The 114,388-nt window shown below is 67.1% G+C and carries 101 protein-coding genes and 5 pseudogenes (1 of these 106 cut by a window edge); 40 read left to right on the top strand and 66 right to left on the bottom strand.

The window, feature by feature from the left end; translation table 11 throughout:
• The 3 genes from fnr to BST28156_RS11500 all read right to left on the bottom strand — a co-directional run.
• Positions 1–414 carry the 5' portion of a fumarate/nitrate reduction transcriptional regulator Fnr gene (gene fnr, locus BST28156_RS11510; RefSeq protein ID WP_012218251.1) on the bottom strand. The gene continues 360 nt to the left of window position 1, outside the view, so the window shows 414 of its 774 coding nt (coding positions 1–414); it begins with the start codon at positions 412–414; the stop codon falls past the left edge of the window.
• A 320-nt stretch (positions 415–734) separates the two neighbouring features.
• Positions 735–1,382: a response regulator gene (locus tag BST28156_RS11505; RefSeq protein WP_006415450.1), complete on the bottom strand. Its 648-nt coding sequence runs from the start codon at positions 1,380–1,382 to the stop codon at positions 735–737.
• Complete coding sequence (locus BST28156_RS11500) at positions 1,379–3,394, bottom strand: PAS domain S-box protein (RefSeq protein ID WP_012218250.1); 2,016 nt, start codon at positions 3,392–3,394, stop codon at positions 1,379–1,381. Before BST28156_RS11500 ends, BST28156_RS11505 begins: the two co-directional genes overlap by 4 nt.
• 247 nt (positions 3,395–3,641) lie before the next feature.
• Here BST28156_RS11500 and BST28156_RS11495 point away from each other — a divergent pair, with 247 nt between their 5' ends.
• Entirely contained in the window at positions 3,642–4,109 is a 468-nt protein-coding gene (locus BST28156_RS11495) for a universal stress protein (protein WP_012218249.1), read from the top strand.
• A 65-nt stretch (positions 4,110–4,174) separates the two neighbouring features.
• Here BST28156_RS11495 and BST28156_RS11490 read toward each other — a convergent pair whose 3' ends face one another.
• The 4 genes from BST28156_RS11490 to BST28156_RS11475 all read right to left on the bottom strand — a co-directional run bounded on the left by BST28156_RS11490 (position 4,175) and on the right by BST28156_RS11475 (position 7,644).
• Positions 4,175–5,011 (bottom strand): universal stress protein, encoded by an 837-nt coding sequence (locus tag BST28156_RS11490; protein WP_012218248.1) that lies wholly within the window; start codon positions 5,009–5,011, stop codon positions 4,175–4,177.
• Positions 5,008–5,511: a universal stress protein gene (locus BST28156_RS11485; RefSeq protein ID WP_012218247.1), complete on the bottom strand. Its 504-nt coding sequence runs from the start codon at positions 5,509–5,511 to the stop codon at positions 5,008–5,010. The genes BST28156_RS11490 and BST28156_RS11485 overlap by 4 nt, the downstream gene beginning before the upstream one ends.
• 69 nt (positions 5,512–5,580) lie before the next feature.
• The gene (locus BST28156_RS11480) at positions 5,581–6,795 is read right to left on the bottom strand and encodes an acetate/propionate family kinase (protein ID WP_012218246.1); all 1,215 of its coding nucleotides are present in this window, start codon (positions 6,793–6,795) and stop codon (positions 5,581–5,583) included.
• A gap of 9 nt (positions 6,796–6,804) precedes the next feature.
• Positions 6,805–7,644, bottom strand: a complete 840-nt coding sequence (locus BST28156_RS11475; RefSeq protein WP_012218245.1) for a universal stress protein — start codon at positions 7,642–7,644, stop codon at positions 6,805–6,807.
• Between the two features lie 190 nt (positions 7,645–7,834).
• Here BST28156_RS11475 and BST28156_RS11470 point away from each other — a divergent pair, with 190 nt between their 5' ends.
• Genes BST28156_RS11470 through BST28156_RS11450 form a run of 5 tightly spaced genes read left to right on the top strand, consistent with a single transcriptional unit; the run spans position 7,835 to position 12,989 of the window.
• A complete protein-coding gene (locus BST28156_RS11470) occupies positions 7,835–8,371 on the top strand; it encodes a hypothetical protein (RefSeq protein ID WP_006415459.1) in 537 nt (178 codons plus the stop codon).
• Positions 8,361–9,107: a beta-ketoacyl-ACP reductase gene (locus tag BST28156_RS11465; RefSeq protein ID WP_006415423.1), complete on the top strand. Its 747-nt coding sequence runs from the start codon at positions 8,361–8,363 to the stop codon at positions 9,105–9,107. The genes BST28156_RS11470 and BST28156_RS11465 overlap by 11 nt, the downstream gene beginning before the upstream one ends.
• Positions 9,104–10,924, top strand: coding sequence for a PHA/PHB synthase family protein (locus BST28156_RS11460; protein ID WP_012218244.1), 1,821 nt, complete (start codon positions 9,104–9,106; stop codon positions 10,922–10,924). The genes BST28156_RS11465 and BST28156_RS11460 overlap by 4 nt, the downstream gene beginning before the upstream one ends.
• The gene (locus tag BST28156_RS11455) at positions 10,921–11,952 is read left to right on the top strand and encodes a bifunctional enoyl-CoA hydratase/phosphate acetyltransferase (RefSeq protein WP_012218243.1); all 1,032 of its coding nucleotides are present in this window, start codon (positions 10,921–10,923) and stop codon (positions 11,950–11,952) included. Before BST28156_RS11460 ends, BST28156_RS11455 begins: the two co-directional genes overlap by 4 nt.
• Positions 11,949–12,989 carry a zinc-dependent alcohol dehydrogenase family protein gene (locus tag BST28156_RS11450; RefSeq protein WP_009693635.1) on the top strand — a complete coding sequence of 347 codons (1,041 nt, stop codon included), beginning with the start codon at positions 11,949–11,951 and terminating at the stop codon, positions 12,987–12,989. The genes BST28156_RS11455 and BST28156_RS11450 overlap by 4 nt, the downstream gene beginning before the upstream one ends.
• Before the next feature lie 96 nt (positions 12,990–13,085).
• On the opposite strand, the gene BST28156_RS11445 is transcribed toward BST28156_RS11450, so the two are convergent.
• Positions 13,086–14,489 carry an MBL fold metallo-hydrolase RNA specificity domain-containing protein gene (locus BST28156_RS11445; protein WP_009693634.1) on the bottom strand — a complete coding sequence of 468 codons (1,404 nt, stop codon included), beginning with the start codon at positions 14,487–14,489 and terminating at the stop codon, positions 13,086–13,088.
• A 230-nt stretch (positions 14,490–14,719) separates the two neighbouring features.
• Between BST28156_RS11445 and BST28156_RS11440 the strand changes: the two genes are divergently transcribed.
• On the top strand, positions 14,720–15,169 hold the full coding sequence (locus tag BST28156_RS11440) for a hypothetical protein (protein ID WP_012218242.1): 450 nt from the start codon (positions 14,720–14,722) through the stop codon (positions 15,167–15,169).
• 20 nt (positions 15,170–15,189) lie between these two features.
• Here the strand turns inward: BST28156_RS11440 and BST28156_RS11435 are convergent, their stop codons facing one another.
• The 10 genes from BST28156_RS11435 to BST28156_RS11390 all read right to left on the bottom strand — a co-directional run bounded on the left by BST28156_RS11435 (position 15,190) and on the right by BST28156_RS11390 (position 26,876).
• Positions 15,190–16,680 carry an efflux transporter outer membrane subunit gene (locus tag BST28156_RS11435; protein WP_012218241.1) on the bottom strand — a complete coding sequence of 497 codons (1,491 nt, stop codon included), beginning with the start codon at positions 16,678–16,680 and terminating at the stop codon, positions 15,190–15,192.
• Complete coding sequence (locus tag BST28156_RS11430; protein WP_006415444.1) at positions 16,658–17,743, bottom strand: HlyD family secretion protein; 1,086 nt, start codon at positions 17,741–17,743, stop codon at positions 16,658–16,660. Before BST28156_RS11430 ends, BST28156_RS11435 begins: the two co-directional genes overlap by 23 nt.
• Positions 17,740–18,444, bottom strand: coding sequence for an ABC transporter ATP-binding protein (locus tag BST28156_RS11425; RefSeq protein ID WP_038442338.1), 705 nt, complete (start codon positions 18,442–18,444; stop codon positions 17,740–17,742). The genes BST28156_RS11430 and BST28156_RS11425 overlap by 4 nt, the downstream gene beginning before the upstream one ends.
• Positions 18,441–19,577 carry an ABC transporter permease gene (locus tag BST28156_RS11420; protein WP_012218239.1) on the bottom strand — a complete coding sequence of 379 codons (1,137 nt, stop codon included), beginning with the start codon at positions 19,575–19,577 and terminating at the stop codon, positions 18,441–18,443. The genes BST28156_RS11425 and BST28156_RS11420 overlap by 4 nt, the downstream gene beginning before the upstream one ends.
• Complete coding sequence (locus BST28156_RS11415; protein WP_006415456.1) at positions 19,574–19,795, bottom strand: DUF2964 family protein; 222 nt, start codon at positions 19,793–19,795, stop codon at positions 19,574–19,576. The genes BST28156_RS11420 and BST28156_RS11415 overlap by 4 nt, the downstream gene beginning before the upstream one ends.
• A 156-nt stretch (positions 19,796–19,951) precedes the next feature.
• Positions 19,952–21,076: an ABC transporter permease gene (locus tag BST28156_RS11410; RefSeq protein ID WP_012218238.1), complete on the bottom strand. Its 1,125-nt coding sequence runs from the start codon at positions 21,074–21,076 to the stop codon at positions 19,952–19,954.
• A gap of 2 nt (positions 21,077–21,078) precedes the next feature.
• On the bottom strand, positions 21,079–23,907 hold the full coding sequence (rbbA, locus tag BST28156_RS11405; RefSeq protein WP_012218237.1) for a ribosome-associated ATPase/putative transporter RbbA: 2,829 nt from the start codon (positions 23,905–23,907) through the stop codon (positions 21,079–21,081).
• Entirely contained in the window at positions 23,904–24,977 is a 1,074-nt protein-coding gene (locus tag BST28156_RS11400; protein ID WP_012218236.1) for an HlyD family secretion protein, read from the bottom strand. The genes rbbA and BST28156_RS11400 overlap by 4 nt, the downstream gene beginning before the upstream one ends.
• Positions 24,974–26,467, bottom strand: coding sequence for an efflux transporter outer membrane subunit (locus BST28156_RS11395; RefSeq protein ID WP_012218235.1), 1,494 nt, complete (start codon positions 26,465–26,467; stop codon positions 24,974–24,976). Before BST28156_RS11395 ends, BST28156_RS11400 begins: the two co-directional genes overlap by 4 nt.
• 220 nt (positions 26,468–26,687) lie before the next feature.
• On the bottom strand, positions 26,688–26,876 hold the full coding sequence (locus tag BST28156_RS11390) for a DUF2964 family protein (RefSeq protein WP_012464867.1): 189 nt from the start codon (positions 26,874–26,876) through the stop codon (positions 26,688–26,690).
• 290 nt (positions 26,877–27,166) lie between these two features.
• Between BST28156_RS11390 and BST28156_RS11385 the strand changes: the two genes are divergently transcribed.
• Genes BST28156_RS11385 through ftsH form a run of 3 tightly spaced genes read left to right on the top strand, consistent with a single transcriptional unit; the run spans position 27,167 to position 30,304 of the window.
• Complete coding sequence (locus BST28156_RS11385; RefSeq protein ID WP_012218233.1) at positions 27,167–27,814, top strand: BON domain-containing protein; 648 nt, start codon at positions 27,167–27,169, stop codon at positions 27,812–27,814.
• A 39-nt stretch (positions 27,815–27,853) separates the two neighbouring features.
• Positions 27,854–28,363 (top strand): BCAM0308 family protein, encoded by a 510-nt coding sequence (locus BST28156_RS11380; protein WP_012218232.1) that lies wholly within the window; start codon positions 27,854–27,856, stop codon positions 28,361–28,363.
• 33 nt (positions 28,364–28,396) lie between these two features.
• Positions 28,397–30,304 (top strand): ATP-dependent zinc metalloprotease FtsH, encoded by a 1,908-nt coding sequence (gene ftsH / locus BST28156_RS11375; RefSeq protein WP_012218231.1) that lies wholly within the window; start codon positions 28,397–28,399, stop codon positions 30,302–30,304.
• A gap of 52 nt (positions 30,305–30,356) precedes the next feature.
• Here the strand turns inward: ftsH and BST28156_RS11370 are convergent, their stop codons facing one another.
• Complete coding sequence (locus BST28156_RS11370) at positions 30,357–32,153, bottom strand: adenosylcobalamin-dependent ribonucleoside-diphosphate reductase (RefSeq protein WP_012218230.1); 1,797 nt, start codon at positions 32,151–32,153, stop codon at positions 30,357–30,359.
• Positions 32,154–32,354: 201 nt separating this feature from the next.
• On the opposite strand from BST28156_RS11370, the gene BST28156_RS11365 reads away from it, so the two are divergent.
• From BST28156_RS11365 to BST28156_RS11355, 3 genes are all read left to right on the top strand, one after another.
• Positions 32,355–33,290: a 1-phosphofructokinase family hexose kinase gene (locus BST28156_RS11365; RefSeq protein WP_012464868.1), complete on the top strand. Its 936-nt coding sequence runs from the start codon at positions 32,355–32,357 to the stop codon at positions 33,288–33,290.
• Between the two features lie 118 nt (positions 33,291–33,408).
• Positions 33,409–34,200, top strand: a complete 792-nt coding sequence (locus BST28156_RS11360; RefSeq protein ID WP_012464869.1) for a polysaccharide deacetylase family protein — start codon at positions 33,409–33,411, stop codon at positions 34,198–34,200.
• Positions 34,197–35,453, top strand: a complete 1,257-nt coding sequence (locus tag BST28156_RS11355) for a putative glycoside hydrolase (protein ID WP_012218227.1) — start codon at positions 34,197–34,199, stop codon at positions 35,451–35,453. Before BST28156_RS11360 ends, BST28156_RS11355 begins: the two co-directional genes overlap by 4 nt.
• Before the next feature lie 310 nt (positions 35,454–35,763).
• Here the strand turns inward: BST28156_RS11355 and BST28156_RS11350 are convergent, their stop codons facing one another.
• Positions 35,764–36,225 (bottom strand): lecithin retinol acyltransferase family protein, encoded by a 462-nt coding sequence (locus BST28156_RS11350; protein ID WP_012218226.1) that lies wholly within the window; start codon positions 36,223–36,225, stop codon positions 35,764–35,766.
• A 194-nt stretch (positions 36,226–36,419) separates the two neighbouring features.
• Complete coding sequence (locus tag BST28156_RS11345; protein ID WP_155295620.1) at positions 36,420–36,587, bottom strand: hypothetical protein; 168 nt, start codon at positions 36,585–36,587, stop codon at positions 36,420–36,422.
• A gap of 59 nt (positions 36,588–36,646) precedes the next feature.
• On the opposite strand from BST28156_RS11345, the gene BST28156_RS11340 reads away from it, so the two are divergent.
• The 10 genes from BST28156_RS11340 to BST28156_RS35180 all read left to right on the top strand — a co-directional run bounded on the left by BST28156_RS11340 (position 36,647) and on the right by BST28156_RS35180 (position 44,993).
• Positions 36,647–37,120, top strand: a complete 474-nt coding sequence (locus tag BST28156_RS11340; protein WP_012218225.1) for a hypothetical protein — start codon at positions 36,647–36,649, stop codon at positions 37,118–37,120.
• 139 nt (positions 37,121–37,259) lie between these two features.
• Positions 37,260–39,617: a serine hydrolase gene (locus tag BST28156_RS11335; protein ID WP_012218224.1), complete on the top strand. Its 2,358-nt coding sequence runs from the start codon at positions 37,260–37,262 to the stop codon at positions 39,615–39,617.
• A 319-nt stretch (positions 39,618–39,936) separates the two neighbouring features.
• On the top strand, positions 39,937–40,299 hold the full coding sequence (locus tag BST28156_RS11330) for a DUF1924 domain-containing protein (RefSeq protein WP_012464870.1): 363 nt from the start codon (positions 39,937–39,939) through the stop codon (positions 40,297–40,299).
• 87 nt (positions 40,300–40,386) lie between these two features.
• A complete protein-coding gene (locus BST28156_RS11325) occupies positions 40,387–40,833 on the top strand; it encodes a diheme cytochrome c (protein ID WP_012218222.1) in 447 nt (148 codons plus the stop codon).
• Positions 40,799–41,536, top strand: coding sequence for a cytochrome b/b6 domain-containing protein (locus BST28156_RS11320; RefSeq protein WP_012218221.1), 738 nt, complete (start codon positions 40,799–40,801; stop codon positions 41,534–41,536). Before BST28156_RS11325 ends, BST28156_RS11320 begins: the two co-directional genes overlap by 35 nt.
• 24 nt (positions 41,537–41,560) lie before the next feature.
• A complete protein-coding gene (locus tag BST28156_RS11315) occupies positions 41,561–42,226 on the top strand; it encodes a response regulator (RefSeq protein WP_012218220.1) in 666 nt (221 codons plus the stop codon).
• The gene (locus tag BST28156_RS11310; RefSeq protein WP_012218219.1) at positions 42,223–43,611 is read left to right on the top strand and encodes an ATP-binding protein; all 1,389 of its coding nucleotides are present in this window, start codon (positions 42,223–42,225) and stop codon (positions 43,609–43,611) included. Before BST28156_RS11315 ends, BST28156_RS11310 begins: the two co-directional genes overlap by 4 nt.
• 210 nt (positions 43,612–43,821) lie before the next feature.
• Positions 43,822–44,058 (top strand): hypothetical protein, encoded by a 237-nt coding sequence (locus BST28156_RS34725; RefSeq protein ID WP_162839288.1) that lies wholly within the window; start codon positions 43,822–43,824, stop codon positions 44,056–44,058.
• Between the two features lie 90 nt (positions 44,059–44,148).
• Positions 44,149–44,727 (top strand): cation diffusion facilitator family transporter, encoded by a 579-nt coding sequence (locus tag BST28156_RS35185; RefSeq protein WP_372507696.1) that lies wholly within the window; start codon positions 44,149–44,151, stop codon positions 44,725–44,727.
• On the top strand, positions 44,700–44,993 hold the full coding sequence (locus tag BST28156_RS35180; RefSeq protein ID WP_372507695.1) for a cation transporter dimerization domain-containing protein: 294 nt from the start codon (positions 44,700–44,702) through the stop codon (positions 44,991–44,993). Before BST28156_RS35185 ends, BST28156_RS35180 begins: the two co-directional genes overlap by 28 nt.
• 50 nt (positions 44,994–45,043) lie before the next feature.
• Here the strand turns inward: BST28156_RS35180 and BST28156_RS11300 are convergent, their stop codons facing one another.
• Positions 45,044–45,661: an SNARE-associated domain-containing protein gene (locus BST28156_RS11300; RefSeq protein WP_012218217.1), complete on the bottom strand. Its 618-nt coding sequence runs from the start codon at positions 45,659–45,661 to the stop codon at positions 45,044–45,046.
• A gap of 224 nt (positions 45,662–45,885) precedes the next feature.
• On the opposite strand from BST28156_RS11300, the gene BST28156_RS11295 reads away from it, so the two are divergent.
• The gene (locus BST28156_RS11295) at positions 45,886–48,177 is read left to right on the top strand and encodes a heavy metal translocating P-type ATPase (protein WP_012218216.1); all 2,292 of its coding nucleotides are present in this window, start codon (positions 45,886–45,888) and stop codon (positions 48,175–48,177) included.
• Positions 48,178–48,188: 11 nt separating this feature from the next.
• On the opposite strand, the gene BST28156_RS11290 is transcribed toward BST28156_RS11295, so the two are convergent.
• The 8 genes and pseudogenes from BST28156_RS11290 to BST28156_RS11260 form a co-directional block, all read right to left on the bottom strand.
• Positions 48,189–49,142, bottom strand: coding sequence for a universal stress protein (locus BST28156_RS11290; protein ID WP_012218215.1), 954 nt, complete (start codon positions 49,140–49,142; stop codon positions 48,189–48,191).
• A gap of 333 nt (positions 49,143–49,475) precedes the next feature.
• Entirely contained in the window at positions 49,476–50,219 is a 744-nt protein-coding gene (locus BST28156_RS11285) for a YoaK family protein (protein ID WP_012218213.1), read from the bottom strand.
• Positions 50,220–50,354: 135 nt separating this feature from the next.
• A complete protein-coding gene (locus BST28156_RS11280; RefSeq protein WP_038442333.1) occupies positions 50,355–50,603 on the bottom strand; it encodes a hypothetical protein in 249 nt (82 codons plus the stop codon).
• Between the two features lie 61 nt (positions 50,604–50,664).
• Entirely contained in the window at positions 50,665–50,904 is a 240-nt protein-coding gene (locus tag BST28156_RS34720) for a hypothetical protein (RefSeq protein WP_230943067.1), read from the bottom strand.
• Between the two features lie 202 nt (positions 50,905–51,106).
• Positions 51,107–51,217, bottom strand: a pseudogene (locus BST28156_RS34715) (MerR family transcriptional regulator); the annotation flags it as partial.
• A gap of 827 nt (positions 51,218–52,044) precedes the next feature.
• On the bottom strand, positions 52,045–52,875 hold the full coding sequence (locus BST28156_RS11270; RefSeq protein WP_012464873.1) for a hypothetical protein: 831 nt from the start codon (positions 52,873–52,875) through the stop codon (positions 52,045–52,047).
• A gap of 1,015 nt (positions 52,876–53,890) precedes the next feature.
• Positions 53,891–54,348: pseudogene (locus BST28156_RS11265) on the bottom strand (class I SAM-dependent methyltransferase); the annotation flags it as partial.
• Positions 54,349–54,426: 78 nt separating this feature from the next.
• A complete protein-coding gene (locus tag BST28156_RS11260; protein ID WP_012218209.1) occupies positions 54,427–55,356 on the bottom strand; it encodes a LysR family transcriptional regulator in 930 nt (309 codons plus the stop codon).
• A 97-nt stretch (positions 55,357–55,453) separates the two neighbouring features.
• Here BST28156_RS11260 and BST28156_RS11255 point away from each other — a divergent pair, with 97 nt between their 5' ends.
• Together BST28156_RS11255 and BST28156_RS11250 are read left to right on the top strand one after the other, a co-directional pair.
• Entirely contained in the window at positions 55,454–57,052 is a 1,599-nt protein-coding gene (locus tag BST28156_RS11255) for an NADH-quinone oxidoreductase subunit L (RefSeq protein ID WP_012464875.1), read from the top strand.
• Between the two features lie 21 nt (positions 57,053–57,073).
• Entirely contained in the window at positions 57,074–59,683 is a 2,610-nt protein-coding gene (locus BST28156_RS11250) for a YbcC family protein (RefSeq protein ID WP_012218207.1), read from the top strand.
• Between the two features lie 129 nt (positions 59,684–59,812).
• Here BST28156_RS11250 and BST28156_RS11245 read toward each other — a convergent pair whose 3' ends face one another.
• Positions 59,813–61,330: a cryptochrome/photolyase family protein gene (locus BST28156_RS11245; RefSeq protein WP_012218206.1), complete on the bottom strand. Its 1,518-nt coding sequence runs from the start codon at positions 61,328–61,330 to the stop codon at positions 59,813–59,815.
• Between the two features lie 91 nt (positions 61,331–61,421).
• The gene (locus BST28156_RS11240) at positions 61,422–62,120 is read right to left on the bottom strand and encodes a DUF2878 domain-containing protein (protein ID WP_230943064.1); all 699 of its coding nucleotides are present in this window, start codon (positions 62,118–62,120) and stop codon (positions 61,422–61,424) included.
• Positions 62,121–62,551: 431 nt separating this feature from the next.
• On the opposite strand from BST28156_RS11240, the gene BST28156_RS11235 reads away from it, so the two are divergent.
• Positions 62,552–63,511: an alpha/beta hydrolase gene (locus BST28156_RS11235; protein WP_012218204.1), complete on the top strand. Its 960-nt coding sequence runs from the start codon at positions 62,552–62,554 to the stop codon at positions 63,509–63,511.
• A gap of 179 nt (positions 63,512–63,690) precedes the next feature.
• Here BST28156_RS11235 and BST28156_RS11230 read toward each other — a convergent pair whose 3' ends face one another.
• Positions 63,691–64,662 carry a MerR family transcriptional regulator gene (locus tag BST28156_RS11230; protein ID WP_012218203.1) on the bottom strand — a complete coding sequence of 324 codons (972 nt, stop codon included), beginning with the start codon at positions 64,660–64,662 and terminating at the stop codon, positions 63,691–63,693.
• 338 nt (positions 64,663–65,000) lie between these two features.
• Between BST28156_RS11230 and BST28156_RS11225 the strand changes: the two genes are divergently transcribed.
• Positions 65,001–66,530, top strand: a complete 1,530-nt coding sequence (locus tag BST28156_RS11225; RefSeq protein ID WP_012218202.1) for a cryptochrome/photolyase family protein — start codon at positions 65,001–65,003, stop codon at positions 66,528–66,530.
• A gap of 291 nt (positions 66,531–66,821) precedes the next feature.
• On the opposite strand, the gene BST28156_RS11220 is transcribed toward BST28156_RS11225, so the two are convergent.
• Positions 66,822–67,928 carry an NAD(P)/FAD-dependent oxidoreductase gene (locus BST28156_RS11220; RefSeq protein WP_244143272.1) on the bottom strand — a complete coding sequence of 369 codons (1,107 nt, stop codon included), beginning with the start codon at positions 67,926–67,928 and terminating at the stop codon, positions 66,822–66,824.
• 104 nt (positions 67,929–68,032) lie between these two features.
• Between BST28156_RS11220 and BST28156_RS11215 the strand changes: the two genes are divergently transcribed.
• From BST28156_RS11215 to BST28156_RS11190, 6 genes are read left to right on the top strand one after another with little or no spacing between them, the layout of a single operon-like run.
• A complete protein-coding gene (locus BST28156_RS11215; protein WP_230943062.1) occupies positions 68,033–68,860 on the top strand; it encodes an SDR family NAD(P)-dependent oxidoreductase in 828 nt (275 codons plus the stop codon).
• Positions 68,857–69,315: a DUF3429 domain-containing protein gene (locus BST28156_RS11210; protein ID WP_012464878.1), complete on the top strand. Its 459-nt coding sequence runs from the start codon at positions 68,857–68,859 to the stop codon at positions 69,313–69,315. Before BST28156_RS11215 ends, BST28156_RS11210 begins: the two co-directional genes overlap by 4 nt.
• Positions 69,316–69,328: 13 nt before the next feature.
• Positions 69,329–69,745: a succinate dehydrogenase, cytochrome b556 subunit gene (sdhC, locus tag BST28156_RS11205; RefSeq protein ID WP_012218197.1), complete on the top strand. Its 417-nt coding sequence runs from the start codon at positions 69,329–69,331 to the stop codon at positions 69,743–69,745.
• 4 nt (positions 69,746–69,749) lie between these two features.
• Positions 69,750–70,118 carry a succinate dehydrogenase, hydrophobic membrane anchor protein gene (gene sdhD, locus BST28156_RS11200; protein WP_006399546.1) on the top strand — a complete coding sequence of 123 codons (369 nt, stop codon included), beginning with the start codon at positions 69,750–69,752 and terminating at the stop codon, positions 70,116–70,118.
• Between the two features lie 3 nt (positions 70,119–70,121).
• Positions 70,122–71,897 (top strand): succinate dehydrogenase flavoprotein subunit, encoded by a 1,776-nt coding sequence (gene sdhA, locus BST28156_RS11195; RefSeq protein WP_006399547.1) that lies wholly within the window; start codon positions 70,122–70,124, stop codon positions 71,895–71,897.
• 21 nt (positions 71,898–71,918) lie between these two features.
• Positions 71,919–72,620, top strand: a complete 702-nt coding sequence (locus BST28156_RS11190) for a succinate dehydrogenase iron-sulfur subunit (RefSeq protein WP_006399548.1) — start codon at positions 71,919–71,921, stop codon at positions 72,618–72,620.
• Positions 72,621–72,882: 262 nt separating this feature from the next.
• On the opposite strand, the gene BST28156_RS11185 is transcribed toward BST28156_RS11190, so the two are convergent.
• The 11 genes from BST28156_RS11185 to BST28156_RS11135 form a co-directional block, all read right to left on the bottom strand.
• Positions 72,883–73,587: a sigma-70 family RNA polymerase sigma factor gene (locus BST28156_RS11185; protein ID WP_012218195.1), complete on the bottom strand. Its 705-nt coding sequence runs from the start codon at positions 73,585–73,587 to the stop codon at positions 72,883–72,885.
• A 116-nt stretch (positions 73,588–73,703) separates the two neighbouring features.
• The gene (gene folE, locus BST28156_RS11180) at positions 73,704–74,435 is read right to left on the bottom strand and encodes a GTP cyclohydrolase I (RefSeq protein ID WP_012218194.1); all 732 of its coding nucleotides are present in this window, start codon (positions 74,433–74,435) and stop codon (positions 73,704–73,706) included.
• A gap of 126 nt (positions 74,436–74,561) precedes the next feature.
• Positions 74,562–75,347, bottom strand: a complete 786-nt coding sequence (locus BST28156_RS11175; RefSeq protein ID WP_012218193.1) for a hypothetical protein — start codon at positions 75,345–75,347, stop codon at positions 74,562–74,564.
• A gap of 581 nt (positions 75,348–75,928) precedes the next feature.
• Positions 75,929–76,099, bottom strand: coding sequence for a DUF2256 domain-containing protein (locus tag BST28156_RS11170; RefSeq protein ID WP_012218192.1), 171 nt, complete (start codon positions 76,097–76,099; stop codon positions 75,929–75,931).
• A 101-nt stretch (positions 76,100–76,200) separates the two neighbouring features.
• A complete protein-coding gene (locus tag BST28156_RS11165) occupies positions 76,201–76,728 on the bottom strand; it encodes a chalcone isomerase family protein (RefSeq protein WP_012218191.1) in 528 nt (175 codons plus the stop codon).
• Position 76,729: 1 nt separating this feature from the next.
• A complete protein-coding gene (locus BST28156_RS11160; protein WP_012218190.1) occupies positions 76,730–77,947 on the bottom strand; it encodes an SAM-dependent methyltransferase in 1,218 nt (405 codons plus the stop codon).
• Positions 77,944–78,798 (bottom strand): DUF1365 domain-containing protein, encoded by an 855-nt coding sequence (locus tag BST28156_RS11155; RefSeq protein ID WP_012218189.1) that lies wholly within the window; start codon positions 78,796–78,798, stop codon positions 77,944–77,946. The genes BST28156_RS11160 and BST28156_RS11155 overlap by 4 nt, the downstream gene beginning before the upstream one ends.
• The gene (locus BST28156_RS11150; protein ID WP_012218188.1) at positions 78,795–80,099 is read right to left on the bottom strand and encodes an NAD(P)/FAD-dependent oxidoreductase; all 1,305 of its coding nucleotides are present in this window, start codon (positions 80,097–80,099) and stop codon (positions 78,795–78,797) included. Before BST28156_RS11150 ends, BST28156_RS11155 begins: the two co-directional genes overlap by 4 nt.
• A gap of 92 nt (positions 80,100–80,191) precedes the next feature.
• Positions 80,192–80,812 (bottom strand): lipocalin family protein, encoded by a 621-nt coding sequence (locus tag BST28156_RS11145; RefSeq protein WP_012218187.1) that lies wholly within the window; start codon positions 80,810–80,812, stop codon positions 80,192–80,194.
• Positions 80,809–81,909 (bottom strand): SAM-dependent methyltransferase, encoded by a 1,101-nt coding sequence (locus BST28156_RS11140; RefSeq protein WP_012218186.1) that lies wholly within the window; start codon positions 81,907–81,909, stop codon positions 80,809–80,811. Before BST28156_RS11140 ends, BST28156_RS11145 begins: the two co-directional genes overlap by 4 nt.
• Positions 81,906–82,739, bottom strand: a complete 834-nt coding sequence (locus tag BST28156_RS11135; protein ID WP_012218185.1) for a DUF1295 domain-containing protein — start codon at positions 82,737–82,739, stop codon at positions 81,906–81,908. The genes BST28156_RS11140 and BST28156_RS11135 overlap by 4 nt, the downstream gene beginning before the upstream one ends.
• A gap of 200 nt (positions 82,740–82,939) precedes the next feature.
• Between BST28156_RS11135 and BST28156_RS11130 the strand changes: the two genes are divergently transcribed.
• The 4 genes from BST28156_RS11130 to BST28156_RS11115 all read left to right on the top strand — a co-directional run bounded on the left by BST28156_RS11130 (position 82,940) and on the right by BST28156_RS11115 (position 87,345).
• Positions 82,940–83,509, top strand: a complete 570-nt coding sequence (locus tag BST28156_RS11130) for a lipocalin family protein (RefSeq protein ID WP_012218184.1) — start codon at positions 82,940–82,942, stop codon at positions 83,507–83,509.
• Positions 83,510–84,212: 703 nt separating this feature from the next.
• Positions 84,213–85,418 (top strand): paraquat-inducible protein A, encoded by a 1,206-nt coding sequence (locus BST28156_RS11125; protein WP_012218183.1) that lies wholly within the window; start codon positions 84,213–84,215, stop codon positions 85,416–85,418.
• Entirely contained in the window at positions 85,415–86,710 is a 1,296-nt protein-coding gene (locus BST28156_RS11120) for an MlaD family protein (protein WP_012218182.1), read from the top strand. Before BST28156_RS11125 ends, BST28156_RS11120 begins: the two co-directional genes overlap by 4 nt.
• Complete coding sequence (locus BST28156_RS11115; protein ID WP_012218181.1) at positions 86,707–87,345, top strand: PqiC family protein; 639 nt, start codon at positions 86,707–86,709, stop codon at positions 87,343–87,345. Before BST28156_RS11120 ends, BST28156_RS11115 begins: the two co-directional genes overlap by 4 nt.
• A gap of 104 nt (positions 87,346–87,449) precedes the next feature.
• Here the strand turns inward: BST28156_RS11115 and BST28156_RS11110 are convergent, their stop codons facing one another.
• The 11 genes and pseudogenes from BST28156_RS11110 to BST28156_RS11060 all read right to left on the bottom strand — a co-directional run.
• Positions 87,450–89,429, bottom strand: a complete 1,980-nt coding sequence (locus BST28156_RS11110; RefSeq protein ID WP_012218180.1) for an FUSC family protein — start codon at positions 89,427–89,429, stop codon at positions 87,450–87,452.
• Between the two features lie 14 nt (positions 89,430–89,443).
• Positions 89,444–90,043: a LutC/YkgG family protein gene (locus BST28156_RS11105; protein ID WP_012464880.1), complete on the bottom strand. Its 600-nt coding sequence runs from the start codon at positions 90,041–90,043 to the stop codon at positions 89,444–89,446.
• Positions 90,040–91,413, bottom strand: coding sequence for a lactate utilization protein B (locus BST28156_RS11100; RefSeq protein ID WP_012218178.1), 1,374 nt, complete (start codon positions 91,411–91,413; stop codon positions 90,040–90,042). Before BST28156_RS11100 ends, BST28156_RS11105 begins: the two co-directional genes overlap by 4 nt.
• Entirely contained in the window at positions 91,410–92,153 is a 744-nt protein-coding gene (locus tag BST28156_RS11095) for a (Fe-S)-binding protein (protein WP_012218177.1), read from the bottom strand. Before BST28156_RS11095 ends, BST28156_RS11100 begins: the two co-directional genes overlap by 4 nt.
• Before the next feature lie 39 nt (positions 92,154–92,192).
• Positions 92,193–93,173 (bottom strand): cytochrome d ubiquinol oxidase subunit II, encoded by a 981-nt coding sequence (gene cydB, locus BST28156_RS11090; protein ID WP_012218176.1) that lies wholly within the window; start codon positions 93,171–93,173, stop codon positions 92,193–92,195.
• On the bottom strand, positions 93,170–94,600 hold the full coding sequence (locus tag BST28156_RS11085; RefSeq protein ID WP_012218175.1) for a cytochrome ubiquinol oxidase subunit I: 1,431 nt from the start codon (positions 94,598–94,600) through the stop codon (positions 93,170–93,172). The genes cydB and BST28156_RS11085 overlap by 4 nt, the downstream gene beginning before the upstream one ends.
• A 151-nt stretch (positions 94,601–94,751) precedes the next feature.
• Positions 94,752–96,503: an ATP-binding protein gene (locus tag BST28156_RS11080; RefSeq protein ID WP_012218174.1), complete on the bottom strand. Its 1,752-nt coding sequence runs from the start codon at positions 96,501–96,503 to the stop codon at positions 94,752–94,754.
• Positions 96,504–96,637: 134 nt separating this feature from the next.
• Positions 96,638–97,399: a response regulator gene (locus BST28156_RS11075; protein ID WP_012218173.1), complete on the bottom strand. Its 762-nt coding sequence runs from the start codon at positions 97,397–97,399 to the stop codon at positions 96,638–96,640.
• Between the two features lie 32 nt (positions 97,400–97,431).
• Positions 97,432–97,998 (bottom strand): helix-turn-helix domain-containing protein, encoded by a 567-nt coding sequence (locus BST28156_RS11070; RefSeq protein WP_012218172.1) that lies wholly within the window; start codon positions 97,996–97,998, stop codon positions 97,432–97,434.
• 82 nt (positions 97,999–98,080) lie between these two features.
• Positions 98,081–98,827, bottom strand: a complete 747-nt coding sequence (locus BST28156_RS11065; RefSeq protein ID WP_012218171.1) for an OmpW/AlkL family protein — start codon at positions 98,825–98,827, stop codon at positions 98,081–98,083.
• Between the two features lie 192 nt (positions 98,828–99,019).
• Positions 99,020–99,757: pseudogene (locus BST28156_RS11060) on the bottom strand (AMP-binding enzyme); the annotation flags it as partial.
• A gap of 200 nt (positions 99,758–99,957) precedes the next feature.
• Between BST28156_RS11060 and BST28156_RS11055 the strand changes: the two are divergent.
• On the top strand, positions 99,958–100,923 hold the full coding sequence (locus BST28156_RS11055; protein WP_012218169.1) for an IS110 family transposase: 966 nt from the start codon (positions 99,958–99,960) through the stop codon (positions 100,921–100,923).
• Here the strand turns inward: BST28156_RS11055 and BST28156_RS11050 are convergent.
• From BST28156_RS11050 to BST28156_RS11035, 4 genes and pseudogenes are all read right to left on the bottom strand, one after another.
• Positions 100,914–102,152 (bottom strand): annotated as a pseudogene (locus BST28156_RS11050) (AMP-binding protein); the annotation flags it as partial. The gene BST28156_RS11055 and the pseudogene BST28156_RS11050 overlap by 10 nt on opposite strands.
• The gene (locus BST28156_RS11045) at positions 102,149–103,105 is read right to left on the bottom strand and encodes a fumarylacetoacetate hydrolase family protein (RefSeq protein WP_012218167.1); all 957 of its coding nucleotides are present in this window, start codon (positions 103,103–103,105) and stop codon (positions 102,149–102,151) included. The pseudogene BST28156_RS11050 and the gene BST28156_RS11045, both read right to left, overlap by 4 nt.
• Before the next feature lie 32 nt (positions 103,106–103,137).
• Positions 103,138–104,208 carry a VOC family protein gene (locus BST28156_RS11040; RefSeq protein ID WP_012218166.1) on the bottom strand — a complete coding sequence of 357 codons (1,071 nt, stop codon included), beginning with the start codon at positions 104,206–104,208 and terminating at the stop codon, positions 103,138–103,140.
• 13 nt (positions 104,209–104,221) lie between these two features.
• On the bottom strand, positions 104,222–105,865 hold the full coding sequence (locus BST28156_RS11035; protein ID WP_012218165.1) for a bifunctional 3-(3-hydroxy-phenyl)propionate/3-hydroxycinnamic acid hydroxylase: 1,644 nt from the start codon (positions 105,863–105,865) through the stop codon (positions 104,222–104,224).
• Positions 105,866–106,044: 179 nt separating this feature from the next.
• Here BST28156_RS11035 and BST28156_RS11030 point away from each other — a divergent pair, with 179 nt between their 5' ends.
• Positions 106,045–106,809, top strand: a complete 765-nt coding sequence (locus tag BST28156_RS11030; protein WP_012218164.1) for a TetR/AcrR family transcriptional regulator — start codon at positions 106,045–106,047, stop codon at positions 106,807–106,809.
• A 63-nt stretch (positions 106,810–106,872) separates the two neighbouring features.
• On the opposite strand, the gene BST28156_RS11025 is transcribed toward BST28156_RS11030, so the two are convergent.
• The 6 genes and pseudogenes from BST28156_RS11025 to BST28156_RS11000 form a co-directional block, all read right to left on the bottom strand.
• Entirely contained in the window at positions 106,873–107,583 is a 711-nt protein-coding gene (locus BST28156_RS11025; RefSeq protein ID WP_012218163.1) for a PqiC family protein, read from the bottom strand.
• Entirely contained in the window at positions 107,580–109,175 is a 1,596-nt protein-coding gene (locus BST28156_RS11020; protein ID WP_012218162.1) for a PqiB family protein, read from the bottom strand. Before BST28156_RS11020 ends, BST28156_RS11025 begins: the two co-directional genes overlap by 4 nt.
• A 40-nt stretch (positions 109,176–109,215) precedes the next feature.
• On the bottom strand, positions 109,216–110,553 hold the full coding sequence (locus tag BST28156_RS11015) for a paraquat-inducible protein A (protein ID WP_012464884.1): 1,338 nt from the start codon (positions 110,551–110,553) through the stop codon (positions 109,216–109,218).
• Between the two features lie 134 nt (positions 110,554–110,687).
• Positions 110,688–112,154 carry an efflux transporter outer membrane subunit gene (locus tag BST28156_RS11010; RefSeq protein WP_012218160.1) on the bottom strand — a complete coding sequence of 489 codons (1,467 nt, stop codon included), beginning with the start codon at positions 112,152–112,154 and terminating at the stop codon, positions 110,688–110,690.
• A pseudogene (locus tag BST28156_RS11005) lies at positions 112,154–112,537 on the bottom strand (efflux RND transporter permease subunit); the annotation flags it as partial. The gene BST28156_RS11010 and the pseudogene BST28156_RS11005, both read right to left, overlap by 1 nt.
• A 207-nt stretch (positions 112,538–112,744) precedes the next feature.
• On the bottom strand, positions 112,745–114,388 hold a 1,644-nt coding region (locus BST28156_RS11000; protein WP_174902223.1), incomplete at its 5' end, for a Tn3 family transposase.

The raw sequence follows: 114,388 nt of genomic DNA, 5'->3' as shown, positions 1-114,388 counted from the left end.
GATGCAAACCGTGCTGTCTTCGAGCGCGATCGCGTCGCCGTTGTGGTGCCCAGTGTGCACGCCATCGAGCCCGAGCGACTCGCCGACGATCTGGAAGCCGGTGATCTGCTCGTCGCCGTCGCGATGCATCACGATCGTCTTGAACGAGCCGGTTCTCACCGCATAGATGCTGTTGAATGCATCGCCCGAACGAAACAGCGTTTCGCCGCGCCGCACGTGGCGCGTCGTGCAGATCATTGCGTCCACGCGGGCGAAATCATCGGGCGAAAGATCGGGCGGCATGCAGACGGTACGCAACGCACACGTCGAACAGCGGGACGCGGCACGCTTGGGCTGGTCCGCCGGTTCGACAGGACGCATCGGAATGAACGGGCGTAACGGCATGGTCGTCGAGATTTCGGCACTGCTCTGCATGATCGGCTCCAGTTCGGGGCAGCGGCGGTTCGCCATCGGGAGGAATCGCGCTGGCCGTTGTACCAGCGGCCTTGGTTCCTGCCGCCTTCGTGTCGGGAATTCCCTGCCGGACGCGCTGCGAGACCGTTACGCCGGTCTCGACCACGACGCTGCGTTTGCTCCGGGAGGCATGCTGCGTTGTTCTTATTGATACCCAGTATGGATGTTGCGCGTCGTCAAGAAAATCAGCCGCAATTGAAGTTGCGGTAGGTGAGATGGAAGTCTTGTAGGAGGCTTCCTACAGGGGGGCGGCGTCTTGTCGCGAGCCGCGGATGCCGCCGTCAAAGTTCGTCGGGGTACTCGAACAGCTTGTGACGCATCGCGTAGCGCACGAGGGCCGTGTCGTTCGGCATTTGCATCTTTTCGAGAATCCGTGTCTTGTACGTGCTGACGGTCTTGACGCTGACGCACAGCGCCTGCGCGATTTCGGAAATCGACTCACCCGTGGTGACGCGCCGGAACACGTCGAACTCGCGATCGGATAGGCGCTGGTGAGGCAGGAGATCGGTCGGTTCGTTCAGGCTCTGCGCGAATTGCTCGGCCATGGTCAGGCTCACGTAGACACCGCCGGCCGCGATCTTGGTCAGCGCGGCGACCAGTTCGGCGCTGGCGCTTTCCTTGGTCATGTAGCCTGAGGCTCCCGCGCGGAATGCGCGGACCGCGTATTGCTGCTCGGCGTGCATCGTCAGCACAAGGATATGCAATCCCGGCTTCTCGTCCTTGATTTGCTTGATGAGTTCGACGCCGTTTCGGCCGGGCATCGACAGGTCGAGCACCAGCACATTCGCGTCCGTGCCGCGCACGAGTGCGATCGTCGACGCGCTGTCCTGCGCTTCGCCGACGACTTCGAAACCGGTCGCGTTCTGCAGGATGTGCCGCAGGCCGTCCCGCACGAGTGCGTGGTCGTCGGCAATGAGTACGCTAATCATGACAGCACGTCTCCTTGCTGGATGGCATGAAGCGGCAGCGTCACGGTCATCGTGAATCCCGCTCCCGGCCGATTGTCGATCGTCACCGTCCCGTCGAGCATGTGCGCGCGCTCGCGGATCCCGATCAGGCCGAACGACGGACGATCGCGTGCGTCACTGCCGGCGCCGCCGTCGCGGCCGCTGTCGGGCGCGCCGTGACCGTTGTCGGCGATGCGCAGCGTGCAGTAGCCGTCTTCGATCTTCAACGCCAGTTTCACGTGGGTCGCGTCGGCGTGCCGCGCGACGTTGGTCAGCGCTTCCTGCACGATGCGGAACAGCGTGGTGGCGCCCGCGCCGGTGAACGCCGTGTCGACCGGGGCGATGTCGCGCTCGACCGTGATCCTGTAGCGGCGCGTGAAATCGTTGACCAGCCACTCGATCGCCGGGACGAGGCCGAGATCGTCGAGCATTACCGGACGCAGATCGGCTGCAATGCGCCGGACCGACGCAACGGTCGAATCGATCAGCCGATGCATGCCGCGCAACTGTTCGCGCACGCCTGTGTTCGGCGCGACGACGCCCGCGAGCCCGAGCTCGACGGCCGACACGTCCATCTTCAGCGCGGTGAGCTGCTGGCCGAGATCGTCGTGCAGCTCGCGGGCGATGCGCGCTTTCTCTTCCTCCCGCACGTTCTGCAGGTTCGCGGACAGCTCGCGCAGTTCCTCGCGCGACTGCTTGAGCGCGTTTTCCGCCCGCACCCGCTCGGTGACGTCGCGCAGCATGACCGTGTACAGCTTGCCGGTTCCGTCGACGATCTGCGAAATCGATGCCTCGATCGGAAACTCGGCGCCGTCGCCGCGCAGCCCGAACAGCACGCGTTGCCGCCCCATCTGCCGCTCCGACACGCCCGTCACACCGAATTGCTCGACGTGCTTCGCATGCGCGGCGCGAAAGCGCTCGGGGATGAAGCGCTCGAGCGGCGCGCCGATCGCATCCATCGCCGACACGCCGAACACGCGCTCGGCCGCGGGATTGAAGATCACGATCGTCTGGTTTTCGTCGACCGTGATGATGGCCTCCATCGATGACCGGATGATGGCCATCATCCGGGCTTCCGTGGGCGGGGCGTCGCCGGCGTGTGTGCCGGGAAGCGAACGCTTCGCGATCGCGTACCGAACGAGCGCGGCCAGCATCAGCGCCAGCGCGGCGCCGGCCGGCAGCATCGCAGTCGCCGCGGCGGCCGTCCCCGCGCGCGGCGCGCTGTAATGCAGCGCGAGCGGCGTGCCGCCGAACGTCAGCGAATCGGTTCGCGCGAACGTATCGCCGGCTTCTGCGTCGGCGTCGCCGCCGCCGAAGCCGCCGGAATACACGGGCGCCGCCGGATCGTCGGCGACGATCTCCACGTGCAGCCGGGCGAGCAAGGACGAATCGACGAGACGATCGGGATTTAGCGACGCATAAACGTAGCCGGTCGCGCGCGTGCGACCTGGCGCGGACAACGGGCTCTCGTCGGCATTCGCATCAATCGGCAGGTACAGCGTCAGCTCCGTGCGGGCGACCGCCGCATCGACGCTGTCCTGAACGGCGTTCGCGGCCAGCGCGACCTTGCCGGTCTGCGCGGCGCGCTGCAGCGCGTGCCGGGTCGACGGATCGTCGATCGCGGCGCTCGGCTCGATTCGTCCGATGTAACGGACCGGCGATTGCAAACCGTCCAGATCGAGACCGGCAAGATACCGGCGCCATGCCGCGCCGGATTGCCGCGCGGGCAGGGTCGACGCGAAGCCGCGTGCGCCGCGCAATACCGCAGCCGCGCCGAGCAGGCTGCGCTTCACGTCGGCCGTGGCGAGCGTCGCCGTCTGCTCGAATTTCGCGCGTGCCGCCTGCCGCGCGTCGTCCTGCAACGCGCGCGACGCGGCAAACGCCGCAGCGAGACCCAGCGCAAGCGTGAGCAGCGCGGCCGCGACCGCAGGCAGGCCGGGCCGGATCCGGTGCGGGGCCGGCCCGGCCTTGAAGGAGGGCGCATTCACTGTCATGGCCGTTCATCCTGACGGATTTCGCCGACGGGCGGCGGGCGGCGGGGCGGGCGCGAGACACGAAAAGCGAGGCGGGCCGGAACCGCGATGTAGCCCGAATTGTGCGCGCTTTGCGGGCATTCGCCAATCGGGACCGGTGCGCACGGACGTCGCCGCGCAGGCTTGATCGGCGTCAACGGAAACGTGCGTCGCAGGGGCAGACTGGCTTGAACGGCCGGTCGAATCCGGCCCCCATCACGGAGGCGCCATGTACGAAAGGATCTTTGCGGCACTCGACGGCAGCCGGAGTGCGCGGCTCGCGCTCGACGAGGCGATTACGCTCGCGCGCGATTCGGGCAGCCTGATCATCGCGCTGTGCGTGGTATCGGACACGCCCCGGATCGCGGACGTCGACAGCGGCTACATCGACCAGCGCGATCCGGCCGGACTCGCGGCGGACGAGGCCGCGATCGCGGCGTCGGATGCGGAAACGGCGTTTCAGCTGGCCGGCGTGCGCGGCATCGCGCAGACAATCGACGCGTGCGGCGAGAACGTATCTGATGTGCTCGCGCGTGCGGCGGCCGAATACGATGCGGACCTGATCGTGATCGGCACGCATGGTCGCCGCGGCGTGCGCCGTCTGCTGCTCGGCAGCGTCGCCGAATCGCTCGTGCGCATCGCGGATCGGCCGGTGCTGGTCGTGCGGGAGGGCGCGCGCGCGTGCGCCGGCATGTGACGGTTGCGACGGCGCGTGGTGCAACAGGAAACGGGCAGCCTCACGCGGCAGCCCGTTTTCATCTGTCAGTGAGACAGCAGTACCGGCACCGTCATCGCCTCGAGGATCGTGCGCGTCGCGCCGCCCAGCACGCGTTCGTGCATGCGCGCGTGACTGTACAGGCCCATCACGAGCAGATCCGCGTGCAGGTCCGTGACCCGGTTCAGCAGCGTCGCGCCGACGCCGACCGACCGGTCGCGCGGCGTCGTCGAGAACGACGCGCGAATGCCGTGCCGTTCGAGATACGCGGCGACGTCGACGCCCGCCGGCGTCTTGTCCGGATCGGGATGCCCGTGGCTGACGGTTTCGACGTTGACGAAGCGTGCGCGCGCGAGCAGCGGCAGCGCATCGGCCAGCGCGCGGGCGGCCTCGCGCCCGCCGTCCCAACCGATCACGACGTTCTCGCCGATCGTTCGCACGTCGCCCGCATACGGCACGACGATCGCAGGGCGTCCGCTGCCCATCACGACATCCTCGACGAAATGGCGTGCGACGTAGGTCATCCGGTCGTCCGGGTCTTCCTGGCCGAGCACCAGCAGATCGGCGTGGCGCGCATGCAGAATCCCGGCATCGGTGGCGTCGCCGGCCGGTGCCTGCCACTCGACGTTGCTGCGCCCCGCAAGCTCGGCCGCCGCGAGAAACCGCTGCTCGGCCTCGTTGCGTCGTTGGTCGCAGAGGCGTTCGTAGACGGCGAGCTTCAGCGGTTCGTGCGGGCGCCGCAACGGCTCCAGCAGATCCTGGCAGACCACGTAGAGGCCGATCAGATGGGCGTTCCAGCGCCCCGCGAGTTCGAGTGCGAGTTTGACGCGCGTCGCGCAGCGCGCGCTGTCGTCCAGATGGACGAGCAGGGTCTTGTAGCTCATGACGGCTCCTTTTCAATCGATGCGGCGGCGGTGTCGGCGGACGCCTTCGACGCGCAGCTCGCTGGAATCATCAGGACCGGACACGTCGCCTGGCGCAGCACGCGCTCGGCGACGCTGCCGAGGACGAGCCGGCGAAAACCCCGCCTGCCGTGCGTGCCCATCACGATCAGGTCGGCGCCGATGTCGTCGGCGACGGTCACGATCCGGTGCGCGATGTCTTCGCCGGCCGGCGCGACGTTCGAGATCTGCGGCGTGCCGGTTACGCCGCGCGCGGTCATCCGGTGCGCGGCATCCTCCGTCACGCGCAGTCCTTCCTCGCGGAACGCATCGATCAGGATCGACGGATCGTAGCCGAACGTGTCGTAGGCCGGCACGAGGAAATCGACGACGTAGACGGGGGTCAGGCGCGCACCCGTCTGCGCCGCGAGATCGAGCGCGGCGTCGAGCGCGCGGGACGACGTATCGCTGCCGTCGAGCGCAACCAGAATGTTCGAGTACATCGCATGCCCCTTGAACGGATGTCGGTGCAATCATCATCGGCGCGTGCGCGCCGCGCGCGCTGATCTGGATCAACGGTCGGAATCGCGGTCTCCGCGCAGCACGCGCAGCACGCGCAGCGCGGCCCGTGCCGCGATCCACGCTTCGTTGGTCGGCTCGACGACCACCGCGATCGCGCTCGATGCAGACGACACGACATGCGCATCGACGGCATTCGCGTGCGCGTCGAGCGCGATGCCGAGCCAGCCGAGCTGCGCGCAGATCCGCTCGCGCAACACCGCCGAGTGTTCGCCGATGCCGGCCGTGAACACGAGCATGTCGAGGCCGCCGAGCAGCGCAATCAGCGCGCCCGCTTCGCGCACGATCCGATGGACGTACAGCGCGAGCGCGTCGCGAGCGTGCGCGTCGCCGGCCGCCTCGAGCGCGAGCAGCACGCGCGGATCGCCTGACGTGCCCGACACGCCCTCGAGCCCCGACTCGTGATAGAGCAAGTGCGCGAGCGCATCGCGCGATAGCTTGCCGACCTCCAGCAGGTGCAGCACGGCGCCCGGGTCGAGCGACCCGCAGCGAGTGCTCATCATCAATCCGTCGAGCGCGGAAAATCCCATCGTCGTCGCGATGCTGCGGCCGTCGCGCAGCGCGCACAGGCTCGCGCCGCTGCCGAGATGGGCGGCGATCACGCGGCCATGCGCGCGGGCGCCGAACGACTCGTCGAGCGCGACGGAAAGATATTCGTACGACAGGCCATGGAATCCGTAGCGACGCACGCCCGCGTCGAACCACGCATGCGGCAGCGGCAGAAGTTGCTCGACGCGCGGCAGCGTGCGGTGAAACGCCGTGTCGAATACGGCGATCTGCGGCACGTCGGGGAACGCGTCGCGCAGCGCGCCGATCGCGTCGAGGCTGTGCGGCTGATGCAACGGCGCGAGCGGCGTGAGCGTGCGCAGCGCATCCAGCACCCGTTCGTCGACGATCACCGGCTCGACGTAACGCGCGCCGCCATGCACCACGCGATGCGCGATCGCGCCGAGCGCGATATGCGGCAGCCGCTCGCGAATCCACGTCGCGATCCGCGCGAGCACCGCGCGGTATGGATCGCCGGCGACCCACGGCAGCGCGCCGCCCGGTTCGGCATCGAAGCGGATCGACACGCCGTTGCCGGTCTCGACCGCTTCGCCTTCGTGCAGCGGCTGCCGGGCCGGATCGCCATGCGGCGCGTAGGCAAAAACCGCGAACTTCACGCTCGACGAACCGGCGTTGACGACGAGCAGCGCGAGCGTACGCATCGGCGCGATTCAGTGCGTCATCAGCACGGGCATCGTCATCGACGCGAGCACCGTGCGCGTGGCGCCGCCCATCAACAGTTCACGCCAGCGCGGATGGCCGTAGGCGCCCATCACGAGCAGGTCGGAACCCGTCTCATAAGCGCGCGACAGGAGCGTGTCGCCGACCGACGCGCCGCTGCCGATCGCGATGTCGAGCACGTTCACGTCGCGCGCGTGGCGCGCCAGCATCAGCGCGGCATCGGCGGCCGGAATCCGCGTGGTCGCGGATTCCGAATCGCCGTCGACCACGGCAACGACCGTCGTACGCTTCGCATGCTCGAGGAACGGAAGTGCGTCGTGCGCGGCGCGGGCGGCTTCGCGGCTGCCGTCCCACGCGACGAACAACCGTTCGCCGACCGACGGGAATTCTCCGGTGTACGGCCAGAACAGCACCGGGCGGCCGGCGGACAACACGAGGTTCTCAGAAAACTGATTGTCGATATAGGTTTCGGGGTCGTTCGGGTCGCTTTGGCCCGCAATCACCAAATCGGCGAGACGCGCGGCACGCGGCACGGCCAGGTTCGCGCGCTCGTCGGCGCGAACCCAGGTTGCCGGCACTTTCGCACGGGTGGTCTCCGCATGAAACAGGCGCTCCAGCGCAGCCATCCGTTCGTCGCGTTGTTCGCGGTGCGCGCGGAAATAGTCGGCGGAACCGGCCATCACGTAGAACGAATGCGGCTCGGGTGTGTAGACCGCGAACAGCCCGGTGAGATGTGCACCGAAGCGCCGGGCGAGACGCAACGCGAGCTCGAGCCGCGAATGCGCACGAGCGCTCGTATCGAGGTGCACGACCATGCTCTTGTAGCTCATCGGAATCGCTCCATCGACGGGTGATCCGCCAGTGCAATCCAGTCTACGAAGCAGGGTTTCCACGCGCTTGACTCAGATCAACGGCAGCCGTGCTCGATACCCGCACAGTGAAGCGGTCATGACGCCGAGGCAAGGCAGGCGTCACGAGGCGGATGCCAACCCATTGACCCGATCGAAAGGGGGGAAGCCGATGAAACCCGATGCTTTGAAGACACCGAACGATGCCTGGCGCGCGGGCTGCGATCTCGCGTTGCGCGTGATCGCGCAGAACCGCGATTGGCAACACGAATGGCATGCGCTGGCAGGGCGATGCATCGAGCGCGATCGCACGGCGGTGCGCCGTCTGCAGCAGGCGCTGGGGGAATCGGAGGCATGGACGGCCTTCGCCGAGGCCGGCAGGCAAGTGATGAGCGACTGCGCGATCGCGAGCATCGCGATCTGGCAGGACGCCGCCGAGCTATGCATGCGTGCGCAATTCGAGAGTGCCAGTGCGTGGCGTACTTGGTTGCGCGAATACGGCGCAGGCGCGCTGTCTCGTTATCAGACCGACTGGTTGCCCGACCTCGGGCGACTCGCGGCGGTCAACGAAGCCAGCATGCCGTGGGCCGGCTGGATGGCGGCGCTGGAGCGCGGGATCGAGGACGCGGGCGGCGCAACAAACGGAGCACTGCCCGCCGGCCGCGTGAACGACATCGCAGGCGCACGGGAGCACGATCATGTCCGCTAAGCGCGTCGCGTTCGTCACGGGCGGAATGGGCGGCCTGGGCGCCGCGATCAGCCGGCGCCTGCACGATGTCGGCATGACGGTGGCGGTGTCGCATACGGAAGGCAACGATCACGTCGCGACGTGGCTCACGCACGAACGCGAGGCGGGCCGGACGTTCCACGCGTTCGAGGTCGACGTCGCCGACTACGATTCGTGCCGGCAATGCGCGTCGCGCGTGCTGGCCGAATTCGGGCGCGTCGACGTGCTCGTCAACAACGCCGGCATCACGCACGACGCCACCTTCGTGAAGATGACCAAGAGCATGTGGGATGCGGTGTTGCGCACCAATCTCGACGGCATGTTCAACATGACGAAGCCGTTCGTGCCGGGCATGATCGAAGGCGGCTTCGGGCGGATCGTGAACATCGGCTCCGTGAACGGTTCGCGCGGCGCCTACGGGCAGACCAACTACGCGGCCGCGAAGGCCGGCATCCACGGCTTCACGAAGGCGCTGGCGCTCGAGCTCGCGCGCCACGGCGTGACGGTCAACACGGTTGCGCCCGGCTATCTGGCGACCGCGATGCTCGAGACGGTGCCTAAGGAGGTGCTCGACACGAAGATCCTCCCGCAGATTCCGGTCGGCCGCCTGGGCAATCCCGACGAAATCGCCGCGCTCGTCGCGTTTCTGTGTTCCGATGCGGCGGCGTTCGCGACGGGCGCGGAATTCGACGTCAACGGCGGGATGCACATGAAATGAAGGCGGCCGTCATGCGCGCGCCGTTCGGGCCGGAGCTGCCGTGCCCGCCCGATGCAGTCGAAATCGCGACGAGCGCCGCCGGCTGCGCACCCGTTCGAGCGGCGCCCGCCGACGAGTGGAATCGCGCCGCGCATGCGAACGTGGCCGCGATGACCTTCGGGTTGTCACCCGTGTCGCTGGCGCTCGCCATGCTCGACTGGGGCGCGCATCTGGCTGTGGCCCCGGGGAAATGCTTCGTGCTCGCGACGCAGGCGTGGCTGGCCGCTCTCGCGCCGGCCGCAAGCCCGGGCGAGGGCGGGGCCGACGATGCCGACGCGAGCGGTCTGGCCGTGCACGCCGGGCAGTCCGATCCGCGCTTCGCCGCGCCCGCGTGGTCCGGCTGGCCGTTTCGCGCGTATCGCGACGGCTTCCTGTCGGTCCAGCGCTGGTGGCGCGACGCGACGCGCGGCGTGCCGGGCGTCGAACGGCATCACGAGGAACTGGTCGGATTCGTCGCACGGCAGTGGCTCGACGCGTGCTCGCCGGGCAATTTCCTGGCGACCAACCCGGTCGTGCTCGACGCGACGATGCGCAGCGGCGGCGCAAATCTCGCAGCCGGCTTGCACCACTGGCTGGACGACGCGAACGCGTTGCTCGATCGCACGAGCGGCACGCGCGCCCGCGACACACGCGGCTTTCTGCCGGGGCGCGACGTGGCGATCACGCCGGGCCGCGTCGTATGGCGCAACGCGCTGTGCGAGCTGCTGCAATACGACCCGACGACGCCCGCCGTCGCACGCGAGCCGATCTTGATCGTGCCGTCGTGGATCATGAAGTACTACATTCTCGACCTGCAGCCGCACGATTCGCTGATCCGCTTCCTGGTCGATGCCGGCTACACGGTGTTTGCCGTGTCGTGGCGCAATCCGGGCGCAGAGGCGCGCGAGCTCGGGCTCGACGATTACCTGCGCGACGGGTGCATGGCGGCGCTCGGCGCCGCGCGGTCGATCTGCGGCGAAGCCGTCCACGCGGTCGGCTACTGCCTCGGCGGCACGCTGCTGGCGATCGGCGCGGCGGCGCTCGCGCGCGACGGGCGGCAGCACGAGGCATTGCGGTCCGTCACGTTGCTGGCGGCCCAGACCGATTTCAGCGAGCCTGGCGAACTCGGCCTGTTCATCGACGCGAGCGAACTGTCCGCGCTCGATGCGCTGATGTGGCGGCAGGGCTATCTGGACGGCGCGCAGATGTCCGCCGCATTCCAGCTGCTGAACGCGCGCGACCTGATCTGGTCGCGCATGATGAGCGAATACCTGCTCGGCACGCGCACCAAGCCGAACGACCTGATGTCGTGGAACGAGGACACCACGCGCATGCCGTACCGGATGCACACGGAATACCTGACGCGGCTCTTCCTCGACAACGATCTCGCGGCCGGCCGCTACAGCGTCGACGGGCGGCCGGTCGCGCTGTCGGACATCGACGTGCCGACGTTCGTGGTCGGGACCGAACGCGATCACGTGTCGCCCTGGCGCTCCGTCTACAAGCTGCATCTGCTGACGCACCACGCGCTGACGTTCGTGCTGACTTCCGGCGGCCACAATGCCGGCATCGTGTCCGAGCCCGGGCACCCCGGGCGCCACTATCGCTGCGCGACGCGCGAGCCCGGCGCGCCTTACCGCAGCCGGCACGACTTCGTGCGCGAAACGCCGGCCGTCGACGGATCGTGGTGGACATGCTGGCGCGACTGGCTGCGCGCGCATTCGTCGGGCGACGTGTCGGCCCGCGTGCCGGCCGCCGGCTTCGGCGCGGCCCCCGGCACCTACGTGCTCGAGACATGAACATGAACCTGCATCCGGACGTGTCCGCCGGCGCATGCCTGCCCGGCCTGTTGCCGCGCGCGGACGGCGCACTGCCCGAGCTCATCGCGCGTGCGCGCCATGCGCCGCCGCTGACGGTGGCCGTCGTGCATCCGTGCGACCCGGCCAGCCTCGTCGCGCTGGCCGCGATCGATGCGTCGCCGCTGGGCGCGGTGATCGAGCCGCTGATCGTGGCGCCGCGGGCGAAGGTGTCGCGCGTTGCGGACGAGGCCGGCGTCGATCTGGCGAAATGGACGATCGAGGACGTGCCGCACAGCCACGCGGCGGCGGCCCGCGCGGTGACGCTCGCGGCGTCGGGCCGCGCCGGCGCGCTGATGAAGGGCAGCCTGCACACCGACGAGTTGATGGGCGCGGTCGTCGCCGCGGAATCGGGCCTGCGCACCGACAAGCGCATGTGTCACTGTTTCCTGATCGAGGCGCCCGCGTATCCGCGCCCGTTCCTGCTGACCGACGCGGCCGTCAATATCGCTCCGGATCTGGCCCGGAAGGCATCGATCACGCAGAACGCGATCGACGTCGCGCATGCGCTGGGCGTCGCGTGCCCGCGCGTGGCGGTGCTGTGCGCGGTCGAGACCGTGAATCCGGCGATGCGCTCGACGCTCGACGCGGCGGCACTGGCGAAGATGGCCGGGCGCGGGCAGATCACGGGCGCGATCGTCGACGGCCCGCTCGCGTTCGACAACGCGATATCGCAGCGGGCCGCGCGCGAGAAGGGCATCGATTCGCCGGTTGCCGGCCGTGCCGACATCCTCGTCGTGCCCGATATCGAAGCGGGCAACATGCTCGCGAAACAGCTCGAATACCTGGGCGGTGCCGCGAATGCGGGCGTCGTCGTGGGTGCGCGCGTGCCGATCGTGCTCACGAGCCGCGCCGACGGCGTCGCCGTGCGCGTCGCCTCCTGTGCGCTCGCGGTGTTGCTGGCACAGGCACGGCGTGGCGCCGCTCCAATTCCTGAACAGGCCCCCCTTTCGATGGAGGAACAGCGATGAAAGCACTTGTTTACCACGGCCCTGGGCGCAAGGCGCTCGAAGAGCGGCCCAAACCGGCACTGCAGTCGCCCACCGATGCGATCGTCCGCGTGACGCGCACGACGATCTGCGGCACCGATCTGCACATCCTCAAGGGCGACGTCCCGACCTGCGAACCGGGCCGCATTCTCGGCCACGAAGGCGTGGGCATCGTCGAGCAGGTGGGCGCCGCGGTCGATTCGCTGAAACCGGGCGACCACGTGCTGATTTCGTGCATCTCGTCGTGCGGCCGCTGCGAGTATTGCCGCCGCGGGCTGTATTCGCATTGCACGACCGGCGGCTGGATACTCGGCAACCGGATCGACGGCACGCAGGCCGAGTTCGTGCGCATCCCGCACGCGCCGACCAGCCTGTACCGCATTCCGGCCGGCGCGGACGAGGACGCGCTCGTGATGCTGTCCGACATCCTGCCGACCGGATTCGAATGCGGCGTGCTGAACGGCAAGGTGCAGCCGGGCTGCTCGGTCGCGATCGTCGGGGCAGGGCCGATCGGGTTGGCCGCGTTGCTGACCGCGCAGTTCTATTCGCCCGCGCGGATCGTCATGATCGATCCGGACAGCAACCGCCTCGACATCGCGCGGCGCTTCGGCGCGACCGACTGCTTCGACGGGCGCGACGGCGACCCGGTGGCGGACGTGATGAAGCTGACCGACGGCGTCGGCGTGGATTGCGCTATCGAAGCGGTCGGCATTCCGGCGACGTTCGAGATGTGCACGTCGCTCGTGGCGCCCGGCGGGGTTGTCGCGAACGTCGGCGTGCACGGCATCAAGGCCGACCTGCACCTCGAGAAGCTGTGGGATCGCAACATCGCGATCACGACGCGGCTCGTCGACACGGTCAGCACGCCGATGCTGCTCAAGACCGTCGGCGCCGGGCGCCTCGATCCGGCCCGTCTGATCACGCACCGGTTCTCGCTCGACGACGTGGAGCGCGCTTACGACACGTTCGGGCGCGCCGCGCAAACCCATGCGTTGAAGGTCATCATCGGAGTCGGCTGATTGCCGCCGCGCGCGTGACGGGGGCCGGCGAAGCCGCGTCTGCGCTTCCCGTGACGCGCAGCGGGCGTTTCGCCGGCGAATCGCCGGCGCTTCGGGTCACGTAGGCAGCGCGGCAGGCTCCTGCGTGTTGCCGGATTCAACCGCGTCCAGATCGACGCACTGCTCGTAGGTCGGCACCTCGCACCGCCAGTGCAGGCGCTCCTCGATGCGTCGGCGCATCGCATCCGCGGCGGCGGGTTCGCCATGCGTGACGAACGTCCGCACGGGCGCGCACGGCATCGTGCCGAGCCACTTCAGGATCTCTTCGTAGTCGGCATGGGCCGACAGCGTCGTGATCGACTCGACCTGCGCGCGCACGCGAACGTATTCGCCGTGAATCTTCAGCGTCGGCTCGTGCGCGGCCAGTGCCGCGCCGCGCGTGCCGGCGGCCTGGTAGCCGACCAGCGCGATCGTGTTGCGCGCATCCGGCGCGTAGCGGGCCAGGTGATGCAGCACGCGTCCGCCCGTCGCCATCCCGCTGCCGGCAATGATGACCATCGGGCCGTGGTGTTCGGCAATCGCCTTCGACTGGTCGACCGACCGGATCATCGTTGCCGCATGGCCCAGCGCGTTCGCTTCGGAGACGGTCAGGCGGTGCTCGAGGATATGGTGGCGGTAGATTTCGGTCACGTCCGTCGCCATCGGGCTGTCGACGAACACCGGGACGCGCGCCATGCGGCCGGATGCCTTCAGCCGCGCGATGTAGTGCAGGATTTCCTGCGCGCGGCCGACGGTGAAGCAGGGCATCACGACGACGCCGCCACGCGCGAAGGTCTTGTCGAACATCTCGGCCAGTTCGTTCTCGGGATCCGACGCCGGATGCAGGCGGTCGCCGTATGTCGATTCGATGACCAAATAGTCGGCATGCGCGGGCGGGCGCGGCGGCTGCATGATCGGGTCGTGATACCGGCCGAGGTCGCCCGAGAACGCGAGCACCTTCTGATCCCAGTGCATCACCACGCTCGCCGCGCCGAGGATGTGCCCGGCCGGCAGCAGGCGGAACGACACGGCGCCGCCCAGCGCCGTGCATTCGTCGAACGCGACGGGCGTCAGCAGGCGCAGCGCGCGCTGCGCGTCGTCCAGCGTGTAGAGCGGTTGCGCCGGATGATGCTTCGAGTAACCGTGCCGGTTAGCGAAGTCGGCTTCCTCCTCCTGCAGCCGCGCGCTGTCGCGTAGCATGATGTCGCAGAGTTCGGCCGTGGCTGCTGTGCAGTACACCGGCCCGCGATACCCTTCGCGCACCAGTACCGGGAGATACCCGGTGTGATCGATGTGCGCGTGCGTGAGCACGACGGCGTCCAGCGTGTCGGGGGCGAGCGGCAGCGTCCGCCAGTTGCGCAGCCGCAGGTTCTTCGTGCCCTGGAACAGGCCGCAATCGACCAGAACACGTCGACCGCCGTGCTCGACCAGATACTTCGAGCCGGTCACGGTTTCGGTCGCGCCGAGAAAAGTCAGTTTCATGGATTGTCTCACCGGGAGTCGACGGAACAGCAGGTCGATTACATCCCGAACGCGCGAACGGCGGTTGACCGAAATCAGGAATTGCGGAATCCTTGTGCCGCCGGCCGGGCGAGATTCCCAGGTGGCGCGCGGGTTGACGAGGATCAATCTTCGGCCCAGGACGCGGCAGGATAGTGATTCTGCGTGCGCGATGCGTATCGGCATCACGCGTCTTTCGGGATGAACCCATCATGACGTTGATCGTGAATCTGGACGGTGCCGGGCAGCATTACCGGCTGTGCTTCGTCCGCTCGCCGTGGGCGTGGTTCACCTGCTTGCCGCTCGACGAACAGTGCGGCGAGCGCTGGGCAGACGTGCCGTACCAGAATGCCGCGAAGCCGCCGTACAGCGATTCGCGCGCGCAATTGCTCCGGGTAGCGTTCGACGCGCCGAATCTGTTGCCGCCGGAGGCCGGGCGGCACGGGCATGCGTGGAGCGTCCAGCAGATCAACCACGGCGCGGCGCCGTGGCTGCGCAGCGAGGATTTCGTCGATGCGTTGACGCCGACCGTGCCGGCCGGGGCCACGCTCGCCACGTTCGTTGAAAGGATCGAGGCTGCCGGCGGCACCGTCTACGGGCCGCTCGGCTGGGCGGAGTTACCGCCGTGGCAGCGGCCCGACGTCGTGCCGCAGACGGGCTAATGGTCCGTGAAGCGCGGTCGTCAGCCCGCGTCACCCCAGCCGCCGCCGAGCGCGACGTAGAACGCGACCGTGTCCTGCAGGCGCTGCGCGACCGTCTGCAGCCAGGCAATCCGCGCCTGATGGTATTGCAGGTCGGCGACCAGCAACTGGACGTAGCCGGCGATCCCCGCGTCGTAACCGGCCTGCGTGAGCTTCAGTGCGTCACGCGCCGCGGCCATCGCGCGCGCCTGCGCATCGAGCGCCATCGCGTCGTTGGCAAGCGCGCGCAACGTGTCGGCCACCTGCGAGAACGCCGACAGAACGACCTGCCGATAGGCCGCATCGGCTTCGTCGTACGCATCCTGCGCGGCGCGCCGCCGGTTCAACAGCGTGCCGCCATGAAAGATCGGCGCAGTGAGTCCGGCGCCGACACTCCATGCGCGGCCGGCCGGCGCGAACAGTTTGCTGGCGACGACGCTGTCGAACCCGCCCGATGCTGACAGCGTGAGGTTCGGGTAGAGCGCGGCCGTCGCGACGCCGACCTGCGCGCTGGCCACGTGCAGCTGGGCTTCAGCCTGCAGGATGTCGGGGCGGCGACGCACCAGCGATGACGGTGCCGTGTCGGGCAGGCTGGCGGGCAGTTCGATCCCGTCGAGCGACAGGTCCGGCGTCCGCCAGTCGACCGGATAGCGCCCGGCCAGCAGCGCGAGCAGATCATCGGCCTGCGCGCGTTTCTGGTCGAGTGCGGGCAGCGCCGCCTCGAGCGACGCCCGCTGCGATTCCAGCGTCAGCACCGCGACGTAGGCCGCCGCGCCGGCCGTCACCTGCGCACCTGTCAGACGAATCTGCTCATCGAGCAGGCCGATCATTTCGCGCGTCGCCGCGGCTTCGTCGCGATAGGCCGCGCGCGCGACCATCGTATTGACGACGTTCGCGGTCAGCATCAGGTAGGCACCCGCCAGCGCTTGCCGTTGCGCATCGACGTCGGCCGCGAGCGCTTCGACCTGGCGCTGTTCGCCGCCCCACAGGTCGAGCGTGTAGCTGACCGTCGCCGACAGCGTGAACAGGTTGAAGATCGACGCCGGCAACGCCTGGCCGGTGCGCAGCGGCCAGGCGCGCTGGCGCGACGCACTGGCCTGCGCATCCACCTGCGGAAAGAAGATCCCCTGGCCCGCCCGCAGCGCGTGCTCGCTGCGCCGCAGCGTCGCTTCGGCGAGATCGAGCGTCGGGCTGCCGGTCAGCGCTTCGGCGACGGTCGAGTCGATCGCGCGGCTGCCGAAGCGCGTCCACCAGTCGCGCGTGAGCGCCGCGTCCGTCGACAACGCCTGCGTCCGGCCATCGCCGCTCCAGGAGCCGGACGCCGCGCCCGGATCGTCGGGCGGCACGAAGCGCGCGACGCGCGGCGCGGGCGGCGGCACGAAGTTCGGCCCGACCGTGCATCCGGCGAGCAGCACGGCGACGGCCAGCGCGCCGGTTCCGCGGCGCAGGGCGGGCGCGCAACGGACCCCGTTATTTGCCTGCGACGTAGACATCGACGATCTGTCCGGGAAACAGCCGCACATTCCTGTTCGGCACGATACGGAAAATGACCGGCAGCACGCGCACGTCGACGCGCTCGGTGCGCTGGTCGGACAGCTCGATCTTCGGTGTGACGTACGGCTGCACGCGCACGAACTGGAGATCGGCCTCGACCGACGTGCCGCGCACGAACATGTGTGCCTTCAACGCATGCAGGTCGGGTAGCTGGTGGATCAGGATTTCGTCGACGTAGCAGCGCACCTGCAGGCGGTCGACCGGCGTGCCGAGCACCGCGGCCGGCGCGTTGCCCTGCGTGTAGGTGTCGTAGAGCCCCTGCGAGGTCAGGTAGGAGCCTACGGCCGCGTTCATCGCCAGGACGGTGCCATCCGCCGGCGCGCGCAGCGTGTAGCGGGCGAGCAGGGCCGCCGCCGCGTCGGCCGCGCGCCGCAGCGCGATGGCCTGCGCTTCCTGGTTGCGCACGTCGTAGCGCCACGCGCCGGCCTTGGTCAGACGATACTGTCGCGTCACGACGTCCAGGTTGGCCGCCGCGACGCGAACTGTGTTCGCGGCCGTGTCGAGCGCATCGCGGCTGACGGCTTTCGGATCGATGTCGTACGCGTGCCGCTGCTTGTCGTACTGATCCTGCGCGAGCTTCAGGCTCGCCTGCGCGGCTGCGGTCTGCGCACTGGCCACGTCGAGCACCTCGCGGCGCGGCTGCGCCTTCAGCTCGTCGAGCAGCGCGTCGGCCGCGTCGGCCTGTGCCGCAAGCTGGGCAGCGGTCGCGCGCTGCACCGAGTCGTCGATTGTCAGCAGCGCGTCGCCGGCCTTCACCGGATCGCCGTCGTGCACGAGGATGCGCGTCACCGCGCCCGAGACGTCCGGATAGACGTTCACGTTCGCGCCGGCCGGCTGCTCGCTCTCGACGATGCCGTTCGCATAGACGCCGCGTGCATACGGATTGGCCGCCGGCTTGAATACCGGCGGCTGCGGCGGCTCCTGGCGGCTATAGACCCACGCGGCGACGACGCTTGCCAGGAAGCCGAGCACGGCCGCCACGAACACGAGCCGGTGTTTCATTGCGCACCTCCGCGCTCGATGCCGTTCAGCTTGCCGTCTTCCATCCGCAGGACGCGATCCGCGTATTCGAAGATCCGCGCATCATGCGTGACGATCACGATGCAGCGCGTGTCGTTGAGCACCTTGTGCTTGACGAAGTCGATGATCATGCGGCCCGTGTCGCCGTCGAGCGACGCGGTAGGTTCGTCGAGGATCAGCAGGTCGGGCTGGCTGACGATCGCGCGGGCGATTGCGACGCGCTGCTGTTCGCCGCCGGACAGCTTCACGGGCGGCAATTGCGCGCGGTTCGCGAGCCCGACGACGTCCAGGTACGCGTGCGCTTCCTTGATCGCGTCATTCCACGACCGGCGCTTCAGGATCAGCGGGATCGCCACGTTCTCCGCGGTCGTGAGCCGCGGGAACAGGTGGTAGTCCTGGAACACGAAGCCGATCCGGTTCAGCCGGAAATCGGCGATCGCGTCGTTCGGCTGCGACCACAGGTCGACGCCGTCGATCGAAACCGAACCGCCGTCCGGTCGCAGGATGCCGGAGATCACGCTGAGCAGCGTCGTCTTGCCGCTGCCGGACGGCCCGACAATCAGCAGCATCTCGCCGAAGTTCGCCTGCATCGACACGTCGCGCAACGCCTGCGTGCGCGCGTCGCCTTCGCCGAACCATTTGCTGACGCCGCGCGCGTCGATCGCGATGCCGGCCATCGTCATCCCCGGAAGATGTCGAATGGCTCGATGCGCAACACGCGCCGCACCCCGAGATAGCTCGAGATCGTCGCGATCACGACCACCATCCCGAACGCGAGCGACAGGTTGCCGTACGTGACGAGCGCCGCATAGTCTGGAATCCGCAGTTTCGCGAGACTGATCATCAGCACGCACAGCCCGACGCCGATGCCGTAGCCGGTCAGCGCGGTGAACGTCGCCTGGAACAGGATCATCGCGACCAACTCGCGGCTCTTCGCACCGATCGCCTTCAGCGCACCGAACTTGTCCAGGTTCTCGAGGATGAACGCATAGAACGTCTGGCCTGAAATCGACAGGCCGATGATGAAGCTGATGATCGTCATCAGCATGATGTTGGTGCCGAGCCCCGTCTCGTACTTGTAGAAGCGCGCGATCTGCGCGATGAATTCGTCGCGCGTGTATGCGCGATAGCCGAGCGATTGCACGACGGCCTTGATGTGGGCGACGTCGGCATCCGACTTCGGCTCGACGAGGATGTACGAGGTCGTGAAGCGCGGCGACGGAATGTAGCGGATCGCGCGCGCGTAGGTAGTGTAAAGCGTCGGCGTGCCGAACAATCCGCTCGCGGCGACCTTCGCGATGCCGACGATCACGCCGCGATGATCGTTCAACTCGAAATCGGTGCCGACGGACGGATTCTCGAGCTTCGGAAACTCGGGATCCTGAATCGCGATGAAGCCGTTTTCCGCGTAGATGTCCTCGATGCGGCCCTGCAGCATCGTCGGGCGACCGAGCAGGCTCGCGTCGTCGAGGCCGACGACCGTCACGGCCTGATAGGTACCGGAGCGCAGCTTGACGAGCGCGCCGCCGGAATAGAGCGGTACCGCATACTTGACACCATCGATGCTGCGCACGGAGTCGAGCACGTAGTCGGGCATGCCGATGCTGTTCGCGATCGTCTTCACGGCCGGATCCATCACCCAGACCTTCGCGCCGATATTGATGACCGACGCCGACGACTTGTTCAGGATGCCGGCGAACAGCGATGTCATCTCGATCATCAGCAGCACCGAGAACGTGATGCCGACGGTCAGCGCGGTGAATTTCGCGCTGTCGTTGACGAGCAGCTTGAACGCGAGACGGAAAATGCCGTTCATGATGGCGAATCCAGCGCGTCCGGCCCGTGCCGCTGTCGCCCGGACGATGCCGGATCCGGCTGCGCGACGAACGCGACGATGCCCGACACCAATGCGATGATCGCGTACGGGACGACCCGCTCGTCGATCAGCATCGCGTGCACGACGCCCAGCAGCGAGGCGAGCGCGATGAACACGCAGAACGTTGCAAGCGCGCTTCGGTATGGCAGACCCATCATGACGTTCTCCCGGGAAGCGGGCGTCGCGGAGGGCGGTGCCGCCCACGCAGCCGCCGCTGGTTGCGCAAGACATGGCGTCATGATCGCGTGCCGCGCGCCGGCACGATTGATCTGTATCAACGGACGAATTCCGGCGTCGCTGTCGCGACGCGCCGATCAAGTCATCTGACCAATCGTCTTGCGGAATCGCGTCAGCGACAGCAGGAACAGCACGCATCCGATCGCGAACAGCGCGGCAAACTGGGCCCACACCGCATCGAGCCCGGCACCTCGATACAGGATGCGTTGCGCGAGCTCGACGAAATGGGTGGTTGGCGCGACCAACATGACGTCCTGTACAACGGACGGCATGCTTTCGCGCGGCGTCAGTCCGCCCGACAGCAGTTGCAGCGGCAGCAGCACGAGGACGAGCAGCATGCCGAACTGCGGCATGCTGCGCACGAGCGTCGCGAGGAAGATCCCCATCGATGTCGTCGCGAACAGGTGCAACGCCATGCCGGCCACGAACAGCGACACGGAGCCGGGAATCGGCACGTGCAGCGCGCCGCCCACGACGAACATCAGCGACGCGACGGCAGCCGCCGCGACGACGAGCCCCATCGACCACACCTTCGCGAGCATGATTTCCGCCGCGGTCACCGGCATCACGAGCAGATGCTCGATCGTGCCGTGCTCGCGCTCGCGAATCAGTGCGGCCCCGGTGAGGATCATCGACAGCATCGTGACGTTGTTGATCAGCTCCATCAGCGCGCCGAACCGGACTTCGTCGAGATTCGGGTTGAAGCGCATGCGCATCGCGAGATCGACGGGCGGCAATGCCGTGCCGCGATGGCGCCGCACGAATGCATCGATCTCGCCCGATACGATCTGCTGGATGTAGCCGCCGCCGGTGAACGCCTGCGTCATGCGGGTTGCGTCGACGTTGAGCTGGACCGTCGCGTGGCGGCCGGCGAGCACGTCGCGCTGGAAGTCGGGCGGAATGTCGAGCGAGAACGTGTAGTCGCCGTCGTCGAGCCCGCGATCGGCGGCGCGGGCGTCGACGATCGGCGGCGGCGCGAACTGCGGCGGGAAGAACGCCGCCGCGATGCGCGCCGACAGCGGCGACGCATCCTCGTCGACGATCGCGATCGGCACCTTGTGCAGCGTTTCCGGGCGAGCGGTGGCGGCAACGTAGATCGACGCGCTGAACGTGTAGACGATGAGCGCGAGCAGGATCGGGTCGCGAGCGAGGCTCCACAATTCCTTGACCCCGAGCCGGAAAATGACGAGCAGGCGCGACATGGTCAGCGCTCCTGCTTGCGCAGCAGAACGCCGGTCATGACCAGGATGACCGGCACGGACGCGAGCATCGGCCAGAACTGGGATGACAGGTCGGCCAGGCCGAGCGTCTTGTTGTAGACGCCGCGGCTGATCGCGAGCATGTAAGTGGCCGGATAGACGGTGCCAATCCACTTGCCGCTGCCCTCGAGCGACGATAGCGGCGTGAGCAGGCCCGAGAACTGCACGACCGGAATCAGCGTGCCGACGATCGTCATGAAAATCGCCGCGATCTGGCTGCGGGTAAACGTCGACGCGAAAAGCCCGATGCCGGTGGCCACGACGTTGAATATCAGTACGGCGGCCGCCAGCGTTGCGAAACTGCCCTTGATCCGCACGCCGAACACGACGTCGGCCAGCACGACCATCAGCAGGAAGTTCAGCATGGCCAGCATGACGTATGGTGCCTGCTTGCCGAGCAGGAATTCGGCGCGCGTGACGGGAGTCACGTACAGGTTGACTATCGACCCGAGTTCGCGTTCCCGCACGACGGCGAGCGCCGTCAGCATCGCGGGCAGCATCAGCAGCAGCATCGGCATAATCGCCGGAATCATCGCCGGCAGGCTCTTGACGTCGGGGTTGTAGCGATAGCGGATCGCAATATCCACGGCCGGAACGAGCGATACGCCGAGCCGGCGCCTGGCCTGGTCGCGCATCCAGTTTTCGTGCATGCCGGCCACATAGCCGCGGATCGTCTCCGCGCGCATCGGCATCGCGCCATCGACCCACGCGCCGATCTCCACGCGGTGCCCGCGCGCGACGTCGCGCGCGAAACCGGGGGGTATCTCGAGCGCGAGCGACAGCTGGCCGTGGCGCATGCGGCGCTCGATGTCGCGGTCGTCCGCGAGCGGCGCGCGCGGCACGAAGTAGCGGGACCCGGCCAGATTCTGCGCATAGTCCTGGCTCAGGATCGACTGATCGCGGTCGAGCACCGCGAACGTCAGGTTGTCGACGTCGAGACTGATCCCGATGCTGATCACGCACATCAGCACGAGCGAGCCGAACAGCGCCAGCGTCGCGCGCAACGGATCGCGCCGCAATTCCAGCACCTCGCGCCACAGATAGCTGCCGGCGCGTGCCGGGCTGAACCACGCGGCCGCGTGGGCGGCACCGGCCGCCGCGAGGGGCGCCGCGAGCCAGCCGGCGTCGGGCGGCGCATCGGCCGCCGCGCCGCCCGCGCCCTCCGCACCGTCAGCGTCAGCATGCTGCGCATCGCTCAGGTAGCCGATGAACGCGTCCTCGAGCGTGGCCGCGCCGCGCAGGCGCACCAGTTCAGCCGGCGCTGCGCTCGCGAGCACGCGGCCCGCATGCATCAGCGAGATGCGGTCGCACCGTGCGGCCTCGTTCATGAAGTGCGTGGAAATGAAGATGGTGACGCGATCGTTGCGCGCGAGCGCGATCATCAGCCGCCAGAAGTCGTCGCGCGCGACTGGGTCCACGCCCGAGGTCGGCTCGTCCAGGATCAGCAGCTCGGGCTTGTGCACCATCGCGACCGCCAGGGACAGCCTCTGCCGCATCCCGAGCGGCAGGCGCTCGGGCAGCGCATCGAGCGCGTCGGCCAGCCCGAAGCGCTCGACCATTTCGGTCACGCGTGCGGGCACGTCCGGTTCCGGCACGCCGAACAGGCGCGCGTGCAGCACGAGGTTCTGCCGCACGGTCAGTTCTCCGTAGAGCGAAAACCCCTGCGACATATAGCCGACGCGCCGGCGCGTGTCGATGTCGTTCGTGGCGACCGGCCGGTCGAACAGCGTCGCCGTGCCTTCGGACGCGGGAAGCAGGCCGGTGAGCATCTTCATCGTCGTCGACTTGCCGCAGCCGTTGGAGCCGAGAAAGCCGAAGATTTCGCCTTGGCGGATCTGCAAGCTCACGTGGTCGACCGCGACGAAATCGCCGAACCGCATCGTCAACGCGTCGGCCTCGATCGCGTAGCCGGCGGCCTGGTCGGGCTGGAACGGCTCGATCACGACCGACTGGTGTCCTCGCCGGCGCGCCTCCGGCAGCAGCGCGATGAACGCGGCTTCCAGCGTGTCGCAACCGGTGCGCTCGAGCAGCTCGTCAGGGCTGCCGGTTGCCAGCACGCGGCCCGCGTCCATCGCGATCAGCCGGTCGAAGCGACGGGCCTCGTCCATGTACGCGGTGGCGACTAGCACGCTCATCGCCGGGCGGGCGGCGCGAATGCGGCCGATCAGTTCCCAGAACTGCGCGCGCGACAGCGGATCGACGCCGGTCGTCGGCTCGTCCAGGATCAACAGGTCGGGATCGTGGATCAACGCGCAGCACAGGCCGAGCTTCTGCTTCATGCCGCCGGACAGCTTGCCGGCCGGGCGATCGAGGAACCGCTGCAGGCCGGTGCTCTGCGTCAGCGCGTCGATCCGGCGACGGCGCTCCGCGGCATCGTGGCCGAACAGTCGCGCAAAAAACTGCAGGTTTTCCTCGACCGACAGAGTCGCGTACAGGTTGCGGCCGAGGCCCTGCGGCATGTAGGCGATGCGCCGACATGCGCGCGCGCGATGGCGGCGCGACGCCAGGTCGCCGTCGAGCGTCCATACGCGCCCCTGCTGGATCGCGCGCGCGCCGGACACGAGCGCGAGCAGGCTCGACTTGCCGACGCCGTCCGGCCCGATCAGCCCGATCATGCGGCCGGCCGGGATGTCGAGGGTCACGTCGTCGAGCGCGTACTTGTCGCCGTAGCGCAGCGAGACGGCGGACAGCCGGGCGACCATGCGCGGATCGGCCGACACCGGCGAACGATCGATCGCTCCGGCATCGGTGCCGGCGGGCGTCGGCGCGTTCATTGCGGCACCCTGATCGCGAGGCGATCCGGCCAGCCCGCGCGCGGGTCGGTCTTCAGCCACGCGACGCCCGGCAGTCCGGTCTTCACGAGTTTCAGGTGGCGCTGCAACAGATCGCGATCGATGCGTGCCTTGACGCGGAACATCAGCTTCTGCCGCTCGGTGGCCGTCTCGACCGTTTTCGGCGTGAACTGCGCGGTGCTCGACACATAGGACACGCGTGCGGGAATCACGTATTCCGGCGCCGCATCGAGCACGATCCGCACGTCGGCGCCGAGCGGCACCCGGCCGACGACCGCTTCGGGCAGGAAGAACGTCATGTAGACGTCGGACAGGTCGACTACGTTGAGCACCTTGCCGCCTGCCGGCAGGACTTCGCCCGATTCCGCGATCCGGTACTGGACACGCCCGTCGCGCGGCGAAGTCAGCTCGCTGTCCGCGATGTCGGCCCGCACGCGCGCGACGGTCGCCTGCGCGGCCGTCACGGCCGAGCGCGCCGCGACGAGCTGGGCGCGCGTTGCGTCGACGGCGGCCTGGGCCGCTTCCACCTGCGCGCGCGCGGCGTTCACGGTCGCGCGCAGGCTGCCGGCGCGCGCGCGATCGTCGTCCAGCTCCTGCAGCGACGACGCGCCGTCGCGCGACAGCGTTTCGGACCGCGCGAGCCGTCGCGTGGCCGCGTCCAGCTCGCTTTCCCGTTGCACGACGACGGCCGCGGCCGCAGCCTTGTCGCTGCGGCGCTGCGCGACCTGCGCGTCGATGCTCGCCGCGGTGTTCACCGCCTGTTGCTCGCGCGCCCGTGCTTCGTCGAGCTGCGCCTGAAGGACGACGACGTCCATGCGTGCGAGCGGCTGGCCGGCCGTCACGAAGTCTCCTTCGTCGACGAGCATGGCGGTGACGCGCCCCGGCAGCTTGGTCGCGACGTCGATTTCGGTCGCCTCGATGCGGCCGTTGCCGCTGACGAGCCCCGCATCCGTCTGGCCGTCGCGCCAGCGCGTCCACCCGTAGTACGCGAGGCCGATCGCGAGCACGGCCGCACCGACACCGATCAGAAGAGGGCGCGGGATGGTTTTCATGGTGTGTTGTCCGAGTCTGTCGAAATGGGAGCCGTTGCCGCGGTGGTCTTGCCGGTGTCGATCTCGCCGCCGCCGAGCGCGCCGTACAGCGCGACGCGGCTCGACAGCAGCGCACGGCGCGTCATCACCAGCTGCTGTTCGGCGTTCATCAGGTCCCGTTGGGCATCGAGCACTTCGAGGAAGCGGGTTGCCCCGCTGTCGTAGCGCAGCTTCGCGAGGCGTGCGCGCTCGGCCTGCGACGCCAGCGTGGCGCGCTCGATGGCGACCTGGTCGGCGAGCCAGTGGCGCGCCGCGAGCGCATCGGACACGTCGCGGAACGCGCGCTGTAGCGTCTTCTCGTACTGCGCGAGCGCCTCGTCGCGTTGCGCGTGCGAGAGCGCGAGATTCGACCGGTTGCGGCCGCCGTCGACGAGCGGCAGCGTGACGTTCGGAATCACCGACCACACGCCCGCACCGGACGACAGCAGGTCATGCAGCGCGCTGCTTCCCGAGCCGATCGCGCTCGTCAGAGCGATGCGCGGAAAGAATGCCGCGCGCGCCGCGCCGATGTTCGCGCGGGTCGCCTGCAGTTCGTGCTCCGCCGCGATCACGTCCGGGCGCCGGGTCAGCAGCGACGACGGCAGGCCGGGGGCGAGCGACGGCAGCACCGCGCCGTCGTCGAGCGCGAGCGGCGTGTCGGCCAGCGCCGGCGGCGCACCGACGAGCAACGCCAGCGCATCGGCCGCCGTCGCGCGCGCTTGCTGCAACTGGACGCCGAGCGATTCCGCCTGCTGCAGCAGGATTTCCGATTGCGTCAGGTCGAGGCGGGAGATCGCGCCGGCCGCGTGGCGAAGCCGGAAAATCCGCAGCGATTCGCGGCGTGTGTCGATCGTCGCGCGGGTCAGCGCGATGCGTTCGTCGATTTCGCACAGGTTCAGATCTGCGTTAGCGACACCGGTGACGACGCTCAGCGTCACCGCCCGTTTCGCCGCGTCGCTCGCGAGATAGCGCTGGAGCGCCGCGTCCTTCAGGTTGCGCACGCGTCCCCAGAAGTCGAGCTCCCATTGCGTCTCGGCCAGCTGGACTTCGTAGAGCTGGCCGATGACGGGCGCAGGCGTGAGGAAGCCGCCCGGCGTGCGAAACCGTGCATAGGCTGCCCCCGCACCGATCGTCGGCCATTGATCGGCGCTGCGGATGCCGTAGACCGCCCGCGCCTGCTCGACCCGTGCAACGGCCGCGCGCAGATCGCGGTTCTCGGCGAGCGCCTGCCCGATCAACGCACGCAGCCGTGCGTCGACGAAGTAGGCCTGCCACTCGGGCACGGGCGTCGCGGGCGTCGCGTCGGCGGAAGGATCCGGAAAGGAGGCGGGAATCGGTGCGGCGGCGCGCTCGTCCGGCGGCGCAAGCGACAGGCAGCCCGACAGCAGCCCCATGCCTGCCGCGAGCGCAATGGCACGCATGCGCCGCACGACGGCAGGATGAAAGCGAACAGCAGGCGCGGCAGCGCGCATGGGATGCCTCGTCGAATACTGAAATGCGAGAATACGGGATGGCGTCGCCCTCCAGGCGCTGCCGCTTCGGATTCACTTATATCCGACGATTGCAGGGTTTCCCCTTGATCTGTGTCACTCGGGCGGGAATGCGTTTCGAGCCGCCCCTCGCTTGACGCAAGCGTCGCGGCGTGACTCCGAAGGTTTCGCGATCGCGTCGGACGCAACCGCGTGGTGCCTGTTACGGGCGATCGCCCGGCCCCGGATTGAGCAGCACGACGAACGCGAGGATGCTGGAGATCAGCGTGACGATCGAATACCGGAACACTTCCTCGTCGAACAGCATCCCGTGAACGATGCCGACCAGCGACGCAATCGCGATGAACACGCTGAGCGTCGCGAGCACGATGCGGTACTGCTTGTGGATCATGACGGTCTCCCGGAAAGCGGTGGACGTCGACGGTCGTACGAATGCGAAACGCGCCGGTTGCGGCGGTTTTCGCGACGTACGCCGATTCATGATCGCGTCGCGCCTCGTTGCGCGGTTGATCTGTGTCAACGGACAAAATCGGCCATCGCCTGCCCGACGGCCTCTGCCGCCAGCCCGCCTTTGATTGATCCTCGTCAACCCGCCGGCGCGGCCGTGCGCGATGCTGTACACGGTGCCGCACGCGCTCGCTCGCATGCTTTGCGGCCGGCACGGGCCGATGGGAGACCGACATGAAATCCGATGCAGTACTCAAGCAGGATGTCGAGCAGGCGTTGTTCTGGAACCCGGCGGTCGATGCACGGAGGATCGACGTCGAGGTGCGCGACCGGATTGTGACGTTGCGCGGCACGGTCGACAGCTGGGCCCAGAAGCTCGAGGCGCAGAAAACGGCACTGCATATCGCCGATGCGCGCGCGCTGGTGCTCGAACTGAACGTCGCCCCGCCGGAGAACGCGTGCGCGGACCAGGAACTGGCGATCGCGATCACATTCGCGCTCGGATGGCAGGAGGCGTTGCGCGATCACAAGATCAGCGTCGAGGTCGATCACGGCTGCGTGACGCTCGATGGCGAAGTCGATCATGCGTATCAGAGCCGGGCGGCGGAAGCGATGGTGAGCCGGATGATCGGCGTTGTCGGCGTGGCGAACCGTATCCGCGTGCGGACGGATCACACGGTGCCGGACGTTGGCGCGCGGATCGCCGAGGCGCTTGCACGCCGCGCGCACCGTGAATCCGCGGGAATCTCGATCGACGCGGCCGACGGCGTTGTCACGCTGACGGGCGCGGTCGCGTCGCTGGCGGAGAAGCGTGCCGCGTGCGGCGCGGCGGCGTCGGTCAGGGGCGTGCGCGAAGTCGTCGACCGGCTGACCGTAGCCTGACCGGCTTGCACGTGCGGTCTACTACCAGGAGAAACAGCGATGAAGCGTTCGCATACCGGCCCCAGCCGAAATTATCTGCGCCGCGACAAGCGCATGCAGCCGCATACGAAGGACAGTTACCGTGATCCGAAGCGGCCGACAGGTGACCACGTCTGCGAAGGTTGCGGCGCGGTCTGCGACGCGGGCCGCTGGACATGGTCCGCGACCGCGCTCGACGGGCGCCAACTCGAATGCCCGGCCTGCAAGCGAATGCGGGAAAACGTGCCAGCGGGCGAACTGGTGTTGCATGGCGAGTATCTGCGAGCGCACCGGTCGACGATTCTCAAGTTACTCGAGCATCAGGCCGATCTGGAGACGAGCGAGCATGCACTCGAACGCATCATGGACATCGAGAAATCCGCCGAATCGCTCATCGTTCGAACGACGGGCGTACACATGGTCCGCCGCCTCGGTGAAGCGCTGCTGCGTGCGCACCACGGCGATCTCGCGATCAACTACCGCGACGGCGAGGACGTGCTGCGCGCACACTGGACGCGCGATGAAGCGTGAGCGGGTGGTCGTCCGCCGGGCAGGTTCGATCCCATGAACAAATCATTCGACTACTCCGGGTTGCTGATCCCGATCGCGTTCGCTGTGCTGGTCGCGTTCCAACTGCTGGCGCGTCAGCCGGCGGCGACGTCGATTTCGTACAGCGATTTTCACCGCTTGGTCGAAGCACGGCTCGTCGCCGATCTCGAGATCGGCCAATCGTCGATCTCGGGCACGCTGCGCATGCCGGCGGCCGGCGCCGCGCTGCCCGCGTCCGACGCGGCAGAGGTGAAGGAGTTAGGGCCGCCGTGGCGCTTCACGACGAACCGGGTGAGCGACGAAGGCCTGGTCGCTGCGCTGACGAATGCCGGGATTCGCTACCGCGGCGCGACGGATACGGGTTGGATCGAGACGCTCGCGGCATGGATCTTCCCGTTGATCGGCTTCGTCGTGATCTGGAATTTCTTGATGCGACGGCCGGGCGGGATGCGCGACCTGAGCGGCATGGGCAAAAGCCGCGCCCGCGTGTACATGCAGAAGGAAACCGGCATCACGTTCGACGACATCGCGGGCATCGACGAAGCGAAGGCCGAGTTGCAGCAGATCGTCGCGTTCCTGCGCAACCCCGAACGCTACCAGCGACTCGGCGGCAAGATCCCGAAGGGCGTGCTGATCGTCGGCGCGCCCGGCACCGGCAAAACGCTGCTCGCGCGCGCGGTCGCCGGCGAAGCCGCGGTGCCGTTCTTCACGATCAGCGGTTCGGCGTTCGTCGAGATGTTCGTCGGCGTCGGCGCGGCGCGCGTGCGCGATCTCTTCGAACAGGCCCAGCGGAGCGCGCCGTGCATCGTGTTCATCGACGAGCTCGATGCGCTCGGCAAGGCGCGCGGCGTCGGCCTGATGTCGGGCAACGACGAGCGCGAGCAGACGCTCAACCAGCTGCTCGTCGAGATGGACGGCTTCCAGGCCAATTCGGGCGTCATCATCATGGCCGCGACCAACCGGCCCGAGATTCTCGATCCCGCACTGCTGCGCCCCGGGCGTTTCGACCGGCACATCGCGATCGACCGGCCGGACCTGACCGGACGCAAGCAGATCCTCGCCGTCCATACGAAGCGGGTGAAGCTCGCGCCGGAAGTCGACCTGGCCGAGCTGGCGCAGCGCACGCCCGGTTTCGTCGGCGCCGATCTCGCGAACGTCGTCAACGAAGCCGCGTTGCATGCGGCCGAACTGGGCAAGCCCGCGATCGGGATGGCCGATTTCGACGAAGCCATCGATCGCGCGATGACCGGCATGGAACGCAAGAGCCGCGTGATGAACGAACAGGAAAAGCGGACCATCGCGTACCACGAATCGGGGCATGCGCTCGTCGCGCAAAGTCGCGCGCACTGCGATCCGGTGAAGAAGGTGTCGATCATTCCTCGTGGGATCGCGGCGCTCGGCTACACGCAGCAGGTGCCGACAGAGGATCGCTACGTGCTGCGCAGAAGCGAACTGCTCGACCGGCTCGACGTGTTGCTCGGCGGGCGCGTGGCCGAGGAAATCGCATTCGGCGACGTGTCGACCGGCGCGCAGAACGATCTCGAGCGGGCGACCGCGCTGGCGCGTCACATGGTGATGCAGTACGGGATGAGCGAGAAGGTCGGCCTCGTCACGCTCGACGATGGCGCCCCGCAAGGCGGCGCACCGGGCGTATGGACGCCGGGCGACGGCCATTGCAGCGAGCACACGGCGCAGCTGATCGACGAAGAGGTGCGCGCGCTGCTCGAGGACGCGCATGCGCGGGTCACGGCGACGCTCGGCGAGCACCGCGACGCGCTCGAACGGATCGCGCTCAGCTTGCTGCAGCACGAATCGATCGATCACGACGGGCTGGTGACGCTCATCGCGCCGCCGGACGATGCCGACGTGACGCCCCGGCCGGCGCAAGCCGACGCGGAAACGACCACGGGCGTCTCTGCCTGAAGAAACGACCGCCGCGATCGCGCCGGACGCCTGCCGCTCGCCATCGCGGCGTTCAACAGCCGATGCAGACAGGGCCGTCGCGCCGCGCGCGCGCCGTGTCATCGGCCACGACCGACGCGAGCCGCGGATCGGGCCGGAAGACGGTGATGCCCTTGAGCCCGTCGCGCCACGCCTGGAAGAACAACGCGTCGACCTCCGCGAGCGAACACTGCCCGGGCATCGTCACGGTCTTCGAAATGCCCGCGTCGACGCACGGCTGCAGCGCTGCGAGCATCGCGACATGATCCGCCGGCGCGATGTCCGCGGCCGTGACGAAATAGCCCGGCAGCTCGACGTTCTCGCCATGCAGCTCGTGGAACAGCCGGTAAGCGTGGTTCTCCGCACGAAACGGCCGGATCTGCCCGTCGGCGGTGCGGACCATGCGGCGCTGCGTCCAGCCGACGGCCGGCTCGATTCCGTTCGAACAGTTGTCGCAAAACGCGAGGCTTACGCTGCCGGCCGGCGCGAACGACAGCAGATGGCTGTTGCGCAGCCCGTGGCGCGCAATCGTGTGATGCACCTTCAGCGGCAACAGCGTGCGATACGCGGGGCCGGTCAGATAGGCGGCCGGGTCGTAGGCGGGAAACGCACCGCGCTCGGCGGCAAGCGCGGCCGATGCGGCGAACGCATGCTCGCGCATCGTCAGCACGATCGTGCGTGCGAGCGTGCGTGCTTCCGCGCTGTCGTAGCGCACCCGCAGCATCGTCAGCGCGTCGGCCAGCCCGGTCACGCCGACCCCGACGCGCCGTGTCCGCCGCGCCTCGTGCTCGTGCGCGGCGAGCGGCCACGCGGTCAGGTCGAGCACGTTGTCTAGCATGCGGACCTGGATGCGCACCGCGTCGGCGAGCGTCGCGAAGTCGAAGCGCGGATTCTCGTCGACACCGAACGGGTGGAGCACGAAACGCGACAGGTCGATCGGCCCGAGCACGCAACTGCCGTACGGCGGCAGCGGCTGTTCGCCGCACGGGTTCGTCGCGTCGATCCGCTCGTGCTCGCGCAGCGGATTCGCGTCGCGGATCGTGTCGAGGAACAGCAGCCCGGGTTCCGCGCTGTCGCGCGCGGCCTTGACGATCTCGTGCCAGAGCGTGCGGGCCGGAACTGTCGCGTAAAGGTAACGTCCGTCCGGCCGCCTGGGGGGCGCGCCGGATGCGCGGCGGGGCGGCGCGTGATGGACGAGCGCCCACGGCAGGTCGTGCCGGACTGCTTCCATGAATGCGTCCGTGACGCCGACCGACAGGTTGAACGTCGGCCAGCGCGAGCGTCCGCGCTTGGCCGCGACGAATGCGACGAGATCCGGATGATCGCAGCGCAGCACCCCCATTTGCGCACCCCGGCGCGGGCCGGTGAACGGCAGTGCCCGGCACATCCCATCGAAACGGTCGATCGCCTCGCATGCGCCGCGCACGGATGACTGGCGCCGTTCGTACGCGTCGGCGGGCGGCACCGGAGAAAAGTCGTAGCCGATTCCGCCCCCCATCAGCAGCGTGACCCGTGCGTCGTCGAGCGCCTGCGCGAGCGCCGTGTCGACCGTCTGCACGGGGGTGTCGGGAGGAATCGCGAGCGGATGGACGAAGCAGTTGACCATCGTCCTGCCGTTGTCCGCGCCGGCATTGGCGAGGATGCGTCCCGCGCCGATCGCGCCGCGCTGCAGGTTCAGGAAAAACGCGCGCTCCGCTTGCGCACGGCGCTCGGCCGGCTCGGCAAGCGACAGCGCATGGGCAACGCGATGGAAGACGTCCGCGCGAGACGTTTCGCCGGGTTGCGCATAGCGCTCGGCGAACACGGTGGTGCAAAGCGGTTGCTCGTCCATGGCGGGGCTCGGCAACGACGAATGATTCACTGTAGAAGCCTGCCCGGACGTGTCGTTGATCGAGCGCAACCGGGCGCCTTCGCCGCATCGCTTGACGGTGGTCAACCCCGCGACCGGCATCGAACGTAAGGTGGAGCGACGGCCGGCGCGCAGCGATTGCCGCGAATCGCCGCGCCAGCCATCGACTGCGAACCGCGCATCATGACCGATATCGTTACCGTTACCCTGAATCCGGCCGTCGATGTCGCGACGTCCGTCGAGCACATCGTCGATACGCACAAGCTGCGCTGTGCACGGCCGCGGCGCGACCCCGGCGGCGGCGGGATCAACGTTGCCCGAACCATTCACCGCCTCGGGGGCGACTGCGTCGCGCTGTACCTGGCCGGCGGGCCGACCGGCGACGTCCTGACGCTGCTGCTCGAAGCCGAGCGTCTGCCGGCGGTGCGCATCCGGATCGCCGGCGAGACGCGCGAGAACGTCTGCGTGACCGAGACCGCGACCGGGCGCGAGTACCGCTTCCTGATGCCCGGGCCGTTGGTCACCGAGGCCGAGTGGCGCGACTGCGCAGCCCGCATCGACACCCTGCACCCGGCGCCGCGCTATCTCGTGTTGAGCGGCAGCCTGCCGCCCGGCGCGCCCGACGATCTGTATGCGACGCTGGCGCGGACGGCCAGGGCGAGGGGCAGCCGGGTGGTCGTCGACGCGGCGGGGCGGGCACTGCAAGCTGCTCTCGAGGCCGGCGTTCATCTCGTGAAGCCCAGTCTCGGCGAACTGAGCGCGTTGGCCGGCGAGCCGCTCGACGAGACGTCGGCATGCCGGAAGGCCAGCGAACTCGTGGCGCGAGGACAAGCCGACATCGTCGCGTTGACGCTCGGTGCGCGCGGCGCATGGGTCGTCACGCGCGACGGCGCGCTGCGCCTGCCCGGCAGGCCGGCAACGGTATGCAGCACGGTCGGGGCCGGCGACAGTTTCGTCGGCGGCATGGTCTGGGCGCTGGCGCGCGGCGTGCCGTTCGACGAAGCGTGCCGCTATGCGCTGGCGGCTTCGGCCGCTTCGGTCGAGCATCCGGGGACGGCGCTGTGCACGCGCGACGACGTCGAGCGGATTCACGCTGAACTGGTTGCGCAAGCAAGCTGACGACCAAGCGGGCCGATGTGTGCGCGATCGCGTCGATGCACGATCGATCGTTGATCTGGCTCAGCGGTTTTCGTGCCGCGATCGCGAAAAATGGGGCAGCCACTCCACGAGATCCGCCATGGCCTTTCGCCTGATCGCCTTCCTGCTCCTGTTGTCGTGTATGCCGCCGGTTTCGTCCGCCGAGGTCGCGACCGTCGATTCGCCATCGACGCGTGTGCTGATCCTGGTCTACCACCGGTTCGCCACCGCGCGCCTGGATTCGATGACGGTGCGTACCGAGACGTTGCGCAACCAGTTGCGGGCGATCGAGGCGAACGGCTACCGCATCGTGCCGCTCGCCGATGTCGTGCGCTGGCACGGCGGCCAGGCCGACGCCGTGCCGGCGCGAGCGGTCGCGATTACCGTCGACGACGGTCATCGTTCCGTCTACGAGGTGCTGCGTCCATTGCTGGCCACCCACCCGATGCCGGTCACGCTGTTCATCTATCCGTCGGCCATCTCCAACGCCAGCTATGCGATGACATGGGACCAGTTGCGCATGCTCGGGCAATCCGGCGGGTTCGACATCGAGTCGCATACGTACTGGCATCCGAATTTCCGCACCGAGCGCGCCCGGCTCACGCCGGACGACTACCTGCGCTTCGTGTCGTTCCAGTTGAGCCGCTCGCGCGAACGACTCGAGTCCGAAACCGGCCAGCCGGTCCGGATGCTGGCCTGGCCGTTCGGCGTCCACGATGCGCAGACCGACCAGCTGGCCGCTCGCGAAGGCTACGTCGCGGCATTCACGCTCGACGCGCGCCCCGTTCGTATCACCGACCCGGCAATGGCGCTGCCGCGCTATCTGATGACCGACGCCTGCGACACACGATGCATGAACGGATTGCTGAGAACCGCCGGGGGGAAGCCGTGATCGAACGTCTGATCGTCTGTCTGCTCGTGTCGCTCGCCGGGTTCGCCGCCCGGGCGGCGCCCGTCACGATCACCGTCGTCGATGCGACGAACGGGCGCCCGCTGGCCGGCGCGATCGGCCACGCGCCGGGCGCGAACCGGACCGCGGATCGCGACGGCGCGTTTTCACTGGAGATCGACGCGGCGGGTACGCGCCTGAGCGTGCGCGCGCCGGGCTACGCGCGCACCGAAGTCACGCTGGCCCCCGCCGAGGGCGCACAGACGATCCGCATGACGCCGGTGCGTCCGAAAGCCGTCTATCTGTCCGCTTACGGCGTCGCCGACCGCACGCTGCGCGAGGCGGCACTGTCCCTTCAGGACAAGACGGCGATCAACGCGCTCGTCATCGACGTGAAGGGCGACAGCGGCGTGACGCCGTATCGCAGCCTGGCGCGCGAGATCTCCGGTGCGTCGAACAATGTGGCCGGTGCCATCGTTCGTCCGCCCGATCTGCCGGATCTGCTGTGGACTTTCCATGCGCGCGGTCTTTACCTGATTGCCCGCATCGTCGTATTCAAGGACGACGCGCTGGCTCGCGCGCATCCCGAATGGGCCGTGCGCGATGCCGCCGGCGAGATCTGGCAGGACCGCGAGCATCAGCGCTGGATCGACCCGACGTCGCACGCGGCCTGGCAACACAACTACGACGTCGCCGAAGAGGCTGCCCGAATGGGTTTCGACGAAATCCAGTTCGACTACCTGCGGTTTCCCGACGCCAACGGTCTCCGGTTCGCCGAGCCCAATACCGAGGCCAACCGGGTTGCGGCGATCACTGGATTCCTGACCGGCGCGCGCGAACGGTTGCGGCCGTACAACCTCTACGTGTCGGCGGACATTTTCGGGTACGTGTGCTGGAACGCCGACGACACCGCGATCGGGCAGCGGCTCGACGCGCTCGGACCCGTCGTCGACTATGTGTCGCCGATGCTCTATCCGTCGGGCTTCACATGGGGCCTGCCCGGCTGCCGGAAGCCGACCGAGCACCCTGGCGAGATCGTGTCGCGGTCGCTGGCCGAGGCGAAGCGCCGGACGGGGCTGGACGGTGTCCGGTTCAGGCCGTGGCTCCAGGCGTTTCGCGACTATGCGCTCGATCACCGGCGGTTCGATGCCGACGAGATTCGCGCGCAGGTCGACGCGGCCGATGCGGCCGGCACGGACGGCTGGATGCTGTGGAATCCGCGTAATCGCTACGATCCTGCGGCTTTGCCGCGCTGATCGACGGGTGCTGACGGGCACAAACGCGCAGGAGCCGAATCGTCATGCCGTGGAACGACGAGCGTTATCCGCCTTCAATGCGGAGCCTGCCGCCGCCGGTTCGCGGCAAGGCGATCGATATCGCCAATGCGCTGCTTCGGCAGGGGCGCACCGAGGGCAGCGCGATCCGCATCACGATCGCGCAGGCGAAACGGTCGGGGCGTGCGCACGGCGTCGTTGCGAGCCGGGTGACGATCAAGTCAGCAGCAGATCGAACGGCGACCCTACCGCCGGCACTAGACCATCTACCTCGCCGGGCATTCGCGCCCGGTCATCGCCGGATGCAACGAGCGGCCAGGACGCACGCCATCAGCATGACGGCGACCGCAATGCCGTGCACCGGGTTGCGCAGACACGACGCGACCTGCTCGCTCCTTCCCACCCCGAACAGACACCACAGACAGAAGTGCTCACAGTTGTTCGTGAGCAGCCGGTATTGGCATTCGCCGAGGCGCGATGCCGCGCGGCGCGCCGCTTCAGTTCCGTCGTACGGCGTGCGCGCGTGGCGAATGACTGCGAGCCCGAAACCCGCACGGAAGCCGTCCAGGGTAACGACTTCGACCGGACCGCCGCTCGCATGGCGCGACCATCCCGCGTAATGAATCACGTTGCCGTCGCCGATATAGATCCCGTGATGCAGATAGCCAGGGCGGGGGGTCACGAGGTGGGCGCCGACCGGCGGCTCGCCATCCAGCATGGCGTCGTCGGCGTGCGCTGCGGTCTGATCAATCATCGCCAGCTCCTCGGTCCTGCGGCGGCGGCGCGGAAGGGCCGCGCGCCGGCTGCGAATCACGTTGCGTCCTGTCACGTCTCCAGTATTGACAGCGGCGCCGCGCGAAACAATCAGCTTGGCCTGAGCTTGCTGTCCGACGTAGGGGCGCCGTGTCGGAAATTTCCGACGAACCATGCAATATCGGCTGACGGCTGTCACGGACGATTGAGCAAGCCGTATGCCGTTCCCCCCGGTTTCGGGCTCACCGCGCGGTTTTGTCGGGCTTCCGCGGAAACGCGCTTGATTTGAGTCAATGCGAAATCGACGTTCCGCGCGACGCTGACGATATTGCCGATACGCATGGGCGGCGTCGCGGCACGCATGGAATTTCACGATCGGACGCGGGCATCGCAACCATGCGTACTCAATCAGGAGAGTGAAGATGTGGACCGGAACCATGAAGATGCTGCTTGCAGCCTGCTTGCTGACGGTCGGCGCGAACGCGCTGGCGGAAACGTCGACCGAGCCGATCCAGCGCAACGGTGTCGCGTATATCACGGGCGGAATCGGCGAGGACGAGGTCACTGCATTTCGCGATGTCGCCCCTCGCTACAACCTGCGGATCATGTTCGCATCGAAGGCCGGCCACTATCTGTCCGATGTCGACGTCACACTGTCGTCCGGCAAGTCGACGCTGCTCGACGTACACACGAGCGGCCCGTTCCTGTTCGCTCGCGTGCCGCCCGGGCGATATACCGTGTCCGCGCACGACAGGGCCGTTCAGGAAGTCCGGCATGTCGTCGTCCCGGCGCGTGGCGGCGTCGAGGTGCGCTTTTACTGGCGCGACCCTGAACGGCAGGGCGCGATGCACCTGTGCACGCGGTGTCCTCAGTCGCAGCGGCAACCAGCCCGCTAACCGCACGTTCGATCATGACCGGTGAACGTCGCCGACCCGACGATGCCGCGGCCGTCGCGGATCTTGATGCCATCGACGCGGCGGACATCCGTTCGCAGGTCGACACCGCGGATGCTGCCGGCACGAAGGAAGGGCTACGGTGGAACACGCTCGATCGCTACGATGTCTCTGGGCCGCCGCGCTGGTGTTCGCGCTTGCATCGGCGGGTGCGCGAGCGGATGCCGACGCGGCCATGGCGCCGCAGCAGGCCGCCGCGATCGATGGGGCGATCGCCGCCGAGATCGCCGACGGCCATCTTGCCGGCGCGGTGGTCGTGACGGGCGACGCCGACGGCGTGCGGGTGCGCGTCGCGCGCGGCCAGCGCGTGACGGGCGAGCACGTCGAGGCGATGACGGTCGATACCGTCTTCGATCTTGCGTCGCTGACGAAGCCGGTGGCAACGGCGGTCGCGATCATGCAGCTCGCGGAGCGGGGCATGCTGAGCCTCGACGCGCCGGCCGCGCGCTACTGGCCCGCGTTCGGTGCGCACGGCAAGGCCGGCATCACGATCCGCCAGTTGCTTGCACATGTATCGGGATTGCCGGCCGGGGTGTCGTCGTCCCGCGCGCTGCGCAGCCGTGCCGCCGTGCTGGCCGACATCGTCGCGATGACACCCGGCGCGCTGGCCGGCACACAGGTGCGCTACAGCGACGTCAATTACGTGGTGCTTGGCAAGATCGTCGAGCGCGTGTCGCACCGGCCGCTCGACGCATGGTGCGCCGCACATGTGTTCGCGCCGCTCGGGATGGCGAGCACCGCGTTCCGGCCACCGGCGTCGCTGTTCGCACGCGTGGCGCCCACCACCGCTCGCGATGGCCATCTGCTCCGGGGGAGCGTCCACGATCCGGTCGCGGCCGCGATGGGCGGCGTCGCCGGCAATGCGGGCCTGTTCGCGAGTGCGGACGATCTGGCGCGCTTCGCGCGCATGCTGCTGAACGGCGGCGCGCTCGGCCCGGTGCGTGTGCTGGCGCGCCGCAGCGTCGCCGCGCTCGAGACGCCGGCCACGCTCGACGCGGAAGGCGACCTGCACACGCCAGGCTGGGCGGTCGGGCCGCCGCTTGTCGCGAACCGCTACCGGCTGCCGCCGGTCGGCGCACTGCAACACCTCGGCTACACGGGCACGGCGCTATGGATCGATCCCGTGACGCGCCGCTTTGCGATCGTGCTCACGAGCCGGCTGTATCCCGACGAAACCGGCACGGCAATGCCATTGCGCTCGCTCGTGCTCGGCATCGTATCGAGCGAGGCCGCGCCCGTGACGTCGTCGCGGATTGCGACGCGCGTGCCCGAGATGGCGACGGCCGTTGCGCAGGTCGCCCGGTTGCCGGTATCGCGCGGGCCGGTGCTGGCCGGCATCGCCGTGCTTGCTGCGCGCGGCTTCGCGGCCGTCGCTGGCAAGCGCATTGCGCTCGTCACGAACCGCAGCGGCTTCGACCGGTTCGGCCGGCGCACGATCGACCTGCTCGCACAGGCGCCGGGCGCGCGGCTCGTCGCGCTGTTCGCACCCGAGCATGGGCTCGGCACCGACGTCGACGAGACGTTCGGCGACACGGTCGACGCCGCGACCGGTGTGGTCATTCACAGCCTGTACGGCGACCGCCGCCGCATCGCACCCGCGCTGCTCGCCGATGTCGACGTGCTGGTGCTCGATCTGCAGGACGCAGGCGTACGCTTCTTCACGTACCTGGCCACCCTCGGTTACGCGCTCGAAGCCGGCGCCGCCGCGCATCGCCCGGTGCTCGTGCTCGACCGCCCGGATCCGCTGGGCGGCGATGTATTCGGCGGCCCCGTGGCCGATGCCGGACCGGCCACCTTCACCGGTTATTACCAGTTGCCGCTCCAGCCCGGCATGACGCTCGGCGAACTGGCGCGGCTGTTCAACGACCGCCTTCATATCGGCGCGGCGCTGACCGTGGTGCCGATGGCGAACTACGTGCGCACGATGCGCTTCGGCGATACCGGACTCGGCTGGGTGCCGCCATCGCCGAACCTGCGCGATGCCGCCGCGTTGTCGCTGTACCCGGAAACGGGGCTCATCGAGGGCGCGGCGGTCAGTGTCGGGCGCGGCACAGAGACGCCATTCGGCGTGGTCGGCGCGCCTTGGATCGACGGGCGCATCCTCGCGGACGATCTTCGCGCGATGCGGCTGGCCGCGACGTTCTCACCGGTTCGCTTCGTCCCGGCGGAAGGGCCTTATCACGGCATGGTGTGCGAAGGCGTGCGCATCGAACTGCCCGCCGGCAAGGCGCGGCCGGGCGAAATCGGGCTGGCACTCGCCCTGGCGCTGCACCGGCGTTATCCGGCGCGGTTTCGGATCGATGCGATCCGTGCATCGGTCGGCTCGCGCGAGGTGGCGGACATGCTGGAGGCGGGGCGGTCGATTGGAGAGATCGAACGTGTCGTCGATGCACAAAATGCCGCGTTCGCGCGCGAGCGCGCGGCGTTTTTGTTGTACTGAGCTTGTGCCGCGCGAGGGCAACCGTACTCGGATCATTCGTGGATGCGTTCTCCCTCCCCCACTGGCTTGATTTGAGTCAAGTCCGATCGATCGGGCGGCGTGATCCTGATTTCGAGCACAACGGCATTCGTGCGCCACGTCTTCGGCGGTGACTCACGCGTCGTTTCGCGCATAGGCATGAGCACGCCGACCGCCGGACGCCAGAACCTTAAGAATGCGGTAAGGAACCGGCACGAACATGAACGCATCGCCCAGGAGAAACACGATGCGGATATCCCGTTCCAGTCACGCGATTCTTGGTCCGTGCCTTTCTGTATCGATGCTGTTTGCCGGCGTCGCGTGTGCCCGTGCCGAAACACCTGCCGGGCTGCTCGAAGGCTACACGACGCAGGCAGGCACGAGCGCCGCGCCCGCGCGAGGACAGCGGTTCTTCACGTCCCGGCATGGCCGCGAGTGGAGTTGCGCAAGCTGTCATGGAAGCACGCCGACCGGCCCGGGCCGGCACGTCGTCACCGGCAAGACCATCGAACCGCTCGCGCCCGCGTTCAATCCCGCGCGGTTTACGGACGCGGCGCGGACCGAAAAATGGTTCCGCAGAAACTGCAAGGACGTCGTCGGGCGTGAATGCTCGGCAGCCGAGAAGGCGGATGTCCTGAGCTGGCTCATGAGCCTGAAACCCTGACGACGAACGATCATGAACAACGCCGATTCGACTCCCTTTCTGCGCCGGATCGCGCCGCCGCGACATGTGCGGGCGAGCGTGATCTCGATGTTGCTGTTGTCGCTGCTGCCGCGCGCGGCAATGGCTGAGGACGAAACGCGGGGCATCTCGATTCCGTTGCTCCCCAAGTACAAGCAGGAGTGCGCAACCTGCCATGTCGCGTATCCGCCCGGCGCGCTGCCCGCCGAGTCGTGGCGCCGCATCCTGAACGGTCTCGATCGCCACTTCGGCACCGATGCGACGCTGGACCCGACAACCATCGGACAACTGGAAACCTGGCTCACGGCACATGCGGCGACCGGCGCCGCGGCGCGCCGTCCGCCGGAAGACCGGATCACCCGATCGGCATGGTTTGCCGCCACGCACGACGAGGTTCCCGCGTCCGTGTGGCGCAGCCCGGCGGTAAAGCGGCCGTCGAATTGCGCCGCATGTCATACGCAAGCAGACAAAGGAAATTTCGATGAACGATTCGTCCGCATCCCGAGCTCCCGGTGAACCGGCGTGCTCGCGTCCCGCACGGATACTTGTCTGGGACGCTCCGATTCGTGCATTCCACTGGCTGACGGTCGTTGCGTTTGCCGGCGCGTGGCTGACCGCCGAGAGCGAGCGGTGGAGGCTGATGCATACCGCGTTCGGGTACACGATGTTGGCGCTCGTCGCGTTTCGCGTCGTATGGGGTGTGGCCGGCACGCGTCATGCGCGGTTCTCGTCGTTCGTGCGTTCGCCGGCGGCCGTTTTCCGCTACGTGCTGAGCCTCGCGAAAGGCCGGCCGGAGCACCATGTCGGCCACAATCCGGCCGGCGCGGTCGCGATCGTCGCCATGCTGGCGATGACCGTCGTCACCGGGATAACCGGCTGGGCGGCGTACAACGGAAACGGCGAATCGTTCGGCGATCTCCATGAAGGCGCTGCCAACGTGATGCTCGCGCTCGTTGCGGTACATGTCGCCGCCGTACTCGTCAGCAGTGTCGTGCATCGGGAGAACCTGGCCCGGGCGATGGTGACCGGCTACAAGCGCGGTGCGCCGATCGATGGCATCCGACGTGCCCGGTGGCGAATTGCAGTCGTCATGACGGCGGCGGCGATCGGCTGGTGGTGGACGCAGTGGCATGCGGCGCCGCAGCCGGCTCTGGCAGACCGGCCCGTTGCGACGGACACCGGCCGCGCCGCGAACGGGGCGGGCCGGGATGACGATTGACGGCCCAGGACGGAGTGCTCGAACGTGCGCATCCTGCTCGTTGAAGACGACATCCTGCTCGGCGACGGGATCCGCGCCGGATTGCGCCAGCAAGGATTCCAGGTCGACTGGGTGCGCGACGGCGACGCTGCCCAGCGCGAACTGCGCGCGCATGCCCATGCCGCGGCGATCCTCGATCTCGGGTTGCCGCTCGTGGATGGCATGGATGTCCTGCAGCGCATTCGTCGCGACGGCATGGCGTTGCCGATTCTTATCCTGACTGCTCGCGATGCCGTGCCCGACCGCATCAGGGCGCTCGACGTGGGCGCCGACGACTACGTGATCAAACCCGTCGACCTGTACGAGCTCGGCGCGCGCCTGCGCGCGCTGGTCCGGCGCGCCCACGGCCGGCCGACCGAGCGGCTTCAGGCCCAGGACGTCGAGCTGGAACCCGCATCGCGCACCGCGCGCCGCGCCGGCGTGGCCGTCGCGCTATCCACGCGCGAGTTCGACCTGCTGCACATCCTGATGCTGAATGCCGGCCGGGTCCTGTCGCGCGAGCAGATCGAGCTGTATCTGTACAGCTGGGGGCAGGAGGTGGAGAGCAATGCCGTCGAGGTGCACGTCCATCGCTTGCGTGCGAAGCTCGGCAGCGAGCTGATCCGGACGGTGCGCGGCGTGGGGTACGTGCTGATGCGGGACGCTGCATGAGAGCCGTGCTGCCCGCGCGCTCGCTGCATGGTCGGCTGCTGACGCTCGTGCCGGCAGTGGTCCTCGGTGTCTGGCTATCGACGCTGATGCTGACCTGGCTCGATGCGCGGCGCGAGATCGACCGGTTGCTCGACGGGCACCTCGCGCAGGCGGCGGCACTGCTTGTCGCGCAGCAGGCACGCGGGCCGGACGACGACGACAATGCGATCGACGCGCCGATCCTGCATCCATACGGGCCCCGCGTGGCCTTTCAGGTATTCCATGAAGGCCGGCTCGGCCTGCATTCCGAAAACGCGCCGTCCAGGCCGATGGTGGCGCCGGAGTTGACCGGGCGCGATCGGGCTTCCGGCTTCTGGACCGTCGTAATCGACGGGAATGCATGGCGGGTATTTGTGGTGCACGGGATGCGCGACGACGTTCAGGTGTTCGTCGGTGAACGAATCGATTCTCGCAAATCGATCCTCGGCGGCGTGATGCGCAGCGCGTTCTGGCCAATGGCGGCTGCGTTGCCGTTGCTGGTGCTGGCCATCGGCTGGGCGGTTCGCCGCGGCACGGCACCGCTGCGCGACTTCGGGCGAGCGCTGGCGAAGCGGAATCCGCAGGCGCTCGATACGATTCGGCTGGAGCGGACGCCGCTCGAGATGCGGCCGATGCTGGATGCGCTGAACGGCCTTTTCGCGCGGATCCGCGCCGTGATGGACGCGGAGCGCCGATTCACGGCCGATGCCGCGCACGAGTTGCGCACGCCGATCGCGGCTGTCAAGGCACAAGCGCAGGTCGCATTGGCCGAGCGCGATGACGAGCGACGCCTGCACGCGTTGCGGGGCGTTCTCGAAGGATGCGATCGCGCGGCGCGTCTGGTGGACCAGCTCCTGTTGCTTTCCCGTCTCGATTCGGGTGCACTGGCGGACCGCGCGCCGGTCGATGTATCGGCCGTGGCGAAAGGGGGGGTCGCCGAGGCCGCGCCACGGTCGATCGGGAGGCAGCAGAAGCTGGAACTCGATGCGCCATCGCCATGTATCGTCGGCGGCAACGAAGCCTTGCTCGCGGCAATGGTGCGCAATCTGGTCGACAACGCGATTCGCTACAGCCCGCCGCTGGCGCGCATAGCCGTTTCGGTTGGCCAACGGGACGGCCGCACCGTGCTGCGTGTCGAAGACAGCGGCCCGGGCATCGGCGACGACGATCTGCACCGACTGGGCGAACGCTTCTTTCGGCCTGCCGGCACCCGACCGAGCGGAAGCGGCCTCGGCTGGTCGATCGTACGGCGGATCGCAGCGGCGCACGTGGCCGACATCCAGGTGGATCGATCGCCCGCGTTTGGCGGATTGCGCGTGACCATTTCGTGGCCGGCTGCCAATGAAGCCGGTGCGGCCGCGCGCTAGTCGATCATGTCCCTCACCGATCAGGCTGTACGAGTCGCGGGAACGGTCGAACGCGGCCGCCATGGCGGGTTCGTCACCGAACACGCCGTATCGTGCGACTACCGGCCGGCAGCGCCGCTTGCGGGGCCGCCAGGCTGGCCGTGCACGTAGCCCGGCCCCATGCCTTGTCTGCGATGCATGCGTTTCATGAGGGGAACGTCAGGCAGCTTGATGCCGCGCGCCTTCGCGCTTCTGCATCTCGGCGTGGTGCTCCGCGCGAATTTTCTCGCGCTCGGCATGGGATTTCGCGGCGAGCATGCGTGCGTGGTATTCGATTCGGTCGGCAGGCGTCATCAGTTGGCTGCCGTACAGCGTGCAGCCCCACTCGACGGCGGGATCGCTCGCGGGCTGGCGCGGCTGCGCGCCGGCGACTTCCCGGGCTCACCGATCCTCCCTCCTGGAAGGTGACCTGAATCGTGATGCCAACCAAACCCGACATCGTTTCGGAAACCATCGCCGAAGCAACACCCGCGATGGCCGCCGCAACCCCCGAAGCACTTGGGTGAACGTCGCCGGCAACCCCTGCTGATCATCGGCGAGGTCGTGATCGGCATCTTGTCCCGATCGCAGGGGCCCGTGTCGGACGGTATTCATTCGTTGTCAGACCTGACCGCGGATTTCGTCGTGCTGCTGGCCCGCCACCACAGCCGAAAGCCTGTCGACGAAAAGCATACTTACGGCCATCAGCGCGTCGAAACCGACGCATCGCTTGGGCTCGCTGCAACCATGCTGCTGGCCGGCGTCGTCATGCTCCGGTCCGCCATCCAGAAACTCGAGCATCTGGAGACGATCGCGCGCGTCCACGTCGCGGCGCTATGGGTAGCGCTCGTGGCGCTCGCCGCGAGGGAATGCCCGTTCCGGTACATGCTTGCCGTGGCGACACGCGTGAAATCGAGCATGCTGGTGGCCAACGTATGGTCTGCACGTTCGAATGCCGCATCGTCTCTCGCGGTGGTCTGCGGCATCGTCAGCAACCTGTTCGGTTACCCGCTGCTCCATCCTGTCGGTGCACTGATCGTCGGCGGGATGATCGTGAAAAGGGTGCCACGTTGGGCTGGGACGCATTGCATGATCTGATGAATCGAGCGGCCGATGCCGAAGACGTACAGGCGATTCGCGCGATGCTGATCGCGACGTGGGGTGTGCCGGACGTGCACGACCTGCGCACGCGCAAGGCCGGCGACCTGATCCTCGTGGACGTGCATCCCGACATCGACGTCGATTTCACGGTTGGGCAAGGGCACGACATCGCCGTGGATGCGCGTGCTCGCGCGATGAAGCACGTCGCCCCGCGCCAGCGGGAACGTGTCGTAGAGGTCACGTCCGGGATTCGCGGCCGATAGGAAGCATCAGTCAAACGACGCGGCCGTTCGACACGTCACGCATGCCGGTGTCATTCGGGACCCCGCGGACGATGGCCGCGCCGGAACGTCAATCGGCGTTCATTGAAGAATGCGAGCCAGTCGAGCTTCATCAACATGAACACGAGCCCGAGCAGCACCAGTTGGGTGACGATGAAGAATCCGCCGAGGTAACTGCCTTCGAGTCCGGATTCCAGGTCCAACCGGTTCGATGCAAAGCGACCGAGGTGCGCCCAGATCGCGTAGGTGGTTGCTCGGCCGACAAAGAATGCCGCCGCAATGATCCTGAACGGCAAATCGGAAAGTCCGTACGCGATGAACAGATAGTTCGACGGAAGCGGGCTTAACGCATAGAAGAAGAACGCGCCGGCGGTGAGCGTGCGGCGCTTTCGCAACCAGCGTGAGGCGACATCGATATTCTCGCGATCCGAATCCCGCATCCAGCCGGAGCGGACGAGCGATCGCGCGAAGATCGCCAGAATGACGCGGCCGGTCGTCGCCGCGCTTGCCGCCACGATGGCAAAGATCAACGGATTGCCGTCCGGCAGGTTGAACCCGACCCACGACATCGCCATCCAGGTGGGCGGAGCGAACGCCGGCATGAGATTCAGCAGAAGGATCAGCAGAAAGAGTACAGCCAGCGTCAGCACGATATCGACTCCAGGGCATCCGGTGTCACCTGTCAATTTTGCTGATGAAAGGGCGCGGCGGATTGACCCACGTCAAGCAGCGTGCGCTGCCGGTGCGGCAGGCCGATCGTGCTGACGCAGGTCAACGGGCGAACCGCGACGTTCCATAGACTGAATGCCACGCCGTCTTCAGCCGGAACCGGATGCAGTGAGCGCCTCCCTGCCCGGCGCTCGGAAAAATCGTCATGTCGAGAATACCTTGGTCGATCGACCTCGCGTTGCTGGTTCTCACGGCCGTCACGCTCGCCGGAGGGGGCATGTGCGTGGCGTTCGGTCTGCCTTCACTCGCGCGGGTCATCTGGTTGCTCGGCACGCTGCCGGTCTTACTGGTGTTGACGGTATCGCTCGCCACGGCCATCGCGAGAGGGCAGGCAGGCATCGATGTGCTCGCTTGGCTGGCGATCGGGTTTGCGATCGCGCTGGACGAGACGCTCGCAGCAACTGTCATCGCGTTGATGCTGGCGAGCGGGCGGACGCTGGAACGGTATGCCCAGGACCGCGCGCAACGCGAGATGACGGCGCTGCTCGAGCGTGCTCCTCGACAGGCAACCCGCTTCGAAGACGGCGAATGGCGTTCCGTTGCCGTGGAAACCATCGTCCCCGGTGACAGGCTGCTCGTGCGAAGCGGCGCCTTCGTGCCAGTCGACGGCACATTGACCGATGACGCTGAACTCGACGAGTCCATGCTGACCGGCGAATCGTCCACCCAGCGGCGATGCGCGGGGGAAAGCGCATGCAGCGGCGTGGTCAACGCCGGTTCGCCGTTCGAAATGGTTGCTCGCACGACGGCGGGCGAGAGCACGTTTGCCGGCATCGTCCGCATGGTCGAACGCGCGCAGCGCGAGCGAAGTCCGTCCGTGCGACTCGCGGATCGCTACGCAGTATTCTTCGTGTTCGCTTCGTTGCTCGTCGCGGGCATCGCCTGGTTACTGGCCGGCGACGTCGCGCGCGCACTCGCCGTACTTGTCGTGGCCACGCCTTGCCCGTTGATCCTCGCCGTGCCGGTGGCCATCGTGTCTGGCATGTCGCGTTGTTCGAAACGCGGCATCCTCGTCAAGGGAGGGGGCGCGCTGGAGCGTCTCGCGCAAGCGACGATCTTGTTCTTCGACAAGACCGGTACGTTGACCGGAGGCCGGCCGCGAATCGTGTCGATCGACGGCGCCCCAGCGGTCGCCACGGACGAGGTGCTGCATTTCGCCGCATCGCTAGCGCAGGCGTCGGGCCACGTGATCTCGGACGCGTTGACGGTCGGCGCGCGCGAGCGCCACGTCGCTCTTTCGCCACCGTCGGCCATCGTCGAAGCGGCCGGGGAGGGCGTCACCGGCCGCGTCGACGGCCGGCTCGTCACGATCGGCAAGTGCGACTACGTGTGCTCGCATGCGGCTCGTGCCGACTGGAGCGACGCATTCGCGCGACGGGTTGCCGCCAGTGGCGGCGCGGCGGTCTTCGTGAGTGTGGATGGTGCGATGATCGGCGGGATTCATCTGGCCGATCGCCTGCGGATAGAAGCGCCTCGGGCGCTGCGGCTGCTCAAGCGTGCGGGGATCGGGCGCCTCGTGATGCTGACCGGCGATCGGCGGGACATTGCAGAAAGTATCGGCGAGCTGCTCGGCGTGGCGGACGTACGTGCCGAGCAGACGCCGGCCGACAAGCTGGCTGCGATTCGCGCTGCGCGCCGCGAAGGTGTGGCCATCATGATCGGCGACGGCGTCAACGACGCCCCCGCGCTGGCGGCGGCAGATGTCGGTGTCGCGATGGGAGTGCGCGGTGCGGCTGCGTCTTCCGAAGCGGCAGACGTCGTACTGCTCGTGGACCGTCTCGACCGCCTTGTCGAGACGATCAGCATCGCACGACGGTCCCGCCGGATTGCCGGCGAGAGCGTCGCGGTCGGCATGTCGTTATCCTTTGCCGCAATGCTTGTCGCTGCATTTGGCTTCCTGCCACCGATCGCCGGCGCAGTCGTGCAGGAAGCGATCGACATAGTGGTAATCGTCAATGCATTACGCGTATCGTTGATGCATCCCATGCCAGCGCAGGTGCGCGATAGCGCGACCGACTTCGAGCAGCTGAAGAGCGAACACTCGGCTTTGTCGCCGCTCATCGACCGGATCGGCGAGCTAGCCGACCAGATAGCGAAGCTATCCGGCGCGGCGGCGATCGACGAGCTGGCTCGGTTGGTCGGCGAGCTGAACGAACGCCTCGTGACGCACGAAAAGTACGATGATGTCGAGGTATATCCGCGGCTTGCGCTGCTGCTCGGCGGCGACGATCCGCTTGCCGCGATGAGCAACGCGCATCGGGAAATTATCAGGATGGCTCGATTGCTCACACAAACCGTTGCTGATTTGCCGGTTGACGGTCCGGACGCGGCACAGACTCAGGCGATCCAGCGTTTGCTATATGGGTTGGAAGCTATCGTGCGTCTGCATTGCGCCCAGGAGGAGGAATTGTTTGATGCGATCGGAGCGGCCGCGTGATCGACGCGAATTTATGCGGGATTCGCATTGACGAGGAGCAGCGGCGTCTTCGTGATCCGCGCAACGCGTTCCGCGACGCTGCCGAGCGCCCAGCCTGCGATGCCTCGCCGACCGTGCGTGCCCATCACGGTCAAGTCGGCATGCCATTCGACGGCTTCGCGCACGATCGCATGCGGCACGTCCGGCGCCGCCTGATCCGTTTGAGTGAGGTGCGCGTGTGCGTGCGCGGTGATGGCTACGAGCATTGCCGTGGCCTCGCGTAGCGCAGTGTCGCCCTCGGCGTTCAATGCACGTTCGACCGTGTCGATCGGTACGAAGTCGCCGAGCGAGACGGCGCGGTCGACGACATATAAGGCACGCAGTTCGGCGCCAGGCGTCGCGAACTGCAATCCGACGCGTAACGCGTCGAGTGCCGGACCACTTCCATCGACCGCGAACAGGATGCGGCGTGGCAGAGCGTCGGCATTCGGCACGAAGCCTTCGGGCACGATGAGCAGCGGGCAGCCGATACGAGCCGCAAGCGGGCCCGAGACCGCTCCCTCGATCCAGCGACGCACGCCATGATGCTGACGTGTGCCGACGATCGCGAGATCGGCTTGCCACGTCTGCGCGCGGTCGGTCAGTGCGTCGACGATATCGCCGCCGTGCGCTGAAAGGTCGACGACTTCGGTGCTCACGACGATGTCGGTGCGCCGCGTCATGGTGCGCTGGGCGCGCGACAGACAGTCGGCGGCGTCTTTCAGCAGTTCGTTTCGGGCGGCGTGAAGAAACGACATCGCGTGCGATCCGAGCGGTACGAGCGTGCGCGGATTTTCCGCGATGCTGACGAGGTGCACGAACGCGTTCGCGTGCAGCATGCGTTCGGCGTACGCAAGCGCGCGCTCGGAGGCGGCGGAAACGTCGATCGCGATCAGCACGCGCCGATGTGCGTAGTGAGCCTCGGTGGCGGAAGCACTGGCGCTCATGACTATCTCCGGTCGTCGCAGAGAGTCTGCGTACAGCCATTTTCGCGACGATGGCGCGCGGCAGATTGATCCCGGTCAACGGCGACGGCCGTCAGTATCGAAACCGCGGCACGTTCGCTTCTGCCGATCGCGAACCATCGAAAAGGGCGCCGACCGGCTCGCTGTCCGGCTCGGGCATCGCACGGCGACGGCCGGATCCGCGTGACGATGCTTTCCGATCCGGCTGGCCGATAGGCCAGTGCGCCGAGTACGCGGAAAGCTCGACGCGGGCACGCCGCCCGCGATCGCGGTGACTGGCTGGCGCATTGCAGCCGGTATTGGTCGGCGCCGCAGCTAACGACGTCGAGCAAGCATGTCGTCGAAGACGGGCACGACGGCGAGTGTCACGAGGACAATGGCGAGCGGTACGCTCGACAGGAACCCGACATGGCGGAAGCCGACCGCGCCGGCCAGTCCCCCGATCAGGAACGACAGCAGCAGCGATCCAAGCAGAAGAAGTTTCTGCCGGTCTGCGCGAACGAGATCCCGCTGCGACGCTCCGACGTTCCAATAAATCAGCTTGCCGAGTTCGATGCCGATGTCGGTGACCAACCCGGTGACGTGTGTCGTACGTATCTCCGCCTTCGAGATCTTGGTGATCATCGCGTTTTGCAGGCCCATCACGTAACAGAGCAGGCAGACGGTGGCCGGTACGAATAGCACGTGGTGCGTTTCGAGTCCCGATCCGAGGAGGCCGAACAGGAGAAGCAGCGTCGCTTCGAGAATCAGCGGCATCGCGTACTGGCTGCTTAGCTGCCGACGGCGGCCCCAGTTGATGAGGATCGCCGACGTGGCGGCCCCGGCGAGGAAGGACAGCAATGAACTGAGGCCGGCCGCCACGACGCCGATGTCGCCCAACGCGAGGTTATCGGCCATGGACGATACAATGCCGGACATGTGGGACGTGTATTGCCCGACAGCGAAGAATCCGCCGGCATTGGCCGCCCCCGCTACGAAGGCCAACGATCGGCCCAGACGGCGATTCGCGGCGTCGCTGCGATGGAGCGTGGTGAATGCGCGAAGATAGTTGATGGGCATGATTACCCCAAAAGCGGCGAGAGAGCTATCGGTCGCGGCCGACGTCGCTGATCGTAGCATGCACGGCATGCCTGCCTGTCGTGCCGTCCCGGTTTCGTTAGACTCGGCGGCGGGAGCAGCGTCGATGACGGGCGCTCACGAGGACGAGGCCGCGCCGAGCAGGGCCTGAAGGCGTTGTGCGTCGCCGGCGTAACTTTGTTCGAGCCCTTCGGCACCGAGCTCGATCATGAGGCAGCGCCACAGGTCGAATGCGCCGATGGCCGCGCCGAGATGCAGATCGGCCGCATGACTGCCGCGCGGACGTGCCGCGGCCGCCATCAAATGGTGCCGTATCTCTCGTTCGGCGCAGGCGGTGACTTGAACATAGGTCAGACGATTTTCCATGATGACGCGGGTCGAATAGCGACCGAAGGAGACTACAGCAACTCAGTGACCGACACTCCTATTATCGGCCGACGGCGGTATCGCAGCGTTCTTCCGTGGACCGGAACAAGTTGAACCCCGATAGCCGTGCCAGCTCGACCGCCTCCGCGGTGCCAAAGCCGTACACGACGGCGACGGCCCGCGCATTCAGCTTTTGCGCCAGGATAATCAGCCGCGAGACAACATCTTCGTGAAGTGATGTGGTCGTCGCGATCAGCGCGTCCGCAGATGTAGTCACATGCTCGCTCTCGTTGTCGATCATGTCGCGCCGAACGATCCGAATTCCCATTCGCTGAACAGCGGATTCCGAAATCGGAAGCTCGCCAAAGACGGCGAGACTTACCCCCCATCTCGGCTGGCGCAGGGCTACGCGCATCTGCAAGCGACAGCGCTTCGAGCTCCTCGCGACTCAGATTAGCGATCGTGCCGATCGCGTGCCCTTGATTAACGAGTGCCTTCAACAAGCGAATGCGCTGTACGTCGTCTTCCGAGTACATCCGTTGTCCGGACGGCGTTTTGGGCGGCGCAACCACGCCATAGCGTCGCTCCCAGATCCTCAGTGTTGCCGCTGGCATTCGGGCCAGCCGCGCTGCTTCGCCACTGCGATAGCGGTGAGGCGTGTCGCGATTCTGGCGAGTAGCCATCGTTGCTCCCGAAAGTCAAACTGAAAGTTGTCTCGGGATTGTACGTAGCTTGACTGTCCAAATTTAAATAGGCGAGTGATTCAATGTTTGAAATTTCGTAAAACGACGTGATTCGAGACTGCGATGTAGCGGGAGAGCAGCGCGTGGCATGGGCTTCCGCGCCCCGGTGACCAACGGGCATAGGAGATGATCGTGCAATGCGACGACGCATTCATCGCGAATGCCTACCTGGAGCGCTATGATTTTTCCGGACGGCGGAGCGCGAAACTCTCGGCGAAGTGGCGCGTTTGGAAGAAATCTTCCATTCGTTACGCTGTTAGACATTTTGGAGTGCTCGCCCTTGGTGCCGCGCCAAGGCATGCAAAAATGCTCGGCCTACAGTACCGTGGCTAGCCGTCGGGTGAGACGCACGAATCGAGGAGAGCGGCACCCTATTTGACTGCTTCCCCCCGGCTGACTCGGCATGACCGAATTCACCAGCCGCCATACTTCTGCAAGCGCTTAGATCTGACGCGGCGCTGGGCAGCACCCCGCTCCAGATGCGGCCCATGATCTGGCAAAGATTATCCCACCAGACATGCGCACACGCAGCGACCCGGCGATCGGCAGTTCGTCCAACCGCTCGGTGTTCGGGAACTCGGTGAAGCTTGACGCTGCACTGTATCGACCGCCCGGTGAACACTTTTCGGACGAACGTTTTTGCGACGCACTGAACAGATCACCGCCGAGGCGACGCAAGAATGCGTTGGATTCCGTGACTAAAAGCCTCGAGAACGGCGCCGCCGCCAATTGGGCGATGCCTCCAACGGGTGACGTTTATGCCCACGAGTGGGTGCAGGACGACTCGCCGGCACTGCCGGAGACCCCGCTCCAATCATGCGCGACGAGCCCGCCACAGCGCAACCTTTAACTTTCTGGCCCATCCGCAATATCTCAAGGGGCGCGGCCGGCGTCGCCGCGTACATGGTCGCGATAGATTGTTGTAGCTTCGTCAGAACGAACGGCTGGTCGATATGGCCGCGGACGGAGCGAAACAGGAGGAACCCTGCGAGGCTCACGATGGAAAGGGCCTGCGCGCTGCCGTACTCATAGACGACCGCGGCCGCGCGAACACCGCGCGCCTGCGCCAGCGACACGAACTGTACCGCGAGGTCAACGCGCAACAACGCAACGTGGGCAATTAGTGCGTCGACCGAGAGGTTTGGCTGCCGCAATGCACGTGCCACCGACTCAGCACGCTCGCTGACGTGCAATCCAACTCGCTCGACGATTTCGTCGGATGCGGCCAGCCTACCCGTGACGAGCAGCGTCGGACGCGCATGAGCTGCAATGGCGTTCGACCGTCGTTCGGGGCGCTCGGCATTCCGGTCGGCGCTCGCGCACCGGTTCGTTTCCTCCGGCGAGCGGCGCGGATAATGTCGAGCGTGTTGTCGGACAGTGGAACGCAAGCGCAGCGCAATCGACCTGACGGGAAAGACGACGGTGTGATGCGACGGGCTGCGAGCGGTGGCGGCGGAGACGCGCGCCATCATTGAATTGGGACACGCCAGGAATCTGCGCGGTTTGATGTCTCGATTGCGTAGTGGCACGGAGATTCCCCTGGTCAGTCGACTCGTGTGTCGCAGCTAGATTTTATGCAAAATCGCTTGGCAGTGAAGCGGAAAACTGATTCATCAGAGTAGATCGGATTGCAGCTACTTGCGTCAGCTATTGCTCCGAAATCGGAAGATGAATCGATAGGCCAACATGCAGTTGTCATAGGAATGCGCGCACATTTGGCTTGATGAAACAGAAATTGACGTCGTTAGGAAATGATCGCTGGACTGCGGACCCTTATTTTGGCCGCACGGACGCTGGATGACGGCGATTCCGCCGCGAGACCGATCATGTCTCACCTTTGCGTGCCAATTTGACCGCGCAGGCGTGGCGATGCTGCCCGGGCGAAGCAAAGCAAGTAAAGTGCATGCATCACCGAGATTTACCCGACGCACGCTCTTTGGGGTTCGCCGAGATAGCGGTACGACAACATGCACTGCTCGTGCTCGGCGCGGTGGTACTGACGCCACGCACGGGCGGCAATTCCCGGTGCCTTATCAGCGAGCATCGTCGCCCAGCCAGCGGCCCCGCGACGGTTTTGCGCGTGTGCGAGGGGCCAGCGCGTGCGAGGACGCCGGTTTGGCCGCGACCGCAGTGGGGCGGGCCTTGCCGTAGACGCGAGCCGCGGCCGGTAAAGTACACGCCGCAAAGCATGTCGCCAAGCGATACGTCGTTGAACGCTTGGTCGATGTTGTGACGCCACACGTCACGCACCACCGGCGGCAAGCGTTCGCCGAGAGCCGTTCGATGTCGTTCATGGCCGTCGAGACGAGGCGCATGTATCTCACGTCGAGGCTGAAGGCCAGCGACGGCGCAACCGGTGTGTCGAAGGCGCAGGCGTGACCGGTCCACACAGCTGTCCCTCGTGCAGGCAGAGTCGTCAGTATGCGCAACCGACCAGAGTTCGTCCGTCGCGTCGACGCAAGATCATTGAGGCAACTCGCGTCCGCGAGCAGCGACGCAGCCGGCACGGCCAACGAGCGGAGCATTGTAGTTCGACCACTCGTGTCAGCTGCCTGACGACACGATGAAATGCATCACATCGGTCCGCCGCTCGGCAAAGCCCGCTTCGCAATTCGCGAGATAGAGGCGCCAGGTGCGAATAAACGTTTCGTCGACCGCAGCGCACGCACCGAGGCGGCGTGTGCTTCGAATCGGGCCGGCCAGATGCGCAACGTGCGGGCGTAGTCGGGCCCGAACGCGCGCACCGGTTCTGGCGCCAACCCGGCCCGCCGCGCGGTGCCGACGAAGCGCTCCAGGCTCGGCAGCATGCCGCCGGGGAAGATGAACTCGCGAACGAAGTCGCTCGAAGTGCGGTAAGTCTCGAATTGCGAGACGCTGATCGTGATCGATTGAATCAGCGCGCGCGAGCGCGGCTTTAGAAGCTGTTTGAGCGCGTGGAAGTACACCGGCCAAAGCGATTTGCCAACTGCCGCGAACATCTCTATCGACACGACCGCATCGTATCCGTATACGCGGTCGTGTTCGATTTTCCGGAGATGCGGAGTTTGGGTGGCGCTAGCCGCTCGACGGCTCGTGAGTGTCTATGAAGCTCCGGCCGGTCCACCACCGAGTGGATCGAGCTCGGAGAGCGTTGCGCCCGCAAGCAGTTGTTCGAGGCGTTCAATGCGATGCCGATGGGGCGTGGTGATCGCGTAAAAGTGCTCCTGGAGTTCCGGCGTCTGACCGACGCTGACCAGCATACCCTGCCGTAACTCGTCCTGCACGACCACTTCCGGCAGCACCGTAAGCCATCCGCTGTCGCGCGCAATCAGACGCAGCATCGCCATGTCGTCGACCTCCGCCCTGATCCGCGGTTTCGCACTTGCCGACGCGCACAACGCATCGAAGCGGGCCCGCAGCGCATGGCGCACGCCCGGCAATGCCACATCGAGGCCGCCTAGGTCGTCCGGCACGCGCAATCTGCGGCCATGCCAGACGCTTGCCGGCCCTACCAGCGAGATAGCTTGACTGCCGAGAAAGCTGCAATGCAGCGGTCGGTCGGGGTCGGACGGCAGCGGTTCATTCGCCAGCACGATGTCCAGCTGATGCTGCAGCAGCCGCTCGATGAGGCCGTCGAGCATCCCCGACTCGAGCGTGAGCGTCACGCCCGGATCGCTCAGAAGCGGCCGGATCCAGTTTTCCTGATAGTTGCGGGAAACCGTGGCAACACTGCCCACACGCAATCGCAGCATGCCTTCCGAGCGTCCGTGAAGCCTGCCGAGCATCTCCTGCCCGAGGCCGAAAATGTTTTCGGCGTACGTGAGGACCATGCGGCCCGTGTCGGTCAGGATCAGCCGCCGCTTTTCGCGCTCGAACAGCGCCTCGCCCAGCCGGTCCTCCAGCTGCCTGATCTGCGCGGAAAGGGCCGATTGAGAGATATGAAGCTCGCCTGCCGCCTGAGTCAGATGACCGGTTCGGGCCACCCGCCAGAAGTAGAACAGGTGATGAAAGTTCAGATGTTCAATCCGCATCGTTCTCTTTTATCAATGTTTTCGTTCTATAGAATATATTTTACAGAATAATTCGCATCGAACATCATGGTGCGCATCGTTTCGCGAGATGTTTGCCATGCCCGTCACCCACGTCGTTTCATTCGTCTGCGCACTGGCGCCCGCCGTGCTGATGTCGACAGCCGCCGCTCTGCTCGGATTCCGTCCCGATGACAGCCGCGCCGTGTGGAAACCGTTCCACTGGCTCGCGGCGATCGCGTTGCTGGTCGCGCTGATCCAGCCGGTCGTGCTCGCAACGGCCGCGCCGCCTGCCGCCAACATTCACGACGGCGCGTGGACCGCGTGGATCGAAGTGACCCCGCTCGCCGCGTGGATGGCCGCGCTGGTGCAGTTGCTCGGGACCGTGATCGGCGTGTTCTCCGGGCGCTATCTGCATGGCGAACCGGGCCAGTCGCGTTACGCCGCTGCATTCGCCGGCGTGCTCGCGTCCGTGCATGTGCTGTTGCTGTCCGGTCACTGGCTGCTGCTGATCGCGGCATGGGCCGGCGTCGGCGTGTGGCTGCGCGATCTGCTGTGCTTCTACCGGGATCGCCCGTTTGCGCGATTGGCAGCCTACAAGAAGCAGATCGTCGACCGGTTGGCCGATGTGTTGCTGCTCGCGGCGGCTGGCCTGGCGTGGGCGGAGGCGGGCGGCGGCACGTTCGCCGCGCTTCGGGATCACATTGCCGCGTACGGCGCGTCGACACCGTTGCAGGCGAGTGCAGTCTGCCTGGTGCTCGCGATCGTCCTGCGCACCGCGCTGTTCCCGGTCCATGGCTGGTTGATCCAGGTGATGGAAGCGCCGACTCCGGTGTCGGCGCTGCTGCATGCAGGCGTCGTCAACCTGGCGGGTTACCTGCTGATGCGCTTCGCACCGCTGCTCGCCGTCGCGCCGGCCGCACGCTGGCTGCTGGTCGGTTTCGGGCTCGGCACGACGTTCCTGGCCGGATTCGTCATGCTCACGCGCATCAGCATCAAGGTGCGTCTGGCGTGGTCCACCGTGGCGCAGATGGGCTTCATGGTGCTCGAGTGCGGCCTCGGCCTGTATCAGCTCGCTGCGCTGCACCTGATCGGTCATTCCCTCTACAAGGCGCACACGTTTCTTTCCGCGTCGTCGGCGGTGCAGAACACGCGACTGCAGATCATGCGCGGCCGGCGCGACGCAGCCACACCGAGCCTGGTGCTTGCGCCGGCCGCGAGCCTCGTCGTCGTCATGCTCGTGCAGATGCTGGCGCCGACGGGAAGCTGGCCGTGGTGGTGGAGCGGCGTGCTCGCGCTGGCGTGGGCGCCGCTGCTATGGATTCCGGTGACTGAAGGAGACGAGCCCGCCCGCGCGTGGACGCACGCGGGCTTCGGCGCCACGCTGATCGCCGGCTATACGGCGGTGGCCGCGCTGGCGCACAAGCTCCCGCTCGGCGTCGCGGATACGCCGTTCAACGTCGCGGGCCCGGTCGCGCTCGCGGGCATGGCGCTGCTCTATGTCGGCCTGGCGGCGCTGCAACGCTGCCCGCGCCGCTTTGCGACGTGGCGGCGCTGGAGCTACGCGGGATTCTATGTGGACGAGTTCTACACGCGCTTGGCGTTGCGTATCTGGCCGGCCCGCTGGGCGCCGCACGACGCGGCCCACGCGCCGCGACCGGCAGCGACGAGCAGCGCGCCCGGCCTCACCGAACGATGAGCCGCTGATCCGGAGAATCACATGAGCACTGCAACACTCGAGCAACGCGCCAAGCGCGGTGAAGCGCCCCGGGCGAACGATGCCGGCCACTGCGCGCACCCCGCCGACGGCGCCCGCCGGGGATATCCGCGCGAGCGGATCGATGCGGCATGCGACGCGGCATGCCGCTCGATTGCGCCGGCCTGGCCGCTCGATCGCGCGATCGCCGTCAATCCTCACTGGGAACGCATCGGCCGCCCCGTCAGGGAAATTGCGGCGCGGATGGCCGTGCTGGCCGACATCAAGGTGTTCCCTCCGCGCGAGCAGATCCGATCCGCATGGGAATCCGCGCGCATCGCGCCGGCGGACTTGCGATATGCATTGCAGGCTCTGCCCGCCGCACAGGCGGCCGGCATGACCGAGCGCAACTGCATCGACGCGTTGGCGCGCCCGCTCAACCTGCCCCGCCTGCCGTTGCTGATCGATGTGCTCGACGACGATCCATTGCGTCACGAGCGCCTTTCGTGGCGCCAGGCGATCACGCACCAGGTGAGCCAGACCTGCGCGGCCTACTTCGACGAGCATCAGGCCGACTGGCGGCCGCATCATGACCAGAGCCTCTATGCGTTCTGGCGCGACACGATCTCACATGATCACGGCATTGGCGTGCTGATGGGCCTGCCGCGTCTCGGTCAGTCGCTCAGGGCGCTGCCCGCCACGCGACAGGAGGCCGAAGCGTGGGTACTGGAGCGACTCGGTTTGCCCGAAGCCGTGTGGCCCGACTATCTGGAGGCGGTGCTGCTGACCGTCAACGGCTGGGCGTCGTGGTGCGCGTACCTCGGCTGGCAGGCCCGGTTGGCCGGCGAGTCCGACGAGCACCTGCGCGATCTGCTCGCAATACGGTTGGCATGGGGCGTGCTGTTGCTCGACTGCAAGGACGATGCGGCGGCACGCCGCGCGTTTGCAGCCGTGCAAGGCCACTGGCGCGATTCGGCTGCGCTGCTGGCGGACGCGCAGGCGCGGCTGCTCGTCGACGAGGTGTGGCAACTGGCGTTCGAGGCCGGCTACCAGCGTGAACTGGCGGGCAAGCTCGGCGCGGTCGGCCAGCCGCAGACGATTCCGGAAGCCGCAACGCCGGCCGAAGAGATCGAAGTCCAGGCCGCGTTCTGCATCGACGTTCGTAGCGAACCGTTGCGGCGCGCCGTCGAGTCGATTTGGCCGGCGGTCCAGACGATCGGCTTCGCCGGATTCTTCGGGCTGCCGGTCGCTTATACGCCGCTGGCCACGTCGGCGCGCCGCCCGCAGCTTCCCGGCCTGCTCGCGCCGTCGCTGGAAGTCACCGATGCGGTATCGGGGCCCGCCGGCGAAGGCGGCGGAACGATGCGGGCAGCTGCGAGCACGGCCCGCCGCACACGGTTCGCATTGTCGAATCAGGCGTCTGCGGCGACCCGGTTGCCGGGCACCTCGTTCTCGTTCGTCGAGGCCGCGGGGCTCGGTTATCTGGGCAAGCTGCGACAATGGCTGAAGCCGTCCCGCAACCCGCGCGTTCGCGACGACCTCGCCGGGCTGCCGCCCCGCTACAAGGCGGTTTGCCGCCCGGCACTCGTCGGCATCGACGATCAGGCCAAGGCCGATCTGGCCGCGCGCATCCTGCATGGCATGGGCATCGCGCGATCGCTCGCACCGCTGGTGGTGCTGGTCGGGCATGCCAGCCAGAGCGCGAACAACGCGCATGCCGCGGCGCTCGACTGCGGCGCGTGCTGCGGCCAAAGCGGGGAAGTCAATGTACGCGTGCTCGCGCAGCTGCTGAACGATCGCGCGACGCGCGCAGGTCTCGCGCAGCGCGGCATCGACGTGCCCGACGACACGACTTTCGTCGCAGCGCTGCACAACACCACGACCGACGAGATCGAAGGCTTCGACGTCGACCTCCTCAACCCGATCGCCGCAGCGCGCTGGGCCAAGCTGCTGAGCGTCTTCGGCCACGCGAGCGACCAGGTGCGCCGCGAGCGTGCGGTGCGTGTCGGCCTCGACCCGCGCATGGAGGGCGGCCGGTTGCTGGCCAGCCTTCGCGAACGCGCGAACGACGGCGCTCAGACTCGCCCGGAGTGGGGGCTGGCCGGCAATGCCGCGTTCGTCATCGGGCCGCGCACGCGCAGCCACGGCGCCGTGCTCGACGGTCGCTGCTTCCTGCACGACTATGATTTCACGCAGGATACGGACGGCAGCTTGCTGGAACTGCTGATGACCGCACCGATGCTCGTCGCGCACTGGATCAATTGGCAATACCATGCGTCGACATGCGATCCCGCGCACATGGGCTGCGGCAACAAGGTCCTTCACAACGTCGTCGGCGGGCATATCGGCGTCTTCGAAGGCAACAGCGGCGACTTGCGCATCGGCCTTTCGAAACAGTCGCTGCATGATGGCCAGCGCTGGATGCACGAGCCGTTGCGCCTTACCGTGATCATCGACGCACCCGGCGCATCGATCGAACGCGTGATCGATCGGCATCCGACAGTGCGGCATTTGATCGACCACGGCTGGCTTCATCTGTGGCGTTTCGGCGAGACGGGGTTGCTGCGTTTTTCCGATCGACAATGGCACCCGTTGGCGATGGGCGCTGATCCGGCCACCCGGCAATCGCCTTGACGGTGCACATCGTCGCCCGCACGTGCGGGCGACGAGCCATGCTTCGTGTCGCGGGCCAATCTTCGAGTCTCGGCTGCTCCACATCACGCCGACGCCGCTCCCGAATCCTGTTGAGCGGCCAGCTTCCCGCTACGCATTCTTCTGCGAATCGACGCGCTTAACGGATTCAAGCGCACGCGTGCGCGCGGCCTGGTGATCCACGATAGGAAACGGATAAGTCCGACCGAGGCTCACGCACGCATCGTGCAGCTGTTCTGCCGACGCGGTCCACGGCGCATGAATTTTCTCTGCCGACATCTTCGACAGTTCCGGCACCCAGTGACGCGTGTATTCGCCTTGCGGATCGAATTTTTGCCCCTGAAGAACAGGGTTGAAAATCCGGAAATACGGTGCTGCGTCGGCGCCGCTTCCCGAAACCCACTGCCAGCTCGCGGGATTGCTGGCCTCATCCGCGTCGACCAGCGTGTCCCAGAACCATGCTTCGCCTTCGCGCCAGTCGATCAGCAAATGCTTCGAAAGAAATGACGCCACGACCATGCGCACGCGATTGTGCATCCAGCCGGTGTGCCACAACTCGCGCATGCCGGCGTCGACAAGCGGGTATCCGGTGTGCCCGGTTTGCCATTTGCGCAGTGCGTTCGGATCGTCGCGCCACGGCATGGAGTCGAACTGTCGGCGGAAATTGACCTGATGCAGCGGCGGGAAATGATAGAGCAAGTGATACGAAAATTCCCGCCAGCCGATTTCGCTGAGGAATTTGTTCAACGGCCCGCTTTGCGGATCGCCAAGATCCGCCTTGCGTGTGCGTTGCATCGCGCTTGCCGCCGACGATGCCGCATACCACACCTGCCGAACCGATATGTTGCCGAAGCGAAGATACGGCGAGAGCCTGCTGGTCGCATGCGCGGCCGGCAAATCGCGCATGTCGGCATAGTCGCGCAGCGAGTGCTCCAGGAACGCGTCCAGTCGCTGCCGGGCGGCTTCCTCGCCGCAGCGCCAGGTCAGACGCAGGCCGCTCGCCCAGTCGGGCGCCGTCGGCTGGAGCCCGAGCGCGCGAAGCGTGCAAACATGCGGCGTGACGTTGTGCGGAACCGGAAAAAACGCAATCCGCGACGGTGCCGGCAGCGGCGGCGGCGGGGAAAGATCATCGCGACATGCGGCTCTCCAGTACGCACTGAATACCTGGTACGGCAATCCTTCGCGCGTCAGCACCGTCCACGGCTCGTGCAGCAGATGGCCATTGAAGGTCGATACAGCGATTCCGCGGCCGACCAGGTCCTGTTTGATCGACGCGTCCGTTCCGGTGTGCGCTTTCGAGTAACGACGATTCCATACAACCTTGGCGGCCCCGATCCCGACCGCGAAGTCGCGGATGGCTTCATGTTCGTCGCCGCGCAACACGATCAGCGAGCCGCCTAGCGCGGAAAGCGCGTCATCGAGTTTGCCCAGCGATTCGTGCAGCCACCACCGTTGCGCACCGCCCATCGGGCGGCGAATCGACGGGGCGGGGTCGTGCACGTACACGCAGACGACGGGATGGCCGCTGGCGACCGCGTGACACAGTGCGGGATTGTCGCCGAGCCGCTGGTCGTCGCGAAACCATACGACGACGGGGCGGGATTCATACGGCAATTCGGAGCTTGTCATGTGGGTTACGTGAGAGGTGGCAAGAGGGACGTGAGGGTGACCGCAGGCGGCGCGGGCACGAAATGCTTGCGATTCGATTCATTCGACACGGTTATCGGGCGCGGCCGTCCTGCATGCCTTCGTTTCCGCCTATCGTCGCAGAACGGGGCGTTATTCCGTCCCAATGGCTGCCGAGCGCGACCGAGGCCGGCAAGATGCACGCCCAGCCGGTTGCGATCACGAGGAGCGCCACAGCCGGCGCGTCGAAATGAACGGCGCCGAGCGCCGCACCCGCCCGAAAGGACGCCGGACCGGCGCATGCGCCGACGAGCGCCGCAATGATCGGCCGCCCCCGGAGCCAGCGCAACAGCGTGTTGAGCTGAATCGCGAACAGCGCCCACAGCGCTGCGAGCCAATACGGCGCCGTGCCGTTGAGCAACACGCCGTTCGGGTAGTCGAGCAGGCCGGAATGCGCAACGGCGCTGTCCCATAACCATCCGGTCACCGTCACCGTAACGACGAGGCGCGCTTCGCTCGACGGCCGGCGGGCGAACAGCAGGTGGCCGGCCGTTGCCGTCAGCGCATAGGCGACGCCCCACGCGGCGCGGTGCGATGCAGCCGTCATCACGCACAGGAGCCATCCGATCTGGGTCGTCGCGAGATAAACGTACGTGCGAGCACTCGGCGCGAGCGTGCGCGGCGTTGCTCGATTTCGGACACTTGTCATGATCGCGCGGGATGCGTAACGGCGTACGCGCCACATCGCGTGCGCCGGGCAAAGCGTGCCGGCGCGCTCGACAACGAGCGACACCGGCCCGGCCGCCACGCGGATGTTGCCGCCGCGGAACGGTCGCAGCTAATGCGCCCACCGTACACGGCTCCGATATCGTCAGACGAGCGGTTCCGTTGGCGGATGATGGCTTTGCAGGGAGCGATTGTCGGCATGCGGGATCGGTTTTCGTATCGTTTTACTCTTACGACGCCGCATTGCGTCCGGATGCACGATTGGGAAAAAAAGATCCGCACGCGCTCGGAGTCGACTGGCCGGGATTCGCGCACGCCGCGGGTCCGGACGGCCGGCGGCCCGAGCGGGTCGGCACGCCGACGATGAGCATTCGATCGCAGCATCGCCAGGGCGGCTGCCCGCTGCCGCGCGCCGCATGCATCCGCTTGTGCGCGCGGTCCGTAACTCCCGTGTCAGGCGCCATGTGGGGGCCGGAATCTTCCGTTACGGAGATTTGAATGAACGTCAAAGTGGGACTGGCCGTGCTGACGATCCTGCTCGCGGTCGGCCTGCTCGCCGCGTGCAGGCCGACGCGGCTCCTGAACGCGTTGTCGCCGCGATATACGTTCAGCCTGTTCGCGGATATTCCGTACGGTTCCGGCGAGCGCCACGTGCTCGACGTGTATGTGCCGACGCGAGTCATGGACGACTGGCCGGCCGATTCGGATGCAGGCGTCCCGGTCGTTGTGTTCTTTTACGGCGGAAGCTGGCAGTCCGGTGAGCGCAAGGACTATCTGTTCGTGGGCGAGGCCCTGGCCTCAAGGGGCTTCGTTGCGGTGCTGCCCGACTACCGCACGTATCCGGCGACCACCTTTCCCGGTTTCGTCGACGACGCCGCGCAAGCGGTGGCGTGGGCGCGCGCGCACGCGAGCGCGTTCGGTGGCGATCCGCGTCGCCTGATTCTGATGGGGCATTCGGCGGGCGCACAGATAGCCGCCTTGCTTGCGACCGACGGTCGCTATCTGGCTGCCCGGCAGATGCACAAGCGTGACATTGCGGGCGTGATCGGGCTGGCCGGCGCGTATGACTTCTTGCCGCTGCACGATGCCATGCTCGAACGGGTCTTCCCGCCGGAAGTGCGCGCGGCGAGCCAGCCGATCCGATTCATCGAGGGCGCCGAGCCGCCGATGTGGCTCGCCGTTGCGGAGAACGACATGGTGGTGGAGCCCGGCAACACGTACCGCTTTGCGCGCGCGTTGCAGAACGCGGGTGACGCGGTCGCGGTCATGCGTTACGCGAACCTCGGCCATGCGACGATCGTCGGTGTGCTGGGCGCGCCGTTGCGCGGAAGAGCGCCGGTGCTCGACGATCTGTCCGCGTTTGTACGCCGCGTCGCGCAGGCATCGCACGCCGGAGCCGCGAGCGGGCTGGTGTCGGCATCGGGCGCGGCCGCGCGGTCGGCCGTGTCGCTGCGGTGATCGACGGGGCAGCGTGCGCTGCACGTGCATCCCGTTGCTCAACGGTGGCTTGCGGTTCAGGCGGGCAGTCGGCCATGAGCGAACCGCGACACGGCCACGCCCGTCATTCGCACCTCGCACGCGACGCCGTGGCCGGCGCGTGCAACGTGCGGCCGGCCTGGCGGGCGGAGCTGCGTGCGCTACTGCGCTTTCAGGTCCGGCGTCGTTCCGCCCAGTCCCTCTTCGCGCAGGATCACGGCAAGTGCGGTCTCGAGCAATTCGGCTGCCCGGTTCGCCGCGTCTCCGAGATGGCGGTGCAGCAGCGCATCGGCGGGCGAGCGCGATACGCATTCGTCGCTGTATCGCTCGAACGCACTGAGCTGCATGATCAGTTCGGACAAGTGACGCGGGCACTCACACTTGACGGTGGTGGACAGGCCGCTGAGCGACGCGAGCGTCGTCTCGTCGAAGCGACGCCGCGAGCGCAGCCACAGCCCGCGATCGGCATCGTTGGACTGGCGTGCCTTGACGACCGCTTGCGCCAGTTTGGAGATGATGGACGCAGGATTGGTCTGACCTTCCGTCGAGCGGAACAGCTCGAACCCCGACAGCCGCGCCAGCTCGATTGCCTCCGCGGTGCCGAATGCATAAACGACGGCGACGGCCTGCGCATTGAGCTTTTGCGCGGCGGTCGCGAGCTGCGACACGACATCTTCGTGGAGCGACGTGGTCGTTGCGATCAGCGCATCCGCAGTTTCACCCGCGTGTTCGCTCGCGTCGTCAATCGAGTCGAGCTGCATGTCGATCCGGAGGCCCATTCGCTCGATCGCCGATTCGGAGATCGGCAACGCGCCGACGACCGCGAGGCTCACGCCTTTTTCGGGCAGCGCGGGGCCGTGCGTGCTCGTGAGCGACATCGCCTCGAGCTCCTCGCGGCTCAGCGTGGCAATCGTGCCGATCGCGTGGCCCTGGTTCACGAGCGCCTTCAGCAGGCGAATGCGCTGGACGTCGTCGTCAGAGTACAACCGTTGCCCGGATGGCGTTTTGGGCGGCGCAACCACGCCGTAGCGCCGCTCCCAGATCCTCAGCGTGGCTGCTGGCATGCGCGCCAGGCGCGCGGCTTCCCCGCTGCGATAGCGGTGAGGCGTGTCGCGATCCTTGCGAGGGGGCATCGTTGTTCTCCTGAAGTCGACGGAAGGTTGTCTCAGAATTGTACGCAGTCTGGATTAAATATGAAGCAGGAAGGCGATTCAATGTGCGGAAATGTCGTCCGGGAGGTGTTTCGCGAAGCGGGATGTGGCTGGAATGCTGCACCCCGCCGCGGTGCGGTGAAGCGGCAGAGCCCCAACTGCCGGTGCAGCATGGTGCGCGCGATGCCGCGGCGCGCAAGGCGCGCACGCAGCGCCGACGCGCTGATGCGTCGACGGATTACCGCGTGCGGCGTCCCGCGCGCCAGCGATATGGCCATCCCGGCCGCCCCCGAAACGGAACATCCATGGCGGAGCGTCCCATGAAGACTTTAAGGCTTGTCCTCGGCGATCAGCTGGACTGGACTCATCCGTGGTTTGCCGATGTCCGGGCCGACACCTTGTACGTGCTGATGGAAGTTCGGCAGGAGACCGACTACACGCTTCATCACGCGCAGAAGCTGATTGCGATCTTTGCGGCGATGCGCCGCTTTGCGACGCTGTTGCGCGACGCGGGTCATCGCGTGCACTACATCGAGATCGACGATCAGTTCAATCGTCAGGCCATTCCGGCCAACCTGGACAGTGTTGCCGCGCTTCACGGCGCCGCGCGCATCGAGTACCTGCTGTCGGACGAATGGCGCGTCGACCGGCAACTGAGCGAGTATGCGGCCGTGGCCAGCGTGCCGGTTCGCGCGGTCGATACCGGACATTTCTACACGACGCGCGACGAGGTGGGACGTGTGCTCGGGACGGGTCGCGCGTGGGTCATGGATCGCTTTTACCGAAGCATGCGCGTGCGGCATCGCGTATTGCTCGACGGAGAAGGGCGGCCGGCAGGCGGGCAGTGGAACTACGACGCCGAAAACCGCGACGCGTGGTCCGGCACACCCGCTGAGCCAAGCGACTGGCGGCCGCATCACGATCATCGCCCGCTGTGGGATCGTATCGTGGCAGCGGGCGTGCGCAGCTTCGGCGAGCCGTCGGCCGGCGACTTCCGCTGGCCCGTCGATCGCGTCGAGGCGCTCGCGTGCCTCGACGCATTTATCGAGCACGCACTGCCGTCGTTCGGGCAGTTCCAGGACGCGATGCACACAAGTGCGCGGCGCCTGTTCCACTCGATGCTGTCGTTTGCGCTCAATGTGAAGATGTTGAATCCGCGCGAAGTCGTCGCGCGCGCCGAGCATGCGTATCGGACCGGTGCGGCGCCGCTTGCCGCGGTCGAAGGGTTCATCCGGCAGATCCTGGGCTGGCGCGAGTTCGTGCGCGGAGTGTACTGGGCGCGCATGCCAGGCTATGAAACGAGCAATGCGTTCGGTCATCGCCGTCCGTTGCCGCAGTGGTTCTGGAACGGGCGCACGCGAATGGGCTGCATGGCGCATGCGTTGCGGCAGTCGCTCGAAGACGCGCATGCGCACCATATCCAGCGGTTGATGGTGATCGGCAACTTTGCGCTGCTAGCCGGGCTGGATGCGCACGCGGTGCACGAGTGGTATCTCGGCGTCTATATCGACGCATTCGAATGGGTCGAGATGCCGAATACGCTCGGCATGAGCCAATACGCGGACGGCGGCGCGATGGCAAGCAAACCCTACGTTTCCAGCGCCGCGTACATTCATCGGATGAGCAATTACTGCAAGGGCTGTGCGTACGACCGCAATGCCCGAACCGGTGCGCGTGCGTGCCCGTTCAACGCGTTGTACTGGGATTTTTTCGCCCGGAACCGCGACGCCCTGCAACACAACCATCGGCTTGCGATGGTCTATCGGCAGCTCGCACGTTTCGATGCCGACGCACTCGACGCGATTCGGATGCAGGCGGATGGCATCGTGCGGAATATCGAGTCGCTGTAGGTCCTCGCGTATTCGGCCGATGCCGTTGAGAGCGGCGGATGCGATGGTGATGCGTTGCGAGTGCGCGATCCGTTTTGGCTCGCGAATGGTTTGCGTCCCCGCGCGCTCGTGCAATTCTGCCGGCCGCCGAGCGCCGAGCGCCGAGCGCCGAGCGCCGAGCGCCGAGCGCCGAGCGCCGAGCGCCGACCGCCGTGCGTTCGGGTTTCCCGAACGGCAAGGCTGCCCGCGAGCGCTGGGGCTTTCTCCGGCAAGCGAAGGCGCGCCCGGCGCGCCGTCATGAGGCGCACACGTTCAGTGCGTGATCAGCGTGTCGGCGACCGCGCGGCCGAGACCGGCGCCGCTCAACCATGCGCCTTCGATCTTGCCGCCGCCCAGCCAGTCGCCGCATAGCCCGATCCGCGGGCCCGCCCGCCACGCAAGGCGGCCGGGCGCCGTCATGGACGTCGGCGCCAGCTCGGCATAACGCCAGCGATGGGCGGTTGCGGAGTTGGCGGTAGCGCCCACGATGTCGCGAAAGACGTCCAGCAGCGTGCGCGTGATCTGCTCGGGCGGCGCTTCCAGATGAGCCTGACTCCACTCGGGGGTCGCGTGCAGTACCCACGTGCTAAAACCGGAGCGCCCGGGCTTCGATGTGTCATGGGCGATCCAGCCGAGCGGGCCGACATTGACGAATGCGGCGTCGAAACCCGGATCGGGCAAGCGGCCGTACTGGGCCATCACGGCCCAGGCCGGGCGCATCTCGGTGCGTTGCGCAATCACCGCAAGACCCGGCTCGGCGCGCCGCAGCAGCGCAACGGCTTGCGGTGGAGGCACGGCGACGATCACGGCGTCGTGATGCATGCGGAGCGCACCATGCTCGGCCGAGATCAGCCGCCAGCGCTGCGCGTCGCGCGTCAGCTCGATAATCGTCGTCTCGAGCATCGTGTCGATTCCCGCCGACAGATACCGCGCCGGAGCCGTCATGCCCGGCACGCCGACATATCGCTGAGCGGGCGCGAGCAGTTCCCGCGGGCCGAGCGAACCGATCGAAGCAACGCGCGCGGCCCACGGCGCGGCCGCGCCGCCGGCCACCCAGCGCGCTACTTCGGCGACGAATGCCGGATGGCGCGCGGTGAAATACTGCGCGCCATGATCGGCCTGCCAGCCATCCGTGCGGCGCGTGCTCGTTCGTCCGCCCACGCCGCGGCTTTTCTCGTACACCGTCACGTGATATCCGGCGTCGGCGAGCACGCGTGCGCAGGCCAGCCCGGCGATTCCTGCGCCGATGACAGCAATGTTGGCCGATGAGTCGGAAAATGAATTCATCTGTTTCGTCATAAAAATGCGAGGAATTGCGCGGATTATTCGGCTTGGCATGAAAAGTTTATGCCATTCTGGCGTGAAACGCCGACATTTCACAGGCGGAAACCATGAAAGTCATGATTCATGGCCTAGAAATGAGTCATGATAGTGCTTCATTGAGTATGAAAATGGCATAGAATCGAGTCTGTGAGGATCGGCTCGTGCGCGGCCCGGTCAAGCGTCGCGCACGAGCCGGAATCGCCGAAACGGGAAGCATGTTCGCAACAGGAGTCGCCATGGCGTTTGTGTGGATCTGCGGTGCAACGGGGGCCGTCGGCAGTGCGCTCGCGCGTCGGCTGAACGCCAAAGGCGTTTCAACGCTGCTCACTGCACGAAACCCGGAGCGTCTCGGCGTTCTTGCGGAGACGTTGTCGCGCGAGCGTGTGGTCGTGGCGCCTGCCGACGCAACTGACGCGGCTGCGCTCGATCGTGCGCTCGCGACAGGCGTCGAGCGTTTCGGCGCGCCGGACGGGCTCGCGCATTGCGTCGGCTCGATCGTCGTCAAGCCGATGCATTCGACTTCGGATGCCGAACTGCACGACGCGTTCGCGGCGAATTACTTTTCGGCATGGAACGCGCTGCGCGCGTTCATGCGCACAGTGCTCGCCGCTCAGGCCGGGGGCAGTGCGGTCTTGTTCGGCAGCGTCGCGTCGAGAGCGGGCTTTCCCAACCATGAGGCGATTGCCAGCGCGAAAGCCGCCGTGGCCGCGCTCGCGCAGTCGGCTGCCGCCACCTACGCGGCGCGCGGAATTCGCGTGAACTGCGTTCATCCAGGCCTGATCGCGTCGGCGATGTCCGCGCGCCTGACGAGTGCGCCGCAGGTCGCGAAGCGCCTCGCGGACGCCAGTCCGCTCGGACGGATCGGCGCTGGCGACGATCCTGCCGCATTTGCGGAATTCCTGTTGAGCGACGATGCGTCATGGGTGACCGGCCAGCAATTCGGCGTCGATGGCGGGCAGGGTGCGCTGATCGTTCCAGCGAGGCCATGAGCATGCGTGCGATGCTGCGCCGTTACCGCGTTCCGGCCGCGTTGGCGCTCGCCGGCCTGGTGCCGTTCATCGCGCTGTCGTGGCTGAGCGTGCATGCGTCGTCGCGTCACGATGTTTACGTGCACGCGCTGTTGAACTACGCCGCGTGTATCGTATCGTTCGTCGGCGCCGTGCACTGGGGCATCGCGCTGCGGGCACCCGAATCGCCGCCGCGCCAGCGGATGCTCTACGGGTGGAGCGTGATTCCCGCGCTCATGGCGTGGGCCGTACTGATGCTGCCGGACATCGGCGCGCGGCTCGCGGGAATGGCGATCGGTCTCGTCGGCTGCGCGGCGGTCGACGGCGTGCTGTGGAGAAAAGCGCTCATTCCGGGCTGGTATTTCGCGTTGCGATGCCTGTTGACGAGTGTCGCCGGCCTGTCGCTGCTGGCCGCCGCAGCGTCGACGAACGGTTGATCCGGAGCTTGTCATGACTACGTCAAGAACGCCTCGCCCACGCGAATACCGGAACATCGGAATCGGCGACATCACGTTGAAATATCGGATGCCGCTGGCGGCGATATTGTCGATTCTCCACCGAGTCAGCGGCGCGCTGCTGTTCCTGTTCCTGCCGTTCTTGCTGTTTCTCTTCGACCAGAGCCTGACGTCGGAGCTCAGCTTCGAAGTCTTCAAGCAGTTCCTCTCCAACATCGTCGTCAAACTGATCGTCCTCGCGCTGTCGTGGGCGTTCTTCCACCATTTCTGCGCCGGCATTCGCCACCTGCTGATGGACGTCAACCACGACGCCGTCTCGAAGGAAGGCGGCAAGCGGACGGCCGTCGTCGTCTTTGTCGTCTCGATCGCGCTGACGATCGCCATGGCACTCAAACTGTTCGGAGCATTCTAAGAAAATGGCAGCCAACAACCGAATCGGCTCGAAGCGCCTCGTCGTCGGCGCGCACTACGGCCTGCGCGACTGGCTCGCGCAGCGCGTCACCGCCACGATCATGGCGGTCTACACGGTCATTCTGCTCGTCCTGTTCTTCGGCGCGCACGACTTCTCCTACGAAGGCTGGGCGTCGATCTTCTCCGCACAATGGATGAAGCTCGCGACCTTCGTGACGCTGCTTTCCCTCTTCTATCACGCATGGGTCGGCGTGCGCGACATCTGGATGGACTACGTGAAGCCCGTCGGTGTGCGCCTGCTGCTGCAATCGCTGACCATCGTCTGGCTGCTCGCATGTGCGGGCTACGCCGCGCAGATTCTCTGGAGAGTGTAAAGAATGGCTGCAATCAAAACTTCCCTCCCGCGTCGCAAGTTCGACGTCGTGATCGTCGGCGCGGGCGGCTCCGGCTTGCGCGCGGCGCTGCAACTGTCGCGCGCGGGCCTGTCGGTCGGCGTGCTGTCGAAGGTGTTCCCGACCCGTTCGCACACGGTGGCCGCGCAGGGCGGCATCGGTGCGTCGCTCGGCAACATGAGCGAAGACAACTGGCACTTCCACTTCTACGACACGATCAAGGGCTCCGACTGGCTCGGCGACCAGGACGCGATCGAATTCATGTGCCGTGAGGCGCCGAACGTCGTGTACGAGCTCGAGCACTTCGGCATGCCGTTCGACCGCAACGCCGACGGCACGATCTATCAGCGTCCGTTCGGCGGCCACACCGCGAACTACGGCGAGAAGCCGGTCCAGCGCGCCTGCGCGGCCGCCGACCGTACCGGTCACGCGCTGCTGCACACGCTGTACCAGCAAAACGTCGAAGCGAAGACGCAGTTCTTCGTCGAATGGATGGCGCTCGACCTGATCCGCGACGCGGACGGCGACGTGCTCGGCGTGACGGCGCTCGAAATGGAAACGGGCGACGTCTACATCATGGAAGGCAAGACGACGCTGTTCGCGACGGGCGGCGCAGGCCGGATCTTCGCGGCGTCGACCAACGCGTTCATCAACACCGGCGACGGCCTCGGCATGGCGGCGCGCGCAGGCGTGGCGCTGCAGGACATGGAGTTCTGGCAGTTCCACCCGACCGGCGTGGCCGGCGCGGGCGTGCTGATCACCGAAGGCGTGCGCGGCGAAGGCGGCATTCTGCGCAACGCGAACGGCGAGCGCTTCATGGAGCGCTACGCGCCGACGCTGAAGGATCTGGCGCCGCGCGATTTCGTGTCGCGTTCGATGGACCAGGAAATCAAGGAAGGCCGCGGCGTCGGTCCGAACAAGGATCACGTGCTGCTCGACCTGTCGCACATCGGCGCCGAGACGATCATGAAGCGTCTGCCGTCGATCCGCGAGATCGCGCTGAAGTTCGCGAACGTCGACTGCATCAAGGAGCCGATCCCGGTCGTCCCGACGATCCACTATCAGATGGGCGGCATCCCGACCAACATCCACGGTCAGGTCGTCGGCACGTCCCGCGATCACAAGGAGCCGATCAACGGCTTCTACGCAGTGGGCGAATGCTCGTGCGTGTCGGTGCACGGCGCGAACCGCCTCGGCACGAACTCGCTGCTGGATCTCGTGGTGTTCGGCCGTGCGGCCGGCAACCACATCGTCGAGCAGGTCAAGAAGCAGAAGGAACACAAGCCGCTGCCGGCCGACGCGGGCGAATTCTCGCTGGCGCGCCTGAACAAGCTCGACAAGTCGAGCTCGGGCGAGTACACGCAGGACGTCGCGAACGACATCCGTGCGACGATGCAGAAGCATGCAGGCGTGTTCCGCACCTCGGCGCTGCTGAAGGAAGGCGTCGAACTGATGGACGGCCTCAAGCAGCGTGTCGAGCACATCCACCTGAAGGACAAGTCGAAGGTGTTCAACACCGCGCGCGTCGAAGCGCTCGAGCTGGAGAACCTGATCGAAGTCGCCCGCGCGACGATGGTCTCGGCCGAGGCGCGCAAGGAAAGCCGCGGCGCGCACGCGCACAGCGACTACGAGCACCGCGACGACGAGAACTGGCTGCGTCACACGCTGTGGTACAGCGAAGGTGACCGCCTCGACTACAAGCCGGTTCAAATGCAGCCGCTGACGGTCGAGTCCGTGCCGCCGAAGGCGCGTACGTTCTAAGCCGAATCAAAGGAATCTGAAATGGCAAAACGCATTTTTGAAGTCTACCGCTACGATCCGGACAAGGACGCGGCGCCGCGCATGCAGACGTACGAGCTCGAGATCAAGCACGAGCGCATGTTGCTGGACGCGCTGGTCAAGCTGAAAGCACTCGACGAGACGCTGTCGTTCCGCCGTTCGTGCCGCGAAGGCGTGTGCGGTTCGGACGCGATGAACATCAACGGCAAGAACGGGCTCGCGTGTCTGACGAACCTGAACGACCTGCCGCAGAAGATCGTGCTGCGTCCGCTGCCGGGCCTGCCCGTCGTGCGCGACCTGATCGTCGACATGACGCACTTCTTCAACCAGTACCACTCGATCAAGCCGTACCTGATCAACGACGCGCCGCCGCCGGAGAAGGAACGTCTGCAGTCGCCGGAAGAGCGCGACGAGCTCGACGGCGTGTACGAGTGCATTCTGTGCGCGAGCTGCTCGACGTCGTGCCCGAGCTTCTGGTGGAACCCGGACAAGTTCGTCGGCCCGGCCGGCCTGCTGCAGGCTTACCGCTTCATCGCGGACAGCCGCGACACCGCCACCGGCGAGCGTCTCGACAACCTGGAAGACCCGTACCGTCTGTTCCGTTGCCACACGATCATGAACTGCGTCGACGTTTGCCCGAAGGGCCTGAACCCGACGAAGGCGATCGGCAAGATCAAGGAACTGATGGTTCGCCGCGCGGTTTGAAGCGCTGGCGCGTGTGAAACGGCGGGGGTGTCGATGTACGCGGTCGCTTGGAATGAGGATTCACGCGCCGCTGCACGACCGTCATTCGTCGTCCGCATCGAGCGGAACGGATGCGGTGCGGCGCCGATTCCCAGCAGTCGGCAAGCACGCCAATATCGTGCGGATTCGGCTCCCGAGAATGCCGATGCAACGGCTGCGCGAAGCGCGCCGTTGCTCGGGCCAAGTGGCTCGGCGCGATCGAACCGGGTCGCGCCGCTCGCGCTTACTGCTCCAGATAGATCTTCAACCGCATCAGGCTGCGGCGAATCCAGCTCTTCATCGTGCCAAGCGGCACCTGCATGCGTTCGGCCAGCTCCGCATACGACGCGCCACCGTGAAACGCTTCCCGCAAAACATACGCCTGCCGCTCGCCCAGATGCGCGAGTCCGCGCTCCAGACGCAGGCGCTCCTGGTTCGCCTGCGCGCCGAGATCGGGCGTCGGGCTTGCGTCGGGGATCGACAGCGCCAGCTCGTCGTCGAGCGGCAGCTCGCGGTGCTGCCGGATCCGGTCGATGGTCCGGTTGCGGGCGAGCGTCATCAACCATGTCATTGCCGCGCCGCGTGTGGCGTCGAACGAACCGGCGCGGCGCCATGCTGTCGTGAACACGTCTTGAAGCAGGTCTTCCGCTTCATGACGATCGCGGATCATCCTCAGGATCGCGCCGAACAGCCGCGGTGCGGTCCATCGATACAGCTGCGCGAACGCATGCTCGTCGCCTGTCGCGACGCGAGCCAGCAAGCGGTCGAGTTCCGCATGTGCGTCGCATGCTTCGTCAGGCAGAACGGCGGCATCGGCGCTGATGTCGGTCCTGCCGCCGGGGCGCGATCGCGCGCGGGACGCCCTCCGCTGCGGCTGCCTGCCTGCGGGCAGCGGCGTCGTTCGCCCCGGGCCGGAAGATCGGAGGAGTGATTCGTGCGAACGGTTCATCGGGAACTCCGCATGGCTTTGAGCTTCCTGCTGTTGCGCGCTCGCGATGACTAGCGAGCGCGGATCATGACCAGACATTGCGATGTCGCATCAGTCGCGCGTGCCTGCCGCGCGGGTTATGCATTCTTTCCCGGCAACAACGCGAGAAACTCCCGGCGCAGCGATGCGTCCGCGAGAAACTTTCCGCGCATCACGCTGTTGGTCATCTTTGCCTGATCGTCCTTGGTGCCGCGCCAGTGCATGCAGAAGTGGTCGGCCTCGAGCACGACCGCCAGCCCGTCGGGCGCGATGCGCGATTCGAGCAGGTCGGCAATCTGCTTGACCGCTTCCTCCTGGATCTGCGGGCGCGTCATGACCCAGTTCACCAGCCGTCCATACTTCGACAGGCCGATCAGGTTCGACGTGGCGCTGGGCAGCACGCCGATCCAGATGCGGCCCATGATCGGGCAAAGGTGATGCGAGCACGCGCTGCGTACGCGCAGCGGGCCCACGATCAGCAACTCGTCGAGCCGCTCGACGTTCGGGAATTCGGTCACGAGCGGCGCTGCCTCGTAGCGGCCCGCGAACACTTCGCGGATGAACATCTTTGCGACGCGCTGTGCGGTCTCTCGGGTGTTGTGGTCGTTGTCGACGTCGATCACCAGCGAGCGCAGCACCGCTTCCATTTGCTGTGCGACTTCGTTCTGCAATGCATCCAGTTCGCCGTCACGCAGGTGCGCGGCGATGTTGTCGTTGGCATGGAAGCGTGCGCCCGCGTGCTCGAGCCGCCGGCGAATGATGAGCGACAGAGGAATGCCCTCGTCGATCGCAGTCAGCGTACGCGCGGGAGCGTCGATCAGATTTCCCATTTCGGTTCGTTTCTCGAGGTTAGGGGTGGTGCGATGAATCACGACTGACGCGATGCGATGCTCGCGTTCATCGGGTAACAGCCGAGCGGCCGCCGACGTTTCGACGGCGCATCTGGCGGGCGCCGCTCACCTGCGTGCACGCGGGCATGCGTGGCGATGCGGCCGCGTCGCCGGAGCGCCGGCTCTGTACGCGCACGATGGGCACGCTGATGGCGCTCGCGCCCAGCCTTCGACGTCCCGGTAGAGCCGCCATACCGGGTCGTTCGCCGCCATCGTGGCTGCCAGCGTGACGGCGACGGACTGTTGCAGCTTCGTCAGCACGAACGTCTGATCGACGCGGCCGCCGACCGAGCGGAACAGGTGGAACCCTGCGCGCCGCACCGCCGAAAGCGCTTGCGCGCTGCCGTGCTCATAGACGAGCGCGGCTGCGCGGACATGGCGCGCCCGTGCGAGCGATACGAACTGATTCGCCAGATCGATGTGCAGCGACGTGACCTCGGCGATCAGCGCGTCCACGGCAAGGCACGGCTGCCGGAGCGCTCGTGCCAACGACTCGACGCGCTCGCAAACATGCAGGCCGGCCCCTTCGGCCGCTTCGTCGGATGCAGTCAGGCTGCCCGTGACGAGGAGCGTCGGATGCGCGCGCGCTGCGACGGAGTTTGATCGCGGCTCGACCGACGTGTCGTTCGGGCCGGCGCTTGCGCACGGGGTGGTCTGCTGCGGTGAGCGGTGCCGGCGACGCTCGCCGCGACACTGCGCGGCCTCCAGTCGGCGCGACGCAACCGGCGGCCCGGATGCCGCACCGGCGTGCCGGGACGGGCCGCGGGCGCTCGCCACGGAGCCACGCCCGATCAATGAAGCTGGGCATGCCAGTAAGCGGCGCGGATTGATGGCGTGATTGCGTGTTGGCACGGGGGACTCCTTGGTCGATTCATGCGTCACAGCTGGATTGTATGCAAATTTCCGGGAAAGTGAAGCAGAAAAGCGATTCAATGAATTATTTGTACCGGGAATTTTTGCGTCGCGCACCGGAATGGCGCGGCAACCTATCGCCGGGAACGTCGATATACCCGATAAGGGACGAAAATTGGAGGTTGAGGCCGCTGATGAAACGAATTTTGAAGTCGATTCGTCGGGGGAGGAATAGAGGACCGAGGACGGGTTCGGCGTCCCAACGCGGAGAACGTTGAATCATGCATCATGTTTGAGTCATATTATCGTGTCATGGACGCGGAATGCGGTACACGGTCGATGGTGCGCGCGAACACGCGCCGCTTTCGCGCGGGGCGCCCGTGCTGCACAGCGGCGGTGTGAATCAGGTTGGCGCTACCGCGCCGTCGAAACTCGGGGCTACGGGGAGCGGCAGGCGTGCCGCCAGGACGGACACACCGGTGCAGGTCGATTCCGCGGAGCCGACACAACGGCCATTCCATCGCGGCGCGAGAAGCGCTGCCCCGGGCGCGGCGTTGAGCGATGGGTGCGTCAACGCGAAGTCAACGGCGTTCAGCGTTCGTCTTCATGCCGGCGGGCGACCGCCGATTGCGGCGGCAACGTTTCGAGCAATGGCGGACCTCGTCCCAGACGGCCTTCCATTTCTTTCTCCAGCTGAAAGGCAAGCCGCAGGTTTCGCAGATCTTTTCAGGCAAGTGCGTTTTGTTGGCCATCGCGACTCACGCGCAGAAAAGGAACCGTGCACGGTCGCACCGGGCGGCATCGTGCGGTGCGCAGCGATACGACGCACCCATGGCCATCGCCGAGCGCCGCATCAGTGCGCGTCGTCGCCCAGCAGCTGGCGGCGCAGTGCTTTGGCCCGCGTGCGCGGGTCGAGCCAGATCGCGAAGAATGCGCGCGCGAACGCCGGGTCGGTCACGTCGGCCGTGAGGCGGCCGTTGGTGTAGAAGCGGGCGCCACGCTCGGGGACGTAGACGCCGCATAATACGTCGCCGCGCGATACGTCGGTGAACGCTCGTTCCATGTCGCGGCGCCATGCGTCGAGCGTTGCAGCCGGCAACGGCGCGGGTGCAAGGCGCTCGATTTCGTCCATGCCTGTCGACACGAGCCGCTCCCCTTTCACGTCGCGACGGTAGGCCAACGACAACGCGAACGGCGTGTCGAGCGCACCGGGCGCGCGGGGCGCCCACAGCTGCGCGTCGTACAGGCAGATACCCAGTATGCAGAACCGCCCGGAGCCGATCAGTCGCGCCGACGCTATTTCGTCGACGCAGCTCGCGCCGGCGACGAGCGGCGCAGCCAGCGCCACGGACGCGGCGAGCATCGCGAGCGGGCGCTTCATGTCAGTCGTGCGCCGACACGATGAAGTGCATCACGTCGGTGCGCCGTTCGGCGAATCCTGCTTCGCAATAGGCGAGATAGAGCCGCCAGGTGCGAATGAACGTTTCGTCGAACCGTTGCGCGCGCACCGAGTCGACGTGGGCATCGAACGAGGATCGCCAGGTGCGCAGCGTGCGTGCGTAGTCGTCGCCGAACGCGAACACCGGTTTCGCGACGAGCCGCGCGCGTCGCGCGGCATCGACGAAGCGCGCGGGGCTCGGCAACATTCCGCCGGGAAAGATGAACTCGCGAATGAAGTCGCTCGACGCGCGGTACGCGTCGAATTGCGACTCGACGATCGTGATCGATTGAATCAGCGCGCGGGCGCCGGGCTTCAGGCGCTGCCTGAGCGTGTTGAAGTATACCGGCCAGAACGATTCGCCCACGGCCTCGAACATCTCGATCGACACGATTGCGTCGTATTGGCCCTCGACGTCGCGATAGTCGCGCAAGTCGAATGTGACGCGATCCGACAGCCCGTCGCGCGCGACGCGCTCTTGGGCCAGCGCGTATTGGGCGTGCGAGATGGTGACGCCATGTACATGAATGCCTTGCCGTGCAGCGTGCACCGCGAAGCCGCCCCAGCCGCAGCCGATCTCCAGCACGCGCATGCCGGCGCGCAGCCCGAGCGCATCGACGATGCGCTGATACTTCGCCGTTTGCGCGTCGGCAAGCGACCGCTGCGGGTCGCCGTCGAAGCAGGCGCTCGAATACGTCCAGGTGTCGTCGAGCCACAACCGGTAGAAGTCGTTGCCGAGGTCATAGTGCGCATGGATGTTGCGGCGGCTGCCGGCTCGCGTATTCATCCGTAGCCGATGGCGCAGCGCGTACCACACGCGTGCCACGCGGCCGCCCGTCACCGGCTTCGCGATCACCGGCTGGTTGCGGATCGCAAGGCGAAGCAGCGCGACGAGATCCGGCGTGTCGATCCGGTCGGCGCGATACGCTTCCGCGAAGCCGATGTCGCCCGCGCGCAGGATCGCACGGCACGCGCGCCAGTCGCGGATCTGCAGCGTCGCGGCCGGCTGGCAGTGCGGATCGCCGAACACATGCTGCGCGCCTTCGGGCGTCACGAGCGTCAGGTGACCGTCGCGGATCCGCCGGAGAAGCGCGATGAACAACCGGGCCGACAGCGGCATCGCCGGTTGTGATGCGGAGGATAGCAGGCGCAGCAAGGTCATGGACGAGCCTCGTGATCGGACATCGCCGAGCGGCCGCGTGGCGACGCGCCCGGTACGGGGGACAATGGCGAATCGGTCGCGGCGGAACGGCCGGCCGGCGTCTTGCCGTGGAACGGCACGCGTGCGAGCCATAGCCGCAGCGCCTGCCAATGGATGCGAATGACGACGTTGATCGCGTTCAGCGGCTGCCGCGCCAGCGCGCGCCACGCGCGTGCCGCCGTCAGCGGCGCGGCGCGCATCCCGATCGCCGTGCGCAGCAGCACGCCGTCGTCGTCGCGATAATCGATCGCCACGCTCAGATGGTCGCCGCGCTGACGCACACGAAACGCGTATTCCCCGATGACGTCGCAAAACGGCGACACATGAAACGTCTTGCGGCAGACGAGCACGGTGTCGGCTTCGATCGGCGCGTGGTGCATCGCACTCAGCAGATAGCCGTGATGCGCGCCGAACGTGTTGCGAACGTCCGCGTACAGCGCGCGGAGCGCACCCGCGCGGTCGTAGCAATACCAGAAGCTCACCGGGTTGAATGCGTAGCCGAAGATCCGCGGGATCGTCTGCAGCCAGATCGGGCCGTCGGCCCGAATGCCGGCTTGCGCGAGCACATCCCGCATCCATGGGCCGAGCGCGCGCCCGTCGCGCGGGCCGTAGTCGCGGCAAGCGAGCGCGAGCGGGGCCCGGCGATCGATGCCGAACCAGCTTCCGGCGATCTCGTCCAGCCGCTCGACATCGCAGCAGACCTGGAAGAGCGGATACCGGAATGCATGGCGCACCGGCCGCAGCCGCTCATGCATCACGGTGCCGACGAGCAACCGGGCGGCCGCGCCGTCGCGCGCGAAGGGCGCGTTCATGGGCGAGCCCAGGCCGGCGCGATGCCGAAGTCATATGCGACGCGCAACGCCGACTTCAATCCGTCCTCGTGGAAGCCGTAGCCGGTCCATGCTCCCGCGAACCACGTATTGCGCCGCCCTTGCAGCATCGGCAGACGATGTTGCGCATCGACGGCCGCGAAGTCGAGCAGCGGGTGCTCGTAATCGTAGCGGCCGAGCTCGGTGCCGGGCGCGGGCTCGTCGACCGGATTCAACGTGACGACGACCGGCGAGCGGAACGGCAGCGGCTGCAACTGGTTCAGCAGGTAGCTCACGCATACCGGCGCCGGGCCGGCGCGGCGCCCCGTCCGTCCGCTCAGGTAGTTCCATGCCGACCACACGCGCCGCCGCCGCGGCAGCAGCGCCGTATCGGTATGGAGCACCGCGACGTTGGGCTGGTAGCGCACGGCGGCCAGCACGGCGCGCTCGGCGTTGCTGGCGTCCGCCAGCAGCCGCAGGCTCGTCGGCGCATGGCATGCAAGCACGACCGCGTCGAAACGTTCGGGGCCGGCCGTGTCGGTCGCCACCGTCACACCCGCGTCGTCGCGCGTTATCGCGCGCACGGGCGTATTCACGCGCACGTCGTCGAGCGTCGCGGCGATGCGCTCGACGTACCGCCGCGCGCCGCCCGCGACGGTGCGCCACGTCGGCCGGTTGTTGACCTGCAGCAACGCATGATTCAGGCAGAAGCGCAGGAATGTCGCCGCCGGAAACCGCAGGATGTCGCTGGCCGCGCTCGACCAGATCGCGGCCGCCATCGGCAGCAGGTAGTGATGCTGGAACGACGCGCCGTAGCCGCCGGCCGTGAGCAGCTCGCCGACCGACAGACGCTCGCGGCTTGCCGATTCGAGATGCGCCTGGGCGGACGCGTTGAAGCGCAGGATATCGCGCAACATCCCGAGAAAGGTCGGCGAGAACAGGTTGCGGCGCTGCGCGAACACGGTGTTCAGATTGCTGCCGGCCCATTCGAGCCGCCCGCCGTCGACGGACACCGAAAACGACATGTCGGTCGCATGCGCAGCCACGCCCAGCTCGTCGAACAGCGCGATCAGGTTCGGATACGTGCGATCGTTGAACACGAGGAATCCGGTATCGACCGGGTGGCGGGCGCCGTCGAGTTCGACGTCCACCGTGTGCGTGTGGCCGCCGAGATAGTCGGCGGATTCGAACAGCGTCACGCGATGCTGGCGAGCCAGCAGGTATGCGCTCGCGAGGCCCGCGATGCCGGCGCCGACGACTGCGATCCGCCGGCCGGGCGGCGGCACTGATGGTTTCGGGTGCATCGCGAATGGTCTCCGTCAGTCACAAGGGCGGGATAGGGAATGTCATGTGCGCAGATACGGCGCACGGCGCGCCGCGGATGCATCCGCGGCCGTCATTCGCGATCGCCTGGCGACGCGAAGCCGGGCATGCCGATTTGCGCGGGCAGTTGCGGCACGCGCCTGAAGCGCGACGTGTCGTAACCCATCGCGTCGAGCCGCGCGAGCAGCGAGCGATAGGTGGCGTCGTCCATCGTCGGCTCCCGCGAGAAGATCCAGCCGAGCGTCTTGCCCGGATAGCCGAGGATCGTGTACCGGTAGTCGGGGTCGACGTAGAGCGTCAGTTGCGTGACGTACACCGGCCAGAACAGCCGCACGCGCCATTCGCCGCCGCCGCTGCCGGGCTTGACGGTGTCGACGAACCGATAGCGCTTCTCGGGCCCGTCGAAGCTTCCTTTGCGGCCGACAAATTCGTCGTCGATACGGCCGTCGTCGCGAAGGCGCCACTCGGCCCGGCTGCCGACGAAGTCGCGTTCCGCGAAGTACGGGATGTTGGCGATCACGTACCAGCGGCCCATGTAGCGCGGCAAGTCGACGGGTACGGTCGACAGCGGAACCGCGGCGCGCGGATTCGGATTCGGCGGGCTGCCCGTGCAGCCGGCTCCGCCGAGCGCGAGCGCCGTCACGGCCGTGATGGTTGCGCGACGGAGAATCCGGCGGACGATCAACGCGTTCATGCGCGCCCCCCGCGCTTGTCGAACAGGTAGTGGGCGACGCCCCATTCCTGCCCGTCGGCGTAGCCGAACAGCTCGGCGACGGCCATGTAGAACATCCGCCAGCGCTGGAACCAGATGCGCGCGTCGGCGCCGTAGACGGTGTCGAAAATGGGCATGATCCGCGGGCGCGCCGCGTCGAGCGACGCGAGCCACTGATTTGCGGTGCGCGCGTAATGAGTGCCGTCGAGCCACCACTGGCGCGCGATTCGCACATCGTCCTGAAACCGCAGCAGCAGATCGGCCGACGGCATCGTCCCGCCCGTGAAGAAGTGGCGCGACATCCAGTCGGTGTCGTCGTGCACCGCGAAGTGATAGGCGGCGAGCTTGTGCGCGAAGATGTGCACGAACAGCTTGCCATCGTCGTCCATCCAGCGCGCGATTTTCGCGAGCAGCTGTCCGTAGTTCTTCATGTGCTCGAACATCTCGATCGACAGCACGCGATCGAAGCCGGCTTCCGCCGGATCGAAGTCGAAGTCGACCACGTTGCCGGTCACGATCCGCAGATTCGTCAGCCTGCGCAGCGCCGCGCATCGTTCGATGAACTCGCGCTGACCGTACGAATTCGAGAGTCCGACGATCTGCGCGGCCGGATACCGCTCGGCGAGCCACAGCGACAGCGAACCCCAGCCGCAGCCCAGGTCGAGAATACGCTGGCCGTCCGCGAGATCGGCGCGCTGCGCGTACAGCGCGAGCATGGCCTCCTCGCCTTGCGACAGCGTTTCGTTGCCGTTCGGGTAATAGCCGCACGAATATTTGCGCCGTGGGCCGAGATGGGCCTCGAAGAAGCTGCCGGGCAGTTCGTAATGCTGGGTATTGGCCGCGTGGGTTTCGATCGCGATCGGGCTCGCGCGTAGTTCGTGCACGAGCGCGTCGACGGCCGCCGCACGCGGCTCGCCGTCGTGTGCGTGCGCGTCGCGCAGCCGCTGCCGCATCAGCCTGCGCATCCCGGCCCGGATCAGCGCGTCGGGCAGCCAGCCGCGCTCGCAGCAGCGAATCAGCCAGGCATCCTGGGGGGCGGCGATCGCGGCAGGCGACGATTGCGAGGTGGTAGCGGTCATGAGCGCGTGCTCCGGTCTTGAGGGTGATCGGGTCGAGTGCGGGACGTGCCGGTCGCCGCTCGCGGCGGCCACGGAATGAGCGCGCTGGTGGTGCGCATGTACTCGCGATAGTCGGGGCGGGTTTCCACCATGCGCGCTTCGAGCAGCGGCATGCCTGATACCTTGACCAGCAGCCAGGCCATCACGACGGGCGGCATCAGCGTGAGCCAACCCCACGGCATGCCGATCGCGAGCGCCGTGTAGGCGAGCCAGTGCACGCACTCGAAGAAATAGTTGGGGTGCCGCGAATAGCGCCACCAGCCGGCGCGGCAGACCTGGCCGCGATGGTCGGGATTCGCGAGGAAGCGCTTGAGCTGGCGGTCGGCGACCGTCTCTCCGGCTACGGCGGCGATCCAGATCGCGGCGGCGGCGGCGATGGCGGCAGGGGCCGCGGGTTCGGGACTGTATGCAGGCACGAAGAACGACGCCGACAGCAACATCGAGATCAGCGCCTGCAACTGAAACAGCCAGAACATGTTGCGCGGCGCGGCGTCGCCCCATTGCTGGCGGAATTGCCGGTAGCGCGGATCCTCCGGCTGCCCGCGATTGCGGGCCCACAGGTGCCGGGCAAGCCGCAGACCCCAGATGCCGCCGCCGGCGGCCACGAGTACGCGATTCAGTTCCGGGCCCGTGCCCAGCACGGCGACGAATACGGCCACGCCGCCAAGCGTCGCCGCCCAGACCGGATCGATCATTCCCGCGTTCCGGGAGTGCAACTGGGCGATCCACACTGCCGTGAAGGACGCGATCAGTGCGACGAAAGCGAGAAGGGCAACGGCGACGGCGGGCATACGGGCTCCGGGGGCGCAATAACGGTCATATACGAAGCCGGGGGCCGAATGGATGCAGCGGGATGCGTTGCGCTGCGCTCGCGCAGCAGGGGAGCGCGCGACGTGCCTGCCGCGACGGGCGCTCCGGGCGCGAACTGCGCTGCAACGGCACGGCGATTGCGTGCACAATAAGCCGCTTTCGTATGTGGAGATGAAACGGGATGAAGCGACTTATCGTTGGTCGGCCGTTGCTAACGGCCAGCGTGTTCGTTGCAGGCGCAGCGCTCTTGCTCGCGGGTTGCGCCGGCGTGGCCGGCGGGCCGAGCGGCAACGCCCACGTGCCGCAGCCGGCCAGAACAGTCGATCTCGATCGCTACGTCGGCAGGTGGTACGAATTCGCGCGCTATGAAAACCGCTTCGAGCGCGGATGCGAGGGCGTGACCGCAGACTATGCGAAACGGGAGGACGGTCTGGTCTCCGTGCGCAACACCTGTCGCGAAGGCAGCCCGGAAGGCCGTGCGCGCAGCTCCGACGGCCGCGCGCGCATCGTGCCGGGCAGCGGCGACGCGAAGCTTGAGGTTTCGTTCTTCGGCCCGTTCTTCTTCGGCGACTACTGGATACTCGATCATGCTGACGACTATTCATGGTCGATCGTCGGCGAGCCCTCCGGCCGGTTCCTGTGGATCCTGACGCGCGACGCGAAGCCGTCAGCCGAGCGCGCGGCGGCGCTGGTCGAGCGGGTCCGTTCGCTCGGATACGATACGGCGATGTTGCGCCGCACCGCGCACTGAGCGGGCGGTACATGCAACCGGCGTGCGCGGCTTCGCCGAGCGCGGCCACGCAAGCGGCGCAGCGCCGGGGAAGGACGACGCTCGCGTACGCCCGTTGACCGGACGTCCATGCCGGCGCCGCCGTTCCGAGCGGCGTCGTCGCAGACTCCCCACCCGCGCGATCGCGCAAGCTCACTGTGATCACCGTGGGCGATTCGGCAAACCGGGCGAAGCGCCGGATCGCGCCGTCGATGCACGGCGAGGCGGCGTGATGCCGCCTTCGGCGCGCATCCGCGTGGGCGGACGCGCCGGCAGCGGCCGGCTTTCGACACGTTTCCAGCGCCATGCCAGTGCTTCATGCCGCCGCACGCGCAAGCCGGCCCGACCGGCGCATCGATCCGGATTTCGCTCGGTCTTGCCGCGTCAGCGGACGCGCGGCACGGCGAGGAACGCCGCTTGCTAGCCGTTCCTAACCGACACGGCGGCAATCGGCCGAAGCGCGTCGCGCTGCGCTTTTCTCGCGTGTGCGCGTCGGCCGGCGAAACCGGCGGGTCGTACCGGGCATCGGTGTCCCGGATGGTGCGACAACGTGAGCGGCAGGAGAATCCATGCGAACCGGAATGCATGAACGACCAAGGACTGCGGGCAAGTTCTGCCATGACCCGTGTCACGCTTGTCGTGACGCGCGGCGCAACCACAGGCGCGACGATTCGGAGACGGCCGCATGACCATCGGCTGTCCCGCCTGCGGGACGCTCGGCGACATCCCGCCGCTCGGCGCTCGCGCGCTGGTGCGTTGCCGGCGGTGCCGCGCGCCGCTGGAGCGGCGCAGCGGCCGCAGCGTGCAGGCCGCACTCGCCTGCACGACGGCGACGTTCATCCTGCTGTTTCCGGCCAATCTCGCGCCGCTGATGACCGTCACGATGCTCGGAACCGCACACTCGTCGGTATTGGCGTCGGGCATCCTGACGATGTGGGATCGCGGTTGGGTGATCCTGGCCGCGCTGCTCGCGATGTTCGGCATCGTATTGCCGTTCGCCCGCTTCGGCGGCCTGATGCTGGTGCTCGGTGCGATCCGCTTCCGTCGGCCCTTCACCGGCATCGGCGTGGTGTTCCGGTGGACGCTCTGGCTCGATGCGTGGGCAATGCCCGACGTGTATCTGGTCGGCTGCATCGTCGGCTACGCGCGCGTGACGCAGAACCTGACCGGCACGATCGACGCCGGAGGCTACTGCCTGCTCGCAGCAGGACTGATGTCGATGATCACGCGCGCGTCGCTCGATCGCTGCACCGTGTGGCGTGCCATCGCGGCCGAGCGATACCCGCAGCCGGGCGAGCTGACCGTTGCGTGCAGCGCTTGCGACCTGGTGCTGCCGGTGTCGCGGGAAGGGACGCCGTGTCCGCGCTGCGGGCTCGGGCTGCGCTTGCGCAAGGCGGCGCCGCTTTCGCGGGCCAGCGCGTTGTCGCTGGCGGCGCTCGTGCTGACCGTGCCCGCCAATCTGCTGCCGATGACGCGGTCGATGCAGTTCGGACACGTGGTGTCGCATCGGATCATCGACGGCGTATCGCAACTGTTTCACGTGGGGCTCTGGCCGTTCGGGATACTGACGTTCATCACGAGCATTGCGATACCGGTCGGCAAGATCGCCGGCATGGCGTGGTTCGTCGCGTCGGTGCTGCGACGCTCGCGCCGGCATTTGCGCGCAAAAGGACGACTCTACCGATGGATCGACGAACTCGGCCGATGGTCGAACGTCGACGTGTTCACGATCGCGGCGTTCATTCCATTGATCCGGTTCGACGGCATCGCGTCCGCCGACCCCGCGGCCGGCGCCACCGCATTTGCGCTCGTCGTCTTTTTCACGATGCTGGCATCGCGTGCATTCGATCCCCGCCTGATGTGGGACTCGCGCGACAGGAGCAGCCGATGAACAGGCCGCGCACGCCACGCACGCGAGCCGACGTGCGCCGCAGCGCATGGCCCGGCTGGGTCTGGATCGTCCCGGTCGCGACGCTCGGCGTGGTGGGATGGCTAGCCATCCGCGCGTTGGCGGAACGCGGCGAAACCGTGACCGTCGTGTTTTCCGACGCGCACGGAATGAAAGTCGACGATACCGAAGTCACGCTGCGCGGGGTCAAGGTGGGGAAGCTGTCGGGCATCGCGTTGTCGCCCGACGGCCAGCACGTCGAGGCCACCCTCGCCATCGCGCGTGCCGAGGAGCAGTACCTGCGCAGCGGAACGCGGTTTTTCCTGCGCGGCGCGCAACCGGAGATGAGCGATCCGTCATCGCTGCGTGCGCTCGTCGTGGGGCCGGAAATCGTCATGGAGCCCGGGCCCGGCAGGCCCGCGCGGCATTTCGATGGCACCGAGCGGCGGCCCGCGCTCGCGCCGCGGCATGGGCCCGTCGTTTCGTATGTCGTGCGCTTTGCCGGCGCTGCAGGCGAACTCAAGGACGGCGCGCCCGTGAAGTTGCGCGGCTTCCAGGTCGGGACGGTCACACGCGTGCGATTGAGCTACGACGTCGCCAGCGAGCAGCTTGGTACGCCCGTGCAGATTGCGCTCGAGCCGTCAGCGCTGGGTATCACCGGCGTGCAACCGCCGGCCGATGGCAACTGGCGCCCGATCGTCGACCGCATGCTCGGGCGACTCGTTGCACGCGGGCTGCGTGCGCGCCTCGTGCAGGATCCGCCGCTCGTCGGTGCCCGTATGATCAGTCTCGACTTCGTCCGCGATGCGCCGGCTGCGACGTTGGCGGCCGCGGAGGGGCCGGCCGAGATACCGAGCGTCGAATCCGCGGACTTCGACGCGATCGCGGCCCGGGCCAACGACATCGCGGGCAAGATCGATGCGCTGCCAATCAGGGAAACGGGCGACGACGTGCGCAACATCGCGGCACGGATCAACGCATTGGCAGCGTCGCCGCAACTGCGCGACAGCCTCGCGCATATCGACCGCTCGGTCGCGCAGATCGACCGGACGCTGCAACAGGTGTCGCCGCAGATCGGCCCGCTCGTCGCGCAACTGCGCGATACGGCGAACGCTGCGGATCAGGCGGTTGCGTCGGCCAGGCGCACGCTCGACGACGATGGGACCGCGGAAAGCAGTTTGCCTGCCGCGCTGCGCGAACTGACCGACACCGCGCGTTCGGTGCGCGCACTGGCCGACTATCTCGACCGGCATCCGGAAGCGATCGTGCGCGGCAGGCGTGAGGAGAAGCCATGATCGTTGTTGCGTGCAAGCAGATCGGAACATCGGTGCGCGACGCGGTGAAATCGGCACCGGCCGCGCTCGCCGTCACCATCGCGCTGGGTGGCACGTTCGTCGTCGCCGGATGCGGGCACAGCCCACCGACGTGCTACGTTGCGCTGAGCCCGGTGGCAAGTGCTGCGCCGCGCGCAACCGAGCCCGTCGCGCCCGTGCAGCTGACTGCGGTGCATGTTCCGGCGGCGCTCGACCGCCTCGAGGTCGTCGTGCAGCGTTCGGCGAATCGCCTCGTGATCGACGACGGCGCGCGCTGGGGCGCGCCGCTCGACCTGATGATGCGCGAGACGCTGACGCAGGACTTGCTGGCGCGTCTGCCCGAAGGTGCCGTCGTGTTGCCCGGCGCGCCGCGGCAGGCGGATACGCGCACGCTCGTCGTCACGGTGCTGGACGCGCACGCCGACGAAAGCGGCACGCTGACGTTTCTGGCTGCGTGGACGTTGTTGTCCGGCCGCCCGGAGCGCGTGACGTCGAGCCGGGAGACGACGCTGACCGCGCAACTCACGTCGCGCGATGCGGCGGCGCAGGCTGACGCCCTGAGCCGTGTGCTCGGGCAGCTCGCCGACCGGATCGCGAGTGCGCTCGTTGGGCGCTGAGTGCGTGGGTTTGTGAATCGGTGAGCGAGTGAAGGCGCGTCGGCGCGGCCTCCCGTGCGCCGCTTCTGCGCGGATCCGGACCGAGCCGATTACCGCGTTGGCGCTCACGAGGCTGCGCTTTTGACAGCGCACGCCAAAGGGGGCGCCGGAACGTCGAATAGCGGCCGCGCGCGCGGCCCGCGTCCTGCGCTCGGCCCGTCGCTCATGTCCGGCGTGAGGCACTCGAGCGGCGCGGCCGCGCCGACCGCATCGCGCAGGCGCCGAACCAGTTCGCGCGCATCGTCGATATGGCGTCGGCGCCTCGCGACGGTCTCCAGGCGCATGGCGGCCAACAGCGTGTCGAGTTCGTCCGTCGCCGTGCACGCGCGCCGCCTTGCTGCAACGAGCGCATCTGCGTCGACCCCGTGCGTCGTGACGAACGCACGGACGAGTTCGACGTATTCCGTCACGGCGGCAGTCGCATCGCTCGACACGGCATCGAGCCGCCTGCGCTCCCAATCGGGCCACGCGAGCACGCTTACGCCGAGCGCAACGAGCGCACCGGCGATGCTGTTCGCGACCCGCATGCCGGCAAGCAGCCACGGCGATGCAATCGGCGCGCCGAGATACGCAACCAGGATGAAATGCGGTGTGAGGAACAGGATGTACGACACGTAGTCGAGCGGCCTTGCGGAGAACGTGCCGGTTGCGAGCGGTACGATCGCCAGCGCGAGAAGCACCGGGTTGTGACACGCGAGCGCGACCGCCGATGCCAGGATCGCGCCCAGGATCGTGCCGAGTACTCTCAGCGCGGACGTTTTCAACGTGTGCGGCACGGTCGGCTGCATGACGAACAACGTCGTCAGCACCATCCAGTAACCCTGCTGAACGCCGAGCACGCGGGCGAGCACGGCGGAGAGCATGGCCGCAGCGGACAGGCGCAGCGCATAGCGCGCGATGCGTCCGTTTGTGCGAATCTCCATCAGCGCCGCACCTGGTGCAGTCGCCTTTGCGCGCAACGGCTCGTGCCGTTCCGTTTGCGGCGGCGGCGCCATGCGCCGATCGCCGACCTCGCTGCCGCCGATATCGGTGAATGCCATCATGAGCGCCAGGCACGATTGCAGCCACGTCCGTGCCGGTTCGGTCAGCGCCGCCCCTTCGGCGCGCAGCGTTGCGCCGCGCAGGTCGGCAGCCAGCCGGTTGCGCAGCCGCGTGACGGCGGCGCGAGCATGCGGCCGCGCGAGCACGGTGTCGGCATGCGCGTCGATCAACGCGACGAGTTGGTGCAGCGACGGAACCAGCAGCGCGGTTGCGGCGCTACTGCCGGGCGGCCGATTGCGCAGCAGGGTGTCGAGGCCCGCGAGCAATGCGATCGACCGTTCACCGTCTAGCTGCCACGCCGTCACGGTGGCGCCGGCCGCGTCGGGGCGGCTCCGCGCCGTCCGAATCAGCGCATCGAGTCGCGTTCGCAGTGCCGTGCGGTTCGGGCCGCTTGCGTGCCGTGCATCGTGCGCGACCGGCACCAGCGCACGCACGAACGATCCCGCCGCGTACAGATAGGCGAACGCCGCCCGGCGTGCGCGCGTTGCCGCGCTTTCGGGCTGGGGGCCGACGAGGCATGCGACCGCCCACAGACTGCCGGCCGCGAAGCTCGCTGCATACTCGGCAGGCGCCGGCCACGGATGGGCGGGAAACGCGGCCGACACCGCGCACGCGGTGGCAAGCAGCAGCCCCCGAGCGCCGATCGTTGGGCCGCCCACGCGGGTGAGGCCGCCGATATAGACGGCAATGCCGGTCAGGCCGACCGCGAGCCACGCGAGATCCGCCACGGCCGTGGCTGCGGCGGATGCAAGCGAGCCGATCAATCCGAACATCGCACCCGCGAGCGCACGTTGGCGCATCGATTCCGACGGCTCGTCGGCGAGACACGTCCAGAACGCGGCAATCGCCGCCCAGCACAGCAGCGGCGCGTGCAGCGTGGCGGCGAGCAGCGCGGGCGCCGCGCACACCAGTCCGGCCTTCAGCGCCGTGGGCAACGGCAGGTGATGCCGCCCGTCGCGAACCGCACGGGCCGCCCAGTCTCGGATGCGCTTGATGGCGCTCATCGCATGCTCCTGCATCACCGTTCGCCGACGGGCCTCCGCAACGGGATAACGGTGAGCGAGCGGATCCCCTGTGCGCCGCGCACCAGCACGCCTTCGATGTCGGCGGTTGCCGACGGTCCGCTCATCAGCACGGCGTAGTTGGCCGCGAAGAACTCGCTGCGGTGATACGCGTGATGGAGGTTGCCGACGATGTCGGCGGGGTCGAGCAGCGCGACCAGGTGTTGCGACAGGTAACCGAGCGCGTTGACGTCGTATTGCGCCTCGCTGAGCCAGATCGAGCCGGTTTCGGCGACGGCGAACGCCGGGCGCACGATCCCGACGTCGACGTCGTTCAGCGCGCGCGGATCGTCGATCGCGGCGAGATCGCGGTTGCCGTCGAACTCGGGCGTGGCCGAGCAGAACACGGACGCGCCGGGAAACCGGGAGCGCACGAACGCGTCGAGCGACGCGTTTTCGGGCATCGCGCACCACGTCCCGCCGAGTCGCGCGAGCGACGCCCTGAACGTGTCGACGGCAGGCGGCAGAGCCGTATCGAACAGCGGCACGTCGGGCAACGGCCGGGGCGTGGGACGCACGTCGCGCAAACGGGAAAGAATCAGGTCTCGGCTGCTCATTTCTTGTTCCTCTTCAGATACCAGTCGCGGAAAGTCTGCTGGGGTGCGTCAGGCACTTCTCGATGCTTGCCCCACACGTTGAGCGGGTTGTAGAGCACGGCGCGCGGCAGTACCGATACCGCGGTGCCGGCCGTCTTGACGGCTGCGCGGTACAGCGCCGGCCGCGACAGCACCTGTCCGGCGACTTTCATCGCCTCCTGCTTGACGAACGGCAGTTCGTGCTGTTCGGCCACGATCTGCCGCCACTTGTAGATCTGCTCGTGGATATTGATCTTCACCGGACACACGCTGGTGCAACTGCCGTTCATCGTCGACGCAAACGGCAGCGAACTGTACTTGCGCAGGTTGAAGGTCGGGTTGATGATCGCGCCGATCGGCCCCGAGTAGACGCCGCCATAGCTGAGCCCGCTGCTGCGTCGATAGACCGGGCACGTGTTCATGCACGCGCCGCAGCGGATGCACTTGAGCGAATACCAGAAGTCGTCCATGCCGAGCCGCTCGGAGCGGCCGTTGTCGACCAGCACGAAATGCATTTCGCCGCCTTTCTTCGGACCGCGGAAGTGCGACGTGTACTGGGTGATCGGCGAGCCGATCGCATTGCGCGACAACATCCGGATGAATACGCCCAGATGCTCGAGCTTCGGAATCAGTTTCTCGATGCCGATCGACGCGATGTGCAGCGGCGGCACGTTGGCGCTGAGGTCCGCATTGCCTTCGTTCGTGCACACGGTGATGCCGCCCGTTTCGGCGACCGCGAAGTTGCATCCGGTCATGCCGGCATCGGCGTTCAGGATCAGCGGACGCGTGGCGTTGCGCTGCGCTTCGGCGAGTTTCGGGATGTTGCTTTCGTTCGGGTCGGTGCCGATCTTCTCGGAAAAGATTTTGGCGACGTCGGTGGCGAGCTTGTGCACGGCTGGCACGACGATGTGAGAAGGGAGCTCGTCATCGAGCTGCTGAATTTGCTCGCCGAGGTCGGTTTCGACGACAGTGATGCCGCGCTCCTCCAGATACGGGCGCATCTCGCATTCCTCGGTCAGCATCGACTTGCTCTTCACGAGCAGCTTCGCGTGACGGCGCTCCAGGATCTCGTACACGATCCGATTGTGTTCTTCGGCATCCTTCGCCCAGTGGACGATCACGCCGTTGGCGGTCGCGTTGCGCTCGAATTCCTCGAGATACTCGGGCAAATGCGTGAGCGTGTGCTCCTTGATCGCGGACGCAAGCGTGCGCAATTCCTCCCATTCGGGGATGGCGTGCACCTCGGCATCCCGCGACGTGCGCAGTTCCCACAGACGCTTGTCATGGAACTGGATGTGCTTTTCGTCGGCGATGAATTTCGCGGATGCGCCGACGTGGTCTACGCGTTTCATGCTCGTGCTCCATTGAGGATCTGTGCGATGTGGATGAATTTCAGCCCCAGCTCCAGGCGGTCCGAGCAACCTTTCTGGTGCATCAGGCACGACGAATCGGCCGACACGATGTATTCCGCGCCGTTGCGCTTGTGGTCGCGCACCTTGTCCGCGCCCATGCGCGCGGAAACCGGTTCCTCCGATACGCAAAACGTGCCGCCGAAGCCGCAGCATTCGTCGGGCCGATCGGGCTGAATGAACTCGATACCCTTGACGCCCTTGAGTAGTGTCAGCGGCTTCGAGAAGAACGGCTCCTCGATCTCGGACATCTTCGCTGTGCGCAACGCGCGCAGCGTGCCGCAGCTGTTGTGCAGGCCGACCTTGTGCGGGAATTCGGCCCATGGAAATTCCCGCACGCGCAGCACGTCGTGCAGGAATTCGACGAGCTCGTACGTGTTCTTGCGCACGGCGACGGCATCGCGGGTCTGGTCGGCCGCGGTCAGGTGGTCACGCACGTGGTGCACGCAGCTGCCGCTCGGCGCGACGATGTAGTCGTAGCCCGTGAAATTCTTGACGAACAGGTTCTCGGTCGCGGTGGCCTGCTTTTCGCAGCCGCTGTTGCCCATCGGCTGGCCGCAGCAGGTCTGGTCGAGCGGATAGTCGACGTCGCAACCCAGACGCTCGAGCAACTGCAGCGTGGCGATCCCGACGTCTGGGTAGAACGCGTCGATGAAGCACGGAATGAAAAGGGCGACTTTCATGGAATTCCTCCGTTGAATTGAACGCTCGGGGCGAAAGCGTCAGTGGTATGCGTGATCGTTCGACACCCTGCCGCGGAATACCGAGTACGCGACGCAGGTGTAGAACACGATGAACGGCATGACGAACAGGCCTGCGCCCCAGAACATGAACGTCTGGCTCGCTCGCGGCGCGGCCGCTGCATCGAGCGTCAGGTCGAACGGCACGATGAACGGCAGATACGATGCGGCGAGCATCAGCACCATCGCGATGCATCCGCCGGCGGCGAACAGATAGGCCGACGCGCCGTCGCGCCGCGCCGCCGCAGGCGCGCAAAGGAACGTCGCGCATGCTGCGACGGGCAGCGCGAACAGCAGCGGATGCAGGAGCCAGCGCGTTTCGACGGTCGTCTCGGTCAGCAGCGTCGACGCGAGTATCGACAGCACGAACAGTGCGGTGATCGGCGCGAGCCTCGCGATCGCGTCGCGACCGATGCGCTGCGACGCGCGTTGCCCTTTCAACACCAGCCATCCGGAGCCGAGCAGCGCATAGCCGAGCGCGAGGCTGACGCCGCACCAGAACGAAAACGGAGAACACCATTCGAAGCCGTTGCCTGCGTAGCGCAGCTGATCGACCGGCAGCCCGTGCGCGTACGTGCCCACGCACACGCCCTGCATCACGCTGGCGAGCAGCGAGCCGACGAACAGCAGCACGTCCCAGATCCGGCGCGAGCGCGCCGCCTTGTGGCGAAATTCGATCGCGACGCCACGCATGATCAGCCCGGCGAGCATCAGACAAAGCGGCGCATACAGCGCAGGCAGCACGATCGAATACACCGACGGAAACGCGCCGAACAGGATCGTGCCGGCGATGACGAGCCACGTACCATTGCCGTCCCATACCGGAGCGATCGACGCGATCATCTCGTCGCGCGCATCGCCGGCGAAGGCCGTCAGCATGCCGACACCGAGGTCGAACCCGTCGAGCATCAGGTAAGCGACGAGCGCGAACGCGAGTTCGGCGAACCAGAACCAGGTCATCATTGAACTTCTCCTGATCGAATCTTGAGGACGTCGCGGCGCCGTGCGTGCACCGGCAGCGCGGCGGGCGCATGCGTTTGTTGAATCACGTGACCATTCCAGACGGTCAGCACGTTGCCGATGACGAGGCCGCGCCGCACGATCCGTACGATGTAGTACACGCCGAAGCAGAAAATGAATGCGTATATGGCGACGAACAGCGCGAGCGTCGCAGCCGCGAAGTGCGCGGTCAGCCCGGGCGTCAGCGCATCTGCGGTGCGCAGCACGCCCCATACGGTCCACGGCTGGCGCCCGACTTCGGCGGTGAACCATCCCGCGAGGATTGCGATGAAGCCGAGTGGAAAGCTGCATGCGAGCGGCCAGAGGAGCCAGCGCCGTCGTTCGAGCCGGCCGCGCCGGGCCGCGACGGTGCCCGCCCACGCAAGCGCCAGCATGATCAGCCCGCAGCCGGCCATCACGCGGAACGCGAAGAATGGAATCAGCACCGGCGGCCGGTCGGCGGCGGCAAAGTCGGTGAGGCCGACTTCGCGCGAGTCCGCCGTGCCCGACGCGATCAGACTGCCGAGCACCGGTACTTTCCATTCGAAGCGGTTGCGCTCGTGCGCGGCGTCCGGAATGGCGAAAATCACTTCGGCGGCAGGTTGTTCGTCGGTCCATCTTCCCTCGACGGCGGCGAATTTGGCCGGCTGGTCGTCGTGCAGATAGTCGCCGGTCAGATGGCCGAACAGGATCTGCAGCGGGACGAGCGCGGCAGCGAGCGTAACCGACATCCGGACCATGAGCGTGGCTTCGACCCGGTAGCGGTCCTTCAGCAGATAGGCCGCGCCGACGGCAGCCACGCAGAATGCGGTCGTCAGGTACGCACCCAACAGCATGTGCGGGAAGCGTACCCACACGACGTGGTTGAAGATAATCGCCGCCCAGTCGGTGGGCACGAATATGCCGTTTTGTACGACGTATCCGACCGGATGCTGCATCCATGAGTTGTTCACGAGGATCCAGAAGGCGGACATCGTCGTACCCGCCGCGACGAGGATGCACGAGGTCAGATAGAACCAGGGCCGCACACGCGCGCGTCCCAGCAGCATCACACCGAAAAACGTCGCCTCGAGCGCGAACGCGGTAAACGATTCGTAAGTCAGCAGCGGCCCCTGGATCGGGCCGCTCGCGCGCGACAGCTCGCTCCAGTTCGTACCGAACTGGAAGGCCATCACGATGCCCGAGACGACACCCATGCCGAACGCGACGCCGAAAATCTTCAGCCAGAACTCGAATACGCGGCGATACACGCGATTGCCCGTCGCGATGGACATGGCCTCGAGTACCGCGAGCCACGCCGCGAGGCCGATTGTGAAAGACGGGAAGATGATGTGAAAGGAGACCGTGGCCGCGAGCTGGATTCGGGACAACAGGAGGGCCGTTGCTTCCATGCGTACGCTCCATTGCGAGATTGCATTGCAATGGAGTGTCGGCGCGGGGTGTTGCTCGGGCGTTGCAGATTGCCGCGGCTGCGTTACATTTGAAACAAGCGCCGCACCGGCTGGGCCGATCGCATGGTGCGCGGCCGGCCCGGTCGCCGCGTCAGCGCAGCACGCGGGCGAGCGCGTCTGCGAGATCGCGCGACTTCAGCGGCTTGCGCAGCACCATGCTCACACCGAGCGCGCGGGCTTCACGTTCAAGCGAGGCCGTGCTGAAGCCGCTGCACATGATCACCGGCAAATCCGCGCGCCGGCCCGCGATGCGGGCCGCGAGCTGGAGGCCGGTCAAATTCGGCATCGTATGGTCGGTCACGACGACATCGAAGCGGGCCGGATCGGCGTTCACGGCATCCCATGCGGCCTCGCTCGATGAGAATCCGACCGGCTCGTACCCGAGATCGGCCAGTACGTCTTCCGCGAGACGCACGAGTGTTTCTTCGTCGTCGATCACCAGCACGACCTGCCCGTTCCCGCGAGGCGGCGGGACCCCGTCGGCACGCGGCGCCGGGCGCGCGTCCGCGGCGGGCAGAAAGACGTCGAAACGCGCCCCTTTCCCCGGCGCGGAGTGCACGTCGACTGCGCCGCCGTGTTCGCGGACGATGCCGTCGACGAGCGACAGGCCGAGGCCGGTCCCCTCGCCGGCGGGGCGTGTCGTGAAAAACGGGTTGAAGATGCGTTCCAGTATCTCGGCCGGAATGCCGCAACCGTCGTCCGCGACGGTGAGCCGCAGGAAACGGGCGGCGCGCAGCGCGCCGTGCGACAGCGAGCGCGGTGTGTCGACGCTGACGACGTCGAGTCCGATATGCAGCGTGCCGCCGGCACGCATCGCGTGGATCGCATTGCCGCAAAGGTTCATCACGACCTGGTGCAGATGCGTGGCGTCGCCCAGCACGTAAGCATCGCGGGCGCTGATGCGTACGTCGAGCGCGACATGCGGCGGCAGCGTGGCGCGCACGAGTTCCACCGTTTCGTCGACGACCGCGCCGACGTCTACCGGCTCCCTCGCCGTCGGGCCGCTGCGGCTGAATGTCAGGATGCGCTCGACCAGCAGCCGTGCCCGTTCCCCGGCTTTCAGCACCTGCTCGATGTCGCGGTGCGCGGGCGCGTCGGGTGCGACGCCGGCGAGCGCGCGATCGCCGAATCCGAGAATCGCGGCGAGGATGTTGTTGAAGTCGTGCGCGACGCCGCCGGCGAACGTGCCAAGCGCTTCGAGCTTCTGCGACTGGCGCAGTTGCCGTTCCAGGCCGTGTCGCGCTTCTTCGTCGGCCAGGCGCTGCGTGATGTCCTCGACGGTGGCGATGATCAGGTCTTCCGCGTCCGTATCGGACGGCTGATGTGCCGAAAACACACGCGCGACGCTCATGTCGGTCCACACCACGCGGCCGTCGCGGTGCACGTAGCGCTTTTGGAATCTGACGCGGTCCTGGCCGCGCACCAACTGGTCGATGTGCGCCTGCGTGAGGGCCCGATCATCGGGGTGCGTGATGTCCGATGCGCGTCGCTCGGAAAGTTCGCGATCGCTGTAGCCGACCATCTGCTGAAACGCGGGGTTCGCCATCAGGTAGCGGTCGTGCGCACGCAACACCAGGATTCCGACCGGCGCGTTCTCGAACACCGCGCGCCAGCGCTGTTCGCTCGCGCGCATTGCCCGGTTCGCGTGTTCGAGACGCCGCATGTACGCGATCAGCACATACATCAGCAGAATCACGCACAGGCTCACGGCGCCGACGCGGAACGTCGTGTCGTGCGCAAAGGCGACCATAACGAGGAGCACGGCCAGACACGCAGCCAGCATCATGGCCCGGTAGCGTCTCGCGCGCCACAGCGTTCGGTGATAGGGCGAGTTGTTCGGCATCGACGTTCAGTCCTGCTGCGGCAGTCTGGCAACACGCGCGGATGCCGCTCGAGCCGCGCGGCTTGCGCGCTGCGTCGGCAATCGCGTCGCGCTACTTGCGTCGCGGGCCGTGCGCGCACGCGGCAGGTGCCCGCTCACACCGGCGTTCCGTTCGTCCATCCGCCCGCCGCGCTCAACCGGGTGACCGGCACGTCGAGCACGTAGCCCGCGCCGCGCACGGTACGAATGAAGACCGGATGCGACGGGTCAGGCTCGATCTTGCGGCGCAAGCGCAGGATCTGGACGTCGATCGAACGGTCGTACACGTCGTCGTACAGCCGGCTGGATTCGAGCAGCTGGTCGCGGGACAGCACGCGCCCGGGCGCCGCCAGAAATGCATTGAGCAGACAGAATTCGCCGTTGGTAAGCTCGACCGGCGTGCCCGCCGGATCGGTGAGCCGCCGCGTGCCAACGTTCAGTTCCCAACCGCTGAACCGGTATGCGCGTGCGTCCTTGGCACGCCCGGTGGCGGGGGCCGTCGCCCCGGCCCGTCTGAGCAAGGCGCGGACGCGCGCAAGCAGTTCGCGATTGCTGAACGGCTTGGTCAGGTAGTCGTCGGCGCCGAGCTCCAGCGCCATCACGCGGTCGGCTTCGTCGCGTTTTCCCGAGACGATGAAGATCGGCAGGTTCGAGCGCGTGCGCAACTCGCGGGCGATCTGGACGCCGTCTTCGCCCGGCATGCGCAGGTCGAGAATCACGAGATCGATTGCAAATGATTCCAGCGCTTGCGCCATATCCTGGCCGCAAGCGGCAACCGTCACGCGGATATCGTTGTCGGACAGATAGCCGGACAACAGTTCGCGGATCGCCGGATCGTCGTCGACCACCAGCACGTGAGGAAGATTGGCGTCCGTCATTGCGCGGATATTCGTCGGGGGAACGGCTTGAATTATAGCCGTCGCGCATCTCCGGACGGCACTTCCGGCGCCGCGTCCTGCACCGGCTCGCCGCGCAGTGCGTGCTGCGCACCGGCACGCAGCAACGCAACGCCGAGCAACGCCGCCCACGTCGCCGGCGACGGCGTGCGCTCCGCGAAATCCGCTGCACCGCTTGCCGCGGCCGGCGGCGCCGGCTCCGCGTGCAGTGTGTCGACCATCTCTCGTGTCGCCGCATCGCGCAGCGCGTGCAGGTGCACCTCGACCCACAGCGGGAAGCACTCCCATTCGGCGGCGATCTGCGCGGCATCGGCGGCGCGGAAACGCCAATCGTCCATCGCGCATGGCCGCATCCAGGCCAGCAACTGCGGGCGGTCGCGGCGCAGGATTTCAACCAGCAACTCGCGCTTATGCTTGAAGTTCGCATAGAACGCGCCGCGTGTGTAACCTGCACGCTCGACGATATGCTCGACGGTCGTATCTGCGAAGCCTTGCGCGACGAAGCAATGGCGCGCGGCAGCGACGAGACGTTCGCGCGTGCCGAGCCGGCGTTGGGCACGGGTAAGGCGGGCGGGTTCCATATCGTGTGTATCTCTCATGCGGTGGTAACGACTGGCGCGGCGCACCGCCGCGCCGCGCGAAGCATCGGCTCGACCCCGGCGACTAGAACGAATAGACGAGATCCACGTGCGTGATGAGCGGATTCGTGTGCACGTGCAGTGTCGTCACGTCATGCGTTCCCGCCGCGTTTGTCGCGTCGGTGGTCAGCGTGGTCGACATCGGGATGTACATCGCAGACACGTTGAGGCCGAGGTGCTTGCCCAGCGCGACATTGAAGCCTGCTTCGAATGTCGGATTCCATGACGCACTGAGCGACGACCGGGTCGTGCAGCCCGGGCCGCACGATCCGTCGAGAAACTGTTTATTGGTGATGTGCGTGTCGACGTACCACGTGTAATTCACGCCCAGACCGACGAACGGCCGGAAACGGGCGTCGGCGGCGAGAAAGTGATAGCGCAGCGCGAGCACCGGCGCGAGCGGCTTTGCCTGACCGAGCACGCCGTAGCCGGCGAACGACCGGTCGCCGACCAGGTCGCTGGTGAACGGCGTGCCGGCGAGGAACGCTATGCCGACATGATCGGTGAACTGGTACTCCGCCATGAGGCTGAACGCATTGGACGTCGCCACGTGGCCGCCCGTATCGGGCAGCGCGCGATTCACCGGCGCGCCGGCCACGCTCTGCACGAACAGGTCGCCGGAGCCGCTTTGCGGCATGATGTGCAGCCACCCGGCGCCGAGCGACACGCTGCCTGCCGCCTGTGCGCGCGCGTCGCCGGCGAACGACGCGATGCCGATCCCGACGGCGGTCGCCATGCCAAGTGCGCGGGTCGTACGTTTACCGTTCCACATGTCTCCTCCTGATTGTCCGACGGATAGTTCCCGTGATCGACGGACCGGCCGTTCCCGATACAGGGGAATGGGTCGGTGCGCCATTGCATGTTTCGTCTGAATAATTCGCACAACGATATATATGGTGCGTGCGCGGGCAGCATCGAAACCGATGCACGCCCGCCGGTGAGGCGGGGGCGGCGCCCGCCCGCGTCAGTGCGCCTGCGGCTGGACGTCGACCGTGAACGTGAACGGATAGCGACCGAGCACCGCGTGTGCCGCCGCCTCGAACTGCGCGTCGCGCAGCGTGACCACCACCGTCATGCCGCCCGAGCCGCCGGTCTGGACGTCGACCGATGCGCCGGCCACGCCGTTTTCCGCAAGCGCGACGCTCAGTGCGTCGCCGGTTTCGCGGCGCTTGAGCTCGGGCTTGAAGATCTTGCCGACACCGGTGAGCGGAATCGCGTCGACGATGCGAATCTGCTTTGGCTGCGCGGCGCGCTCGGCGATGTGTTGCCGCGCGAACGCTTCCAGTTCCTGCTCCGATGCCCGTGCGCCGGGTTTCAGCTGGACGTAGGCCATCGGCACTTCGCCCGCGTGTGCGTCGGGGCGGCCGATCGCTGCGGCCAGCTGCACCGCCGGATGCCGATGCAGCGGCTCCTCGATGGTCGCCGGGTCGATGTTGTGGCCGCCGCGGATGATCAGGTCCTTCCTGCGGCCCGTCAGCCAAAAGTAACCGTCGGCATCCTGGCGGCCGAGGTCGCCGGTGTCGAGCCAGCGTCTGCCGTCGCCGAGATCGATCCACAGACGCTCGTTCAGCGCGGCATCGGTATAGCCGGCGAATACGTTCGGCCCGGCGATGACGATCGAGCCTTCCTCGCCGGCCGCGCAGTCGCGCAGGTAGCGTCCCGCGGCGTCGAGTACGACGGCCTTCATTGTCTGGAGCGGCACGCTTGTATGTTTAAGCCTGACCAGTACGGTAAAGTCTGAACGTAGCCAGACTAGACCGTGCAGTTTGTCGCGCGCTTGGGCGTTGGAGCCCGTGACTGAGTACAGAACGCACGGTCGCCGTGCTGGTCTTCCCGAAACCCGAACGGTTACGCGCGCCGGCCCTGCCGAGTGCGCATGTACAAGCATGGGATCCGAAGATCATGTCTGCTCCTTCCTTAGTAACGGTCGGCATTGACGTGGCAAAAGACCATGTCGATGTTTCCGTGCTGGGTGCCCATCTGGACACCCAGCGATTCGATAACGATGCGGAGGGCCATTCGGCCCTGGCCGTCGCCCTGCAGCCGCTGGACGTGGCGTTGGTCGTGATGGAAGCGACCGGCGGCTACGAGGCGGAAATGGCTTGCGCTTTGCAGAGCGCCGGTTTGCCGGTCGCGGTCGTCAATCCTCGACAGGCGCGCGATTTTGCCCGCTCGATGGGGCGTCTGGCCAAGACCGATCGCATCGATGCTCGCATGCTCGCCGAACTGGCTTCGGTCCTGGTGCGTCGCGAAGATCTGTCCCGCTTGCTGCGCCCCGTTCCCGATGAGCGCCAGCAGTGGCTGGCTGCTCTGTTGACCCGCCGTCGCCAGTTGCTCACCATGCTCCTCTCGGAACGACAGCGGCTGCAGATTACGCCGGTCGGTCTGCATCCCAGCCTGTTGGCTATCATTGCTGCCGTTCAGGCTCAGCTCGACGACATCGACGCACAGATGGTCGGACACGTACGCGAGCACTTCAGTGAACTCGACCGCCTGCTGCAATCGACTCACGGCATCGGTCCGGTATCCAGTGCTTGCCTGATCGCAGAACTGCCCGAATTGGGTAAGCTCAGCCGTCGCCAGATTGCGGCTCTCGTCGGCGTCGCGCCTATTGCTTGCGATTCCGGCTCCCGCAATGGCAGACGACGCGTTCAGGGTGGTCGCTTTGAAATCCGTCGCGTGCTTTACATGGCCACCCTTACCGCCACCCGCCACAATCCTGCCATCAAAACCTTCTATCAACGCCTGAAGGCCGCCGGCAAACTGCCCAAGGTCGCGTTGGTTGCCTGCATGCGCAAGCTTCTGACCATACTTAATGCCATGGTCAGATCCAACACGCCTTGGGACGATTCGCTCCATAAGGCTTGACTTGGTAGACGGTTACTCAGTCCGATCGATCCGGCGCGGCGCTCGCCGAGCGGCGGATTGACGCTGCTCACGCAGGTGGCTTCCGTAAGGCCGTAGCCTTCGAGAATGCGGATGCCCGTCTTTTCCTGAAACGCGCGCAATACTTCGACCGGCAGCGGCGCCGCACCGCACAGTCCGTATTCGAGCGAGCCGATCGCATGGTCGCCGACCGGCACGTCGAGCAGCGCTGCGTACAGCGTGGGGACGGCACTGAAGAAGTTGATGCGATGGTGCGCGACGATCTCCCAGAATCGCCCGATGACGCCTTCCCCGCGATAGCCTTGCGGCGTCCCGAGCACGACGTGCGCGCCGCGCGAGAACGGCAGCAGCCCCGTTACCATCGCCGCGTTCACATGAAAGAGGGGCAGCCCGCAGAATATGGTCTTGCCGGGGCCGATGCTGTCGCCGAGAAATCGCGCGGCGCTCCACGCATTCGCCACTTCGTTGCCGTGACTGCGCATCGCGATCTTCGGCAGACCGGTCGTGCCGCCGGTACAGAAGAACGACGACATGTCGCCGGGTGCGAACGTACGGGGCTGCGCGAGCGCCGTGCCCGACTCGCACGCGATCGCCGCGTCGAAGTCGTGAAGCGCGATGCGTGACCGGCCGTGCGCCGCCTCCATAGCCGCGCCGGCGGAACCGGCCGACGCGGGCGCGCCCGAAGCGTTCCCCGGCCCGCCGCGCGCATCCCGCGCCGGATTCACCTGAACGAGATGTGCGAGCGATTCGACGTCGTCGACGATGCTCGACACTTTCTCCCAGAGATCGAACCCCGGACACGGCCCGAGCGTGACCAGCACGGACGCGCGCGATGCGTTCAGCAAGTCGGCGATCGCGCGCGCGTCGAGCAGCGGGTTGATCGCGCACACGATGCCCGCCGCCTGGCCGCCCCAGATCACGAAGTGCGTTTCGGGAAGATTGGGCAGCACGTAGGCGATCACCGAGTCGGCGCGCACGCCGAGCCGCACGAACAGATTCGCGGTGCGGGTGATGTCGCGCAGCAGCTCGCGATAGGTCCAGCGCCGCACGTCGCGGTGCGTGCGCGCGTCGGCGAAGAACGACAATGCCGGGGCGCACGGATCGATGTCGGCGCCCGCGCGGATCATCGCGTAGGTGCTGGCCGGCAGGTCGGGCGGCATGCCGCACGCGTCGATGGCGGCCACATCGTGGCGGGTCGCGATGCCGTTCATGCCGCTTCGTCCATGATCTCGTTGCGCTGCACGCCCAGGTCGATCGTTCCGTCCGGGCTCGCAATCCGGGCCTCGACGATGTCGCCGGCTTTCAGGTATTGCGTGCGTTGCGCCTGCACCTTCATGAACATTTTCCACTTGACCGATTCGGGGAACAGCGCGACGACGCGCTGCTTGGCCGGCGACGGGATGCTGAGCGCGCAACCGGCCGGCGTGCCGGTGGCGAGCAGGTCGCCCGCGCCGAGATCGTGCACGCCCGACAGTTCCGTGAGCGTTTCGGCCGGGCCGTACACGAGATTCGCCGTCGAATCCTGCTGACGGACGGTGCCGTTGACGGACAACGTCAGTTCGAGCGTCTTCAGCTTCGGGAAATCGTGCCGCTCGAGCAGGCACAGATACGGGCCGACCGGCCCGAACGTGCGGAAGCTCTTGCCTTTGTAGAACTGCATTTGCGGGATCTGCACGTCGCGCGCGGAGTAGTCGTTGACGATCGCGATACCCGCGACGTATTCGTGCAGATTGGCGTCGGTCACCGGTTGATGGCGGGTGATGTCGCGCTTGAGCACCAGCCCCAGCTCGATCTCGTAGTCGAGAAAACGCACGTGGCGCGGCTTCACGACGCGCGAATCGGCCGCGACGATGCAGCTCGGCGCTTTCGTGAAGATCATGTTGAACTGCTTCGCGTCCGGGTCCATGCCCGACTCGATCATGTGCCGCCGGTAGTTCGCACCCTGGCAGACGAACTGCTGGTTGGCGGTCACGGGCGGGAGCCACTGCACGTCCGCTTCGGGAATGGTCGGGCCGTCGATCATCGCGAGCCGTTCAACCGGATTCGCGGCGAGGAAGCTCGCGGTGGTGGCGAATTCGCCGGGAATCGGCGTGACGGCGCCGTTGGCGACGACGCCCCATTGGGCGCGGCCGCGGTGCCGGAAGTGCAGGACGTGCAGTGGCATGGTTGTCTCTCGTGAATCGGTAAACGGTGAAATCAGGCGAACAGCTTCGCGAGCGTGACGACCTTGCTCAGCGTCAGATCGGGGCTGCGGCGCAGATTGCGCAACAGTGCCGCGACGCTGGACGGCGTGAACCGCGGCTTCGTGAAGCTGCGCGGCATGACGGGCCCCCATTGCGCCATCGCTTCGCGGCTGACCGGATGGATGCCCGTCGGCTCGTCCGCGGTAAACAGGTCGCCGTCGCAGTAGTGTTCGTGCTTGGCGCCCCACGGATCCTGCCAGTAATCGAAGATCTGGCTGCCGAGAATGTGCCGTCCGATGCCCCATGCGTGGGTCCAGCCGTTGTCGCGCAGCATCCGCTGTCCCATGCCGAGCGCGTCGGCATCGACCACCTCGAATGCACTGTGGCTGTAGGTGGACACGAAGCCCTGCGCGAGCGCGAGCGTGTGATGGTCGGCCGGCGTGTCGCCCCGGTCGAGCCGCATGAACGCCACGGCCGGCGAGCCGTCGGGCAGCACCTGGACATCGCTCGGGATGAAACCGAAATGCCGCGTGTACCACGCGCAGGTGGCTTGAAAATCGGCGACCTCAAGCACGACGTGACCGAGTCTGACGATCTCCGGCGGCGCGGCGGGCGGCCGCTGCGTCTCGTTGATGCGCAGGTGCATGTCGACGGAATTGAACGCGAGCGGCGCGCGATGCGGGAGCGGCGGCACGCGCGTCCGGCCCGTCACCGCATCGACGCGAAAGCCGGCCGGATCGACGAGCCGGACGCGATCGCCGCCGCCGGGCCATTCCGACGGTTCGATGCCGGATGCGCCGGGTACGCCGGTCAGCGCGTGGAGGTCCGACCGGCTTTCGACCTCGAGCCCGAAGCCGACGAACGCCGCCTTGCGCGCGCGGCGAACCACGTAGCAAAACGGCGACGTATCCGTGGCGCGCAACAGCAGCAACTCGGGCTCGCGCAACGCGGTTCGCAGCCCGAAGTCGTTGAGGAAATGCTCGGCGTCGTCGAGGTTCGGGCGCTCGAACATCAAGTAGGCGAGCGTGGCGGCTTTCGTCGTCGGACGCGGGTGACGGGCGGGCTGGGCGGTGGTCAGTTTCATGGCGATGGCGCGTTCAGGTGGGTCGGATGGCGGATACGGCGGCGGACGGCACCGCACGCGGCGCGGTGCCCAGCAGCGACAGGCTGTCGCAAACGATGCGGCTCACGTGCGCCGCCGGTCCGTCGTGGACGACGGTTTTGTCGGGGCGCACGACGGCCACCCAGCCGACGGGCGCCACGCCCGGAAGGAAAGTGCCGTCGATGTCTTCCCAGCAATCGTCGCCGGCGGGATGCAGCCTTTGCCCGCGATGCGCGATCCGCACGATGGTGCCGCCGGCGCGCGCGAGCGCGGCCGCCGCGTCGGGCGCGAGTCCGACGCGCGGGTCGCAGCCGAATCCGATCAGCGTGTAGCCGCTGCCGAGCACGTCGTCGCTGAGCCGGGCCGCGCCGGCGGCGCCCCGCAGCCATCCTTGCGCAAGCAGTGCGCCCCGGGTGAGCCTTGCGCCGGAGCGGCCGCCCACGAACAGTCCGGAGCGGAATGCGTTCTTCGGCTTGATGCGCAACTCGTCGAATTGCGCGCGCAGCGCCGGCACGCACCGCATCGCACGCATCAGTCCGTGCGTCGCGAGCGCAACCGCCGCGTTGCGCGGCATCACCAGGCGCCCCATGAATTTCGCGAGCCGGATCATCGACTTCGCATGCGGCCGGCGCTCCGCGTCATACGTATCGAGGATGCGCGGATCGGCGCGGCCGAGCACGACCCATGCGAGCTTCCAGCCGAGGTTGGCCGCGTCGCGCAGCCCGGCGACGAGCCCCTGGCCGACGAACGGCGGCGTGATGTGCGCGGCATCTCCCGCGAGAAACACGCGGCCCTTGCCGAATGCGTCGACCGTGCGCGCATGGAAGCGGTAGACGGCCTTGCGCTCGATCGCGATGTCGTCGATGTCGCCCCACGGCGCGAGCAGTTCGCGAATGCGTGCATCGGACTCCATCTCGTCGCGGCGCTCGCCGGGACGAAGCATGAATTCCCAGCGTTCGCGCGCGCCGGGCGCGACCATGTGCGGCGTCGGGCGGCGATGATCGCAAATGAACTCGACATGATCGATCGGCCGCGGCACGTGACGCGCATCGACGATGAGCCAGTCTTCGGCGTAGGTCTTGCCGTTGAACTGCTGGCCGATCAACTGGCGTACGAGCGAACTCGCGCCGTCCGCGCCGACGACGTAGCGCGCGCGTATCGAATGCGTGTTCCCGCGCTCGTCGCGCAGCGCGGCGACGACGCCGTCCTGTTCCTCGACGAAGCCCTCGAGTGCCGTGCCGAGCGCGACGTGCACGTTGTCGCGGCCACGCAGTCGCGCGCGCAGGCAGCGCTCCAGGTCGGGCTGGTAAAACGTCACGAGTTTCGGGTGGCCGTCGAGCGTGCCGAGCGTGTCGATCCGGCCGAATTCGCCGAGCGACGGCGAGCGCATCCGGACGTACGGAATCGCGACCGTATCGAAATCGTGCTCGTCGACGCCGGCCATCTGCAGGATGCGCAGCGCGTCGTTGTCGAGTGCGATGGCCCGTGGTGCCATGAAGATGTCGGACGCCTTGTCGATCGCCACGACGTTCACGCCGTGGCCTGCCAGCAGGTTCGCGAGCGCGGCGCCGACCGGCCCGAAGCCGACGATCAGGATGTCGGTCGCCGACGGCAGCCCGCGCGCATCGGATGGCGGCATGTCGCCTGCGGCGTGCGCGCCTGTCGTTTCAAATGTCTCCACCTTGTCTCCATTCGTCTGTCGATCGCGGCCGTGGCACGCGATGGGATGGGTTTGATGACATTAAAATCATAAATGATGACTTTGTCAACGTAGACGTTTGAATCTATACTTCGACGCACCTCAGAACCGGATCCGTCATGTCGAACCCTCCGAAACGGCGCACGCCGAAACGTGCCGCCGCCGAACCCTCCGTTACTGCCGACGTCGCCGCGCCCGTCGCCGAAGAGCGCGAGCCGCGCGGCGCGCGGCGCAAGCGTGAAACCCGCGGGCGCCTGCTCGACGCTGCGCTGAAGCTGATGGCCGAGAGAGGCATGGAAGGCGTGGCCATCAACGAGATCACCGAGGCCGCCGACGTGGGCTTCGGGTCGTTCTACAACCACTTCGAATCGAAGGAAGCGATCTACGAGACGCTCGTGGAGACGGTATTCGGCGAATTCGCCGATTCGCTGGATCGCCTGGCGAACGGTTTGTCCGATCCTGCCGAGGTCGTCGCGGTTGCGGTGCGGCACACGCTGATCCGCGCACGGCGAGAGCCGATGTGGGGCCATTTCCTGATCCGCGAGGGGTTTTCGGCGCGCGTGCTGACGCTTGGCCTCGGCCAGCGGCTGTTGCGCGACATCGAGCGCGGCATCGCCGCGCAGCGCTTCGTGGTGGCCGATCCGTTCATCGGTTTCCTGTCCGTCGGCGGCACGGTGCTGACCGCGATCGCCGCGGAACTCAATTTCGTTGCGCCCGGCGCGCCGGCCGCCGACGTGCTCGCGCAGCTGGGCTTCAGCGGTGAGCACTTTCCCGAACGCACCGCGGCCACGCTGCTGCAGACGCTGGGGCTCAAGCGCGCGGAAGCCGAGAAGATCGCGAGCCGCCCGCTGCCCGTCGTCGAGCCGGCCGACGCGCCGCAGTGATGCGGCCGGGCGGCCGCGATACCGGCCGCCCGTTCCGGTTCGCCGCGTTGCCGCGGCGCCGGCTCAATCGTCGGACGTGTCTGGCGTGCCGCGGCCCGCGGCACGACGCGCGACTGTCGGGTCGGGTCCGCCCGCGCGACAGTCGGCGGGCGCCGCTGCGTGCGTGGCCACCGCGCGAATGCCGGCCGCGATCGCGTGCGCGAGCGCATCGAGCGCGCGGCGATGCGCATCGACGAGCGCATCGTAGCCCGCCGACGCATCGACTCGGACGATGCTGCGGCACGTCAGTGCCCGTTGCGCGGGCGGGGCCGCCGCCGCGGCGCTGACGCTCCAGGCTGCGTCGAGCAGCACGTGCGACGCCGGCCACGATTCGATCCGCTGGACGTCCACGGCGACCCGGTAGACGGGCGTGCCGTCCGGATAGGCAACGCGGTGAACGTCGATCGCACCCAGCCCGGACGCGATGCGCGTCGACAGCCCGTCGCGCATTTCGTCGCCAAGCGGGGCGGCCCAGCGTTCCTGCTCCAGGATGTCGGCCAGGCCGGGGCCGCGCTGCACGACGAGCCGGTTGCCGTCGGCGGGCGCCGCGACGTGCAGGGTCTGGACGTCGATCAGCCATGCGGGATGGGCGGCGCGGTCGCCGCCGGCGCCGGCCGGCGCCGACAGCGTGTGAAAGTGCACGGGCGGCGACGCGCATGCGCTCAGCACGGCAAGCGCGGCGCACGTCGCGATCCGCGCGGTCATGCGAAGGCGGCGAAACAGGCGCGCGTTCATTGCCGGTCTCCCTTCTTGCCGAACAGCAGCGCTTCCGGATGACGCTCCAGATAATCCGCGAGCGCGTTCAACGACTGCAGCGTATGCGTGAGCGACTGCATCGCTTCGTGCACGTCGGATTGCATCGGCGAATTCTGCCGCAGCGTGGACTCGGCCGCGTCGAACGTGCGTTGTGCGGCCGCCAGCGTGTCGTGCGCCTGCGGCACGACCTGCTGGTCGAGATGGCCGAACAATTCGTTCGCATGCGCGAGCGCGCCGTTCAGGTTGTTGCCGATACGGTCGAACGGCACCTGGTCGAGCTTGCGCGCGATGTCGGCGATCTGCACCTGCAGTTCGTCGAGCGTGTTCGGCACGGTCGGCAGCTCCACCGGCGTGCGGTGCACGTCGACGCTCGCACGCGGCGCTTTCGGGAACATGTCGAGTGCGACATAGAGCTGGCCGGTCAGCAGGCTGCCGGTGCGCAACTGCCCGCGCAGCCCCTGTACCACCAGGTGCTCGAGCAGTTCATGGCCGCCGGCCGTGTCCGGTGCAGGGAGCGCCGTGTCGCTGTGCCGGCTCAGTCGCGACGGATACAGCGCCATCGTGACCTTCATGCTGAAGTTGCGCGTGCGTTCGTTGTACTCGATGCCGATGTTGGTGACCTGGCCGAGTGCGATGCCGCGCAGGTCGACCGGCGCGCCGACGGACAACCCGCGCAGCGACTGGTCGAAGCGCATCACGACCATCAGCGGTGTGCCGTCCGGATCGCGCATCGCGTCGGCTTCGTCCGGCGCGAGCCGGAACGATGCGTTGTCGGCGGCTTGCGGCGCGTCCGGCTGGCCAGGCGGAGACTGGAATGCGAGCCCGCCGACGACGACCGTCGCGAGTGATTGCGTGTTCAGTTTCAGGCCGTTCGAGTCGAGCCGCAGGTCCACGCCGCTTGCGTGCCACCAGCGCGTGTTGTTGTCGACGTATTTGTCGTAAGGGGCATTCACGAACACCTGCACGTCGACGCCTGTACCTTTTTCGTCGAGCGAGAAGCCGACCACCTGACCGACCTGCAGATGCCGGTAGAACACCGGCGAGCCGATGTCGATCGAGCCGAGCGAGTCGCCGTGCAGCCGATAGCGCCGGCCCTGCTGGTCCGCGGTGACGGCGGGCGGCGTTTCGAGGCCGGTGAACGCGGTTTCCTTCTGCGGGGAGCGGCCGAGGTCCGCGCCGATGTACGCGCCGGAGAGCAGCGTGCCGAGCCCGGAAATTCCGGTCGCGCCGATGCGCGGCCGGACGACCCAGAAGCGCGTGCCGCGGTTCGCGAAGCGCGCGGCATCGCGGGTCAGTTGAATCGCGACGACCACGCGCTTGAAGTCGGGGGTGAGCGTGATGCTCTGGACGGAGCCGATATCGACGTCCTTGAAGCGGACTTTGGTCTTGCCGGCTTCGAGACCTTCGGCGTTGGCGAACGTGACGGTGATCGTCGGGCCGGTCGCGGCGACGGTCCGGATCACGAGCGACAGCCCGATCAGCGCGCATACGAGCGGCACGATCCAGACGAGCGATGGAATCCAGCGGCTGCGCGGCCGGATCTCGGGTTGAGGTAAATCGAACGGATGCATCGTTTTGGAATTCGAAAGAAATCGGCGGGCTGACGCCCGTTCACGAGGTTCGACGCGCGGCCGTCGGGCCACACGCGCCGTCCCAGATCAGCCGCGGATCGAACTGCATCGACGCGCACATGGTGAGCACGACCACGGCGCCGAACGCGAGCGCGCCGGGGCCGGGCGTGATGTCGGCGAACGTGCCGAAATGCACGAGCGCAATCGTCAGCGCGACGACGAACACGTCGAGCATCGACCAGCGGCCCACGCACTCGACGAGCCTGTGGAGTCGTGCGCGTTCGCGCGGGCGCCATCGCGCGCCGCGATGCGCGGCCGTCGCCTGCAACGCGAGGATCGCGAGCTTGAGCATCGGCACGAGCACGCTGGCGACGAACACGACGACGGCGAGCGCCCAGTCGCCCGACGTCCAGAAGTACGCGACACCGCCGAGGATCGTGTCGTCCTCGGCCCGGCCGAGCGACGTCGCGCGCATGACGGGCAGCAGGTTCGCCGGGATGTAGAGCAGGGCGGCGGCGGCGGCAAGCGCGGCGGTGCGCGCGACGCTGCGCGGGCGCCGCGCGTGCAGCGGCGACCCGCAGCGCGTGCAGCGCTGGCCGTGCGCGTGCGCGGGCTGCACGCGCGCGCAGTGATGACATGCGATCAATCCCGCGGCGTGGGCCGTGAGGCCACTCGAGCCGCTGCCGCCGCCGGTAGCCGGAAGTGCGTCGGGTACCGTGATGCCGCCTGCGGACGGCACCGGATCGTCGGCGTCGGACGGCCGCAGCGCGACGAGTTCGTCGCGCGCATTCCACAGGCCGGCCGGCTCGATCGACGACAGGAACGCGAGCATTCCGGCGAGGCCGGCGAACGCGAACAGCGCGGGCCCGGCGATCACGTGCGCCACGCTCGTCATCTTCACCATCGTGACGAGCACGCCGAGCATCAGCACTTCCACCATGCTCCACGGCCGCAATCGCTGAACGGCATGCAGGACCGGCGCGAAGCGCCGCGGCACGCGCGCTGCGCGCAACGGCGCGAGCAGGTACAGCCACGCGGCCAGCTCCAGCAGCGGAAACAGCATCGTCGTGCCGAACACGAGCACCGCCACGACCGGCTGGCCGTTCGACCACAGCGCGCGCACGGCGTCGGCCAGCGTCGCGTGCGAGACGACGCCGGCCGCGTCGAGCGCGACGATCGGGAAGATTTGCGCGACGCAGTACATGAGCAGCGCGGCAAGCGCCAGCGCGCACATCCGGTCGAGCGTCTTGGGGCCGGGCGCCGCGCCGCTCACGCGCGCGCCGCATCGGGGGCAGTGTGGGACCAGCGCCCGCAGGCGCGGCGGACGCTGGAGCAGCAGATCGCATTCGTGGCATGCGATCACGTTGTCGGGTTTCATCGGGAATCCATCAGGCGGCGTAACGGAAGCGCGACGCGCGACACGCGACACGTCGCGCGTCGGGCTTCGGAACCATGAATTCGCCCGGCGTGGCGCGACAGGCGCGCGACCGGGCGCGTCGGGATAGGCGCCGGCTATTGCCGCGCCGCGATCGTCGCGTGGGCGTCGGGCGGCAGTTCGCCCATCGCCTGCAGTAGCGCGGCCGTATCCGTCATCCGGCGGCTCGCGGCACGCACCGCGTCCAGTTCCGCGCTCAGATAGCGTTGCTCGCTCGCCTGTTGCGCGGACATGGGCACCGCGCCCAGCGCGCGGCGTTGCGCCGTTTCGTCGAAAGCCGCGCCCGCGGCACGTGCCGCGAGTTCGTTCGCCTCCAGCGCTTGCGCGTCGTTGTCCAGCGCCGCGAGCGAATCGGCGACGTCCCCGAACGCGGACAGCACCGCCGCCTTGTACTGCAGCACGGCCGCGTCGTACAGGTCGCGCGACGCGCGCCGGTGAGCCAGCAGCGCGCCACCGTGGAACAGCGGCTGCGACAGCCCGGCGCCGACCGCCCACAGCCCGCCCGCACCCGACAGCAGCGCGGGCCAACTGAAGCCGCCGCGCCCCATCGACGCGGTGAGCGACAGGCTCGGGAACATCTGCGCGGTCGCCTCGCCGACGTCCGCCGCCGCGGCCCGCACGGCGGCCTCGGCCGCGCGGATGTCGGGGCGCGCTTTCAGCAGGTCGGAAGGCACGGCCACCGGCACGTGTTCCGGCAGCGACAGCTCGGTGAAAGCCGGGATCGGCGGCGGCGCGTCCGGCGTGCGGCCGAGCAGGATCGCCAGCGCGTGGACCGTGCTCGCGCGTTGCTGGCGCAGCGCCGGCAGCGTCGCCGCGAGCGACGCTGCGCCTTGCGTCGACGCCAGCGCCTGCGCGTGGGACATCGCGCCGAGCGCGTAGCGCTGCTGGTCCTCGGCCGCGGATGCTTGCGCGACCGCCACCAGACGCTCGGTCAGCAGGATCTGGCGATCGAGCGCCGCCGCGCCGATCGCGGTGCCGACGATGTTGGCGGCCAGCGCACGCCGCGCCGCTTCGAGCTCGCAACCGCGCACGTCGACGCGCGCGGCGCTGGCCGCACTCGCATAGCGCGTCGCGCCGAACAGGTCGAACGTGTAGTGCGCCTGCAGCTGTCCGACGAATACGTTGTAACGCAGGCTTTGCGCCCCGGCGCCGGAGATGTCCGGGGTGCGCGTGCGCGCAACCTGCGCGTTCGCGTCGAGCGACGGCAGCGTCGACGCGCCGATCTGCGCGCGCAGTTCCTGCTGTGCGGCGGCGAGCGTTTTCTCCGTCGCGGCCAGTGTCGGATTCGCGCGCAGGCCTTCGTCGACCAGCGCGTCGAGCGCGCTGGAGCGATACAGGCGCCACCATTGCGGAACGGGCGCGGCGCCGACGTCGAATTGCTGCGCGACACCTTGCGCAGCCACCGTCTGCCGCACCTGCGGCTCTGCGCCGTAATGCGCGGGCGACGGCATGGCGGGCGGCGTGCTGCTCGGGGCCAGCGCGCAGCCGCTCAGGCCCAGCGCGGCAGTCGCGGCCAGCGCCGTAGTGATACGAGAGAGTTTCATCAGCATGTCTCCGTGGACGCGATGTCCGTTGCGCGCGACTCGCGTTCGTCGGCGCGCACCTTGAAGCAGGTCGCATAGAGCGCCGGCAGGAAGAAGATGGTCAGCACCGTCGCGATCGTGATGCCGCCCATCAGCGCGGTTGCCATCGGGCCGAAGAAGCCGGAGCGCAACAGCGGAATCAGCGCGAGCACGGCGGCCGCGGCGGTCAGCATGATCGGCCGGAAGCGGCGCACCGTCGCGCCGACGATCGCGGTGAAGCGGGGCTGGCCGGCCGCGATGTCCTGGTCGATCTGGTCGACCAGGATCACCGAATTGCGCATGATGATCCCGAACATCGCGATTACGCCGAGCAGCGCGACGAAGCCGAACGGCTTGCCGAACAGGGGTACCCTTGATTTCCACGCATTTTTCCGGTTAGCCGCCTTTAAGCCCAGCAAGGCTTAGCCTTGCGGCCCCAAATAAATATCCATATAAATCAAGGCGATACTGTCTACCTCTTGCTTGAGGGGGCGCTGGTCCTTGTCGGCAGGTTGTGTCGGCCCGAAATTCCATCACCGCCAGCTTGCAAGCAGCCCCGAAAGGCCTCCTTGTTAGGCTCGCTGACTGGACGATGCGATGGCGTTGTCGGCCGCGGTACTCGGCAAGATCCGCTTCGCATAGAGCGCCACTGGGAAATTGAAGGTGCCGCGCAAGTTGATACCTTCCATATGAGTAGGAGCGATTCGCCGCAGCTGGTCTGCTTCGATCGGTTGATGTCGACCAGCTTCGATATTTTCGAGGGCTCGTTGCATATGGGTGGTGTTCCATGCCATCAAGATGTTCGAAAGCAGGGTCAATGCTGATGACACCGCGGCAAGCGATTCTTGGCGCCGCGCAAGCTCCACTGGAATGCGACCGATATGGATTGCGCGATGCACGGTATGCACTGCCTCCCCTCGATTCAGCGCGTGTTGCAATTCTGACCGGAATGCAGCATTGGTGAAGTAGTCGATCAAAAAGATGCTTCTGAACAAGCGGCCGATTTGAACGCCGCCATCGTACACAGCCTGCCCTCGGGCAGCCGAGCCGAACCTGGCAATCGCCTCGACAGCTGTACATTGGCCAGAGCGGATAGACGCCGCGACCCTCACGAACTCGTCCCACACATCAACGATGAGCCCAAGGCGGACGTCTCGATCTGTGATTCCCGCAAGTCGCGCCGGTATCGCTTGGCCGCGTGGCACGTGGAGGCGGCGATCGCGGAGGTGTGACAGGCGAGGGCACAGATCGAAGCCAAGCGCCCGGGAAATGCCCATTGCGAAGTCGGTATAGCCATGGGTGTCGACTGCAAGCTGTGCGATGTCCTTCGTCGCGCTTTGCCGGACGACGCCCTCAATTGCTGCGCCGGCCTGCCGTTCGTTCAGGATGATAGGCTGGTCATAGAAAATGCCCCAACGATCCAGCACATGTGTGTACATCCCGATGGATGCAGTCCGGCGACGTGGATCCGCACGCGCTCGCCAAATCGTCCGGGTTGTCTCCAGCGACATCATGTCGGACGATGCTAGATCGGCTCGCCCCCAGTGGGCGGCGATCGGGTGTTCGTGCATGAATTCAAGGATGGCGTCGGCCGCTGTACGCAGCATTCGTTCGTCCGCGAGACGCTTCATCATTTGGCGAATCGCCTCAGTTGACACTTCCGGGACCATCCGAGAAATATCAGCAGCCGTCAGCGATGTGCCGTGAGCCAGGATCGCCGAATACACCATCAGTAACTCGGTGCGCGACCGCGGCTCGCGTCCAAGCAAGGTCCAACTGAAGCGTGTCGCACTATCGATCTCGAGGATGATCTCGGGAAATTGGCCTGGCGGATGAGCTTCGAAGATCTGACGGCGAAGTTGATCGGCTTGTGCGTCTGGATCCTGCGCAGCCATCGGGTCGAGGTGGACAGCAGTATCAACACGGATCGAACCATTGACCACGGCATCATCAAGTAGTGCGAGGCGCTGTTCGAGCTGTTCAAGGATCGGTTCGAGAAATTCGTTCGGGTCCTGCGGTAGGCCGAGGTGTCCGTAGTGATGGTTACGCTTTGCCAGCCACTGCTCGGTCGAGATCAGCATATGTGACTGGCTTCGGAACGAGAAGCTGTGGTTGATGAAAACCGAGCCGTTGCGCAAAGCGACACGGAGCGCAAAGAGGGTGGCCCACTCGAAGGCAACCATGGCCCGAAGCCGATCGTAGCCATCAATCGCCTC

This window comes from Burkholderia pseudomultivorans (genome assembly GCF_902499075.1).
Taxonomy (GTDB): domain Bacteria; phylum Pseudomonadota; class Gammaproteobacteria; order Burkholderiales; family Burkholderiaceae; genus Burkholderia; species Burkholderia pseudomultivorans.
This window is presented reverse-complemented; position numbering and strand designations above follow the sequence as displayed.

Coding starts and splice junctions, on each gene's coding strand:
- BST28156_RS11505 (WP_006415450.1), bottom strand. CDS start 1,382: ATGATTAGCGTACTCATTGCCGACGACCACGCACTCGTGCGGGACGGC.
- BST28156_RS11500 (WP_012218250.1), bottom strand. CDS start 3,394: ATGACAGTGAATGCGCCCTCCTTCAAGGCCGGGCCGGCCCCGCACCGG.
- BST28156_RS11495 (WP_012218249.1), top strand. CDS start 3,642: ATGTACGAAAGGATCTTTGCGGCACTCGACGGCAGCCGGAGTGCGCGG.
- BST28156_RS11490 (WP_012218248.1), bottom strand. CDS start 5,011: ATGAGCTACAAGACCCTGCTCGTCCATCTGGACGACAGCGCGCGCTGC.
- BST28156_RS11485 (WP_012218247.1), bottom strand. CDS start 5,511: ATGTACTCGAACATTCTGGTTGCGCTCGACGGCAGCGATACGTCGTCC.
- BST28156_RS11480 (WP_012218246.1), bottom strand. CDS start 6,795: ATGCGTACGCTCGCGCTGCTCGTCGTCAACGCCGGTTCGTCGAGCGTG.
- BST28156_RS11475 (WP_012218245.1), bottom strand. CDS start 7,644: ATGAGCTACAAGAGCATGGTCGTGCACCTCGATACGAGCGCTCGTGCG.
- BST28156_RS11470 (WP_006415459.1), top strand. CDS start 7,835: ATGAAACCCGATGCTTTGAAGACACCGAACGATGCCTGGCGCGCGGGC.
- BST28156_RS11465 (WP_006415423.1), top strand. CDS start 8,361: ATGTCCGCTAAGCGCGTCGCGTTCGTCACGGGCGGAATGGGCGGCCTG.
- BST28156_RS11460 (WP_012218244.1), top strand. CDS start 9,104: ATGAAGGCGGCCGTCATGCGCGCGCCGTTCGGGCCGGAGCTGCCGTGC.
- BST28156_RS11455 (WP_012218243.1), top strand. CDS start 10,921: ATGAACATGAACCTGCATCCGGACGTGTCCGCCGGCGCATGCCTGCCC.
- BST28156_RS11450 (WP_009693635.1), top strand. CDS start 11,949: ATGAAAGCACTTGTTTACCACGGCCCTGGGCGCAAGGCGCTCGAAGAG.
- BST28156_RS11445 (WP_009693634.1), bottom strand. CDS start 14,489: ATGAAACTGACTTTTCTCGGCGCGACCGAAACCGTGACCGGCTCGAAG.
- BST28156_RS11440 (WP_012218242.1), top strand. CDS start 14,720: ATGACGTTGATCGTGAATCTGGACGGTGCCGGGCAGCATTACCGGCTG.
- BST28156_RS11435 (WP_012218241.1), bottom strand. CDS start 16,680: ATGTCTACGTCGCAGGCAAATAACGGGGTCCGTTGCGCGCCCGCCCTG.
- BST28156_RS11430 (WP_006415444.1), bottom strand. CDS start 17,743: ATGAAACACCGGCTCGTGTTCGTGGCGGCCGTGCTCGGCTTCCTGGCA.
- BST28156_RS11425 (WP_038442338.1), bottom strand. CDS start 18,444: ATGACGATGGCCGGCATCGCGATCGACGCGCGCGGCGTCAGCAAATGG.
- BST28156_RS11420 (WP_012218239.1), bottom strand. CDS start 19,577: ATGAACGGCATTTTCCGTCTCGCGTTCAAGCTGCTCGTCAACGACAGC.
- BST28156_RS11415 (WP_006415456.1), bottom strand. CDS start 19,795: ATGATGGGTCTGCCATACCGAAGCGCGCTTGCAACGTTCTGCGTGTTC.
- BST28156_RS11410 (WP_012218238.1), bottom strand. CDS start 21,076: ATGTCGCGCCTGCTCGTCATTTTCCGGCTCGGGGTCAAGGAATTGTGG.
- rbbA (WP_012218237.1), bottom strand. CDS start 23,907: ATGAACGCGCCGACGCCCGCCGGCACCGATGCCGGAGCGATCGATCGT.
- BST28156_RS11400 (WP_012218236.1), bottom strand. CDS start 24,977: ATGAAAACCATCCCGCGCCCTCTTCTGATCGGTGTCGGTGCGGCCGTG.
- BST28156_RS11395 (WP_012218235.1), bottom strand. CDS start 26,467: ATGCGCGCTGCCGCGCCTGCTGTTCGCTTTCATCCTGCCGTCGTGCGG.
- BST28156_RS11390 (WP_012464867.1), bottom strand. CDS start 26,876: ATGATCCACAAGCAGTACCGCATCGTGCTCGCGACGCTCAGCGTGTTC.
- BST28156_RS11385 (WP_012218233.1), top strand. CDS start 27,167: ATGAAATCCGATGCAGTACTCAAGCAGGATGTCGAGCAGGCGTTGTTC.
- BST28156_RS11380 (WP_012218232.1), top strand. CDS start 27,854: ATGAAGCGTTCGCATACCGGCCCCAGCCGAAATTATCTGCGCCGCGAC.
- ftsH (WP_012218231.1), top strand. CDS start 28,397: ATGAACAAATCATTCGACTACTCCGGGTTGCTGATCCCGATCGCGTTC.
- BST28156_RS11370 (WP_012218230.1), bottom strand. CDS start 32,153: ATGGACGAGCAACCGCTTTGCACCACCGTGTTCGCCGAGCGCTATGCG.
- BST28156_RS11365 (WP_012464868.1), top strand. CDS start 32,355: ATGACCGATATCGTTACCGTTACCCTGAATCCGGCCGTCGATGTCGCG.
- BST28156_RS11360 (WP_012464869.1), top strand. CDS start 33,409: ATGGCCTTTCGCCTGATCGCCTTCCTGCTCCTGTTGTCGTGTATGCCG.
- BST28156_RS11350 (WP_012218226.1), bottom strand. CDS start 36,225: ATGATTGATCAGACCGCAGCGCACGCCGACGACGCCATGCTGGATGGC.
- BST28156_RS11345 (WP_155295620.1), bottom strand. CDS start 36,587: ATGCGTGCCGCGACGCCGCCCATGCGTATCGGCAATATCGTCAGCGTC.
- BST28156_RS11340 (WP_012218225.1), top strand. CDS start 36,647: ATGTGGACCGGAACCATGAAGATGCTGCTTGCAGCCTGCTTGCTGACG.
- BST28156_RS11330 (WP_012464870.1), top strand. CDS start 39,937: ATGCTGTTTGCCGGCGTCGCGTGTGCCCGTGCCGAAACACCTGCCGGG.
- BST28156_RS11325 (WP_012218222.1), top strand. CDS start 40,387: ATGTTGCTGTTGTCGCTGCTGCCGCGCGCGGCAATGGCTGAGGACGAA.
- BST28156_RS11320 (WP_012218221.1), top strand. CDS start 40,799: ATGAACGATTCGTCCGCATCCCGAGCTCCCGGTGAACCGGCGTGCTCG.
- BST28156_RS11310 (WP_012218219.1), top strand. CDS start 42,223: ATGAGAGCCGTGCTGCCCGCGCGCTCGCTGCATGGTCGGCTGCTGACG.
- BST28156_RS34725 (WP_162839288.1), top strand. CDS start 43,822: ATGCCGCGCGCCTTCGCGCTTCTGCATCTCGGCGTGGTGCTCCGCGCG.
- BST28156_RS11295 (WP_012218216.1), top strand. CDS start 45,886: ATGTCGAGAATACCTTGGTCGATCGACCTCGCGTTGCTGGTTCTCACG.
- BST28156_RS11290 (WP_012218215.1), bottom strand. CDS start 49,142: ATGAGCGCCAGTGCTTCCGCCACCGAGGCTCACTACGCACATCGGCGC.
- BST28156_RS11285 (WP_012218213.1), bottom strand. CDS start 50,219: ATGCCCATCAACTATCTTCGCGCATTCACCACGCTCCATCGCAGCGAC.
- BST28156_RS11280 (WP_038442333.1), bottom strand. CDS start 50,603: ATGGAAAATCGTCTGACCTATGTTCAAGTCACCGCCTGCGCCGAACGA.
- BST28156_RS34720 (WP_230943067.1), bottom strand. CDS start 50,904: ATGATCGACAACGAGAGCGAGCATGTGACTACATCTGCGGACGCGCTG.
- BST28156_RS11260 (WP_012218209.1), bottom strand. CDS start 55,356: ATGCGGATTGAACATCTGAACTTTCATCACCTGTTCTACTTCTGGCGG.
- BST28156_RS11255 (WP_012464875.1), top strand. CDS start 55,454: ATGCCCGTCACCCACGTCGTTTCATTCGTCTGCGCACTGGCGCCCGCC.
- BST28156_RS11250 (WP_012218207.1), top strand. CDS start 57,074: ATGAGCACTGCAACACTCGAGCAACGCGCCAAGCGCGGTGAAGCGCCC.
- BST28156_RS11245 (WP_012218206.1), bottom strand. CDS start 61,330: ATGACAAGCTCCGAATTGCCGTATGAATCCCGCCCCGTCGTCGTATGG.
- BST28156_RS11235 (WP_012218204.1), top strand. CDS start 62,552: ATGAACGTCAAAGTGGGACTGGCCGTGCTGACGATCCTGCTCGCGGTC.
- BST28156_RS11230 (WP_012218203.1), bottom strand. CDS start 64,662: ATGCCCCCTCGCAAGGATCGCGACACGCCTCACCGCTATCGCAGCGGG.
- BST28156_RS11225 (WP_012218202.1), top strand. CDS start 65,001: ATGAAGACTTTAAGGCTTGTCCTCGGCGATCAGCTGGACTGGACTCAT.
- BST28156_RS11210 (WP_012464878.1), top strand. CDS start 68,857: ATGAGCATGCGTGCGATGCTGCGCCGTTACCGCGTTCCGGCCGCGTTG.
- sdhC (WP_012218197.1), top strand. CDS start 69,329: ATGACTACGTCAAGAACGCCTCGCCCACGCGAATACCGGAACATCGGA.
- sdhD (WP_006399546.1), top strand. CDS start 69,750: ATGGCAGCCAACAACCGAATCGGCTCGAAGCGCCTCGTCGTCGGCGCG.
- sdhA (WP_006399547.1), top strand. CDS start 70,122: ATGGCTGCAATCAAAACTTCCCTCCCGCGTCGCAAGTTCGACGTCGTG.
- BST28156_RS11190 (WP_006399548.1), top strand. CDS start 71,919: ATGGCAAAACGCATTTTTGAAGTCTACCGCTACGATCCGGACAAGGAC.
- BST28156_RS11185 (WP_012218195.1), bottom strand. CDS start 73,587: ATGAACCGTTCGCACGAATCACTCCTCCGATCTTCCGGCCCGGGGCGA.
- folE (WP_012218194.1), bottom strand. CDS start 74,435: ATGGGAAATCTGATCGACGCTCCCGCGCGTACGCTGACTGCGATCGAC.
- BST28156_RS11170 (WP_012218192.1), bottom strand. CDS start 76,099: ATGGCCAACAAAACGCACTTGCCTGAAAAGATCTGCGAAACCTGCGGC.
- BST28156_RS11165 (WP_012218191.1), bottom strand. CDS start 76,728: ATGAAGCGCCCGCTCGCGATGCTCGCCGCGTCCGTGGCGCTGGCTGCG.
- BST28156_RS11160 (WP_012218190.1), bottom strand. CDS start 77,947: ATGACCTTGCTGCGCCTGCTATCCTCCGCATCACAACCGGCGATGCCG.
- BST28156_RS11155 (WP_012218189.1), bottom strand. CDS start 78,798: ATGAACGCGCCCTTCGCGCGCGACGGCGCGGCCGCCCGGTTGCTCGTC.
- BST28156_RS11150 (WP_012218188.1), bottom strand. CDS start 80,099: ATGCACCCGAAACCATCAGTGCCGCCGCCCGGCCGGCGGATCGCAGTC.
- BST28156_RS11145 (WP_012218187.1), bottom strand. CDS start 80,812: ATGAACGCGTTGATCGTCCGCCGGATTCTCCGTCGCGCAACCATCACG.
- BST28156_RS11140 (WP_012218186.1), bottom strand. CDS start 81,909: ATGACCGCTACCACCTCGCAATCGTCGCCTGCCGCGATCGCCGCCCCC.
- BST28156_RS11135 (WP_012218185.1), bottom strand. CDS start 82,739: ATGCCCGCCGTCGCCGTTGCCCTTCTCGCTTTCGTCGCACTGATCGCG.
- BST28156_RS11130 (WP_012218184.1), top strand. CDS start 82,940: ATGAAGCGACTTATCGTTGGTCGGCCGTTGCTAACGGCCAGCGTGTTC.
- BST28156_RS11125 (WP_012218183.1), top strand. CDS start 84,213: ATGACCATCGGCTGTCCCGCCTGCGGGACGCTCGGCGACATCCCGCCG.
- BST28156_RS11120 (WP_012218182.1), top strand. CDS start 85,415: ATGAACAGGCCGCGCACGCCACGCACGCGAGCCGACGTGCGCCGCAGC.
- BST28156_RS11115 (WP_012218181.1), top strand. CDS start 86,707: ATGATCGTTGTTGCGTGCAAGCAGATCGGAACATCGGTGCGCGACGCG.
- BST28156_RS11110 (WP_012218180.1), bottom strand. CDS start 89,429: ATGAGCGCCATCAAGCGCATCCGAGACTGGGCGGCCCGTGCGGTTCGC.
- BST28156_RS11105 (WP_012464880.1), bottom strand. CDS start 90,043: ATGAGCAGCCGAGACCTGATTCTTTCCCGTTTGCGCGACGTGCGTCCC.
- BST28156_RS11100 (WP_012218178.1), bottom strand. CDS start 91,413: ATGAAACGCGTAGACCACGTCGGCGCATCCGCGAAATTCATCGCCGAC.
- BST28156_RS11095 (WP_012218177.1), bottom strand. CDS start 92,153: ATGAAAGTCGCCCTTTTCATTCCGTGCTTCATCGACGCGTTCTACCCA.
- cydB (WP_012218176.1), bottom strand. CDS start 93,173: ATGATGACCTGGTTCTGGTTCGCCGAACTCGCGTTCGCGCTCGTCGCT.
- BST28156_RS11085 (WP_012218175.1), bottom strand. CDS start 94,600: ATGGAAGCAACGGCCCTCCTGTTGTCCCGAATCCAGCTCGCGGCCACG.
- BST28156_RS11080 (WP_012218174.1), bottom strand. CDS start 96,503: ATGCCGAACAACTCGCCCTATCACCGAACGCTGTGGCGCGCGAGACGC.
- BST28156_RS11075 (WP_012218173.1), bottom strand. CDS start 97,399: ATGACGGACGCCAATCTTCCTCACGTGCTGGTGGTCGACGACGATCCG.
- BST28156_RS11070 (WP_012218172.1), bottom strand. CDS start 97,998: ATGGAACCCGCCCGCCTTACCCGTGCCCAACGCCGGCTCGGCACGCGC.
- BST28156_RS11065 (WP_012218171.1), bottom strand. CDS start 98,827: ATGTGGAACGGTAAACGTACGACCCGCGCACTTGGCATGGCGACCGCC.
- BST28156_RS11055 (WP_012218169.1), top strand. CDS start 99,958: ATGTCTGCTCCTTCCTTAGTAACGGTCGGCATTGACGTGGCAAAAGAC.
- BST28156_RS11045 (WP_012218167.1), bottom strand. CDS start 103,105: ATGCCACTGCACGTCCTGCACTTCCGGCACCGCGGCCGCGCCCAATGG.
- BST28156_RS11040 (WP_012218166.1), bottom strand. CDS start 104,208: ATGAAACTGACCACCGCCCAGCCCGCCCGTCACCCGCGTCCGACGACG.
- BST28156_RS11035 (WP_012218165.1), bottom strand. CDS start 105,865: ATGCCGCCATCCGATGCGCGCGGGCTGCCGTCGGCGACCGACATCCTG.
- BST28156_RS11030 (WP_012218164.1), top strand. CDS start 106,045: ATGTCGAACCCTCCGAAACGGCGCACGCCGAAACGTGCCGCCGCCGAA.
- BST28156_RS11025 (WP_012218163.1), bottom strand. CDS start 107,583: ATGAACGCGCGCCTGTTTCGCCGCCTTCGCATGACCGCGCGGATCGCG.
- BST28156_RS11020 (WP_012218162.1), bottom strand. CDS start 109,175: ATGCATCCGTTCGATTTACCTCAACCCGAGATCCGGCCGCGCAGCCGC.
- BST28156_RS11015 (WP_012464884.1), bottom strand. CDS start 110,553: ATGAAACCCGACAACGTGATCGCATGCCACGAATGCGATCTGCTGCTC.
- BST28156_RS11010 (WP_012218160.1), bottom strand. CDS start 112,154: ATGAAACTCTCTCGTATCACTACGGCGCTGGCCGCGACTGCCGCGCTG.